Raw genomic sequence first — 107,326 nt, forward strand, 5'->3', positions numbered from 1 at the left:
GCGTGCGCATTACGACCATGAACGCACGCGCTGAGACGATTGGTGAGAAACCCACGTACAAGGCCACGTGGCGCAAATGTCAGTTGTGCCTGGTACCGATGCAGGCATTTTTCGAGCCCTGCTACGAGACTGGCAAAGCAGTGCGAACAAGGATCGGCCGGGCCGATGGCGAGCCCTTCGCCGTCGCCGGCATGTGGCGGGAGTGGCAAGAGCCGGAGGGGGGCGTCTCGCATGCGTTCACGCAGATCACAATCAACGCCGACGAGCACCCGCTGATGAAGCGCATGCACAAGCTGGGCGATGAAAAACGCTCGCTGGTGATCCTGCCGCGCGAGCGTTACGGCGACTGGCTGGCGTGCCGCGAGCCGGAGCTGGCCAGGGCGATGCTGGCACCGTTCACGGCCGAGCTGATGCAAGCGGCTCCGGCGCTGGCAAAATCAGCCGACGCTCAATAGCTGGTCAATCCGCGTCGAGTAGCACGGCGAGCGCAGATCCTGCCGCATGTGCCATCCCTCGGTCAGTTGCTCGGCGGCGGTACGCAGCGTGCCACGTCCCCAGTTCCGATTGATCTTGTCCATCGCAGCCATCAGCCGCGCGCGGCGCGGATCAGGCGGCGCAGCGAACAGGTCCGATTGCTGTATGGCCTGGTCGCCGATCTCAAGCAGCATGATGCCTGCCTTGTGATAGCGGAAGCCTGGCCGGTAAACGTGGCGTAAGCCTGCCAACGCCGCGCGGGTGATCAGCAGCGTGTCGTTGCTGGGCTGAACAAGCGGCACCACGATATAGGGTCGGTATTGCGGTTCATCGGAAAACGGGCTGGTCATAATTTGGACCGCTACCAACTTGGCCGCGCTGCGCTGCTGGCGCAGCTTCTCGGCGCCGCGCGCGGCGTGGTGGGCGACGGATGCGGCGAGGGTGGCCAGGTCGGTGACTTTTTCGCTGAATGATCTGCTCGCGATGATTTGCTGTTTCGCCGGCGCCACGTCTTCCAGGGCCAGGCAGGATACCCCGTTCAGCTCCTGCACTGTGCGCTCCACCACGACCGAAAAAGCACGCTTGATCCGGCGCGGGTCGATGCGTTTGAGCTGCAGCGCGGTGGTGATGCCCATCGCGCCCAGCTTTTCGGTTAGTCGGCCGCCGATGCCCCACACATCCCCGACGGGAATTCGCCCCATCAGAGCGTCGGCCTCGGCCGCGGTCAGCCAGTCCCATGCGAACACGCCACCCCATTCGCTGCGCTTCTTCGCTACGCGGTTGGCCAGCTTGGCAAGAGTCTTCGATGTGCCAAACCCGACACATGTTGGGATTCCTACCCGTTGTAGAACGGCTTGCCGGATGCGGTGGCCGTGGCTGTCCAGATCGGGCATGCCCTCCATCTCCAGGAAGGATTCATCGATGGAATAGACCTCTTGGTCCACCGCGAACTCGGACAGTACGCGCATCATGCGGTGGCTCATGTCGCCGTAAAGCGCGTAATTGCTTGAGAACACCGCCACCTTGTGCCGCCGGCAGAGCCCGGCGATTTCGAAGAAGGGGCCGAACATTTTCAGGCCCAAGGCCTTGGCCTCGGCGCTGGCGGCGACGACGCATCCGTCGTTATTACTCAGCACCACGATGGGCCTGCCGGCGAGATCGGGCCGGAATACCCGCTCGCAGGACGCATAGAAGCTGTTGCCGTCGACCAGGGCGAACATCAGCGGAACCGTTTCACGCAGCCGCGCACCACGCCCCAGACCTCCAGTTCTTGACCATCGGCCAGCCGGATAGGAGGGTAGGCCGGGTTCTCGGCGATCAGCGCGCAGTGACCGCGTATGCGGTGCAGACGCTTGACGGTGAACTCGCCGTCTAGCACGGCGATCACTATGTCCCCATGGTTTGCGGTCAGCCCTTTGTCCACCACTAGCAGGTCGCCGTTGTCGATGCCGGCGCCGATCATGGAGTCACCGCGCACACGGACGATGAACGTCGCCGGCGGATCCTCCACCAGGTACTCATGCAGGTTGATGCTGTCGTCGAGGTAGTCGTCAGCTGGTGACGGAAACCCGGCACGAACCGGGGCCAGAACGAGCGACACCGGCTGGCCGCCGGGTTGCGGGATCAAGTGGGGGATGGAGGCCATTGTGGTGAAATTATGAATTCGTACAAATTCAAATTACACCACAGGTGAGGGAATATCAAAACGGATTTCAGTATGCCTTCGGCAAGGGGGTGGCCTCGTCCCACAGTCTTGTCCACTCAGCCGCGTACTTGTTCGCCAGCGGCTTCACGTTGCGCAGCAGGAGCACATTCTCGGCATTTCGATTGGCAGCCGCCGCGCTGTAGTTGAACGAGCCGGTCTCGACGTTCTGGCCGTCGATCACCATGAATTTGTGGTGGAAGATGGCATAGTTGCCATTGAGCCGGACCGGCACGCCTTGATTGGCCAGGAACTGTGCGGCGCTATAACCCTTGCGGTTGCTCTTTTCGTCGGCGACGACTTGCACCTTCACGCCGCGCTTGTGGGCATTCAGCAGCGACTCGGCAATGGGCTTGCTGGTGAATGAGTAGGCCGCGACCAGAATCGACGACTTCGCGCCGTCGATGCCCTGCAAGACCAGTACTAGGCCGCCGGCATTGGGCGAGAACCCGACCTCATAGTCGGCGCCGGCCGGCAGCGGCGCAGCAATAGAAAACGGCGCTGCAAGAGCGCCGACGAGGAGCAGGGCGGAGAGTTTCATCAGTTGGGCCTGTGTAGTTGGTAGCCATGCCGTCGCCGGCGACGGTCAATGTCCTTGAGTCGCGCCGTGCTGAATGGTTCCGTTGCCATGCCTCCGCGCCTGCTCCCGCGGCCGCCCCAGGCGCGCACGATCACCGGCCTGTCGAACAGATCCAGCTGGATGGCGATAGCGTAGTAGCGGTCGGGGGATAGGTAGAGGCGCATGGCGGATTGCTCCTAGATTTGCAATCAGCATGGCAAGGGTGCGTTAATTACGCAAATTTACAGCGGATGATGCGCGGATTGTGTGTCAATTGGGCGACGGCGCGGCAGCGAGCATGGCCTGATACAGCCGGCGCATATCTGCACGCTCGCTGGCATCCAGCGACCAGCCCATGCCATCGATGATGGCGTCGATGTCGATCATTTAACTCTCCAATTCCGTGGGCAATTGCGCATGTGCGCAAATGGGTAAATGAGCAGGTGAGCAAGTGGGCAACTGCCCAAATGGGCATTTACCCATCTTTGTAGGGGCGCAGCGGCGGCAGACCGCGCTCTGCAAGCACGCGATTGAAGCCTTCCACGCCAAGGTCTTGCAGGCTGGACGGCCGTTCCGCCTTGGCTAGGTCCGAGAGCCGGCGATGGTCGTCGGGGTGGACCTTCACCTTGATCGACACGTATTCCGGCAGCGGCTTCCCTTCCTTGGCGGGCAGCTCCGCCTCGCCGGCGCCCAAGAAATCCTTCAGGCTGGTCTTACTCATTTCGCCCTCTCCTTGATCCACTGCCACAACGCACGAATCTCGGCCGCAGCCTTGCCGCGAGAGTCGAACTCCGTCACCGATCGGCCGGTGGCGATGGCGCGTGAAAATGCAATGCGTTCGCCGATCTCCACCGGCGCCACGTCACCAAAGTCGGCCAGTGCCTGGCGTGCGTCGGCTACCTCCGGCACGCGAGAAGGGCAGGCGGACAGCACGAACAGCGGCTGCTTGCCCGCGGCGGTGACAATCTTCACTGCATTGCCGACCGCGGCCAGGTCGAATGCCGTCGGCCGGACGGGAATCAGGATGATGTCGGCGATCCGCGCGATTGCAGCGGCATCCGGCGAGGAGTGCGGAGGCCCGTCGATGATGGCCAGGCCGAAGGCCTTGGTCCTGGCGGCATCGAGTGCGCCCTGGAGCTTCGACGGAGGTGTCTTGAGGACGATGGGAGCTGCAGCTGCGCGGCACGCGGCCCAGCGCGAACTTGAGGCCTGTGCATCGTCGCGGTCCAAGATGATGACTTTGCAGCTGTCCTCTTCCGCGGCGACGCCCAGGTGAACGGCCAGGGTAGACTTACCCGAGCCGCCTTTTTGCGAGAATGTGGCGATGGTTTTCACGTTTTCTCCAGGCATGAAAAAACCCGCCATGGGCGGGTTGAAAACTTGGGGCGCATTTGGGGCGCTAGGAACCACGTAAAGCGGCGCAAAGCAGCGCAAGGCGAGAAAATGAAAAGCCGCCCAAGCCCTTGCCAGATAAGCGTTATACGCTGATTTGCACGGGTATGGACGGCTTAGAATTTGGCGGAAGCGGTGAGATTCGAACTCACGGTGGGCTCGCACCCACGACGGTTTTCAAGTCTACGCGACAAATCAATGATATCAATGAATTATCAAGTATTCATTTCCGCATGTCACATTTTATGGCCCTCTGTAACCATTGTCACAGCTGCATCGTATTTCCCGATGCGGAAATGATTTCCCGGCTCTATGACTTCGCTTTTCACAATCCCTTTCTGCCGTTTCTGCCCCTTTGCTACTGCATCAATTACCGTCTGCCTAACCGTCTGCCAGCTCCAGAAGGCGACGGACAGGCCGGCTGGCTTGCTCAAGCAAAACCCATGGCATGCAATCAAGAAAATCCCGTGGATTTGAACGCTGGTCCGTTGCAAGTCATTGATTTTGCTGAAAAGCATGCCCACGGTTTCGTTTTTTAATCCACGGTTTCATTTTCTATTCCACGGAATTGCCGATTTCTCCACAGCGCGATTTCAGTCGCCCCTTGGTTTTCTTTCTTTTTTCTTTTAAAAAATCAAAGAGAAAGAGAAAGAAAGCGGAGAAAAAAGGAGGTGAGGGCAATCCACGGTTTCGGAGTGCTGCCTATTTTTTGACCCACAGTTTCAAAACCCAGAAAACCCTGTTTTGGTGGATTTTGTGGAATGGTAAAATGTTGATTGGGCAGGGTTTTAGCCGGGTTTCGGCGGCAATCCACAATTCCACAGGTTATTTTGCTAGTGGGTCCCTTTTTTGGAGCCGTGATGAATCGACTGATGGAAGAGTTTCTCCTCTTCAAAGCTGATAACAAGGGACTTGCGGATCGGTCCATTCGGGCATACCGCGACATCCTGCAGAGGTTTGAGGACTGGCTGGATGGGCGAGATCCGCTGATCATAGACGGGGACCAGCTGCTGGCCTTCACGGGTCCATACCTGCACAAGGCGCTGCACCTGGCGCCGGTGAGCCGCACGCCATACGTTGCCTGCATCCGCGAGCTGTATCGATATCTCTGGTCTGTGCGCAAGGCGATCCCGCGAGACCCGGCCGCCTCGATCCCGTATCCGCGCAAGCCGCGCAAGTTGCCCACCGCCATGGAGTTGAGCAACGCGGAACGGTTGATGTGGGCCCCGGATTTCAACCGTTTTGAGGGCGTGCGCGATGCGGCCATGCTGGCGGTGCTGATCGGCTGCGGCGTCCGTATCAGCGGCCTGGTTCGGCTGAATGAGGGGCACCTGACCACGCAGACCATCGACGGTGAAACCCGGATGGCGATCCGGCCGATCGAGAAGGGCGACAAGGAACGCCTGATTCCAGTCCCGCGGGAGGCGGATCTGCTGCTGCGCGTGTACCTGGAGCACCCTGGCCTGGCCGAGATCGATCGCGGCACCGAGGATGGCGACCAGGTGCTGTTCGTGACTACCCGGAACCGACGCTGCCCGGCGCATGAGTACTACGGCGAGCGCCGCCGCTTTTCCACGCGGGGGGCATTTGCCATGTTGCGGCGCCATGGCATGGCGGCGGGGATTCCCGCGGCGCAGCTGCACCCTCATGCCCTGCGCCACCTCTACGGCACCGAGTTAGCGGAGGAGGCGGTGGACGTCCTGGAGCGTCAGCAGCTGATGGGGCACGCGGACCCGAAGTCCACCAGCATCTACACCCACCTGGCAATCCGTAAGCTGACGGGCAGCGTGGACAAAGCGAATCCGTTGAGCAAGGTCTCCACTCCGGTTAGCCAGCTGCTGGGGGAGATGACGCGCAAACCAACGGGCGCGCGTTGAGGTGGCTTTGTTTCTTACAAGTCACCGTGGCGGTAACTGGCTGTGAGGTGAGAGTGCCGTGCCGAGAGGGTTGCAGCAGATTCTCAAAGTAGGCTTCAAAACGGGCTAAATCGAAATCAAAGCGTTGTTGCTGTCCAGGGGCTGCCACTTCGCCTTCTAACAAAAAGCGAAGTGGCTGGACGGCAACACGGGGTGTCTGGAGGGTGCGGCGATATGGAAAAGCGAAGTCAAACCACAGGAATTGCACAGTCTGACTCTGTTGCGAGTAGGACTGTTTATGGGGTGGGGGGTAGGCAAGGGCTCACGGCCGGTCCGGCCAGGGGGGGCGGGTACCTGGATGTCTGCAATCCGCCCGAACTTCACGATGGAGCCAAAAAAAATCGCGCGCGGGATCCGCGGCTGGATGAGCTGCGCGCGATGGGCATGCACCACTGTTGGCAGAAGGTGGCGGCGGAGATCGGAATGGATGCCTTTCTGGCTATGTGGCGCATTTTAGATGCTGAGGAACAGTGGCGGCATCCCAAGGGAGGGTTGGAGCTGACGCTGCGTCGTTATCGTAGTTATGAACATTATCAGCGCGATACTTATATTCGACAGCTAGCAGGTCAAGGGTTATCATTCAATGCCGTTCGCATTAGGCTGTCTGAGGCGTTAGATGTTGTTTTAGAGACGAAGCGAGTGAAGGAAATTATTGAAATTCACATCTGATGGGTTTTATGTGCAAAGTGAAAATATTTAATTTCGGCAAGTGTTAATTATTATAGGAGGGGAGTATGGGGCAAGATGGAATGCCAGAATCATTGAAGAGATCCGTGGCGCTGGGTGATATTCATGATGAGTCTATAAAAGGAATACGTAAGGAGATGGAGTACAGGAAGGCAGAGGTTGCTGCTGCTGAGTATGAGAAAAGAAGGCGGAGTGCAGTTGCTTATCTCTTTGTTTTTTTATCGGTTTCGGCGTTGTCACTTGCTTATCTGAGTTTGACTTCGATTAAGTTTAAAAGTGATTGGATTGCATTTCTGGGGATTGCTTCTGGTTTTTTATTTGTGTTGTTATTTGTGTATCAATATCTTATGGGAGTGAATCCGTTTCACAAAAAAGAAAACAAAGATTTTGTCGATGATGCATTGATTGAGCGGATTGATGCGCCAACTCCACCTGCCGATTCAGACGATGTTTTTAATTGGAGCGTTGAGGAAAGTTTTTACTCCATTCAGGTGAGGATAAAAGATGAGATTTCGTCGTTAAGTCGAAGAGGAAATTTAAACCTAATGATTGGGGTGGGTACAAGTGCTGTTGCAGTTGGGCTTTTGGTGTATGTGGTTCTTTGGGATAATGGTGGATCTTCAACAATGGCAGAGGTACTTGCCCACTATGCTCCTCGTGTTATGTTGAGTGTTTTTATTGAGATTTTTTCATTTTTCTTTTTGAAGCTTTACAGTGCTGGTCTGCAAGATATTAAATATTATCAGAATGAATTGACGAATCTTGAGGCAAAATTTATTGCGCTCAATAAGGCGGTAGAGTTGAAGGATAAAACCTCGACTGCAAAGATATTAATCTCACTATCTCTTACAGAGCGAAATGGTATTTTGAAAAAAGGTGAAACCACTCAAGATATTGAGCGGCTTCGTCAGTCTCAGCAAAATGAAAAGGAACTCTTGTCTGCGCTGATGAGTTTGGTAAAGACCAAACCATGAACAGGATGTTCTGTCGTTATCCCTTCTTCTTAAACCAAATCCCCCCCTTATCCCACCCCCGGCCATGCTGTGAAATACCAGCATGGCCAAGCGCGACCTTTCCAAACAGCTCGAATCACTTACCTTCCGCTGCACGGCGTGCGCGAACACGTTTGACGCCGCGCCGGGGCGGGTTGAGGATGCCCCCGAGCTCGAACACCACCCCTTCGCCTATTTCGCGGACTGTACCCGCTGCGGCGAGGAGGCGGCGCAGGCGCCGTTCCACAAATCGCTGGTGAAGGCCTGGGCGAGCGCCACCGGGCCGCGCACGGCGGCTGGCAAAGCCGCCAGCGCCAAGAACCTGGAAGGCCACCCTACGCCGGAGGAGGCGCTGCGCACCCGCTTCAACGCCCTGAAGCATGGCATGACGGCGGAGACGGCACAGTACTTCCCGGCCCGGCCAGGCAAATATCCCGCCTGCAGCAGCTGCGACGTAGACCCCGGCTACTGCGCCAAACAGCCGGCCTGCATCAAGCAGACCCAGCTCTTCATGGTCCACCATGCCGCCTTCGAACAGCGCAACCCCAAGCACCTGACGCCCATCTATTCGTCCATCCAGGCCAGCATCACCGCCATCATCCAGCAGATCCTGCAGACCATCATCGCCGACGGCGTGAAGCTCGAGCATCCGGCTTGGGCGGTGACGCGCGAGGGCGACATCGTGATCGGCGAGTACGCTGATTTCGAGACCGGCGAGAAGCGCATCATCATGGAGACGAAGGCGCACCCGCTGCTCAAGCCGCTGCAGGAATTTCTGTCCCGCAACAACCTGGCGCTGTCCGACATGGGCATGACGCCGAAGGCGATCGAGCAAGAAGAACAGCAGATGGGCCGCCTGGCGCCGGCCGGCGACGGCCCGCGCACGCTGTCCTTGGAGGACTACGCCGCCAAGCAGGCCGAGTCCATGGCCGCCCTCAAAGCCTTGGCCGACCGCGCCAACGCCCGCAAGCAGCGCGACCCGGTGCTGATCGAATACCAGCAGCAGAACGGGGGCGAGCAGTGAGCGGCGAGCGCATCGGCGCCGCCCAGCGCATCAAGATCCAGCACCGCGCAGAAACCGAGGTGATGCGCTACGCCCGGCCGGACCCGGCCACCGGCATTCGGCCCCATGCGCTATGGGCCAAGCACGTTCACAACGTGGACCTGGACCCCATGCAGGTGCTGAAAATGCTGGAGATGGACGCCAACCCCAATACGGTGGACTTCAGCTGCCGGCGGACGGGCAAGACGGCCGTCAAAGAGATGTACGCGCTGGAATTCCTCGCCACTACGCCGTTTCAGGAAGAGGGCATCGTCGCGCCGCGGCTGCAGCAGAGCCAGACCAACATCACCTACCACCTCGACGCCATCCGCCGTTCCGAGATCCTGACCGGCTGGGTGGCCTACAAGAGCGGCCGGCGCCAGATTGCAGACTTGAAATACCAGTTCGCCAACGGCAGCAAGGCCAGCTGCTACGGCATCATGAGCCAGATCGACGGTGACGGCATCAGCTTCGCCAGCCTGGAAGAGACAGACGACATGCCGGCCGACCGGCTGTTTTCCCGTTTCCTGCCCATGCTGGGCTCCGCGCGCCGGCTGGGCGTTGACCAGGGCGTCAGCTTCAAGCCGCAAATCCGCATTACCGGCGTTCACAAGGGCGCGGACGTGCTCAGCCACCTGATCGAAACCGGCGGCTACCACATCCTGCCGCCGGTGGACGTGTACATGGGCATCGAGCTGGGCATCCTGAACGAGGCGTTCGTGCTGGAGATGCAGTCCCAGTTGCCGGAGGCGGAATACATCCGCCAGTTCCTCTGCATCAACGCCGCCGCGCAAAACTGGATTTGGGAGAAATACATCCGCCGCGCCATGGCGGTGGGGCTGCAAGCCGGCCTGCAGGCCGCCGGACCGCTGCCAGGCCAGCGCTACCGCAAGCGCGGCCTGCTGTCCTTCGGCTATGACCATTCCGGCCACGGCGAGAGCGCGCACGCCTCTTGCTCCGCGCTTGTGGTGTGCGAGCAGGTGGGCAACTTCATTACCTTCCCCTATGTGAAAACCTGGCCGGCCGGCACCGACGACGCCGTGGTGGAGCGCGATCTGCTGGGCCTGTGGGAATATTTCAGGCCGGACTATGCAATGGGCGACGCCTACGGCTTGGGCATGCTCACCAGCCTCAACGACAAGCTGTTCGCCCAGGGTCTGACCGAGGTAGACCGCCGCAGCATAGGCGATGGCCAATCCACCGCCAGCACCTGGCAGCACTGGCCGTTCGCACCGATCCGATTCGAGGGCATGACCAAGCACAGCATGGCCAGCGCGCTGCGCGCCGCCTTCCACAACGGCCAGGCCGCCATTCCCTATGTGGACGACGGCACCGACGCGCTGCGCGCCAAGAACCACGCCAACACCAACTGGGGCCCGTCCGCGCTGGACCAGGTGCAGGCCGACGCCAGCGACTGGGGCAAGTTCATCCGTCAGCTGGGCAATATCAAGTCCAAGGCGGTGCAGGGCGCCAGCTACAACAGCTACAAAATGGCCAACCCGAAAATCGGCGACGACCTGTTCGACGCCGCCAGCGCCGGCGTCTGGGCGCTGCTCACCCGCGGCGTGGCCAGCTACACCCCCACGGTGATCGCTAGCCGCGGCATGACCACCGACCAACTGCTGGGCATGCGATGAGCTACGGCAAATACAAGCGCGCCCATCTGGACGAAACCCTGCCGCCGCCTCCGCCGCTCACCCCGGCGCAGCGCCAGCGCGCCGCCCAAATGCGCGACGCCTGGCGCGAGGCGTTTGGCGACGACCAACTGATCCGCGACCTGCTGGACGCCGGCATGATTCACGGCTGGCGCAATGTGATGTCCGTAACCCCGATCGAGGACGCACCCCATGGCGATGCTTGAAACCCTGTTGGCCCGGCTGGGCCTGAAAAAGTCCGCGGCGGCGCCCGCGCTCCCCGGCGAAACCATCGGCCCCACCAGCGAAACCGGCCGCCGCTCCACGCCGGAGAACCAGATCCGCGCCATGTACCGGCAATTCCATGTGGACTACGACCTGCGCGCCACCATCCTGGACATCCGCCAGATGGACCAGGCGGACGGCCGGGTGAAACGCATCCATGCCCGCGTGGCTCGGGACGTTACCCGCGGCGGCCTGGTGCTGTTGCAAACCGACCCGGCCAGCCCGCTGCGCGCCGAGTGGGACCGATTCGTCCGCCGGCTGCAGCTGGATCGGGCGGAGAAGCTGAAAAGCGACGCTCGCGGCCTGTTGAAGGAAGGCAACTTGCCGATGCAGTGGGTGTTGGACGTCGCCGGCAATGTCGTCTCCGCCGTGCGCATGCCCACCGAAACCATGCGGCCCAATGTCGGCGTCAACGGCCAGTTTCTCGACCCGCGCGCCGCCTACACCCAGATGGACTTGAGCAACGGCCTGGAGCTGGCCAGCTTTCCGCTGTGGCAGCTCACCCTGGCGCGGCTGGACCCGGAAAACTTCGACGACATGGGCGCGTTGGGCCGGCCGTTCCTGGACGCCAGCCGCGAGATCTGGCGCAAGCTGCGCATGACCGACACCGACCTGGTGATCCGCCGCAAACACCGCGCGCCGCTGCGGCTGTCCCACGTGCTGGAGGGCGCCACAGAGGTAGAGCTGCAGGCCTACCAGGACCGCGTGGAAGCCAATGCCGAGCTGATTCAGACCGATTTCTACCTGAACAAGAAAGGCGCGGTGACGGCGGTGCAAGGCGACGCCGCCTTGGGCGAGATCCAGGACGTGCTCTACCTGCTGGATAGTTTCTTCGCCGGCACCCCGCTGCCCAAGGGGCTGATGGGCTACACCGACGGCATGGCGCGGGACATCCTGGAAGACCTCAAACGGGACTATTACGACGAGGTGGACCAGCTGCAAGACACCCTGGCCTGGGTGTACGAGTTCGGCTTCCGCCTGCAGCTGCTGCTCAAGGGCATCAACCCGGATGCGGAAGAATTCAAAGTCACCTTCGCCGAGCGCCGCACCGAAACCGCCACCCAAACGGTAGACCGCGCTCTCAAGCTGCAAGCCCTGGGCCTGCCGCACTCCATGGTGTGGGAGGAGGTGGGCTACAACCCGGCAACGGTGGAGGCCCGCCGCGACAGCGACGCCAAGCATTATGACCCATACCCCGAGCCGGCCGCCGCCGCGCCCACCGTCAAAGTCACGCCGGGCAACGGCCGCAAGGGCGAAAGCGCGACGGACATTGGCCATGGCCGCTAACCGCGATCGCGCCGCGCTGATCCGCGCCGCCACCCTGGCCGCGGTGGAACAGCGCAACCAGCTGGGCGACCAGTCCGCGCAAGACCTGCTGGACACCTACGGCGAAGCGGCCAAGGCCATCGCGGAACATATCCAGCGCGCGGCCGGCCAGGACGACAGGGTGGGGCTGGAGCGGCTGCAGAACGTGCTGTCCCATGTCCGCGAGGAGCTGCGCCGACTGCAAGAGCGGCGGGACGGCCAGCTGTACCGCCAGATTGAGCAGTCCGCCCGCTTGGGTGCCTGCGTGTTCGCCGGCGCGCTGCCGGAATCCACCCTGTTCGCAGTCAACCATTCCGCCGTCGCATTCGTCCGTTCCTTCACCGCTGCCGATGGCCTGCAGCTGTCTGATCGCCTGTGGCGACTGAACCGCAACGCCGCCCAGGTGCTGACCGACCATGTCCAGTTCGCCGTAATCAATGGCGAGAGCGCCCACCAGGCCATGCTGCACAGCATGGGCCGCGGCGAGGGGGTGCCGGCCGACATCGCCAGCGCCTACAACGGCGCCCGCGGTGGCAATCTGGGCCGGCGGGTGCGCAGCCTGATGACGGGCGAGGCGGATCCGGTGAACAGCAAGGGGGTGGTGTACCAGGCGGAGCGGGTGTTCCGCACCGAGATCAACCGCGCCCACGGCGAGGCCTATATGGGCGCGGCGTTTCAGACCGATGGGGTGGTGGGGGTGAGGTTTCGGCTGTCGCCTAACCATCGCGTCCGCGATGTGTGCGACATCCATGCCACCGCCGACCGCTACGGGCTAGGCCCAGGCGTGTATCCCAGCCGCGAGGCCTGCCCGTGGCCGGCGCATCCGAACACACTTAGTTATGTCGAAGTCGTATTTTCTCCAGGGTGATGACAGATTTTGTGGCATGATTTTCCTGTCGAATGACTATTGCATGAGAGTTGAGGCTAAATATGTCACTAATTGGAAGCGATCCTCGTACCCAGCTGGCGTTTTCTTTGTATGAGAACAAAGGTGTGTATGCAGTCATGATCGGTTCAGGAATTTCCCGAACTGCCAGCATCCCTACTGGGTGGGAAATCACACTTGATCTAGTTAGGCGAATCGGTTTGGCACAAGGGGAAGAAGAGCAAGACGATTGGGCGCAGTGGTATCGAGAAAAAACAGGAAAAGAACCGAATTATTCAGACCTCCTGGCTGATATAGCTATTTCACCTGAGGAACGCCGTTCGATTCTGCATTCTTACATTGAGCCCACAGAGCAAGAAGCACAGGATGGCCTGAAAGTGCCCACTGCGGCACACCTTGCCATTGCCGATTTGGTGAAGTCTGGGCATGTTCGAGTCATCATCACAACCAATTTTGACCGGTTAATGGAGAATGCACTGCGTGAGAAGGGGGTTGAACCAACGGTTATTTCTTCAGTGGATGCGCTTGCAGGAGCGGAGCCTCTAACGCACTCTCGTTGTTATCTGCTCAAGATTCATGGGGACTATAAAGATGCACGCATTCTAAATACAGATGAAGAATTGAGTGCTTACCCTGAAGAGTATGGTGTGCTCCTTAATAGGATTTTTGACGAACATGGTTTGATTGTCTGTGGCTGGTCTGGTGAATGGGATCATGCTTTACGTGCGGCGATCCTCAGAGTGCCAGCTAGACGCTACCCAGTTTTTTGGGCGTCTAGGGGAAGAGTCGGTGATGGTGCTAAAGAGCTAATAAACCATAGAAGAGCAATAGAGATTCAAATTGATGGGGCAGATGAGTTTTTTGGCAGCATTGCAAAGAAAGTGGAGATTCTCAATCTTTCCAGGCAAGAAAATCCAATAAAGATCAATCTGCTGATTGATATGGTTAAGAGAGCTCTTCCAAAGCAAGATAGTTTTATTCAACTTGACGATATTGTATCCGGTGAGCTGGGGCACCTGTCGAATAATATTAATTCAAGTGATCTTTCAGCTATGCAGGCATGGAGTAAAGAAGAGTTTAATAGGCGAGTTTCATTTTACGAGTCTTCTGCAGAAGGAGTTGTGAAGATTGGTTTGATGCTCGGGAGGTGGGGGCGTGATGAGCATCGATTGTGGGCGCTGGAAATATTGAAAAATTTGGTTTCTACAGGGTCAAAGAATAACGGTGGGAATACAGTTTGGTTGAACTTAAGGCTTTATCCGGCGGTGCTGTTTTTTTATGGTTATGGGCTGGGATTGGTTCGGGCTGAAAAGTGGGGTGAGCTTCACAAGCTTTTTCGTGAGAAGGTTGTTTTTGATGGCAGGGATGCGCAGCTCGTTGTTAGGTCGTTATTTCTAGAGGCTTGGAACAATAACACTGGCTTGTGGCGTGAGTTGGAAGGGCTTGAGAAGCGAAGAACGCCATTGAGCGATCATTTGTATGATTTATTTTCCTCCTGGAAAAATGGACTTGTTGGGGTTGATTTGAATTTTGAGGTATTGTTTGGCAGGTTTGAAATGCTGGGTTCTCTAGCTTATTTTGAAGAGAATGAATTGCTTGAGTTGGAAAGCGCCTATCAAAAATCAAATGGCCAAATCTTTGCGGGGATGCCTCTTGGGCGTGTTGGATGGAATGGTACTGTTCATAATGGCTTAATTAAGGCGTTGGAGGCTGATGGGTGGAGGGCGCAGATATTGTCGGCTGAATTTGCTGATGGCCATAGTAGGAAACTGGATTTGTTTTTGGAGAACTTTAAGAGGGCATGTGGGCGAATGCTTTGGTAGTCGCGTAATAGATGCTTCTTGACATTTGATAAGGCTAAGCACGAAGCCGATAGCAGAAAGACTTGTTTAATAGTTTTTAATTATATAAGTTGGTGGAGAGCGTATGAAATGGATTCTGAGCTTACTTACAAGGGATATCATTTTTTTGTTTGTGGGAGCACTTCTTGGCTATTTGGCAAGTTTGATTGTAGCCAAGCAAACGGAGAGGAAGAAAGAATTAGTTGCTGAGGTAATGAATCGCGGAATAATTATTGAGGCGGCCACTGCTTGCCCATTTGACGTTTTAGACAGAACGGGTAGGAAGCTTAGTGATGTTTATTTTATATGCGTCAGAATTTGGAATAGAGGGAAGGATTGTGTTGTAAGGCAGGATATAAGTAAGGAGTCTCCTTTGTTTATTAAGATTCCTGACGAGGTTGGAGTGTTGGGAGAACCTGTTTTTTTTAAGGATGGGTGCGAAATTGGGCTTGCTGTTTCTGCCAGGGAAAATAATAAATTTGAATTGGATTTCGAATGCGTGAATGCAGGTGAGTGGGCGGAGATTGGCTTCTTTGTAGAGGGTTATCCCAAGAAGAAGTTGTCTGCTGGCGGAAGGATTTTTGGCCAGGATAAGGATTTTTCTTTTTATATCGATGATGGAGTGCTTCCCATTGGTGAGTGGATTGGAATAATTTTCTTGTTGGCGATGCTGATTCTTTGCCCTATATCGCTTATTGTAGGGGTTGTTTGGCTGTTGAGGGATTATTCGTGGGATACATTGTTTGTAAACCCCGGTGAAGTACCTGAGGCGCTGAAGAGAATGTTGGCTTTTGGTATTGTAATCCCGCTTATGTTTGCTGTGTACTATATTTTTAAGTGGGTGGAAAAGCGAAAGCATCCCAAATCATATCCGGCAGATGAAAGTTTCGAGCCGAGCCAGGCTAAAGCTATTGGTGCAATGTGGGGGATGGCATTGAGTAGGCGTCGATATAGTGTCTCTAATTCAGTTCATAACTCAGGTGAGATTGCCCCTGCTGTGTTAGAAGAAAAGCCGGATAGCGTAAATTGACTCCAGAGTAGGGCGGATATGTCGTTGGTGCTCCAGCCATTTCCGTCCAATTCCCCCCCTTATCCCACCATCCCCCCATGCTTACCCTGCTAGAAACCGCGCATCCGCGCGTTTCTGGCAGGTAGGCGATGCAAGCACCCCGACACTTCCAACTCTCTGAAAACCCCCAGCCGGGCCAAGTGGTCCGGTTGCTGGCCGGCATGGCCGATGTGCCGGACGCCAAACCCACCAGCTGGGTGACGCTCACCCGGGAGGGCTCGTTTTCCGATCCGCGCTATGGGCGCTTCGAGATCTCCCGCGACATGCTGCTGGCCATGGTCCGCAACTTTGACGCTGGCGTGGTGGGCACGGACATCTTCCTGGACGTGAACCACCAGCCCGGTGACGGCGCCGCCGCCAAGATCTGCAAGCTGGCGGTGGAGGGCGGCCGGCTGCGCGCGCTGGTGGAGTGGACCGACTTTGGCCGCGACGCGGTCAAGGCCCGCGGCTTCCGTTATCTCTCCGCTGAATTCTCCGAAAACTGGCAGGACAACGAACAGGGCCGGCTCCACGGCCCCGTCCTGTTGGGTGCAGGCCTCACCGTGCGTCCGGTGATCAAGCGCCTGGACCCCGTCACGCTGTCGTGCGATTCCGGCGCGGACATCCCATTGCTGCTCCACCCGGAGCTGGCGCGAACTCTCCTTTCCGAGGCGAAAACCACGATGAACAAGTATCTGAAGGCGCTGCTGGAGGCCCTGGCCGCGCGCAAACTGTCCGAGCAGGCGGTGGCCGCCGTCAAAACGCTGGCCGAGGCCCAGCTGGAAGGCATCACCGACGAAGCCCAGGCCAAGCAGCTGTGCGAGCAGCTGGAGCAGGCGGCTATCCAGCTGTCCGAGCAGCTGGCCAAGCTGCCGGCGAACGGCCCGGCGCCGGTGATCCAGCTGTCCGTCGGCGGTAGCGTGAACCAGGCCGACGTCGGCGCGGCCGTGGCCAAGGCGCTGGCCGAGCGGGACACCGCCGCCAAGCAGCTGGCCGAAATCACCGAAGGCAAGCGCAAGCTGCTGGCGGAAACCATCAATGCCGCCACCGGCCTGGACGATGCCGCCAAGAAGGCGCTTGCCGAGGCCGCCGCCGGCGTGATCACCGCCGACACCACCGACGACCAGGTGCGCGCGCTGGCGCAGATGCAGATCCAGCACGCCAACGAGCTGGCCGCCGCCCGCCAGCTGTCTGCGCTGGGCTACGCCCCGGCCGGCTCGCCGCAGATCACGGTGATCGCCGACGGCGTGAAGAAGCTGTCTGAGTTCTACCGCGAGAACCTGGCCAAGTCGTCCGCCGCCGGCCAGCTGCACCTGGACGCCAAGCAGACACTGCCGCCGTTTTGCCAGAAGGTGTTGGCGCAGCTGGACAGGATGTACGCGCCGCAGCTGGAAACCGAATACCGCGCGCTGGCGCAAGGGCAGGGCACGGTGGACATGGGCAACACCGCGCTGCCGCTGGGCGTACAGCGCGAGGTGATTCGCGAGGCGTTGTCCGACCTCAACGTGTTGTCCCTGGTGCAGACGCTGACCGACTTTTCCGGCGCCGCCACCACGCAAATTCCTTACGAGATGCGCGACGTCAGCCAGGTGGTGAACGAAGGCATCGTCTACGAAGGCCAGTCCATCCCTTACGCCGGCATCCGCCAGGCGATGGAAACCGTGTCCATCACCCCGATGAAGCTGGCGCTGTCCATCACCAACGAAGTGCAGTTCTTCACCCGCGCTTCCGCGCTGAACTGGGACGCGCTGGGCCGCAACATCGAGAGCAACGCCCGCGTGCTGCGCGAGCTGGTGGCGCGCCGCATCTGCAACGAGCTGCAGCGCTCGGCGGACAGCTATCTGGCCGTGTCGGTGAGCAACGAAAACATCGCTGCCCAGCTGGGCAGCGGCAAATCGCTGATCAAGCTGGCGCAGTGGCCGGTGGTGCGCCCCTTCCAGGCGCGAGACCTGCAGGGCGCCGCGGTGGGCCTGCCGGAAAACCCCATCACCGTCACGCTGAACAGCGTGCAGATCAAGCAGTGGGACGGCAGCGGCAAGCAGCCGGCCGGCACTTACTGGCGGGTGCTCAGCTTCAACCTGGGCACGCTGCAGTTTGTGGACCAGGCCGGCCAGCCCGTGGCCCCGGCCGCCACCGGCACCAACGCCATCAGCTACTCGGTGGCCACCAACGTCACCAAGTTCGACCTGGACCCGCAAGGCGGCGTGTCGCAAGAGAAATGGCTGAACGGCCTGCTGCAGAAGGTGGGCAACCGCAAGGCCATGATGCGCGGCCAGCGTTATATCGCGCCGGACTTCCTGCTGATGTCGCCCACGCTGAACGACACCGCCACCAACGCCGAGCAGTTTGTGGTGAGCCAGAAGCGCGACGGCAGCGACACCAACAGCCAGGGCGATCTGGCCCGCATCAAAGACCTGCCGGCCTTCGGCACCAACGCGCCGGGCGTGGACCTGGGCGACGAGCGCATCCTGATGGGCCAGCGCAACGTGCTGGGCTACACCATCGCCAAGCCCTTCGTCACCGGCGAGCCGTTCGAAATGGTGGGCGCGGACGGCCACCCCATTGGCCAGAAGCAGGCCTACGGCGAGGAATACAACGCCATCGCCGTGCCGCGCGTGGTGCGCAACCGCTTCACCAGCGTAATCGTGTACTCCAGCGCCGCCCGCGCGGCCCTGTAACCCAGCCGGCCCGCCGCCGGCGGGCCGCATCACCGGATGCGACAGATGAAAATCCCCTTCTACAACGACAGCGAACACTACAAAACCGTCGGCACCCAGCTGATTCCGCCCGGCGAAACCCGCGAGGTGGACGCCACCATGCTGCCCGGCTACGCCGCGGCGGAGCTGGCGCTGGACGACGTCGCTCCCGTGCACATCGTGGACTCGCTGCTGGCCGGCTCGCTGCATGAGCTGCTGTCCGCCATCCCCGTGCTGGCGCGCGAGGATCTGGAACTGCTGGGCGAACGCGAACAGGCCGAAGGCCGCCGCAAGGACGTGCTGTCCGCCGTGTCCGAGCGCCTGCTCACCGCGGCCAGCGAGGCGCTGGGCCTGCCCGGCGCGCGCTCGGACGAACAGGACGACGAGCTCAGCGGCGAGCTCCAGGCCGCAGGCGCGGACGCCGCCGAAACCGCCGCGGCCAAGGGCAAGAAGAAATGACCCTGTCCGCCCTGGCCACGGCCTTGCGCGACAGCCTGCTGGGCGCCGCGGAGGAGTTCGACCGCGAACCGGAGCGGGGCAGCCTGGCGCAGTTCCAGCGCCTGCTGCAGGTGGCGCTGGACGACTACAGCCGCCGCCGGCCGCTGATCGTGCTGGGCCGCCTGCAGCTGGAGGCCGAGCGCATTGTGTACGACTGCCCGGCGGATCTGGTGGCGGTGCAGGCGTTTGACTGGGGCCGGGCGGACAAGGCGCGCCTGCCGGTGTGGGCGGACGGCTGGCCGGGCCGCCTGCCGGACATGCGCGTCAGCCGCGACGGCGACCGCCGCGTGCTGTACCTGATGCCGGCGCCGTCCGCGCGCCAGATCGGCCTGCTGGGCAGCGCCGCCAGCTACCGCTACCGCGCGCGCCACACGCTGGACGAGCAGGGCGGCACCCTCCCGGCCGGGGACGCGCCGCTGGTGCTGCTGCGCGCCCAGGCCGAGGCCATGCGCGAGCTGTCCATCTCCAACACCATCAAGCCCTATCAGGTGCGCGACGGCATCAGCGCCACCCCGCGCAACGGCACGCCGTCCTATCTGCACACCGTGCTGATGGAAGAGTTTGAGCGGAGGGTGTGCCAATGAAAGGCTGGGTGGTGGTGGACGACGCGCTGGTGCGCAAGGCGTTTGAAGCCGCGCCGCGCGCCATGGCCGCCAGCATGGACCGCTACGTGGGCCGCGCCGGCTTGTACCTGGCGCGGGAGGCCCAGCGCGTGCTGCGCAAGAACCGCAGCATCGGCTTTTCCACGCTGGCGCAGTCCATGCATGTCAGCCGCCCGTTTCCCATGGCGCGGGACGTGGCCGCCGGCGTGCGCTACGCCCGCTATGTGGAAGAAGGCACCCCCGGGGGCTACCGCGGCCTGCCGCCCATCCGGCCGCTGGCCGAGTGGCTGCGCATCAAGCACGCGCTGGCCGAGCGCGACGCCCGCCGCCGCGCCTACGGCCTGGCGCGCTACATCCGCGATCACGGCACCCAGGCGCAGCCCTTCCTGGAGCCCGCATTCAACCAATCACAAAGCCGGCTGGCCGAGCTGCTGCGCGAAGGCGCGGCGGCCGGCGTGCGCGCCGCCCTGGGCGTGCGCGGCCACAGCGCCGGCGTATCGAGCCGTTACGGAGCCTGAAATGCCCAGCAGAAAACTTGAAGACCTCCACCCCGACCTCCAGCCGCTGGCGCGCCAGTTTCTGGACCGCTGCAAGGCCGCCGGCCTGGACGTGCTGATCACCTGCACCTGGCGCAGCGACGCGGAACAGGCCGCGCTCTACGCCCAAGGCCGCACACAGCCTGGCGCCCGTGTCACCAATGCGCGAGCCGGGCAAAGCGCCCACAACGCCGTGATCGCCGGCAAACCGGCGGCGCGCGCCTTCGACATCGTCCCGCTGGTGAACGGCAAACCCATGTGGGACGACAAGCACCCCGCCTGGCAAACCGCCGGCCGCATCGGCATGGAGCTGGGCTTGAACTGGTACGGCCGCCCCGGCGCGCCGTTCCGGGAGTTTCCCCACTTCGAACTGAAAAAAGGATACCTGTGATGGCCTGGCAACTTCTCCGCTCATATCTGCTCTCCCGCGCCCAAGAAGCCAGCACCTGGCGCGGCGTTTTGCTGCTGGCCACCTCCGCCGGCCTGGGGCTGTCGCCGCAGCTGCAGGAAACCATCGTCACCGCCGGGCTGGGGCTCGCCGGCCTGGTGGGCGTGCTGCTGCCGGACGGCAAGGGAGGGCGCGATGGCCAGTGATAGCGAACGCGCCGGCGGCTGGCGGTTCGACAAGCGCATCAATCTGGGCGATGTGCTCACCACCCTGGCGCTGGTGGGCACCCTAGCCGGCTTCATGCTCACGCTGGACCGCCGGCTCACCGTGCTGGAAGAAAAACAGGTGCAGCAAGCGCTAATCGATCGCCAGCAGGACGAACGCCTGTCCGAGGTGCGCGGAACCCTGAAGGACATTGACGCCAAGTTGGCGCAGATGCTGGAGCGGCTGTACCAGCAGGGGCGCGCCAAGTGACCGCCATCAGCCGCGCCATGGGCGCGCTGCGGGCCAGCCTGGCCGCCGCGCTGCCGGATCGCCTCCATTCCGCGTCCTTCGTGGACCACCCGCAGCGCCAGCCGGCGGAGCTGGAGCAGGGCGTGGTGACGGCGCTGTTGCCGGAGATAGAGCCCGGCGACTGGGACAGCACGCTGCGGCTGCGCGTGGTGGGCCAGCTGCAGGTGCGCAAGCACGTCAGCCAGCCGCATGACGTGGAGTCGGCCGAGCTGGCGCTGTATGGCCAGCTGCGCGCCTGGCTGCGCAACCCCGGCCCGGCCGTGCCGCGGCTGACACTGCGCAGCGCGCGGTTTTCCAGCCAACTGGAATTCCCCTTCGGCTGGGTGGCCCTGGAGCTGGACATGGGCCCGCTGGACGAGGCCGACGCGCCGGATAGCGAAACCTACCCGCCCAACCAACAGCCCGGCCGCCTGCTGCGCGCCCACATGGACGTGGACCTGGCGCCGCACGAAACCCGCGAAGAGCACAACAAATGGCTGCACGGCGACTACAGCGCCAGCCGGCCGGAACTCACCCTGGAGACCCAGCATCATGGACCCGATCATGGTCAACCTGAAACCGGCGGCTGACGGCCTGCTGGTGCGGCTGGAGGACGGCAGCGGCTACCTGCCGGCCGCTGGCCAGCCCGTGCCGCTCACCGCCTACTACCGCCGCCGCATCGCCGATGGCGACGCCGTGGAAGCGCAGCCCGAACCGGCCAAGCCGGCGAAACAGAAAGCGGAGGCATAAGCCATGCCCGACAACATCACCTATATGTCCATCCCCGTGGGCGTCCGCACCGGCGGCGTTTACGTGGAGATCGACCACACCAAGGCCGTGCGCGGCCTGCCGCAGATGGAGCGCAAGCTGCTGGTGCTGGGCCAGCGCCTGCCGGCCGGCAAAACCGCCGCGCTGGTCCCGTCCCGCATCCTCAACGCCGACGACGCCGCCACCCAGTTTGGCCGCGGTTCCATGCTGCACGCCATGGCGCGCGCCCTGGACGCGGTGAAGGCGCGCTACGGCCTGATCGACGTCTACGCCGTGGCGCTGGATGATTTGGACGCCGGCGTGGCGGCGAAAGGCACCATCACCCTGACCGGCGCCGTCACCAAGCCCGGCGTGCTCACCGCCTGGATTGGCGGCGAGCGGGTGCGAGCCGCTGCCAGTATCGGCGACACCAACGCCGCCCTGGCCGCCAAGCTGGCCGACGCCATCAACGCCAACGCGGACCTGCCCGTGACCGCCAGCGCCGCCGCCGGCGTGGTCTCCGTGGCCTGCCGCCACAAGGGCGACGCCGGCAACGGCATGGAACTGGCCGCGGCCTACTACGACGAGGACGCGCTACCAGAAGGCGTCACCGCCGTCTGCGCCAATCTCGCCGGCGGCACTGGCAACCCGGACGTGGGCGCGGCGCTGGCGACCGTGGCGGAGGACTGGTTCTACAGCATCGTCAGCGCCTACAGCGATAGCGCCAGCCTGGCATCGCTGGAGGCCGACATGGACGGCCGCTGGGGCGGCATGAACATGCGCACCGGCCACGTGTTTGCCGCGCGAGACGGCACCCACGCCCAGCTCACCACCTGGGGCGCGGCCCGCAACAGCCCCCATGTCAGCGCCTGGGGCCTGAAGGGCTGCCCCACCTGGGCGCCGGTGCGCGCCGCCGCCTGGGCCGGCGTGTGCGAATTCCACGGCGCGATCGACCCCGCGCTGCCGCTGCGCGCGGTGGAAGTGCCCGGCGTGCTGGCGCCGCGGCTCAAGGATCGGTTCAGCCGCAACGAGCGCGAGCTGCTGCTGCGCGACGGCATCAGCTCCACCGTGGCGGACAGCGGCGGCAAGATCATCCTGGAACGGGTGATCACCACCTACCAGAAATCGCCATTCGGCATGGATGACGAAAGCCTGCTGCGCCTGGAAACCAAGTGGACGGCCGACTACTACCGCTACGCCGTGCGCAGCCGCATCGCCCTGCGTTTTCCACGCCACAAGCTGGCCAACGACGGCATCAACGTGTCTCCCGGCCAGGCACTGGTTACGCCGTCCATCATCCGGGCCGAGCTGATCGCCCTGCACCGCGAGCTGGAATTCGCCGGCATCGTGGAAGACACCGAGCAGTTCAAGAAGGACCTGATCGTGATGCGCAGCGACGCTGACGTGGACCGCGTCAACGCCGTGCTGCCGCCCAACCTGGTCAATCAGTTCGTCACCTTCGCTGCCGCAGTGCAGTACCGTCTGTAAAGGAACCCAACATGGCACGCATGACCGGCGTGGTGTACATCACGCTCAATGGCCAGAAAAAGCGCAGCGAGGGCGACGCCAGCCTCAAGGTGGGCGGCAAGATCCGCGAGCAAATCAAAGACGCCAACGGCCCCTGCGGCCTGGCCACCAAGGAAGTGGTGGGAGGGGAGGTGAAGTTCACCCTGCGCCACGGCAGCGACGAGGACGTGGTGGCGCTGCAGCAGCTGGACGCTGTGACGGTGCTGTTTGAAACCGACAGCGGCCAGCGTTACCTGGTGGCCAGCGCCGGCACGGTGGGGGAGGTGGAGCTGAAGGGCAACAAGGTGGAAGTCACCATGGCCGGCAACCCGGCCGAGCTGGTCTGATTCCACCCCTGTTTGCACCGCCCGGCGCGGCCCATACTGACCCTGCGCTTCATGGCGTTCTCCTCTTGTAGTGCTACGGTGTGGCAACCGACCCGAACCCCGGCCTTGCGGCTGGGGTTTTTGTTTGCGTGAACTTATGCATTTGGGCAAAATAAATGACTTTGTTGTTGCGATTTAAAATTAAACTGAGGTTGCGATGGAATCAATTAAACATGAGGAAACCATTGAATGGTTCGAAAAAACTATCCAAGCAATCAATGCGACTTGGGAAGAATATGAATGGATCCGTGTCCATGTTGATAGTGTGAGACTTCCCAAGGAAATTACCTTCTTTGAAGATATCAGGAGGTTGGTTGATGAATTAGAAAAAGTTACTAGGGGTAACCCAAAAAGCTCTCCGGCGCGGCTGAATGTAGGGCTTGCTAATATAAAAAGTGCTTTAAGCAATTTTTTTGATAAATGGAAATTGCTGCTTGAGAGAATGAATGAAAATAAAAATTTCTTTGAGAAATTGAGAAGGGAAGATGATTACGAAACTGCATTATATTTAATGTTCTGCTTGTCTGGGCTTGTTAATACGTGTACCTCGATGAATGGGACTGATGTTTTGGGGGTGTCGGAAGCAATGTCTAAGCTGCAGATTTATAAATCTGGAGTGAGAGCTGGGCTGGCTGATCAAATAAAGCGAAATTCAATATCATTGAATGACGTGGAAGAAAGATTACAAAGTGCGCGTATTGGATGTGACCGTGTTGAGGAAAGTTTAAAAGCGTTCTCTCAGAACTACGATCATTGGCAGGGTAGAATTAAGTCGATTGAGAAGAAAGCTGAGGCGGGGATTGATAATTTAAAAAAAGAACATGATGAGTGGTCTATCCGGAGAGAGGATTTTGTAAAGAAAGAATTGGGCGATTTTGTTGATCTGCAACGTAAAGAGTTTGATCTTATAAAGAAGTCATTTGAGGCAAATAAGGCACTGGAAGCACCTGCTATTTATTGGGAGAAAAAGCAAAAGAAGCATAGGGTGCTATCGTATGTTTTTGGGGGTGTGGTGGCAATCGTGATGGTACTTGCTTTTCTTTGTATGTTTTTTGCTGTTTCAGATGTCGGTAAGGAATTGTCACTGCATTTGAATAGCAAGACGGTTGCTCATATGTCTTCAACTGCTAGTGCTCCTGCTTCATCAGGAATGAAAAAAACACAGGCAAGTGCTGGGCAAGTGGTAAACAAGACTGCTGAGAGAGGTGTTGTCGATACAGGCAAGGAAGATAATATTCCTGAGACTTGGCATTTTGCTGTCGCAAAGCTGCTGATCCTTTCAACGCTAGGCTTCTGGGCAGTGAGAATTCTAGTGCGTATTCTGCTAAGTCATATACATTTAGAAAATGATGCGGCTGAACGTGTGGTTATGGCGAAGACATATTTGGTGCTGCTGAGAAGAGGGAAGTTGCCTGAAGGTGATGATCTAAAAACAGTGTTGGCTGCACTATTTAGGCCGTCAGGGGATGGGATAGTTAAGGATGAAGGAATGCAGCTATCTTTAATGGAGCTGCTAACTAAAATAAAGTAGATCTGGAATGACTGAGGGGTAAGGGTGGGAATTCTTATTTTGGTTGTTGCATGGCTTATCATCTGGGGCGCGAAAACCGCGTACGCCAAGCATCTGGATGCCAAAGTCCGGGAGCAGGAATTGGCGGTTCAGCGTGCCTGGACGGAAGCAAGCGCAGAGCATGCTCGTTTTGTCTCAAGATGGGCAGCGCGATCCGCGAGTAGACCAAAAATGCCACCGGCCCCTGCGACTTCGCCGCAGAGCGACAACGTGGCCGTCACCGCGGCCGGCAACCCGGCCGAGTTGGCCTGATCCACTCTTGTTTGCACCGCCCGGCGCGGGCCTGTGCTTCATGGCGTTCTCCTCTTGTAGTGCTTCGGTGTGGCAACCGACCCAAACCCCGGCCTTGTGGCTGGGGTTTTCTTTTGGCATATAATATGCATTTTGTTTACTTTTGGGCGGGAAAATGGACGGGATAGATGCTGTTGATTCGTTAGTACATGCGTTAAAAAATTCAGCGAATGTAATTAGGCTTTCTCACGCGGAGGATACAGTTTTATCAATGGAGATGACTGGGGCTCCGGCTATAAGTAGAGATCAATTGGCAAGCTTATTTGATGATTTGGCTAATAAGATTCATATATACCAATTTTCATTATCCGAGATTGATACAAAAGTTTTTGAAAGGCTCGCGGGTTCGCTGGCAGCAGTAGTTGAAAATAATGCTGAATATATGTGGGGGGGTGTGCTTGGTGCGGGTGGGCCATATGTCAGTTCAATATTTGAAAGTTATTTGGCGTGTAAGGAGTACTTGTTAAATAAATATCCAAAGATGTTTGCCGTGGTGTCGGATGAGTCTGAATTGTATAGTATTGATGAGTTGACAGAAGCATTGGATGGGTATGAGGGCATACGAGATAAGCTGGCAAGGATAAAGAATGCTAGTGATGAGATGTTGCATTTGGATCTTAATAGGCAGCAGGTGAACTTGGCTGTGGGGTTGGCAACTCAGCGTGCACAAGAGGCAGAAAAGGAAACACTTAAAATAAAAGGGTTTGTAAAGGAAATAGAGCAAGCCTCAGAGACTGCGACTAATAGCACAGGCATGATTGATGAGATTTTAGATAAGTGTTATGAAGCATTGAGGGAATCGACAAATTCAGCTCTTGCGGGTTCATTCACTCATAGGGCTCATGATTTAAAAGTTACTATACGTTGGTGGATAGCTGGATTGATTTCTGCATTGCTGGCAGGTGCTTTGATAGGATATTTTCAGATAGATCATCTTTCCACCGTTGCTAAGAGTGAAAATCAAATTTACTTTATTTTCAATGTGGCTTTGGCGCTTCTATCAATGGCTGGCCCTGTGTGGGTTGCTTGGTTGTCAACTAAACAAATTAATGAGAGATTTAGACTTGCGGAAGATTATTCTTACAAGGCAGCAGTTTCAATTGCATATGAAGGGTATGTGAAGGAGGCCGAGAAGTTAGGGTGGTCACATCAAGATAAGCTATTTAATGCGGTGCTCTCAAAACTGGATGAACACCCTCTTCGATATGTTGGCAAGCGAGTATATGGTAGCCCTTTTCATGAGCTATTAGAGATGGATGTGGCAAAAGAATTTGTAAAGGGTTTGCCTAAATTGGTTGAGTCAGTAAAAGATATAATTCCAAGTGCAAATAAAGAGAAAGTTGAATCTAAGCAGGAAGAAAGAAAGAAGAAGCCGATAATTGGAAATGAAGAGGCTTGAGTGTGAGGCCTGTCCTTTGTGGCAGGCTTTTCTCTTTGATGATGATTTCGTTATTCGGGACAATGTCACTCCCATTCCGTGAGGACCACAATATGAAAAAGCTCGCCTTCGCTCTCCTGTCCCTCTCCCTGCTGGCAGCGCCGGCCCTGGCCGAGCGCGGCAACAAGCCGTGCTCTGGAAAGAAGGGCGGTGTGTCGCACTGTTCCAACGGCAAGTTCGTCTGCAATGACGGCTCCATCAGCAAATCCAAGAAGGTCTGCTCAAAATGACACGCTCCATGATGAAGCCGGTGCTGCTGGGCCTGGTTATTGTGGGCTTGGCCGGATGTAGTGAAGCGGTGCCTGAGGCGCATGTTCAGTATCAGAAAGACCCCACTTTTTTAGCCCTAGGTGCCAAGGGGGAGCAGGCGCTTGCGGCATTCCATCAAGCGTGTCCGCAATTTCAGGCTTTCGCTTCTGATTTCGAGAACATCAAGCTTTCCTCTTATACCGTGGCTACTCCCAGGGAACTGGGTTGGCATCAAGGAGCGGAACTCAGTTTCAAGGTCAAAGACCAGCCAAAGCATACGGAGCTAATCCAGTCACGCTCGTTTGGTCATAACTGTTGGATCAGCATGGGTGGTGGTGATGCGCCGGGTATTGTCAGCGGCAAGCAAGCGTGCTCTTCAATTTGCGGGGCTACGGATGCGAATGCTGGCGGTGCCTACTATATGGCTGTACCAGATATGGCCGTGCTGGAGTCTGCGGAGGAGGCGAAAGCGATTGAGGATAAGCGTGTGGCAGCTGGTGCATCCGATGTGACCATCCTGACGAAGAAAGCACTGAAGGGAAATTATCAAGCGCAGCGGAATCTGGCTTATGAATACCAGCACGGTCGAGGGAGTGCACCTTACGACCCACCGCGTGCTTGCGCGTGGCGCGGTATTATTATGGCTTCTGGATCACCTAAGGTTGATGAATCGGACCAGAGCAACTTGGAGCTTGCTTGTGGCAGATTGACGCCGGCTCAAAGGGAGCAGGCTGCTAGGATATTTTCGGAAATTGCAGAGGTGCTCTAGGCGCATTGATTTCATGTTCCATTTGACATAGCCCGCCCGTGCGGGCTATCGTCATATCCGGTGCTCAAAACACCACAAACGACTAGCGGTTACCGCACCCGAAAGACAGCGGTTTTTTTGCGTCCATAGTTTTTGCATTGGCCCATTTGTGGGACAATGCGCGTCCTATGGCCGGGTGTGCGGCTAATACAATACCCGCAAGGGGAATATGCCCGCCGACTAGTCGCGGTTTTGAGCACCCGGCCACCCTCTCAAAAGGGGTGAACTCAAAGATACGACTAGGAGGCCCGCCATGGCCACGATCGACCCCGTCTGTGAGGCGCGTCGCGCCCTCAGGCATATCAGCCGCGTAAAAACCCACCTCGACCAACTGCCCGACACGCTGCGCGGAGAGATTTTCCGCCTCCCGGCCCGGCAAACCCCGCTCATCCTCGCGCTGTCCCCGGAAACCCTGCACGACCTGCTGGAAGCCATCTACGGCGTGGAGTGCGCGCGCGAGCGGCTGCTGCAATCGCTTACGGCCTTCGGCCAGCCCAAGGAGACGAAGCCGGCCGGCGTCAAAGCCGGAAAGAGGAGGGCTGCGCCATGCAACAGTTGAACTTCGCCCCAGTGCCGTTCCGCGGCGCCACGCTCTATCTGGTGGAGCGCAACAGCGAGCCCTACACGCCGATGAAGCCGATTGTTGAAGGGATGGGAATCGATTGGAGAGGGCAGCAAGCCAAGCTTTCTGCGAACGGTGGCCGCTGGGGTATGGAGATAATCTCCATACCTTCGGGAGGTGGTGAGCAGAACATGCTGTGCATGCCGCTGCGCAAGCTGGCCGGCTGGCTGATGACCATCCACCCCAACAAGGTGAAGCCGGAGATCCGCGACCGCATCGTGGCCTACCAGAACGAGTGCGACGAGGCGCTGTGGCAGTACTGGACCACCGGCATGGCCATCAAGCCCGGCATCAGCCCGCCGCTGCCGGCGCGCGACTCCTTCCTGGAGATGCTGGTGAAGGAGTTCGGCAAAGGCAACCTCGCCGCCGCCGAGCTGCTGAAAAGCCGCTACGGCCTGGCGCTGGACATGGAAGTGCAGCGCAAGCAAAACGCCTGGAAGCGGATGACCAACAAGCAAAAGCTGGAGGAGTACGGCAAGCGCTTCCACCCGGGGGAGGGCTAGCTGCCGACGGCGTGGCCCTGAAGGCGGTATGCAAGCTTTCGAGTCGTGACGATAGGCTAGGTCTGTGTTCAACCCCGTGAGGAGGACGGCATGGACCCAACGCTCTCGTTGGTTCTGTTGATCGCCCTGATCGTCGCGATCAAGGAATGAGGATAGGAAGCGCTAAGCCCCGCAGATGCGGGGCTTTTTCATGTCTATTGCGTCTTGATTTCGCCTGTAGTTCATATGGTTGGAAATCGCAACGGCAATAAGTTTGACAATCCCGCTGCTTCTAATGTTAAATGCATATGACAAATAAATTTACAAGGAGCCCGTGATGAAGAAAAAAATAATTCCCGTATTAATGCTGTCAGTTTTAGCGCAGTTTGCACATGCGGAGTATCTGAGTACTGCAAGAAAAAGTAGCACATTAGTTACAGTTAATTTTAAGGGTACGAGCATTAGCTATGATTTGATGAAAAATCAAGCGGCTATGCAAAAGCTGGAGCAGCTTACTCAAGCTAAAAATGAACTGGCGAATGGTTTGAATGCAAAGTTGGCTGAGTTGGCCAATCAGCAAGGTGCTGGATTTAGCTATGGGAGAATCGAGGGTGATCCTAATATAACAATTACTCCGAACCCAGCGGGATATCTTTTGATGGGGTTGTCTGGAGTTAGTTATGCAGCGGGAGCGCGCTATTCAAAAAGCAAGTGGGGCGTTTTAAAGGCTGATTGTGATATAAATATTAGGCTGGATAATATTTCCGCGGTTGCTCAATATGGCTCATCAAATGGCCAGCCAAGTGGTGACGCAAGTTTTTCAGCCACGCCAAGTTCTAGTACTTCTTGTGATGCCAGCCTTCTTGGCGTGCCTTTGAACTGGGTTCCATTTCTGGGGCAGTGGATTGATAATAAAGCGAACAGTATAGTTTTGAATGGCGTCCGTAATGGGCTGTCCAAGGTTAAGGATGGTTTGTATTTTGATGCGGGTCAAAACTGGCAAACGGGTATTGCTCAAATTATTCCGCGAGACAAAGTGATTAAGTTGCCCGATGGTAGCACTTTCCCCATTGGCGCTTATATTCAAGATAACTTGAGCTATATTATTTCGAATAGCAATGTTAGTATGAAAATTGGCCAGCTGTTTAAGAATACTAGTTATTTCTATTCAAAGGATCAAACTGGACTGGAGTTGGTATTTAGAGTTGTCGAATTTAAGTTGAACTCCCCAGCCTTGTCATTTGATGTTGGTGTTTTTGATCATGCGCAGGTAACCGGGTGCTATGTGCCAAAGGGCGCAAAGCAGTGTATTCCGGAGTAATCTGACGTAGATGGTATGTTTTAAAGCCCCGCATCCGCGGGGCTTTTTCATGTCTAGCTCTGTTCTGGCTCCGGCAGCTGGGTGTAGTAGGTGACCAGCCCGCCGCCCACGGCTGCGGAGGTGCACAGGTAGAGGTTCTGCAGCATGTTGCCCATGAGGGAAAGCTCGCCTTCGTCTACGTGGAAGACAGAGCGGAGGAAGTTCAGCTGCTCGGCGATGAGCGTGCCTGCGGTGACGCCCATGATGATGAGGCTGAAGCCGGCCGCAAAGATGCGGACCTTGGACCGGCTGCCGCTGATGGTGCGGAGTACGACCATCAACAGGACCATGAACACGAACAGCTCGAAGATCAGGATGTTGCGCAGGTTGGCCACTGTCAGCAGGGGGAAGAGGAGCATTCTTTCCAGCACCACCAGCATCATGGGCATGGCGATGATGGTCATTGTGTACAGCGTGTCTTTGAGATCGAGATGCAGCCAACTGGGGAGTTTCATGATGAGCGCCTAAGAGTGTGCGGGGTATGCATTGTAAAGTTTAATTACAGGCCTGCATCCCCGCCTTATTGCCAAGGCACTTCAATTTATCAATTCTATCCTTTTAGATACTGTATTTGAAAAGGCTGACTATTTTAACTGTTGTTGCTTAGTTCTCCAGAGGGTCTGTCAAATATCTATTCAGTATGCCGCAGGTAATTTCAGTTGGTTCGTTGCTCTGATCTACATTGATATGGCATTTTAGGGTTGAGACTTTTGCTCCGGTAAGATCTAAGCTAATGTGGCCGGGATTTCCATGAATGCCCGTGGAGGTTATTCTTACCCGGCACTGGGCCGAGGAGACCTCTTTTGCGCATTTTGAAAGTATTGTTTTTCCAAATTGGTTTTTGACTTTGTTTAATATGTCATGCATCTCGGTCTGAGCCGGAGAGCCGGATACTGGGGGGGCTATATCTGCATGAGCAAAAGCGATGGGGAAAAGAATAAAAATGGCAAGGGGGATAAATTTTTTCATTTCGATTCCTCGGCAGTTTAAAGGGAGCTCCATGGTGCTGCCCTCTTAGAAACGAAACGAGATGTGGCTTGTGAATATCCGCGTCTGAATCCACCCCTTATCCCGCCATCCACTACCGCCCACACTGCCAGCATGGCGCACCCGCGCCTGTTCTTTTCCTTTCCCGGAGCTGGCATGAGCACCAAAACCATTCCCCTGAGGCACGGCCTGAAGATCGGCCAGAACACCTACAAGTCCATGACCCTGCGCGCGCCGAAGCTGGGCGACCTGATCGACGCAGAGCAGGACACGCCGGCTAGCAACCTGTTTGCCTTCCGCACGGCGCTGATAGCCCAGGTGGCCGTGAGCGCCGACGACTTCACCGGCCCGTTCAGCCTGGGCATGTTGCGTGACCTTGAGCCGGAGGATTTCAACCTGCTGACCGATGGGCTGAACGCGCTGCAGAAAGCGGGGGAATAAGCGGGGAGCGCCGGGCCGGGTTTTGGGACGGCGTGCTGCTGCTGCTCACCCGCACCAGCATGACCGAATCCGAAATCCTGGCGCTCCCCGAATGGCGCTACCGCCATTACCTGTCACGGCTGACTCAAGAGAACGACGATGGATAGCCTGGAACTGAAAGTCCGCATCGCCGCCGACTCAAGCGGCTACGAGAAGGCGCTGGCGCAGGCTGCGGCCACCACCGGCCGCAACAGCGACACCATCGGCCGCAGTTTGGCCAACGTGAATCGCTCTTTGCATGGGGTGGGGCGTGAGGCCACGCTGCAGGGCGGCGCGATCGGCCGCGCCATGCGCCAGGCCGGCCAGGCCATGGCCCAGCTTGGCCGCGGCAGCTACTTCGGCCGGCTGGTGGGCGACCTGTCCAAGGTGCGCCGCGAAAGCCGTGAGGCCTGGCGCCAGCTTTCCACGCTGGAAAAGACCACCGATCGGCTGCGCAAGGCGGGCGGATTGGCCGTGGGCGTGGCCGCCGGCGGATACGCGTTGAGCGGGCCGATGAAGGAGACGATGAGCTATGAGCGCCGGCTGGCAGGCATGGCCAATACGGCGTTTGCGGAGCGAGATTTGGCCGGCCGCAAGAAGGGCATGGGCGAGCTGGACAAGGCGATCCGCACCGCGGTGCGGGATGGCGGCGGCACGATAGACGGCGCGGCGGAGACGCTGGACAACCTGCTGGCGTCCGGCGCCGTAAGCCAGGGCACGGCGATGAAGCTGCTGCCCACGCTGCAAAAGTACTCGACGGCCAGCGGCGCGGACTCCAAAGAACTGGGCAACATCGTTATCCGCTCCCTGCAGAGCTTCGGCATCAAGGAAGACCAGATGCCGCTGGCGCTGGACATGGCGATCTTGTCCGGCCAGGAAGGCGGTTTCGAACTCAAGGACATGTCCAAGTGGCTGCCGCAGCAGATGGCGGCCGGGCGTTCCATCGGCCTGTCCGGCATGGCGGGCCTGGGCAAGCTGCTGGCGCTCAACCAAGCGGCGGTGATCACCGCCGGCACCAAGGACGAAGCCGGCAATAACCTGGTGAACCTGCTGCAGAAGATCAACAGCCAGGACACGGTTCACGACGCCAAGAAGATCGGCATCAATCTGCCCAAGGAGCTGGCGCAGGCGCGCTTGAAAAAGGGCATGGACGGCGTGGATGCCTTCGCCGCCATCATCGACAAGCTGATGCAGAAAGACCCGGTGTCCAAGAAGATCGCCGCGCGAATGCAGCAGGCCAAAGGCAAGGGCGAAGACCAGGACGCGGTGTGGGAGAGCCTGCAGAACCTGCGGCAGGGCTCCATCGTGGGCAAGCTGGTGCAGGATCGGCAGGCGATGATGGCGCTGCTGGCGCTGATCAACAATCGCCAGTACGTGAAGGACATCGAGGCCAAGCTGCCCAAGGCCGCCGGCACCGGACAAACCAATTACGACCTGATCGCCGCCACGCCGGACTTCAAAGCGGAGCAGCTGAAGAACGAGAAGGACATGGCGGCCAAGGATGCGCTGTCGCCGCTGAACCAGGCCTTTGGCGACACGGCCGACAAGCTGGTGGCGTATGCCCGCGAATATCCCACGCTGACCACGGCGCTGACGGGCGCGACAGCCGGCTTTGGCGCGTTGGCTTCCAGCATGGCGGCGGGCGGCCTGTGGTCTTTCTTCACGGGCGGCAAGGGGCCGAAGGGCGCAGTGCCGGTTCCTGGAGGGGCGGGCGCCTCCGCGGTGGAGCAGGCCATCGCCCGCAAGCCTGGCCTGATGGAGCAGCTGGGGGTGAAGCCAGTGGCGAAGGCTCAGCCGCTGGCCGGCGCAAAGGCTGCGGGCTGGATGGCCGGCATTCAAGCGCTGATTGCCCTGCTGTACACGCCCAATGAAGAAAAAGACGAGCTACACAAGGGCGCGCAGGTGCGCACGGACCTGGAGAAGCGATACGGGAAAGGCCTGGTGGATGCCGCGCGCGATCGCTACAAGCCGTGGTACCAGCTGGGCAGCTTCGACAACGAAGAAGAGCAATGGGTACGCAAGTACCTGATGGACCAGCGGCAGGGCAAGAGCAATGAGGCCTGGTTCGCCGGCCTCAAGACCCCGGCGCCGCAGCTGCCGGCCGGCGGCGACAATCTGGCCCAGGTGTTCGGCCAGAACCAGCAGGTGACCGAGGCGCTGCTGAACCAGGTGAAGCAAACCAAGATCGGCGGCACGGTGGATGTTGTGATCCACGCGCCGCCCGGGCTGCAGGTGGAGACCCGCACCAAGCCGCTGGGCCCGACCACCACCATGAACGTGGGTCGCTCCATGCAGGGGGCCAACTGATGGCGGCCAAGCCCGACCCGATCTATGGCAGCTGGCGCGGCCGGCCGTTCTATTTCAAGAGCGCCGGCGCGGAGGTGGGCCGGCGCAACGTGCTGCACGAATACCCGTACCGGGACATCCCCTATGGCGAAGACCTGGGCCGCGCGGCGCGGGTGTACCGCGTCACCGCGCTGTTCATCGGCCCGACGGCCGCCCAGGATCTGCAGCTGCTGCTGGACGACCTGGAGGCCCCTGGCCCGGGCGAGCTGGACCACCCATACCACGGCCGGCTGCTGTGCCAGCTGCAGGGCAAGGCGACGGTGCGCGATCCGGATTTCATCGGCGGCGTCACCGAAGTGGAAATGGTGTTTGTTGAGGCTGGCCAGAACCTGGAGCCGAACGCCGCGGACGATACCGACGCCCAGCTGGACGAGGCTGCGGACGAGGCCCTGGCCGCCAGCGGTGAGGAGCTGTCCCGCAACTGGCTGGACGACATCGTCGGCCTGGCGGAGGAGGCCGCCGCCGTGGTGGAGCAGCTGTGCGCCACGCTGGAGAGTTTCCTGGCGCCGCTGGACGCCGCGCTGGCATTCGTGGACGGGGTGATCAACGCTGTGCAGCGCATCATCAACGCGCCGTTGGCGCTGGTGGGGCGCATTCAGGGCCGCATTCAGTCGCTGATCGGCCGGCTGCGCAACCCGTTTTCCGGGCTCTCCAGCTGGCGCAAGCTGCTGCGCGGCGACGTGCTGCACCCTTACCAGACGCTGGAGCCAAACCGCGGCCGGCGGCCCGCCGACACGCCGGGTGGCAGCAGCTCAGGCGGCAGGCCTGCCGGCGGCGCGGCCACCTACAGCGCGCGCCCGGCCTGGGCGGTGGCCGCCGCCCAGCGCATTGCCAGCCAGCAGCGCGCCGGCGGCGGGGCGTCTTCCGGCGGCGTGCCGGCCGGCAGCCGCGGCGCGGCGCAGTCAGGCCAGGCGCAGACGCTGCCGCTGATGCCGCCATCCCTTGCCGACTTCGTGCGCCGGGTGCTGGTGATCGAGGCCGCCCGTTCCATTCCACGCGTGCAGTTCGAAAGCAAGGCGGAGCTGCAGCAGGCGAGGGAGGTGATCCTGGACGCGCTGAACGTGGAGCTGCAGGCGGCGCCGGACACGCTGTATCCGGCCATGCAGGCGCTGCGCAAGGCTGTGGCGCGCAGCCTGGCAGCGCGGGCGCCGACGGTGGCGGAGCTGGACATCCTCACCACCCACGCCACGTTGCCGGCGCTGGTGGTGGCCTACCAGGCCACCGGCGGCGTGGAGGTGGCGGCGGATCTGGTGGCGCGCAATGGCGTGCGCCATCCCGGATTTGTGCCGGCCGGGCGGCTGGAGGTGCTGCGCCATGGCTGACGTGTGCGAGCTGCGGGTGGGCGGGCAGATTTTTGGCGGCTGGACGGATATCGAGATCCAGCGCGGGCTTGAGCAGCTAGCCGGCCAGTATTCGTTGCAGGTGACGGAGCGCTGGCCAGGGCAGGACGAGCCGCGGCCGATCGTGCCCGGGCAGCGCGCGGTGTTGACCATAGACGGCGAGCCGGTGGTGACCGGTTACGTGGACGAGTGCAACCCGGGCTATGACGCGTCCAACACCTGGTTCCACGTCTCCGGCCGGGACAAAACGGCGGATCTGGTGGATAGCAGCGCCATCCATAAAACCGGCCAGTGGAAGGGGGCCAGCATGGCCCGCATCGCCCGCGATCTGCTGGCGCCGTTTGGCGTGGAGGTGGCGGTGGGGGCGCGCGCCGGCGCTGCGAATCAGGCCATTCCCTCGTTCAACATCGAGGAGGGGGAAACGGTGTTCGACTGCCTGGAGCGGGCGGCGCGGCAGCAGGCGCTGATGATGTGGACCGACGGCCGCGGCCGGTTGGTGATCGACCTGCCCGGCACCGACCACGCCCAGACCGCGCTCAACGAGGGCGAGAATATCCTGCGCGCGGACGGCCGGTTCAGCTGGCGCGAGCGCTACAGCGAATACATCGTCAAGGGGCAGGCGCGAGGACACGCCCAGCACGCGGTGAAGGGCAGCGCCAAGGACAGCGCCGTCAACCGCCACCGGCCGCTGATCGTGCTGGCCGAGGACAACACCCACGGCCCCAGCGCCGCCGAACGCGCGCAATGGGAATGCACGGTGCGCCGCGGGCGCGCCAACCGCGCCACCATCCGGGTGCAGAGCTGGCGGCAGGCCGGCGACGCTGGGCCGCTGTGGGCGCCCGGGCTGCGGGTGACGGTGAACGCCCCGCGGCTGCGCATCCGCGCCGAGGCGCTGATTGTCAGCGTCACCTACCTGAAGAACCCAAACGACGGCACGGTGTGCGACCTGGAGATTGCCGACCCGCGCGCGTTTGACCTGCTGTCCGGTGTGCGCACCGCCAAGCTGGGCTCTCACGGCACCAGCAAGCACGGCCTGGCCAGCGGCAAGGGCGACAAGCACGGCAAGAAGAAAAAATCCGACGATGACGACTGGGGGAGCTTATGAACGCCTGGCAAAAAATGCGCCTGATGGTGGCGCGGGGCATCGTCAACCTGGTGAACGACGCCGGTGGCCTGCAGCTGCTGCAGATCTCCGCGCTGGACGGCGAAACCCGCGACGAGGTGGAGCGCGCGCAGAACTTCGGCACCACCAGCCACCCGCCGGCCGGCAGCGTGCCGGTGATGGTGGCGGTGGGCGGCAGCCGCGACCACCTGGTGGCGGTGGCCGTGGACAACGAGGAACACCGGCCCAAGGGCCTGAAGGCGGGCGAGAGCGCCACTTACAACGCCGCCGGCGTGCTGTTCCTGTTTGACGACCAGGGCAACGCCACGCTGACGTGCCGGCGATTCATCGTCAACGCGAGCGATGGCATGGATGTGGCCACGCCGTTGACCACATTCAGCCAGGCGGTGACGGTGGGCGGGTTGTTCACCTACAAGGCCGGCATCAACGGCACCGGCGCCGGCACATTCAGCGGCGGCTTTACCCACAGCGGCGGCGGCTTCACTTCCAACGGCATCACCCTGCACAGCCACGCCCACGGCGGCGTGTTGAAGGGCGGCGACATGTCAGGCCTGCCGGTATGAGCCGCCGCCTGGTAGTAGATCTGTCCGCGCCGCTGCCGCTGGCGCTGTTTGCCGACCCGATCGACAGCGCCATTGTGCTGTCGCTGTTCTGCGATGCCCGCGCGCTGCCGGACGATCGGCAGACCGATCCCCGCGGCTGGTGGGGCGACGTGCTGGCCGGCGTGCCGTATGACCGTTGGGGCAGCCGACTGTGGCTGCTGGCCCAGCGCGCCAAAAACACCCCGCAAACGCTGCGCGACGCCGCCCATTACGCCCGGGAGGCGCTGCAGTGGATGGTGGACGACGGCGTGGCGCGCAGCCTGGACGTGTCCGCCCGCGCCGCCGGCGACGAAACCCTGCTGCTGACCATCATCCTGGACGGCAGCGCCATCGATCTGGAGGTGACCACGTGATTCCCCGCCAAACCCTGGCCGAGATTGCCCGCCGCGTGGAGGCGGAGCTGACGCTGCAGACAGCCAGCGACCCGCTGCGGCGCAACCTGTTCACTCCGCTGGCGCGCGGACTGGCCGGCGCGGTGCATGGCCTGTATGGACATCAGGATTGGATCGCCCGGCAGATCCACCCCATGGAGTGCGACGAGGACACGCTGGTTTCAGTCCACGCCGCTATCTGGCTGCCGGATGGACGCAAGCCGCCGGCCGCCGCCAGCGGCAGCGCGCGCGCCACCGGCGCCAACAAGGCCCCGCTGCCCGCTGGCGAGCAGCTGGCGCGGGCCGATGGCGCGCTGTTTGCCGTGGTGGATGGCGTCACCCTGCCGGATACCGGCACGGCCGCCGCTACGGTGCGGCTGATCTGCGTCCAGCCCGGCGCGGCCGGCAATACCGAGCCCGGCGCCCGGCTGCGGCTGGTCAACCCGGTGCCGGGCATCAACGGCGAGCTGGAGGTGCTGGCTCCGGGGCTGTCCGGCGGCGCGGATCTGGAGAGCATCGACGAGCTGCGCGCCCGGGTGATGGAGGCGCGCTATAACAGCGGCCAGGTGGGCCGGGCCCAGGACTGGGAGCTGTGGGCGCGAGAAGTGCCGGGCGTCACCCGCGCCTGGGCGGCGCCCAAGTTGTTGGGCGCGGGGTCGATCGGCGTGTATTTCGTCCGTGACGGCGACCCGGACATGATCCCGGACGCCGCCGAGGTGGCGGCGGTGCAGGATCATCTGGAGCAGACAGGAACGCCGTTCAGCGAGATCTACGCGCTGGCGCCCATCCGCCGGCCGATTGATTTCCGCATCCGGCTGACGCCGGACACGCCGGCCATCCGCCAGGCGGTGACGGACGCGCTCGCCGCATTACTGGCCAGCGAGGGCGCGCCGGTGCGCAGCGGCACCATCACCCCCGTCACCATTCCCCGCAGCCACATCACGGAACAGATCTCCGGCGCGCCGGGCGAGTACGACCACCAGCTGCTGGCGCCGGCGACGGACATCGTGTGCGGCGTGGGCGAGCTGGCGGTGATCGGGAACATCACATGGCAGTGACCGCTGCCCACTACCAGCAGCAGCTGGCGGCGCTGCTGCCGCCCGGCCTGGCGCTGATGGCGGAGGACGACAGCGAGCTGGCCACGCTGCTGGCGGCGCTGGCCGCCAAGCTGGCCGACGCGGACGCCCGCGCGCAACTGCTGCTGCAGGAGTCCGACCCGCGCCGCGCCCAGCTGCTGCTGCCGGAATGGGAGGCCAGCCTGGGCCTGCCGGACGCCTGCACCGTGGGCGAGCAGACGCTGTTGGCGCGCCAGCAGGCGGTGGTGGCAAAGCTCACCGACGCCGGCGGCGCGCGCGCGCCGCGTTTCCTGCAGCTGGCGGCGCGGCTGGGCTACCCCGGCGCCACCATCACCCGGTATCGCTACCACCACTGCGAAATGAGCTGCGAGGAGCCGCTGCAGGACATTGGCTGGCGGCACACCTGGGCGCTGAACCTGCCGGCCGGCACGCGGGTGGTGGAGGCAACAACAGAGTCAGGCGCGGAGGAGCCGCTGCGCACCTGGGGCGACACGATGATCGAGTGCGTGATCCGGCGGGAAGCGCCGGCTGTCAGCACGGTTTTGATTGCATATGGAGGGGTAGACCAATGAGACGAGTAGGCGACAACCGCAATCCGGTGCGGGACAAATTCGGCGCGGGCAAACACGGGTTTGGCCCGGGCAATCCGCAAACCGGGCAGCCGGCGACGACGCCGGGATATGAGCTGTTCGACAGCTGGCAGGAGGAGATGGCCAGTGTGGTTGAAGGCGCTGGGTTTGCGCTGAAGCCGGACCAGAACAACCAGCTGCTACAGTCGATCCGCGCCATCGCGTGGGGTAACACTGCCAGCCGGCCGAACACCCTGGATGGGTACGGCATCACCGACGGCGCGACAAAGTCGCAGCTGGCTGCAGCCCTGCAATACGCGCTAGGCATCAACGTTGACCTGCCTGCCGATCTCAACAGCATCAGCATGTCCGGGACCGTGCCATACGACAAAGCGAAAACGAAAAACTCACCGAGCGACTTCGGCGTTGTGCTGACAATCGCCAATCAGATCAACATTCCGCCAACGGGAACCAGCCAATCAGCTTGGGCCTTCCAGAGCGCATTTGGCACCGATGGGTCTCGGATGGTTCGCATGCGGGTGAATGCCGGAAACTGGACAGCGTGGATGGCTGTTGCCGACTCAGGCCCTAGCGGGGTGGCAACTGGGACATACGGTATCGTCACCGTTGATGACCGTGGCCGCGTCACCGCAGCCCGGCAGATGAACGGGGGCGACGTGCCGGGGCATGACTGGAGCAAAATCACCAGCGGCCGGCCGACCACGCTTGCGGGGTACGGCATCACCGACGGCGTGACAGTCACGCAAATGGCGAGTGCCGTGACAAATGCCGTGACGAGTGCTGCGCCGCCTGGAGTGGTCGCCAATTTTGCCATGCCCAATCCCCCGAATGGCTGGCTGATGGCAAATGGTTCGGCGGTCAGCCGCGCCGCCTATGCCGCGCTGTTCGCTGCTATCGGCACCACCTACGGCGCCGGCGACGGATCGACGACTTTCAATCTGCCCGACCTACGCGGCGAGTTTGTGCGGGGCTGGGATGGCGGGCGCGGCGTAGATGCAGGACGGTCAATCGGGACCTTGCAATACGATGCGTTCCAGGGGCACCGGCACAACGTCAACCAGGTTTGGACGACTGGAGCGGGAATCACCTTCCCATCGCCCGGGGTCAACTCCGCCTGGCAGGCGACGATCGATGCGACGGATGGGACCGTGGCGGGGGTGTCGGGAGCGCCGCGGGTCGCATCAGAAACCCGTCCCCGCAACGTCGCGCTGCTCGCGTGCATCAAGTTCTGAGGAGTCCATCATGCAAAACAAAACCGTTTACGGATATCACCCTCAGACCGGCGAATATACCGGGGAAACGACAGCGCAGCGCTCGCCACTCGAAGCCGGGGAGGTCTATCTGATCCCAGCCTGGGCTGCCGAAGCCATGCCGCCGGCGGCCGCCGCCGGCTCCGCCGCGGCATTCCGCGCGAACGACGGCACGGTGCCCGCGGCAGCGGCCGGCGGAAACTGGCGCGTGCTACCAGATTGGCGCGGGGTGCCTTTGTGGAGTACGTCCACCGCGCAGCGGGTTGTCGCGGCACTGGGCGACACGCCGGCGAGCCTGGGGGCCACGGAGTTGGAGCCGCCACCGTTCGGCGTCTGGAATGGCCGTGGCTGGGTGGTAGACGCTGCCGCGCTGCAAGCGGCGCAGAAGACAAGCGCCGAGGCCGAGGTTGCCTTCAGGCGCTCGCAGGCAGACGCCGCGGTTGTGCCCTTGCAAGATGCCGCGGATCTTGGCATCGCCACAACCGCGGAGACTGAGCTGCTGACGGCCTGGCGGCGCTACCGCGTACTGTTGTCGCGCGTGCCGCAGCAGGCTAAATTCCCAACGCAAATCGACTGGCCCACCCCTCCGGCCTGATGCCGCAGGAATTTTTAACGAGAACCCGCTCCCCAGCGGGTTTTTTTATACGTAGTTTTAACTAGAACGGAATGAAGACCACGATGAAACGCCATGCAGATCTCTCAAATAGGACGCCTCACCGAACATCTGCTCGCGCTGCTGGAAACCCTGGTGCGAGTGGATGACATGGAAGGGCTGCGGCAGTTTGTCGCCGCCTGGAACCAGCTATTGCCCGGCGGAACGCGCGTGATTCTCGCCGCCCAGCGCGGCGGCGCGATGTTCGCGCTGGCAAATGTCGGCTGGTCCGAGCAGTGGATGGCCGGTTACGCACGCAGCGGCGCGCATGAGCGGGACCCGGTCTGGAATGGGCCGCAAGGCAAGCTGTTGCTGTGGTCCCGGCTGCTCTCCGTCAGCAGCGACCCGGTGCGGCGCAAATTCATCCAGGCCGCCGCCAACAACAACATGCTGAACGGCGTCAGCTGGGTGGAACAGCGCGGAGACGTGAGGCTGGCGCTGTCTTTCGCCGGCGTGGAGGTGGAGCAAGATCCGCTATCCCAACAACTGATTGAGGCGCTGGCGCCGGCGGTGATGGATGTCGCCCTCCGGCTGATCTATCAGCAGCCGGATCTGTCGGGATTGGATAAACGAGATTGTCATATCCTGCAGCGCATGCTGGACGGCTTGGGCGACGAGGATATCGCCGGCGAGGTGGGGGTGTCGGTGAGGACGGTGCGCGACAGGATCAATAAAATCAGGGGATTGCACGCGGCGCGAAACCGGATTGACCTGGTCCGGCGGCTGTTCAACATCAGTGCAGATTTAACCGCTGTATAGGCGAACTGTGTCGTTTTTGATGTCAGAAGTGCGATTGTCTGGAATGTAAACGAGGTGAAAAATTAGCTGGCATAACAAAAGGACACCGTGATGATCCAGCTAACCCGCACCTTTACCAATTACCGGCCACTGCATGCTCGCAACCGGCCAGATGCCGCCGGAAGCGCCAGCCGTTCCGGTCCCGCCCGGCGTAGTCCTTGCGCTGATAGGCGTTCAGAAAATCCACCATCTCCGCCAGCGCGGCGCGGCAGTCAGGAAAGCCCGCGCTCTCCGGCCATGCGTTCAGCCGCTGCGCGGCCTCGCGCCGCAGCCTGCCCAACGCCACCTTGTCCTTTGCCTTCCCGGCCCGGTTGATGTCGTCGCGGGCGGCGTGCAGCCAGTCCAGCAGCTCGCGGGCGTCGGCTTGCGGCGCGGCGGCGGCCGGCAGGGCGAGGAAGAGGGCAAGGAGGGCGGCAGCGGGCTTCACTTCTTCAGCCAGTCACGCATGAACTGCAGCAGGGTGGCGCGCTTGTCCCGCGGGAGCTGTTCGAACAGCTCCAGAAGATTCTTCTGGTCTTCGCCCAGTGGTAGTTCTGCAGGTGGAATCTCAGCGGGAACGTAGCTCAACTCCATCGCTCCGCGGCCGGTGGCTAGCCAGTCGTGGCTGACGCGCAGGACTAGGGCGATTCGGGAGAGGTTCTCGGTTGTGGGATCGGTTTTGCCTTGCTCCCAACTGCAGGCACTGGCTTGTGTGACTCCGACTTCGTCAGCCAGCCACTGCTGAGAGTGCTTACGCGCCGTCCGCGCTTCTTTGATTCGGTTGCCTATCATGGCGGGCTATTTGGTGAGCGATCGCATGATCACCATGAGTGCTTGTCTAGTGCTTGCCCCCAGGGTTCTGTACCTGTCCAGAAGTTCGGCCTCATCCGCATTGAGAGGAACGTGGTCATTTACCTGAACGGGAGTGGCGCTGAGATGCATTCCACCACGACCGGTTGCTAGCCAGTCATGGCTTACACGCAACACCTGAGCGATGCGCGAAAGGTTTTCGGTGGTTGGCTCGCTACGGCCAATTTCCCACGCGCTGACAGATGACTGGAGGACACCCACTTCGTCCGCCAGCCATTGCTGGGATTGCTTTCGCGCCTTGCGAGCTTCTTTTATGCGGGATCCGATCATTGTCCAATTTTATGTGTGTTGCGCATATTTGCGTAATGTATTTTATCGTTGACTTTTTAATGCCTATGGAACATATTTGCAACTGACATACATGCATGGAGGACATAAAAATGGTGCTTAGCCCTCTGCGCGAGGCTCGCAAACGTATGGGAATGACTCAGCCGGAATTGGCCCGGCAAGTGTCGGTAACTCAAGGCCATATCAGTCGCCTGGAAAGCAGGAAGGACAACGCCTCGCCCGATCTGGCAAAGCGGCTGGCACAGGTTTTGGACATTCCGGTCACCAAGATTTTGTACCCGGATGAATGAGTGCGCCGCCGGCACGGGCTAAGTGCGGGCGGCGCGGGGTGGTGCTGATACTACGGTGTGGCAACTCCAGTATCGGCGCCTGTTAGACCCACGACAAGTGGGAACCAGCAGGAGTTAATACAAATGAACACTTCCATGGCGGCAAGCCTGCCGTCGGCCCCGGCCGACGTGTTTGGCGCGCTGCATCTTTCGGCCAAGGCCTTTGGCATCACCAAACTGGCGGGCGTGATGCGCGTCTCCGCCGGCGTGCTGACCAACAAGCTGGCGCCCGTCACCCATCACCACAAAGCCACGCTGGATGACTTCATCCAGGTGTTGCGCATCACCCAAGACCTGTCGCCGCTGGACGCGCTGTGCCGGCTGTTTGACAGCGCGCGCTACCAGTTGCCGAGGCTGGACAACGTGTCCGATTCCGCGCTGCTGGATCTGGTGAACAAGGTCCACGCCGAGGGCGGCGATGTGCACCGCTGCATGAACGAGGCGCTGGCCGACGGCATCGTGACCCAGGACGAGTTCAACGAGGTGGATTGCGAGCTGATGGAGTGGATCGCCGCCATCGTGGAGCTGCGTAACCGTTTCGGCAGCCTGGTGGTGAAACCATGCGACGCCAACGGCAACTTGCCCTCCCGCTCGACCCCGACGCTGGCGAACTGACCGAACAGGCGCTGCGCGTGGCGCATCAGCGCGCCAGGCTGCGGCAGCCGTTCGAGTCCGCCATGGAAAACCCGGCGCTGGCGATCTGCATCAAGCGCACCGCGCTGGTTCTGATGAGGAGAAAGCAGTGAGCAATCTGATTCAGCTGTTTACCCCTGGGCATCAAAACCGTTCTGGCCGTTTTCATATCGCTTTGGGCGAGTGGGCGGTGGTGTACGGCGTAACCGATTCGGCATCGGTTTGTTTCCGCCGCGACGGCGGAGGCTTGTCGGTGGAGTGTTTGGCCCGGGACCGGGTGCCTAGCCGGTTTGCCGTTTTGCCGGATGAGCACATCCAGCTGACGGTGTGCGGCAAGCGCCTGTGGCTGTGGGTACAGGCTGTGACCCCGACGCATGTGGTGGTGGACGCCGCGGAGGAGCCAGGCGCGGACTTCGCCCTGGTTGTCATGCCCGCCACCGCCTGACGACTTTCAAGGAGAGAACCATGAAACGCTATTTGACGCCGGCTGAGCGGCATCTGCTGTTCAACGCCGCGTACAAGACCAACGACGACTTGGCCCAGCGGGACTACCACCTGATGAGCGCGCTGTACTACAGCGGCTGCCGCATCAGCGAGTTTCTGGCGGTGTCCCTGGCGGATGCCTGGGACGCGCTGAAGGCGGGCTATCTCTACATCCCGGCGGCACACCGCAAGGGCGGCAAGCAGGACCATTCGGTGCTGCTGACCAAGCCGCTGCGCATGCATCTGGTGGCGCTGCTGAACATGAACCCGTCGCAGAACGGCGCCGATCCGCTGATTACCGGCCGGTTTGGCGAGGCGCTGACGGCGCGGGCGGTGCAGCTGCGGTTTCGCCACTGGGCGACGGAGGCGGGCATCACGCTGCCGGTGTCGCCGCACTGGATGCGCCATACCCGGGCGATGGATATCTTGCGCAGCAGCGAGGCGAAGGAGCCGCTGCTGATCGTGAAGAGCGCGCTGGGCCATTCCAGCCTCAACAGCACGGCGATCTATGCCGCCCCGAGTCGCGAAGAGATTGAGCGGGAGCTGGTGGCGCTGGATGGCAGCGGCGGCCAGCGCACCACGCGGGCCCAGCTGCGCCGGGCGTATCGGCGGAGGGCGGGCTAAGGGGACAGAGCTCTTCTGTCCCCTCCGAAAATTCTTAAACGCAGGGACCGCCGGCCTACCGGCAATTTCTGGAGAACACGAAATGCAATTTGCCCATACCGCAGTGCTGAGCTTTCAGGAAGTGGAATTTGACGTGGTGGATATCCATAACCGGCCGTGGCTAAGGGGACAGCAAATCTCTGTAGCCTTGGGTTACTCCCGTGCCGACCAAGCCTCGGATCTTTTCAATCGGAATGCGGACGAGTTTACCGAAGACATGACCCAAGTAGTGGACCTGCAAACTGCCGGCGGCTCGCAGTCGGTGCGCATCTTTTCGCCGCGGGGTTGCTATCTGCTGGGGATGTTTGCCCGCACCGAGCGCGCCCGCGATTTCCGCCGCTGGGTGTTGGATGTGCTGGAGGGCCATGCGGCGCCGCGGGTGGGGGCCACGATGTCGCAGAGCCAGTTCATGGCGGCGCTGAAGTACCGGCGCACGCTGGTGCGCGATTTGGCCTCAGTGCAGGCACGCGGCGCGGCGGTGGAGCTGTATTCCGACCTGGTGCAGCTGTCCCGGATGTTGGGCAAGGGCGTGGGCAGCCTAGAGGATTTGGCCCCGGCGCTGAAACAGCAGTCGCTGCCGGTGTGACGGGGGATGACGATGACGACCCTCTACACCCAAGCGCTGCAGCACCACACCAACAGCTACCGCGCGGTGCTGTCCGCGCTGGAGCGCCAGCACCACTGGTTTGACCGGGTGGACGACGTGGCGGCGGACATCAACCGCGAGACGCCGCTGCAGGCGCTGGCCAGCTATCACCCCACCTGCGGCTTGTTCATCCGCCTGGGCCGGCCGATTCAGGACACGGCGCAGCTGGGCGGGGTGTGCCAGCGCCACCGGCTGGCGCTGGTGAGGCAGTCGGCTGGCCGCTGGCTGCTGGCGCCCACGGATGGCAAGGACGAAAACCTGCCGGCCATCCAGCTGATTCTGGACTGATCCCTATTTTTTCAAGGAACCCGTGATGAAGACCCAATTGAACCAAACCGCCCGCGAAATCCGCCGCCAGACCGGCCTGAACCAGCAGCAGTTTTGGAGCCGCATTGGCGTGACCCAGTCCGGCGGCAGCCGCTACGAGTCGGGCCGCAACATTCCGCGTCCGGTGCAGACGCTGGTGAGCGTGGTGCATATCCACGGTATCGAGCTGGAGAAGATCAACCGCCACAACGCCCGCGTGCTGCGCGCGCTGCTGGCCGGCGATATCGACATCCAGCCGCTGCTGGCGCAGGTGAAGGCGGCGGAGGCTGCAGGGGAGCGCGCGGAATGACTACGGCCATCATCGAAACCGTGACGGGCCGGCTGGTGGATTTGCTGCATCCGTCGCCGGCGGACATCGAGATCCATGAAATTGTCCATCACTTGGCGCATATCTGCCGCTTTGGCGGGGCGTGCCGGCCGTTTTACAGCGTGGCGGAGCATTCGGTGCGGGTGGCGCGGATCCTGCCGGCGAGGCTGCAGCTGGCCGGGCTGCTGCATGACGCGGCCGAGGCCTATGTGGGCGATGTGGTGACGCCGCTGAAGCGGGTGCTGCCGAGCTACCAGTACACGGAGGGGCTGCTGGCGGCAGCGATCGAGCTGCGGTTCCGCTTGCAGCTGAGCGAGGAGGACCGGGCGGAGATCCGCCGCGCGGACCTGGTGCTGCTGGCGACGGAGCGGCGGGACTTGATGCCGCAGTCTGGGGTGGAGTGGCCGATTCTGGCGGGGGTGGCGCCGCTGCCGGAACGCATCAAACCGATGTCGATCGAGGAGGCTGTGGCCAGCTTTTGCGGGATGTTTGAGGCGACCGCGCAGCTGAATTTGATCGGCGCATGAAACAAACAGGTGTGGCAATGGCAAATATCAAGACCTTACTTCCGTTCAGCGCCGACAGGCGCGCCTTCCGCAGCTTTGGCCACGCGATTGTGGCGGAGCAGGGGCTGGTGGCGGTGGCTCCGCTGCATGCTCTGGATGGCTCGCTGCTGGGGCTGGTGGACGGGTGCCCGGTGCCGTGGGAGGAGGCGTGCGCGGTGATTGACGCGGACGCGGCTGGCGCGGAGGTGGATTTGGACAACCCGGATTTCACCGACGTGGTGGCCAGGCTGGCGAACGTGGCCGTGACCGGCTGGCGCATGGCGGCGCTGCCGGCGCTGCGCGCGGTGTTGTTCGCCCACGATTGCGGGCTGAGGGTGGCGATCGCCGCTGATCTGGCGCTGGCCGGCGCCACACCTGCCTACCGATAAGCGAGAACACCATGGCACAGAATCCGCGCATGGCGGAGTGGTTCGCTCGCCTGAAAGAGCTGGATTTGCATGAGGTGGCGGCGCGTTTGGGCATGCGCCGCGACGGCGGGCGGGGCAACTATTTCAGCCCGGCGCGCAAGGAGAAGCAGCCCAGCCTGTCGATACACGGGGCGGACAAGGGGCGCTACGGGGCGGGCTGGAAGGACCACACGACGGGTAACGGCGGGACGGCGATTGATCTGGTGATTTACGCCGGCATGGCGGGCGATCACATGGAGGCGGCCCGGCTGTTGGGGGATTGGTTCGGCCTGCCGATACCGTCGCCGGACACGCCGGCGGCGCCGGCGCGCAAATCGACGGAGGAGTGGATTGCGGATCGATGCCTGCAGGAGGTTGAGCCGGTGCTGGAGTACCTGCAGGGCCGGGGCATCACCGAGGCGGCGCTGGCGATGGCGTTGAAGAACCGGATGATTGGCTGGAACAACTGGACGTCCAACAAGGTGCCGGCCGGCGAGCCCGGCCACGGTGGCGCGGCGGCGGCTTTCATCGTGCGCACGCTGAACCCGGGGCGGGTGGTGGCGGTAGATATGCGCTATCAGGATCCGGGCTTGAACGGCGGGGTGAAAACCCAGTGCCAGGGCGAGAAATCCGGCTACGGCTGGTACAGCGATCTGGGCCGCTTGAAGCGCGCCCACACGGTGTACATCGTGGAATCGCCCATCAATGCGCTGTCGGTGGAGAGCTGCTACTGGCCGGAGGGCTACGTGGCCTATGCGATCCGCGGCACGGGCAATGTGGAGAGCATCGACTTTTCGTTCTTGCGCGGCAAGAAGGTGCTAATTGCGCTGGACCATACGGACCCGGTGAAGGAGGGAAGCAATACGCGCCCGGGCCTGGCCGCCGCCTGGCGGTTGAATGAACGGCTGACGGCGCTGGATATCGCCAACCGCTTCGTCAACATGCTGGATTGGGAGGAGGGCCAGGACATCAACGATGTGCTGCAGGCCGAGGGCCCGGAGGGGCTGGGCGCGCGGCTGAAGCAGATTGAGCCGTGGCTGATTCCTGGCAACCCGGCCGGCGCGGCGGACGAGGTGCACGGCCGGCGGCGTATCTGGCTGCCGACGCTGGACTGGAATGTGTACTGGCGCTTTCGCCAGACCGACGACTTCACCCAATACGTGCAGGACTACAAGGACTGCGAGGACGAGGACGGGAAGTTTCGCCGGGAGGAGAAGGGGTTTGGCGACCTGTGCGCCTTCCGCATCGCCGGCATTTCCCGCCTGCGGATCCAGAGCCATCTGGCCACGATCAACGGCACGCCGGACAACCAGCCGGAAACGGTGTTTGGCGTGAGCGCCCAGGTGGCGCGCCACGGCAACACGCTGCAGCGCGCGGTGATCACCGACGACAAGATTTTTTCACTGGATTGGTGGGCCGGCCGCTTCGGCTACATCTGGAAACCCAAGGAGTTCGCCCGAATGATTTCGATCCTGGAACGCACCGCCGACATCGGCGCCCGCGACGTGGTCAACTTCGTCGGCCTGGCGTGGCGCGGCGGGGAGCTGGCGGCGCTGGAGGGCAACGACTGCTATTTCACCGAGCCGGCCCGGCAGTGCCTGTATCACAACCTGTCATTCCCCCGCGGCGGCAAGCAGGCGGCGCGGCAAGTGATTGCCGCCTACCAGGAGACGTTCAAGCACAACGCCGCGGCCATTCCCATGGTGTGGGCGCTGGGCGCGCACTTGAAGATGCTGCTGGGCTTCTACCCGCACTTTGAAATGCAGGCGGACAAGGGCTCCGGCAAGTCCAAGCTGATGGAGTGCATGCAGCGCAGCTTTTCGTTTCAGGTGCTGTCTGGCCAGATGCTGAAGACCGACCACCGCCGGCGCGCGTCGGTGTCCTATACCACCAACCCGGTGGGCTGGGATGAATTCTCCAAGCTGCCCAAGTCCATTTTGACGGACATCGACGGCCTGCTGCAGAGCACATACCGCTTCGAGTTCACCCGGATCGGCGCGGCGCTGACGCCGTACCTGATGTGCGCCCCTGTGCTGCTGGCCGGCGAAGAGGTGGACATCCAGAGCCTGCAATCCAAGGTGTGCCGCTCCAAGCTGACGGTGGAACGGCAGGGGCCGATGATCCCGCATGAGCTGCCGCAGTTCCCTGTGTGGCCGTGGCTGCAGTTCCTGGCAGGCACCGAGCCCGCGCGCATCCGCGACCTGCACAAGAGCATGCTGCGCTTCTGCCAGGCCAAGAGCCGCGCCGGCGACGCGGACGCTACCAGCAACCGGATGATGGAGAACTACGCCGCCATCCTGGCTGCCTGGCATCTGCTCTGCGAGTTCGCCGAGATCGACGCCGCCCAGGGCCATTTTGTGGAGGACTTGCTGGCGGAGATGAACAGCCACTTGTCCGAGACAGACGGCACGCGGCTGCCCTGGGTGCGGATCATGGAAATCGCCCTGTCCGAGCTGGACGCCCGCCGTTTCGAGCATCCGTTCTGCTGGGAGGACGCGCAGGACGATGAGGGCAACCCGGACGTGCTGCTGTATATCCGGCCGAATCACATCATGGACCATCTTTCCACCGCCAATCACCTGCGCGCCAAGTTCGATGGCCTGCCGGTGAAAACCGGCCGCATCTTCAAGAGCCAGCTGCTGGCCAGCGGCGTGGTGGCGGTGAAGCGGGGCGAGATGCTGGACGACGTGGAGAAGACCATAGACCGGCGGCGGATCGGCCACATGACGGCCATCAGCCTGAACAAACTGGAGGCGTTGGGCCTGTCGGCGGCGCCGGAGATCAAACGCGACATTCCGTGAGGTGGCTATGGGATCGGTGTTGGATATGGCGCTGCAAAGTGAAACGCTGACCTCGGAGGAGTTGACGGTTATCACTGGCGGCTCGCGCCGAAAGGATCAAGTGGATTGGCTCAAGAGCAATCACTGGATCTATCACACCACCCGCGCCGGCGATCCGGTGGTGGGACGGCTGTACGCCAGGCTGAAGCTGTCCGGGATCAATCCCGGCAAGCTGGCGGGCTCAGGCGGCTGGGATATGGATCTGGAGAAGGTGAGGTAGTTATGGCGACGAAGCGCCGGAAGCTGCCGCCGCGCATGTTGGAGCGTAGGCGGCGCTTGAAGAGCGGCAAGGTGTGGGTGGGCTACTACTACGATGGCCGCGATGAGGAGGGCAAGCGCAAGGAGCTGCCGCTGGGCACGGACCTGAATGAAGCGCTGCGCAAGTGGGCGGAGTTTGAGTGCCGGCCGGCGCCGGTGGATACGGGGCTGATGCAACACATTTTTGAGCGCTACGAGCGGGAGGTGATCCCGAATAAAGCGCCACGAACACAGCAGGACAACAGTTTGAGCTTGCGCCAGCTGCGGCCGGTGTTTGACTCTGCACCGATCGACAGCATCACGCCGCAGCACATCGCCAAGTATCGGGACAAGCGGTCTGCGAAGGTGCGCGCCAACCGGGAAATCTCGTTGTTTTCGCATGTGTTCAACATGGCGCGGGAGTGGGGCTACACGGCCAAGGAGAATCCTGTCCGCGGCGTGAGGAAGAACAAGGAAACGCCCCGCGATTACTACGCGGAACAGGATGTGTGGGACGCGGTTTACGCTGTTGCCAGCGAGGAGTTGCAGGATGCGATGGATCTGGCCTATCTGACCGGCCAGCGGCCGGCGGATGTGCTGAAGATGAAGGAGACGGATATCCGCAATGGCGCGCTGGAGGTGAGGCAGAACAAGACGCGGGCCAAGTTGCGCATCTTGCTGAATGCCGAGGATGGTAGCCGCACCCAGTTGGGGCAGCTGCTGGACCGTATCAGGCGGAGACCGCGCAAGGTGTATAGCCTGGTGCTGCTGTCTACCGCCAGCGGCTATCCGCTCAATCGCTGGACCTTGCGGGCGCGCTGGGATGCGGCCCGGGAGGTTGCGATCGAGGCGGCGTTGAAGGCAGGCACGCCAGATGCGCTGGATCTGGCTAGGCGGATCCGGCAGTTCCAGTTCCGTGACATCCGCCCACGGGCCGCGAGCGATATCGACAGCCTGGAGCAGGCAAGCGACCTGCTGGGCCATACCGACAAGCAAATCACGGAGACGGTCTACAGAAGGGTGGGGAAGAAGGTGATGCCGACAAAGTGAGCCGGCAGGAACGGCAAAGGCCCGGACGAGGTGTCCGGGCCTTTTGTATTGGCGGAGGCTGTGGGATTCGAACCCACGGACGGTTGCCCGTCGGCAGTTTTCAAGACTGCTGGTTTAAACCACTCACCCAAACCTCCGAAGCTCAAAATCACTCCCATGTGCGGAAATGATTTGGCGGAATGCGGAAACGACCCCTTGTGGTTATTGGCTTTCAGGGCTGATGCACAGGTTTTCAAGACCGTTGCATTAAACCGCTCTGCCACGCTTCCGCATTCGGTATGAGCCGGCAATTCTAGCGAGAATCGCCGCGCTTGGCTAGAGGGCGGCGGCGTTGGAGGCCAACATTTCCGCCGCGTGCTCGCGCGTGGTCTGGGTGAGCTCGACGCCGCCCAGCATGCGGGCGATTTCCAGCACCCGCTGCTCGGCGTCAAGCGGGGCGATGTTGCTGAGCACCTGGCCCTTGCGCTCGCGCTTGCTGACTTGCCAGTGGTGTTTGCCGCAGGACGCCACCTGGGGCAGGTGAGTGATGCACAGCACTTGGTAGCGCTGGCCCAGGTCGCGCAGCATGTGGCCGATCACTTCGGCCACGCGGCCGCCTATGCCCACGTCCACTTCATCGAAGATCAGCGTGGGCACGCTGGCCACCTGGCTGATCACCACCTGCATCGCCAGGCTGATGCGGGACAGCTCGCCGCCGGAAGCCACTTTGGCCAGCGGGCGCAGGCTGGTGCCGGCATTGGCGGCCACCAGGTATTCGATCGACTCCATGCCGTGCGCGCCGGGCTCTGCCAGCGCGGACAGCTCGATGGCGAAGCGGGCGCCGCCCATCGCGAGGCGGCCCATCTCGCCGGAGATGCGTTCGGACAGCTCGCTGGCGGCCTGGCGGCGCTTGCCAGACAAGGCTTCCGCCAGCGCGCGGTAGCGGGCCAGGCTGGCGGCCTCGGCCACGCTCAGCGCTTCCACGTCCACGCTGGCTTCCAGCGCGGACAGCTGCTGCTGCCAGTCGGCCAGCTTGTCGGACAGGTCTGCCGGCTGCACGCGATATTTGCGCGCGGTGCTCATCAAGAGGTCCAGCCGGCGCTCCATTTCCACCAGCTGGTTCGCGTCCTGGTCGATGTCGCTGGCGTAGTCGCGCAGGCTGTACACCACCTCGCGCAGCTCGGCGTCCACCGAGTCCAGCAGCGACAGGGTGTCGGACAGGCGCGGGTCCAGGTTGGATAGTTTGGACAGCCGGGTCTGCACGTGGGCGAGTTGGGACAGGCAGCTGTCATCGTTCTCGGACAGCACATCCACCGCCTGCTGCGCGCTCTGCACCAGTTCGGCGGAGTTGGCCAGCCGGGTGTGGCTCTGGCTCAGCGTGGTCCATTCGTCGGGCAGCAGATTGAGTTCGGTCAATTCGCCGATCTGCCAGGTGAGCCGTTCGCGCTCCACTTCGGATTCGCGAGACATCCGCTCGGCGTCCTGCCGCGCCTGACGGGCCGCTTGCCATTCCTGCCAGGCCTTGTTGGCGTCGCGCGCCAGCGTGGTGGAGCCGGCATAGGCGTCCAGCAGCTGGCGCTGGGTCTCGCTCTTCATCAGCGACTGGTGCGCGTGCTGGCCATGGATGTCCACCAGAAACTCGCCCAGCGATTTCAGCTGGGCCAGCGTGGCGGCTTGGCCGTTGACGAAGCTCTTGGAACGGCCGCCGCGGTCTATCAGCCGGCGCAGCAGCAGCACGCCCTCGTCGCCGGACAGTTCGTTGTCCGTCAGCCAGGCGTCGACTTCGGGACGGTTGGCGGTGGAGAACTCGGCGGTGATCTCGGCGCGCTCGGCGCCTTCGCGCACCTGGGTGCCGTCGGCGCGGTCGCCCAGCAGCAGGCCCAGCGCGTCCAGCATGATGGATTTGCCGGCGCCGGTCTCGCCGGTGAGCACGGTGAAACCGTCGGAAAAGTCCAGCGCGATGCTGTCGACGATGACGAAATCTTTGACGGTCAGCGAGAGAAGCATGGTGTGTGGTCGTTTCCGGTTAGATCAGGCGCTCGCCCCAGTGCAGCTTGTGGCGCAGCATGTCGTAGTAGTTGTAGCCTTCGGGATGCAGGATGCGCAGCGGGTTGCGGTAGCGGCGGATCAGCACCCGGTCCATTTCCATCAGGTCGCAGTGCAGTTGGCCGTCGAAGTGCACGCGCGCGTCCAGCCCGCGGGTCAGCATGAATTCCACCTCGCAGGAATCGTTGACGGTGATCGGCCGGTTGGACAGCGACTGCGGGCAGATCGGCACCAGGGCGATGGCCTGCAGCGTGGGGTGCAGGATGGGGCCGCCGGAGGCCAGCGCGTAGGCGGTGGAACCGGTGGGGGTGGATACGATCAGGCCGTCCGAGCGCTGGCTGTAGACGAACTGGTTGTCGATGAAGATTTCGAATTCGATCATCGAACCCACCGCGCCGCGGCTGAACACCACGTCGTTGAAGGCCAGCGCGCCGGCGACTTCGGCGTCTTCGCGGACGACGGAGGCTTGCAGCAGAATGCGGTCTTCCGGCACGAATTTGCCGTGCAGGATGGCGTCCACCGAATCCAGCATCTCGTGCAGCGGGATGTCGGTCATGAAGCCCAGCCGGCCCTGGTTGATGCCGACCAGCGGCACGCGGTACGGCGCCAGCAGGCGGGCGATGGAGAGCATGGTGCCGTCGCCGCCCAGCACGATGCAGAGATCGGCCAGCTTGCCCATGTCGGTGCGGTCTATCAGCGGATAACCGTCGGCTTCGGCCGGCGTGACGCTTTCCTTGTCGATCAGCACCGTGGCGCCGCCGCCGGCCAGGTGATCGGCCAGCTGCATCAGCGCGGGGGTGATGCCGGGCTTGCTGTGGCGCGCCACCAGGCAGATGTGTTTGAACAATCTTTCCATGCGGCGATTCTACTGGTTTGGCGGGAATTCGTTGAGCAAAATCTCTTCGTCTATCCGTTGCTTCTTGCCGGTGGCTTCCAGCGCCTTCAAATAGAAGCGGACCAGGTCGGCCAGCGAGTCCACGCCCAGCTTGCTGAACAGATTGGCGCGGTGCACTTCGATGGTGCGCGGCGACAGGTCCAGTTCGCGCGCGATTTCCTTGCTGGACAGGCCGTCGGCCACCAGTTCCAGCACTTCGCGCTCGCGGCCGCTGATGCGGGCCAGCTGGCTCATCACTTCCTGGGTTTCCTCTTCCTGCTGGTGCTGCTGGATGCTGATGCGTATGCCGCGGCGCAGGCTGGCGATCAGGCGGTTCTGGTCGATGGGCTTGGTCAGGAAATCGATGGCGCCGGTCTGGAAGGCGCGCCGGCACTGCTCGATGTCGCCATGGCCAGTGATGAATACGATGGGGATGTTGATGTCGCGCTCCATCAATTGCTGTTGCAACGCGAGGCCGGTGATCTGCGGCATGCGGATATCCAGCACCAGGCAGCAGATCTGGTTGCCCTGATAGCCGTCCAGAAACTCCATCGCATTGGGGAAGGCGACGGTTTTCATGCCCTGGGCGGTGATCAGCATGGCCAGAGAGTCCAGCACGGCAGGGTCGTCGTCGACGATGAATACGGTAGGGGTCGTGTTTTGCATCAGGCTTCCACTCCGGATGTTACGGCCATGTCGCGCGGGGCGCATGGCAGGTCAATGATGAACTCCGCTCCCGAGCCGGGCTTGTTGCCGGCTATCAACTTGCCGCCAAAGGCTTCGACCGCCGTCTGGCAGATGGCCAGCCCCAGCCCCATGCCGTTGGGCTTGGTGCTGAAGAACGGGTCGAAAATCCGGTCCAGCTTGTCTGAGGGGATGCCGCAGCCGTTGTCGCTGATGATGAGCTGCACGCGCTCGCCCTGGCGGCGGGTGGTGATGCTCAGGCGTCCCCAGGGCCGGGTTTGCTCCATGGCTTCAACCGCGTTGCGCGCCAAATTCAGCACCACCTGTTCCAACTGGATAGTGTCAGCGTATACCAACGGCAACTCAGGCGCGAAGTTTTGCTCGATGTGAATGTCGTGATCGTGCAATTCGTAATCCAGCAGCGACAATGCGTTATGCACAGCCTGATTCAACTGTACCGGCGTCAGTTGCTGGTTCTTCTGGGTGACGAATTCCCGCAACCGGCGGATGATGCGGCCAGCGCGGTCGGCCTGGCTGACCGACGAGGTCAGCGCGCGGCGCAGCATGGCGATGTCCAGCTCGTCGTCCTCCAGCAGGCTGAGGCCGGCCTGGCAATAGCTCATGATGGCGGATAGCGGCTGATTGATCTCATGGGCGATGCCGGAGGCCATTTCGCCCATGGTGTTGATGCGGGTGACGCGGGCCAGCTCAAGCTCATGCTGGCGCAGCCGGCTTTCGCTGGCCTCCAGCGCCGCCAGCATGCGGCGGCGGATGGGCGCGGTGTCGCGGAAGGTCAGCACGCTGCCGATCAGCTGGCCGTTGCGCCCGAGCAACGGCGCCACCGCCCCCTCCACCAGCAGTTTTTCGCCGTTGTGCCGCTTCAAGTAGCAGTTTTGCGCCAGATGAACCACTTGCAGCGTCGATACGGCCTGTTCTATCGGGTCCAGCACTGGCTGGCGGGAAAATTCGTAGTGCAGCGGCGCCACCTGTTTCAGCCGCCGCTGCAGCAACTGGGCGGCGGGCAGGCCCAGCAGCGTTTCAGCCGCCGGGTTCAAGTACTGGATCACCTGCTCGTTGTCTATGCTGATCACCGCGTCGCTGATGCCGCGCAGGGCGACGCTGGCGTATTCTCGCTCGCGGAAAATGTCGTCCTGTATCTGTTCCCGCGATTGGCGGTTGTGCTCCAGCAGCGCCAGCACCACCCAGAGCAGATAGGATGGCAGCAACGCGATCAGCAGGCACAGCGCGACCTCCGCCGCCGTGGTGCGCTCCAGGCGCAACTGGCGGCTGAGCCTCATGTCGTAAGGCAGGGCCGACAGGTTGAGGCTGGCGCGGTAGCTGAGCTGGGGCAGCAGCCAGTCCAGCCGGGAGCCCGCCCGGTCTGATTTCTGATTCTGCAATTGAATCATGCCGGGGTCGTTCGCATTGTCGCGGCGCAGCAACTGCAAGGTGTAGCGGCCCTCGAGGGAGGGCGGCAGGGCCAGCAGCGGCCGCAGGCACAGCACCTGCATCACCACGCCGGCGGCTTGCTCGATGCGCACCATGGGAACGGGCGAGGGCGGGGCGATGCGGTAGACGGTCTGAAACAGGGCCAACCCCCACTCGCCGTTGCGCAGCAGCAGCGTCGGCGACGACGCCTGCAGGTGCCCCAGCGCGCGGTTGACCGCCGCGGACAGCACGGAGTCGTCCAGCAGATCCAGCCCCATTTCCCGCCAGTCGGGCGAGGCGAGGCCCGGTTCGGCCATGCTGAGCGGCAGATAGCGCGACCGCTGCGGCGCGGTGCGCCAGGCCGCCCGATCGCGCCAGGTATTGAGCTGGTTGTGCAGGTAATCGCGAATCGCGTAAGGCTGGCCCAGCCGCTGCGCCTGCTCGCGCTCGAAGCGGATCCGCTCGGCTTGCTCCACCAGCGGCTGGTAGCCGATGAAGTACAGCTGAGGCTGGGTCTGCGTGGCGATCTGCACCAGCTCCCGTATCCGCGCCCGTCCGCCCGGGGGATCGTTGGAGGCGATGTCGCCCACTTCATCCTGCAGCAGCTCGCTGCTGCGCAAGCGACTGTTGACGTTCTGCAGCAGCAGCTCCACCGTCTGGCGAAATTCATGGCGTTGCTGGCGGATATCCAGCAGCAGCGCGTGAGCCATCAGCAGGCTGAAGGCGAGCAGCAGGCAAAGCGCGCTCAGTCCTTTGCTGCGGGCGGAGGCATGGCGCAACAGATGCAGGTGGGTGCGGAGCGCGTTGAATGGGGAGGGGCGGGGCACTTCGACATCGGACATGCTTCGGACTTTGGTGGGTGCAAGGTTTGGAACACGTGCCGCGGGGCGCGTGCCATTATACCGGCCGCGCCCCGGATCCGCCCGTTAGTTTTGCAACAAATGAGAGAATCGACTACGGATTTTTGCCAGTTTGGGAGAAATCACCAGCTGGCAGTAATTCTGCTGCTGGTTTTGCTCGTAGTAGTTCTGGTGGTGGGCCTCGGCCGGGTGAAAACGGGGCGCGGGCTCCAGCCGGGTGACGATGGGGGCATCGAACACCTGTTCGCGGATCAGCTCGCCGATGACGCGCTCCGCGCATTCGCGTTGAGCGTCGCCCTGATAGAAGATCGCCGACGCGTATTGGGTGCCTACGTCGTGGCCCTGGCGGTTCAGCGTGGTGGGGTCGTGCACGGCGAAAAACACCTGCAGCAGCGTGGCGTAGTCGATGCGGGACGGATCGTAATCGATTTCCACCACTTCCACGTGGCCGGAGTCGCCGGAGCAGACCTGGCGATAGTCCGGATTGTCGGTGTGGCCGCCGCAGTAGCCGGAAACCACCCGCTCCACGCCTTTCAGCCGGGAGAAGGCCGCGTCCAGGCACCAGAAGCAGCCGCCGCCCAGAATTGCTTTTTCCATGATGAACTCCTGTGTCAACTGGGTATGGGAATGCGGCGCGGCTGACGCCGGCCGGCCGCGCGATCCGAAACGGCTCCGGGCTGGCGGCATGATCAGCGGCGCTCAGCGATTGGTCGGACCAGCGCCGAAAATCTCACACGCGAGTCTGACCGTTTCGGCCTGTATTGTCACTGTGTCCGTGATCGGCACCGCATAGCCTCCCGCCATGGTCACGACCAGCGCCGCGTCGCGGCGGCGGCAGGTGTCCATCACCATGCCGTCGCGCTCGGCCAGGCCTTGCGGGCTCAAGGCCAGCCGGCCCAGGCGGTCGCCGCGGTAGGGGTCGGCGCCGGCCAGATAGCACACCAGGTCGGGCCTGGCTCGAGCGAACAAGTCCGGCAGCGCGCGCTCCAGCGCGCCAAGATAATCTCCGTCTTCCGTTCCGTCCGGCAGGTCGATGTCCCAGTCGCTGTCTACGCGGCTGAAGGGAAAGTTGCGCGCGCCATGCATGGAAAAGGTGAAGATGCGGGGCTCGCCGGCGGCGATGGCGGCGGTGCCGTCGCCCTGATGGACGTCAAGATCCAGGATCAGGACGCGGCGGACGAGGCCTTCCGCCAGCATCAGCATCGACGCCACCGCGATGTCGTTGAATACGCAAAAGCCGCTGCCGCGATCCGGCCCTGCATGGTGGGTGCCGCCGGCCAGGTTGACGCCGCAGCCTTCCAGCAGAGCCGCGCGGCTGGCCGCCACGGTGGCGCCGACCGAGCGGCGGCTGCGTTCGGCCAGCTCCGGAGACCAAGGCAAGCCGATCTCCCGTTGGCCGGCGGCGTCCAGCGTGCCGTTCAGCACCGCGTCGACATAGTCCGGATGATGAGCGTGCAGCAGCTCGCCGCGGGTCGCCGCCGGCGCCGTTTCCATCCGGTCGGCGGCGAAGGCCGATACCCGCTCGGCCAGCAGCCGGTATTTCTCCGCGGGAAAACGGTGGCCTGCCGGCAGGGGCAGCGCAAACTGGTCGGTCCGGTAGATGCGCATCGCGCCGGTCTACAGCGCTTTCACCAGACTGAAACGGGGCATCTGGCGGCCTTCATGCTCCACCATTTCCTCAAACATCCCGGCGGGGCGGGCCCACAGGCCGTAGTCGCCATACAGCGCGCGGTACATCACCAGCGGCTCCCGGGTTTCCGAGTGTTCGGCGGTGCCGAGAACCTGATAAAGCTGGCGGTTGCGGTAATGCTGATAGATTCCTGGCGCTGTCATGCGGGGCTCCTCCTGTGTATTGGCCGGCGGGTGGGCGAGGATGCCGCAGCGTGGCCGGAGCGTCAAGAATCGCCGCTGCTCCAGTTGTAAACTCGAAAGTCGCGGTCCAGCACGAAGCCCAGGCTCTCATACAAGCGCTGCGCGCCCAGATTGTCATGCGCGGTCTGGAGCATGATCTCGCCGCCGCCCATGTCCCGCGCGTATTGCTGGCAGCGCAGGATCAGCAGCTTGCCGACGCCATGCCGGCGCGCGTCGGCGGCGACGTAAAGGTCGTGCAGCATCCAGCAGGGGCGCAGCGACAGCGAGGAAAATCCGGCATACATCAGCGCAAAACCCACGGCTGCCCCATCGCGCTTGGCCAGAAAGGCCACGGCCTGGCGGCGGCGCAGCCGTTCGCTCAGATATTCCCGGCATGGCCCCGGCGATTGATGGACCCGGTAGAAATCCAGGTAGGCGGCGAACAGCGGCAGCCAGTCTGAGACCGACTCCGGGGTGGCGATGCTCAATTGTATGTCCATCTACAATCTCCGTGATGGCTGGGCGGCGCTGGGGTACAATAACGCCCTTTTTCAGCAGGTTAGACAATGAAGCTGGTGCTTGCCCCGATGGAGGGCCTGGTTGACGATGTGATGCGCGACGTGCTGACCCGCGTGGGCGGCATCGATCTATGCGTGACCGAATTCGTGCGCGTCACCTCCGTGTTGCTGCCCGCGCGCACCTTCATGAGGCTGGCGCCGGAGCTCGACAATCAAGGCAATACCCAGGCCGGCGTGCCGGTGCGGGTGCAGTTGCTGGGCTCCGACGCTTCTTGCTTGGCCGAGAACGGCGCCAAAGCGGCAAGCCTGGGGGCACCCGGGGTAGACCTGAATTTCGGCTGCCCTGCTCCCACGGTCAACCGCCACCGCGGCGGGGCGGTTTTGCTCAAGGAGCCGGAACTGCTGCACCAGATTGTAGCCGCGGTTCGCCGCGCTGTGCCGTCGGCGGTGCCGGTGACGGCCAAGATGCGGCTGGGATTCGAGGACAAGAGCCTGGCGCTCGAGTGCGCGCAGGCGATAGCCGGCGCCGGCGCCGACGAGTTGACCGTTCACGGCCGCACCAAGGTGGAAGGATACAAGCCGCCAGCCCACTGGGACTGGATCGCGCGCATTCGCGAAAGCGTGGACATCCCGGTGACGGCAAATGGCGAAGTCTGGACGATGGCGGACTACCGCGCGATACGGGAAGAGAGCGGCTGCGACACGGTGATGATAGGCCGCGGGCTGGTGGCCTGTCCGGATCTGGCGCGGCGCATCGCTGCCGGTGGTTCGGCCGAACCCATGCCCTGGAGCGAGATGATGCCGTGGGTGCTTGAATTCTTCCGGATGTGCCGGCAGAAATCTGGGGAAGAGCGTTATCCGGCGGCCAGACTCAAGCAGTGGCTGGGCTTGCTCAAGCGCACCTGGCCGGAGGCCGAACAGTTGTTTGAAGCGGTAAGGCGCGAGCAAGAGTCTGAAAAGATAGAGAATATTCTGATTGCAAGGCAAGTTAAGTAAATATACTCATACCGCAATGCGGAAACAGTTGCTAACATCAAAACGCGTGCTGCTTTGGTAAAGCAGCGCGCTGTAACATCTGCCGGCCTGCCTGGCTGCAGATCTTACACTTCCCCGATACCTTGCACCCCTCCCTCACGGGAGGGATTTTTTTTATCCGCAATCATGAACTAATAATTAGAAAAAATCATGTCGGAACAAGCATGGACACCCCACCCGCTGTCAGTTGGCTGGAAAAGCTGATCCCCGCTGTCTGGTATGGCTCCTTGACAGTCTTTGTCGCGATTGCCGCGGCCCTCTCCATTTTGCTGTACATAACCCATGCCGACAGCCGAAAACGCGTGCTGAGCACATTGCTGATCGCGCTGATCGGCTTGCTGGTGGTCAATGTCAGCCCTCCGACCGAGTCCGGGCAGTGGGTGAGGCAGACTGCCGTGATCGTGCTGGGCCTGGCTATGATCCGGCTATGGGCGATGCTGCTGTTCCGCCTGTTGCTGCCGGTGCTGCGCATCCATCCGCCCCGCATCCTGGAGGAAATCCTGGTGGTGCTGGGCTATATCGCCTGGGGTTTGGTGCTGCTGAGGCTCGCGGGCCTGGATTTGAGCCATATCGTCACGACATCCGCCGTCATCACCGCCGTGCTTGCTTTCGCGATGCAGGATACGCTGGGCAATATTCTGGCGGGCTTGTCCCTGCAAATAGACAATTCTGTGGAGATCGGCGACTGGATCAAGAGCGGAGATCTGGTGGGCAGGGTGGTGGAGATCAACTGGCGCGCCACTTCCGTGGAAACGCGCAATTGGGAGACGGTGGTGGTTCCCAACAGCGTGTTGATGAAGAACCACTTCTCCATCCTGGGCAAGCGGCGCGGCAATCCGCAGCAGTGGCGGCGCTGGGTCTGGTTCAATATCAATTGGGATACGCTGCCGACGCAGATCATCGGCGTGGTGGAGAAATCGCTGCGCGAGGCGCAATTGCCTGGAGTCGCGGCGACGCCCGCGCCCAATTGCATACTAATGGGCTTTGAGAATGGCTATACCCGCTACGCGGTGCGTTACTGGCTGACCGATCTTGCCGCCGACGACTATACCGACTCCATTGTCCGCACCCATATCGACGCCGCGTTGCGGCGCCATAATCTGCGCATGGCCTCGCCTTACTACAATGTGCTGACCATCAAGGAAAACGAGAAATACATCGAGGCGCGGATGAAGCGGCACCTGGAGGAGCGGGTGCTGGCACTGAGAAAAGTGGAGCTGCTGTCTAGCTTGAACGACGAGGAAATGGTGGTGCTGGCCGACCAGCTCAAATTCACCCCCTTCGTCACCGGCGACATCATCATGCACCAGGGGGCGGTGGCGCACTGGCTTTACATCATGCTGTCGGGCGAGGTCGAGGTGTGGGTGGAAATGCCGGACAGCGGCCGCAAACTGGTGGATGTGCTGAAGTCGGGCAGTTTTTTCGGCGAAATGGGATTGATGACCGGCGAGTCGCGTTCCAGCACGGTGATCGCGCGTTCCAATGTCGAATGCCTGAGGCTGGACAAGGATGCGTTCCAATCCATCCTGGTGTCGCGCAAGGAGTTGGCTGAAACCATTTCCGCCATCCTGGCGCAACGGCTGGAAGAGCAGCGCAACCGCGCGCCGGACTCGGCGCTGGATGCGGAAGGCGATGCGCCGAGGCGGGCCGAGCTGGTGGATCGCATCCGCAGCTTTTTTGGATTGAACAAGCATTGAAGCGCGCCGCAGGGAGCAAAGGCCTGGCTCGCGATGTTTCTCGGACCTGTGGCAGATGATTCCGTTGTCGCCGCCCGGCGAGAGGCTTGCCGGTGGCTTGTCAGGCTGCCTCGCGCTGCGCGCCTAGAGATGTGCGCCGCGTAGATCAGGCGCGCGAATGAGTGGGTGTTGCGCAGAGCGGCGCGCCATGGCGCGGCTCGGCGAGGGGCGTGATGAGGCAGACATCAGACAAACTGGACCGGCACGAAAAAGTCCCGTCCGGTGCGGCTGATCAGCACCTGAGGCTGGCCGGCGATCATCGCGCGGTAAGGACGGGGCAGGCGCTTCCAGTCGTTGAACTTCATCTTGATGCTGTCGTTGAGCTTTCCCATTGCAGTCTCCTTCGCGCTAGTCCACTTTGTGGATGACATTGGTCACCACGCCCCAGATATGAAACGACGAGTCTTCCGGCACTTCTATCGGCTGGTAGGCCGGGTTCTCCGGCAGCAGGCGGATGCCTTGCGGGCCGCGCTCCAGCCGCTTGACCGTCAGTTCGCCGTTCAGTACGGCCACCACCACCTTGCCGTTGCGCGGCTCGCGGCCGCGCTCCACCAGCAGCAGGTCGCCGTCGTGTATGCCGGCGCCCTGCATCGAATCGCCCTTGACCTTGACCATGAAGGTGTCGCCGGGGCGGCTGACCAGATGGGTGTTGAGGTCGATGTCGGCTTCTTTCAGGTCGTCCGCCGCCACCGGAGACCCCGCTGGCACGCTGCCGGCGAACAGCGGCAGCGACAACTCGCTCAGCTGCGCGCCCAGCGTGCGGAAGTCGAATGCCTGCGCGCTGTTGGCGGTGCGCCAGCTGCGATAATCGTCCAGCCATTGCTGCAGGATGGGCTTTAGCGGCTCCGGCACGCGCAGGGCGACGGTCTTGTCGCCGCCGAAGACGGACTTGCGGCCGGCGCCTGAGCGTTTGCCGCCGCGCTGTTTGGGCTTGTCAGTTTCCATGATTTGATTTTGTACAATATCAAATGGAATTGCAAGGATTGTGTCCGACATGCTGGCTTGCAGGAAGGGAAAGCCTGGAAAATCAGGCATGCGGCTGTGGGGTTCAGGCCACAGTCCGCATGTTGGGTGACTGGGTTTGGGCTAATGGTAGCTCAGTTCGTCCGTCGCCTTGCCATGGAAGATGCGGTAGACGAAGGCGGTGTAGGCGGCTATCGCCGGCAGCACGACGATGGCGACCACCAGTATCGCCCATAGCGCCTCGGCATCGCTCGCGGCCTGCCAGATCGATAGATGTTCAATCACGATGTCGGGGAAGATGCTGTAGGCCAAGCCCCAGGACGCTAGCAGCACGATGGCCACGCATAACGCAAACGGCGTCCAGCAATAGCGGTCGTCGCCGCGCGCTTGGCGCTTGGCCAGTTTCGGCAGCAGCCACCACAGCAGGGCGGATAACAGGCTGGCCGTCAGCGGCAGCGGAATCAGCAGCAGGAAATGCGGCAGGACAAACCATTTGGCGGCGATGGACGGGCTGGCTAACGGGGTGGCAATCGATACCAGCGCGGCCGCCAGGCTGGTTGCCAGCAGCGCGCGTCCGGCCCAGCCGTAGGCGCGCGCCTGCAATGGGCCGCTTGTTTTCAGTATCAGCCAGCAGGCGCCCAGCAGGGCGTATCCGGCGCATAAGCCGGCGGCGCAGAGCCAGGCAAAGGTCCAGGCGCCCCAGCCGTTGGCGAAGCCGGTCAGGTAGCGGCCCAGCATCAGGTCCTGCATGGCTGATGCCATCAAGGCGCCGGCGAAGAAGGCGGCATCCCACCAGGCCTTGTGCCCATCGGGCGCCTTGGCCCGGAAGTCGAAGGCGACGCCGCGAATGATCAGCCCGCCCAGCATCAGGGCCAGCGGCTGATACAGCTCGTAAGACACCAATGAGTTCGCCGCGGGGAAGGCCGAAAGCAGCAGGCCGATGCCCAGTACCAGCCACGTTTCGTTGGCATCCCAGAAGGGGCCGATGGTGGCGATCATGCGGTTTTTGTCGGCGCGCTCCACGCTGGGCAGGAGCAGGCCTATGCCAAGGTCGTAGCCGTCCAGGATGACGTAAATGATCATCACCAGGACGAGCAGGCCGGCGAAGATGATGGGAAGCCAGTAATCTAGCGGCATGCGAACTTCTCCTGTTTTTCTTGGAGCCGCGGCGAGCCTGTCGGACAGGCCGCCTTCTTGGCCATGTGAAACAAGCCTGCCACGTAGGCGGCGACCAGAGCGGCATACAGCGCCAGATACATGGTCAGGCTGGACATGAGCATGGCTGGCGTGGCGCCGCCAGCGGCTTCTGCTGTGGTGAGCACCCCATTGACCAGCCAGGGTTGGCGGCCGATTTCGGAGACATACCAACCGGCCAGGGTGGCGATCCAGCCGGAGAAGGTCATCAGGGTCAATATGCGAAGCGTTGCACTCGACAGCGTGCCGCGCTTTCTCAACTGCCAGGCGGCCAGCCAGGACGTGAGAAACATCAGGGCGCCGACGCCCACCATGGCGCGGAAGCTCCAGAACACTTTTGCCACCGGCGGATGCTGGGCAAACTCGTTAATCCCCTTGATTTCGCCGGTGGTCTCGTGGGTCAGGATCAAGCTGGCCAGGCCGGGAATGCCCAGCGCATGGTCGTTGCTGTGCGTGTCTTCGTCAGGCAGGGCGAATACCAGCAGCGGGGCGGATCGCTCGGTGCGCCAGACGCCCTCCATCGCCGCCAGTTTGGCCGGTTGCACTTCGCGGGTTTTCAGGCCGTGCAAGTCTCCCGCCACAAACTGCAGCGGAATCAGCAGGGCGGCGGCGTAGACGCCGGTTTTCAGCGCCAGCCGGTTGCCTTCGCTGGCGTAGCCGTTCAGTCGGCGATAGGCCGACAGGCCAGCCAGCAGAAACGCCGCGGTGAGGCCGGACGCGATGAGCATGTGCGCGAAGCGGTATGGCGCAGAGGGGTTGAAGATCACATCGAACCAGCTGGTCACCACGGCATGGCCATTGACCATCTTGAAACCCGCCGGCGTCTGCATCCAGGAGTTCAGCGTCAGAATCCAGAACGTGGACAGCGTATTGCCGAACGCCACCAACAGGGTGGCTAGGGTATGGGCTCGTTCGGACAGCCGCGAGCGCCCGAACAGCATAACGCCGAGAAACGTGGCTTCCAGGAAGAAGGCGGTGAGGATCTCGTAGGACAGCAAGGGTCCGGCAACATTGCCGACCACTCGCATGAAACCAGGCCAGTTGGTGCCAAACTGGAAGCTCATGGTGGCGCCGCTCACCACGCCCAGCGCGAACGATAGCGCAAATACCTTGATCCAGAAGGCGTAGGCGTCCATCCAGCCCTGACGGCCGGTTTGGGTATAGCGCAGCTTGAAGAACATCAGCAGCCAGCCCAGCGCGACATTGATGCTGGGAAAGAGAATATGGAAGCTGATATTGGCGCCGAATTGCAGGCGCGCCAGTGTCAGCGCATCGAATCCGTTCATGGGTTCTCCCGGGGCGCGTCGGCGTCATGGAGTGAAGTCCCATGCGCGCGGACGCAAAAATGGCCGGACCCGCCGCGGTGAGCGGTTCCGGCCATCGTGATGCGATTTATGGTGGAGGCGTCGAGGGCGCTTACTTGGCGAGGTGCCGGCGCAGCCAGTAGTCGGCGCTGATGTAGCGTCCGCCGCCGTAGAAGAACAACACCAGCAGCATGATGAAGTAGGTGGCGGCGAACTCGATGCCGTTATTCAGGATTACCGGGTCGCCCAGTTCGGTGATGTAGTTGTATCGGCCTGGGAAGTTCTCGGCCAGCCAGGACAGAAATCCGGCCAAGCGCTGGCTGGATTCCATGCTTTTGTCGGCGATGGCCAGCCAGCCGCGCGGCAAGTGCACCATGGCGCTGGCGGCGCTCATCAGCACCATCATCGGGATGGCCATGACGCGGGTGAACAAGCCTAGCGCGATGCATAGCAGCCCCAATACCTCGGTAGCCGCCGCCAGGAAGGCAAACGCCACCGGAAACGGCAGGCCAAGGCCGCCCTCGCTGGCCGGTGCGCCGAACCAGGCGACCGCTGCGCTGAACCCGACAACCTTCGAATGGGCGCCGACATAGATCACCGGCAGCAGGTAAAGCCGGATGCCCAGCAGGGCGATGAAGTCATATTGTTGGCAGGCGGCAACCGCCCGGTCGAATCCGTTCATTATTTTGGCAATCATTTTCATACTCCTTGTGTTGCGGCCGGGCGGCGCGGGCTTCCGTTCATGGATGTCATGCTCGGCTGGCGTGTTTGGACCAGTCCGGTCGCGATGGCGTCAAGCAGCCATTGGCGCAGCGGCGCAGCGTCCGCGATCGCGCAGGCGGCTTTCAGCGACGCGTAGCAGCGCGGCGTTTCCAGTCCAGCTAGCACATGGCGGTCGAAACGGTTCAAAGGTTTTTGTCGCACCTGGTGGCGGGCGTCGCGGAAAATGGCGAATGCGCCTGACAGGCCCGCCGCTTTCAGATCCAGCTCGATGCAGGTCAGCGTGGGATTGAGCGACAGGATGGCATCGTCGAGCGGCTCCCCGCTTGGCGGCTCGACCACGGCTGGGTCGACCTCCGCTTTCAGCAGCACCCACTCGTACTCCAGGCACTGCCGCAGCGCGGCGGGAGCAGTGGGTTGCATGAAAACCAGAAACTCGGTGGCGATGTGGTGGAATTCCGGCGCGCTGGCCGAGTGGTGCGCCAGAAAGCCATCTACCTGCCGGCGCAGGGTGGCGGCGTCGACCTGGCTGAAGTACAGCGGAAATACGTGCTTCACCACCTCCTCGATATTGCTGCGCAGGAAATCCCGGTACAGCTTGATGGCCGGCGTGAGCTCGCCGGCATCGGTTTGGGGCGCGCGCAGCAGTCGGTTGAAGCGCCGGCCCGCTTCCAGCGTTGAATGGGTGTTCATGACATATCCTTTCTGCTCAGGCGGCCTGAGGCGCCGGCTGGCCTATCCATTTGCGCAGCCCGATCGCTTCGTCTCGCAGCTCAGGCCAGCAGGGGATGTGGTTGTCCCGTTCCAGCACCAGTGGCCGCGGGCCGTGCAGGGCTACGGTCTGTCGCGCCAGTTCAAGCACCTCGCCGCATACCGCGGCGCCGTGGGTATCGATCAGCACGCCATCGTCGCTGCGCCAGTGGCCGGCAATATGGAAGTAGCGGATGGCCGGCGACGGCAGGCTGGCGATAAAGCCTTGCGGGTCGTAGCCATGATTGGCGGCGTTGACGTAGACATTGTTGATGTCCAGCAGCATCTGGCAGCCGCTTTGCTCTAGGATGCGGTGGATGAAGACGGCCTCGTCCATTTGGCCGGCATGGCAGTGGTAGTAGCTGATGTTTTCCAGCACCAGCGGCCGTTGCAGAATGTCCTGCGCCTGTTTGATCTTGGCCGCGATCCGCTCCGCCATTTCCTTGCAGCGCGGTATGGGCAGCAGATCGTACAAATAGCCCTGCCTGTCGCGGGAGTAGCTCAGGTGGTCGCTGTAGATGTCGATCCGGTAACGATCGAGAAAACGTTTCACCCGCGCGAGGAAGTCCGTATCCAGCGGCAGCGTGTCGCCTATCGACAGGCTGAGGCCATGGGCGACCAGCGGGTATTTCCCCGATAGCCGCTCAAGCTGCTCGCGTTTGCGGCCGCCGACGTCCAGCCAGTTTTCCACCGTCAGTTCCAGAAAGTCGATGCCGGGCTGCGGATCTTGATCGGCCAGCCATTGCGCGTGCTCGGCGCGCAGCCCGACGCCGATGGCAGTGGGGCTTATTGACCGCATACCCCCTCCACCATCTTACAGCGGGGCGGAACAGGTTGTATGCCTTGTCCGGTCTTGCCGCATTTGCCATCGCGGGCGCGTACCAACTGGTCTTGCGGGTCGTGCTGGATGTCGGCTTTCTCGTACATTTTCACCGTGCCGCATTTGCCGCTGGCGCATTTGCCGCCGTTGCCGCTTTCGCTTTGCACCGTTTTTGTGGTCTGAGAAGGCTCGGCCAGCACAGGCTCGGCGTTCAGGCCGATCAGCGATGTCATGGCAATGGAAAGAATGATCTGGTTTTTCATATTGGGCCTCACGGAATTCAGGTTTTTTGGAAGTCAGCGCACTGGGAAGCACGACAGGTCGCGGCTGGCGTATATCGGGCCGGAGTAGAGTTTCCGAATGATCCGGATGGATTGATCCTTCACCCGCAGGCTCTTGCCCATGAAGTGGTTCAGCACCAGCTGTTTGGGTTTTACCGCTGCGGCGATGCGGCCGATGGCGGACGGTTTGGCGTGCAGGAAAGCCGAGGCCGGGTCGGCTTGTTCGTCGATGGCCAGCGGCATCACCAGGATGTCAGCGTTTTTGGCGAATTCGAGGAAGTTGGGATTGCTGCCGTTCTGATCGGCGGAGATCACGATGCGTCCATCGGGCGTATCGATGCGATACGCGAGCGTCGGCACCTTGCCGTGAGGAATGCCAAGCGCGCTGATGGTAATGCCGTCTTTGTCGTATACCTTGGTGGGCATTGCCTTGTGGTAGCCCACATCGGCGAGTTTCACTTTCAGCGGAATGTCCCCGCTGCCGGAATAGATTCCGGACAGGTAGGCGTAGGCGCCGTTTTTGGCATTGAACTGGGCGCGCATGAAGCCGCTCAGACTGGGGAAGCCCGCGCCGCCGGTCGGGCCCGCGATATCAATCTGGTGCGGCGCGCGGAAGAAATAACTGCCCTTCAGCAAGGCCGGCAGGTCGGTGACATGGTCGGTGTGGAAATGGGTCAGGCCGATGAAGCTGACATCCTCAAGCCGGGCGCCGGACTGGCCAAAGCGGAGGTAGGCTCCGCCGCCGGCATCGATCAGCGCCACCGGCTTGTTCTTCCACCAGATCAGCGAGGCGGATGAGGCTCTGCCATCGTCGGAAATGGGGCCGCCAGACCCCAGAAGCTGTAGCGTGTAGCGCTTGTTTTCACATTGGGTTGGGCTGGCGGCCGCCGCGGCGGCCGCGCAGGCCAGGCAGAGCGACGCAACGAGCATGCGGATTTTCATTTTCCTACTCCTTGGCTGGGCGCGGCGTCAGAATGGGGCGTGAGTCAGCAAATACGCTTCAAAGTACATTTTTCCTTTATTTAAGCTGAATTTGCTGCGTTTTTGCCGATTATGATGACGATTGCGCCTTGATGATGGTCAAAGCTTATCATTGATCATGTATTGATATAATTTATATAATTAATATAAATAAGTAATATTTCTAATATTTTGACCCATAGCCCATCGGTATCCGCGCTTGTCAGGGCGTCATGCAATTATTAATATACGTTTCATATATTGTTTGCTTACTGGAGGCGAGCCATGGGCATCGTCAAAATTTCCGAGCAGATGCATGACAATCTGCGTACCGCCAGCGAGGCGCTGAGCCGCTCCATCAATTCCCAGGCCGAGCACTGGCTGCGCATCGGCATGCTGGCCGAGCTGAATCCGGATCTGCGCTACAGCGAGATCTGCCAGTTGCTGCTGCAGGCGGGGCAGGATGGCGGCGGCCTGGATTTGCGCCGACAGGCGGAGGCGGCGCGATGAGCAAGGTGACGATCAAATCCCCGGCCGAAGTGGCCAAGGCTCGTGAGGCCGGCAAGCTGGTGGCGGAGCTGCTGGCGATGATAGGCGAGCACGTGAAGCCCGGCGTCAGCACCGAGGAGCTGGACGCGCGCTGTCACGAATACATCGTCAAGGTACAGAAGGCCAAGCCGGCCAATGTCGGCTATTACGGCTATCCCAAGACCATCTGCTCATCGGTCAATCAGGTGGTGTGCCACGGCATTCCGTCGGAGAAGCAGATTCTGCGCGACGGCGACATCGTCAACATCGACGTGGCGGTGATCAAGAACGGCTGGCATGGCGACAGCAGCCGGATGTATTTCGTCGGCGCGCCATCGCCCGAGGCGAAGCGCTTGGTGGATGCCTGCTATGACGCCACCCGCGCCGGCATCCGCGCGGTGCGGCCGGGTGCCACGCTGGGCGACGTCGGCCATGCGATCCAGACCCTCACCGAGGCAGCAGGCTTCAGCGTGGTGCGCGAGTATTGCGGCCACGGCATAGGCAAGGTCTACCACGAAGAGCCCGAGGTGCTGCATTACGGCAGGCCCGGGGCTGGATTGAAGCTGAGGCCGGGCATGGTGTTCACCATCGAGCCGATGATCAACGCAGGCAAGGCCGGCACCCGCCAATTGGGCGACGGCTGGACCGTGGTGACGCAGGATGGGTCCTGGTCGGCGCAGTGGGAGCACATGGTGGCGGTGACCGACCACGGCTTCGAAGTGCTGACGCCGTGGCCGGACGGCCTGGGCGATTATCCGGCGATAGCCTGATCCATGGCGCGCTCGGAACGCTTGCTGGAATTGCTGCAGTTGCTGCGCCGCCATCGCCGGCCGGTCACGGCGCAGACGCTGGCTGAAGAGCTGGGCATCAGCGTGCGCACCGTTTACCGGGACATCGCCAGCCTGCAGCTGCAGGGCGCGGATATCGCCGGCGAGCCGGGAATCGGCTATCTGCTGCGCCCGGGCTTCCTGCTGCCGCCTCTGATGTTCGCTGAAGAAGAGATCGAGGCGCTGGTGCTGGGCATGCGCTGGGTGGAGAAGCGGGCCGACTCCCGGCTTGCCCGCGCCGCCGGCAATGCGCTGGCCAAGGTGGCGGCCGTGTTGCCCGACGATCTGAGGCGGCGGCTGGAGGATGAGACGCTGCTGGTGGGCCCGGCCGCGGCGCCGGCCATCGAGGTGGACATGGCCGCGCTGCGCGACGCCATCCGCCGCCAGTGCAAGCTGGAACTGCGGTATCGGGACGCCGACGGCGGCGACAGCCGGCGGGTGGTGTGGCCATTTGCGCTAGGCTTTTTCGAGAAGACGCAGGTGCTGGCCGCCTGGTGCGAATTGCGCCAGGACTTCCGCCATTTCCGCTGCGACAGGATACGGCAGTGCGACAGCCTGGACCAACGCTATCCGCGCCGCCGCCAGGTTTTGCTGAAGGAGTGGCGGCTCCAGCTGGGCATCGCCGTCGACGCGTCTTGACCCCAGGCGCTCAGCGTCGGCGGTGCTCGGCCGCGTGCTGAGCCAGATAGGCGTCCAGGTCGGCTCCGCCGATGTCCAGGGCCGCCAGGATCTCCGCCATGAAGCTCACCGGGGCGGTGACCGGCGCGGTGACGACGCCCTGATCTCCGACGGCATGGGGCACATCCTGGTAGAGGCTGGCGCCGGCATAGCCGGGCAGCGCCAGGTTCGCCGCAGAATTGGAAGTGTGGCGCACGCGGCTCAGCACGCCGGCCTGTGCCAAGACGCGGGTGCCGTCGCAAATCCCCGCGACGACGGCGCCGCCGGTCCAGGCGGCGGCAACCAGGCCGGCGATGTCCGGCGCCTGCGGGGTTTGCCAGATGGTGCCGCCGCAAACGATCAGCAGGTCCAGCCGCTCAAGCTGGATGGCCTCCACCGCCAGATGGGGCGTGACCATCAGGCCGCTGGAGGAAATGACAGGCTTGCCGCCGGGCGCGGCGAAGCTGATGTCGAAGCCGTAATAGCCGCGGGCTGAGGAGTTGATCAGCGCGGTTTCCCAGTCGGAAAAATTTTCTGTGATGATGGTGATGGCGCGTTTCATCGGATTGCCTAGGTAGGTTTGGAAACGAATCCCGGACCCGGCGGGTCTTGCGGGTTGCCCAAAGGTAATCGATGCCGCTGCCAGTTCCTGTCAGTAGTCTTTTCCACCCGAGTGGCAGCCCTGGAATGGCGGCTGCGCGGGCATTCCCAGGCTACGCGCCAGGCTGCCAGCCGGTCTGTTCCGCCCATTGCTCGGCCGCGAGATAGATCAGGTCCACCGCGGGGTCCTTCACGTCCGGGTAGCTGTCCGGGTCGGCCAGGCCTGCAGCCAAGCGCCGTTTGAGCTCGCCGTAAGCCGCGGCGCTTGCCGGATAGGCGCGCAGATAGTCGCGGAACAGCAGGGCGTAGCGCTGATTGGCCGCGCCCACCCGCCGCACATGGATGTGGGCGCGGCGTTCGCCCTCCTGCTCGCGGAAGAAGAACTTGCGCCATTGCTCGCCGACATCGTCGAATCCGGGCGGCAAGTGGTCGCGGTTGAATGGCTTAAGGACGAAGCCGGCGTCGCTCAGGCTTTGGGGAACGTTCTCGTCCAGTTCCTCCACCGTGATCTGAACGTCGATCACATCCTTGGCTGCCAGACCGGGCACCGAGGTGGAGCCGATATGGTCGATTCTCAGGGCCAGGCTCCCCAGCGCGGCGCGCAATCTCTCCGCGATGGCTTCGAACTCGTCCGCCCAGCGCATTTGATGCGGGATGATGGTGACCGTTTCAGTCATGTTTGAGCAATTCAGAGAAGTGATGGGCGACGATGTCCATATTGCGGTTCAGGTAGAAACGGTGGGCGCGGTGGCGCTGCACGCCGGAGTCCAGGTGGATTTCGCCGCAGCCTTCGGCCACGGCCAGCTGGCGCAGCCAAGCCATCATTGCCGCGCCGTGGCCGCGTGAACGTATGGTTTCATCGGTGGCGAGGTCGTCGATATACAAGCTCTTGCCGGCGACCAGCGTGCGCTGGATGCGGAAACCGGCCACGCAGGCGATGGCGTCGCCGTTCCGCAGATAGGCCAGTTGATAGCCTTCGGCCATCTGGGCGCGCACCGTTGCGACGAAGGCGTCTGCCTGCAGATGCGGCCGCAGTTGCCGCATCACGGCGAAGCAATGCTCTATTTCCTGGTCTTGCCGGGCGAGTTGGATCATCGTTTCTTCCTATCCGATGTGGCTGTACATCCAGAAGTCCCGCGAGGGGCCGCGCACCTTGCGGTAACTGCGCAGCAGGCCTTCGCGTTGAAAGCCCGCACGCTCCAGCACGCGGATGGAGCGTGCATTTTCCGGCAGCGCTGTGGCTTGGATGCGGGCCAGGCCGATATGGCCGTGTCCCCATTCCAGCAGGCTGGCGCAAGCGGCCGTGGCGATGCCGCGGCCCCAAGCCGCGGGGGACAGATCATACGCCATTTCCTCGCTGGCATTGACCGAGGAGGCGGTATGGAAGCCGATGGTCCCGAGCAGGCGGTCGCCAGCGCGGCCGGCGATGGCGAAGCGCAGCGCGCTGGCCTCGGTGAACTGCTCCGGCTGCCAGGCGTAGTGTTCCAGCTCGGACTGGGCCCGCACGTTCCAGCTGATGTGCTCGAACACCTGCGGCAGTGTCAGGTAGTCGTACCAGGCCAGGACATTGTCAGGATACAGCGGGCGCAGGATGGCATCAGGGTGGTCCAGTACGGGCATTTCGGTGAACAACATGGTTTTGCCTTTGAGATGCGAATCAATGGCGGCAATGCTCGGCGATGAAGCCGGCGATTGAATCCCGCGTGGCTTGCGGCGCTTCCTGGTGCGGGCTGTGGCCGCAGTTCGGCAGCATCAGCTGGCGGCCGTTCTGCGTTTTGCCGGCAATGGCGTCGAGCTGCGCCGCGCTGCCATATTGGTCATGCTCGCCTTGCAAGGCCAGCGTCGGGCAGGATATCGAGGGCAACGCGTATTCGATGTTCCAGGAGGCGAATCCGGGACTGAGCCAAGTGTCGGCCCAAGCGTGGAACAGCGGTTCCGTTTTGTCGCCGTGAAATCGGGCCAAGCCGGTCAGCTTGCCGGCATCCCAGGCTTCCCTAGCCCGCCGGATGCCGGCAAGCGTGATGCCTTCGACAAAGACATGGGCGGCCAGGGTGACGACGGCCTTGAGCCTTGGACTCTGCTCGGCCGCATGCAGCAGCGCGATGCTGCCGCCATCCGAGTGTCCGATCAAAATGTAGTCGCGCTCAGGCAGCAGCGCCTCCAATACGGATGGCAGTTCGTTCAACGCATACTCATGGAGGTAGTGGATGGTGCGCGTGCGATCCAATGGCGCGGACCGGCCATAGCCTTGGCGGTCATACACCAGGCCGGCGAGACCGGTCGCCTCGCACAACTGGCTGGGGAAGGCTCCCCACATCGCGTCGCAGCCCAGCCCTTCATGCAGGAAGACCAGGCAGGGTTGCGCCGTATCGCCTGCTATTTGGCGGTGATGATGCCGCATGCCAGCTCTCCTTCACCAAATGCTCAACCTTGCCGGCGCTTCCAGTCATCGGTCAGCTGGCCGGCGTAGCCACAGTCTTCCTCAGCGATTTCCTGGATCACGATGTGGGTGTGCCCGGGCTTCTTGCCCAGATGGCGGACCAGCGAGTCGGTGATGTCTTTCACCAGCGCGGCTTTCTGTTCGCGCGTGGCGCCGGCGGTGATCTGCACGTTGACGTAGGGCATGGGTTGGCTCCTTCAGTTTGGGGAAAGGTCGATGGCGTAGAAATATTCGGTCGAGCCATCCTTGTTTACGCCGGCCAGTTCGCCTGCTCCCTGTGGCTTTGCAGCCAGGCCAGACAAGCCAGGATTGGCGCGAGGGGGCCACTATCTGGGAGGTAGTCTGTGAATTGACTGTTGTTTGCAGCCGGGATGATCATATTGTCATAATCGCAAAACATTCACTACTGACAAAAACTGACAGCAGCTTGGCTTAGCATGACTGCATGCCGAAACGAGTTCGGCGTTCACTCAAGGAGAGCTGTCATGCAACACCCCGATTTTGTGATTCTGTACGTGGACCAGCCGGCGCGCAGCGCGGATTTCTATTCACGCTTGTTCGATTTGCAGCCTATCGAGTTGTCGCCGACCTTTGCGATGTTCAAGTTCGCGTCCGGCATGCGGCTGGGCTTGTGGTCTCGGCACACGGCGGAGCCTGCCGCCGAGATGATGGGCGGAGGCGGGGAGTTGATCGTGCAGATGGAGGACTTCGCCGCGCTGGATGCTTGCCTCGCCGACTGGCGGGCGCAGGGGCTGCGCATTCTGCAACCCATCACGGATATGGATTTTGGCCGTACCTTCACGGCGCTGGATCCGGATGGCCACCGCTTGCGGGCCTATGTGCGGATGGAATGAAAACGGGCCGGCCTTGGCCGGCCCAAGGATTACGGCTGCTGCGCGGGCTTAATCGTTGTGGAAGCAGCGGCCGCACACGGCGCGATAGCGCGCCTCGCCGCCGATTTCCACTTGCGGGCCTTCCTTCACCCGTTGGCCCGCGCCGTCGATGCGGATATGCATCGTCGCCTTGCGGCCGCAATGGCAGATGGTCTTGATCTCTTCCACGTCGTCGGCCAGCGACAGCAGCCAGGCCGAGCCGGGGAAGGGATGGCCCTGGAAGTCGGTGCGCAAGCCAAAGCAGATCACCGGTATATTGCGGTTGTGCGCCAGTCGGTGCACTTGCTGCGCCTGCTCAGGCGTCATGAATTGGGCTTCGTCCACCAGAACGCAGGCGGTGTCGCCGTAATCGTGAGCCAGGAAATCGAAACCGGCGTCGAAGGTGTTGGATTCCCGCTGGATGTTCAACCGCGAGGTGATCAGGCCCACGCCGTAGCGGTCGTCGATGGCGCTGGTGTACAGCGCCACCTTCTTGTCCATCGATTCGTAGTTGTTGGCGATCTGCAGCAGCTGGGTGCTTTTGCCGCTGTTCATCGCGGCGTATCGGAAAAACAGTTTGGCCATGCTAGAGGTATGGATACGGGTGCCGGGGCGCGCAGCATACCATGACGCGCCCGGCTTGTGAGGGCCGCTGAATGCCGAAACTGTTCCGTTCCGCGTAGGGCTTTATTTCAACGCTGCTCGTTTGCAACGGAAAGGCCGCAATATGATTCGGCAAAACTTGACGACTGCCCCGCCCGGCGTGGTCAACGGCGGTTTCCCATCGCCGCGTTTTCCGCACAAGGGGGGTTATCGACAGTGCCAGCCATCTTGAGTCGTGTTTTCTTCATTGGATTGATCGCCTGCTTCGCCGGGGGCGGCGACGCCAGCGCCTCCGCAATCACGGTAAGCGCCGCGCCGGTTGCTAGCCTGGCCGATGGCCGCGTCGGCGCCTTCGCGTTCGAATCCGTCACGCCGCGGCAGATCATGGATTTCGTGAAACGCGCGCCCGCGGACAAGGCGATGGTGACGGGCATGCTGTCATTGCCGCAGCAGGCGCAAGGCCCGGTTCCCGCCATCGTGATCCTGCATGGCAGCAGCGGCATCAATCCGGGGGAGTGGATGTGGGCCAAGCGGATGAACGAGTTGGGGTACGCCAGCTTCGTCGTCGACAGTTTCTCGGGGCGGAATATCGTGGAGACCGAGAAAGACCAGACGCGGCTGTCGATGGCGGTGGATATCGCGGACGCCTACTCGGCCTTGCGGCTGCTGGCGTCGCATCCGGCGATCGACCCCAGGCGGATCGCGGTGATGGGGTTTTCGCGCGGCGGCGTCGCCGCGCTCTATTCGTCGTTGGAGCCATTCCGAAAGGGCGTCATCGATGACGATCTGCGCTTCGCCGCGCATGTCGCGTTCTACCCCAGCTGCGGCATCCACTATGCGTCGGATCATCTGGATGGAGCGCCCGTCCTGATGCTGCTTGGCGGCAAGGACGACTACACGCCTGCCGCGCCTTGCCTCGACTATGCCGATGCTTTGAAGGCCAAGGGCGCGCGGGTGACGGTGAAGGTCTATTCCGACGCCTACCATGCCTTCGACCGGTTCACGCCGCTGCGCGCCATCCCGAGCGCGACCAGCGCCAGGCTGTGCCATGGCGAGTACGATCTGGACTCGGGCCGATTCACCATGGCTGCCGGCAATGGCGTCGTGTCCGGAGGCGAGGCGAAGATCGCGGCGCAGGCATGCCTGAGCAGGGGCGTCACCATAGGCGGGGACCCTGTCGGGCGCGAGCAATCGCCGGCGCTGGTCGCCGGCTTCCTGCAATCGGCGTTTGCTGCGGAGCGATAGAAACCGGTACCCAAACCCGCATTTTGGTCGGCTGGAGGCCCTGAGAGCGGCCTCCAGCCCGATGTTTGCCCATGCGCCTTCAAAAGAAACTGGCGATCTCGTCCAAAGGCTTCTTGCCGATATTGGGCACCATGCAATCGTCCGCCGGATAGCCGACCACCAGCAGGATGTAGGGCTTCTCGTGGGAGGGGCGGTCCAGCAGCTGATTGAGGAAGTTCATCGGGCTGGGCGTATGGGTGAGGGTGGCGAGGCCGGCGTGGTGCAGCGCGGCGATCAGGAAGCCGGCGGCGATCGATACCGACTCCGGCACGTAGTAGTTCTTGATCTCGCCGCCGTCGTCCAGCACGGTCTTTTTCTGGCCGAAGATGGCGATCAGGTAAGGCGCGGTTTCCAGAAAAGGCTTGTCGGCGTCGGTGCCCAGCGGCGCCAGCGCGTCCTTCCATTCCTGCGGCGCGCGGTGTGTATAGAATTCGCGCTCCTCGGTTTCCGCGCCTTCCCGTATCTTCCGTTTCAGTTCCGGATCTTCGACGACGGCGAAATGCCAGGGCTGGTGGTTGGCGCCGGATGGCGCGGTGCCGGCGGCGCGCAGCGCGTTCTCTATCACTTCGCGCGGGATCGGCTGGCTGGTGAATTCGCGCACGGTTTTGCGGCGGCGGATGTCGGCGTAGAAGGCGCGGGAGCGCTCCACCATCTCCGCTTCCGGATAGCGCTGGAAACTGCTTAGCGGGATGAAGGCCGGCTGGCCCTGGTTGAATGGCAATCTGCTCATGACGGCTCCTGTTGGTGGGAGTAGTGTTGCCGGGGCTCGAACCGGCAGCTTGGGCGGCGGCGGGGTTTTCCATGCCGAGGCGCAATCGGCAAACAAACGATTCCGTCGCTTTCGAAGGACATCATGGCAGCGGCTCCCATTGAAATGCAATCAGCATTATGCATTTGAGAAGCTGAATGTCATGTAGTTTTATTTCAAATAAAGATACTTTATGTGGAGCGATGTCTGCTGCTGAGATATCGGAGAGGCATGCGCCGGCGATGGACGTAAAAAAGCGCCCGGGGAGGGCGCTTGTCGCGGCACGGCGGAAAGCTTTACAGATCGCCGCCGGTTTCCAGAATGAAGCTGGCCTTGGCGTCCAAGCCCAGGTGCTGGACCAGGTAGGGCAGCGTTTCGTTCAGGGTTTGGGGCAGGGTCCATGGCGCGTTGAGGATGAACATGCCGCTGCCGTGCATGCCGAAACCGTCGGTCGACGGGCCTTGCACATGCAGTTCCGCCCGCAGCCAGCTCTTGGCCGGCAGCTTCTTCAGCTCGGGAATCATCTCTTTCATTTCCGCGCGCTGCAGGCAGGGATACCACACCGCGTAAACGCCGGTGGCGAAGCGTTTCAGGCCTTCTTTCAAGCCGGTGACCACGTTGTGGTAGTCGCGCTTGTCCTCGTAAGGAGGATCGATCAGCACCAGCGCGCGGCGCGGCGGCGGCGGCAGCACGGCCTTGATGCCGTCGAAGCCGTTGGTCTGCTGGATCTGCACCCGGCGGCTGCTGCCGGAAAAGTTCTCCTGCAGGATCTGGGCGTCGCTGGGATGCAATTCGAACAGGCGCAGCTTGTCGCTTTCCGGCATCACATCGGCCGCGCACCACGGCGAGCCGGGGTAGAACTTCAGCTCGCCGTCCGGATTCATCCGCTTGACCACGTCCACGTAGTTGCGCACGGCTTCGGGCAGATCGTCGCGCTGCCACAGGCGGGCGATGCCGGTTTCGAACTCGGCGTTCTTGGTGGCGTAACCCTCAGTCAGCGAATAGGCGCCGGCGCCGGCGTGGGTGTCGATATACCAGTAGGGTTTGTCCTTTTGACCCAGGTAATTCAGCAGCTCGATCTCGATCAGATGCTTGAGCACGTCGGCGTGGTTGCCGGCATGGAAGGCGTGGCGGTAGCTGAGCATTATTGTTGTCTTTCAGATGGTTAATTCGATGCCGGCGGCGCGCGCGGCGTCGGCCCAATCCAGGCGCGTCAGCAGCGCGGAGAAGTTCTCTTCCAGCGGGCAGTCCAGCCGCAGCGGCTGGCCGGTGACGGGGTGGGTCAGCCGCATCTCCACGCAGGCCAGCAGCATGCGCGCGCAGTCCAGTTGTTCGGCGAACATCCGGTTGTGGCGGCCCTTGCCATGGGTGGAGTCGCCGATGATGGGGTGGGCGATGTGCTTCAGATGGCGGCGCAGTTGATGGCGGCGGCCAGTCAGCGGCGCTAGCTCCACCAGGCTGTAGCGGCTGGTGGGGTAGCGTTCCACCGCTATCGGCAGCTCGATCCGGGCCAGCGTGCGGTAATCGGTCTGGGCCGGCTGCGGCGCGGTTTCCACCTTTTCGCCTATCCATTCCAGATCATCCGGGCGGCGGCTGAGCGGGTGGTCGATATGGCCGGCGTCGTCGGCGTGGCCGCGCACCACGGCCAGGTAGCGCTTGGCTACTTGCTGGCGTTCGAACTGCCAGCTCATCTCGCGGCTGGCGTCTTTGTCCAGCGCGAACAGCAGCACGCCCGAGGTGCCTTTGTCCAGCCGGTGCACCGGGTAGACACGTTGGCCTATCTGGTCGCGCAGCAACTGGATGGCGAAGCGGGTTTCGTTGCGGTCAAGCACGGTGCGGTGCACCAGCAGGCCGGCGGGCTTCTGGATGGCGATCAGTTGATCGTCCCGATACAGTATTTGCAGCATGGATACAAAGGTTTTGAGCAGGGCGGAATTGTAGGGCTTGCACGCTGCTTTGGATATAGCCGTTAAGTTTTGTGTTGGGTCAGTTCAATTAAAAACAGTCATGACAAGTGCGGCATGCCGTTTGCCTAACCCAGGCCTGGCGCGGTTTGTGGCGAGTCAATATTTTTAGGTGAAGAAATGTTTGCGACATGGTATTTCAAAGTCGAGAGGAAATTGTTTACAGCCAGGTTAACGCTCATTACAATTCGCCGCGCTCAGAAGAACGACAAAGTGGTGTCTGCAACCGGTTTTTGCATTGCGCAGGAGGCGGTCCAGGCCGCTTCGGCACAACTGGAGCTGTAGTCCGCAGGTTACATGCCAACTGCAACTTTCGTTGTCACCATTCATAGTCCGCGCTGTTGCAATCGCCGCGCCAGCATGGAGCCTGGCGCGTTGACCAACTCAATCCAAGAGTTATAGAGATGACCATCCAACTGAAACGTATCAGCTTCGCTGTCGCCGCCGCAGTTCTGTCCGCTGCCGCGTGCGCCAAAGACTTCACTCCCGCCGTGATCTACGATTCGGCCGGCAAGTTCGACAAGAGCTTCAGCGAAGCCGCCTACAACGGCGCGGAACGTTTCAAGAAGGACTTCAAGGTCAACTACCGCGAAGGCCAGATTTCCTCCGACGCGCAGAAGGAACAGCTGCTGCGCAAGATGGCCAGCCGCGACACCGACATCGTGGTCGCCGTCGGCTTCAACTTCTCCCAGGCCGTGGAAACCGTGGCCAAGGAATTCCCCAAGGTCAAGTTCGCGCTGATCGACGCCGTGGCCAAGGGCCCGAACGTGCAGAGCATCGTGTTCAAGGAGCAGGAAGGCTCCTTCCTGGTGGGCATGGCCGCCGCGCTGAAATCCAAGACCGGCAAGGTGGGCTACATCGGCGGCATGGACATCCCGATGATCCGCGCCTTCGGCTGCGGCTATGTGCAGGGCGCCAAGTACGCCAACAAGAACATCACCGTGCTGCAGAACATGACCGGCACCACCCCTCAGGCTTTCAATGACCCGGCGCGCGGCACCGAGCTGGCCAAGAGCCAATTCGACCGCGGCGCTGACGTGATCTTCGTCGCCGCAGGCGGCACGGGCATGGGCGTGCTGCAGGCCGCCAAGAACGCCGGCAAGTTCTCCATCGGCGTCGATAGCAACCAGAACTATCTGTTCCCGGGCTCGGTGCTGACTTCCATGGTTAAAAAAGTGGACGTTGCCGTCTACAACACCTTCAAGGAAGCCAAGGACGGCTCCTGGAAGTCCGGCGTGAAAGTACTGGGCCTGAAGGAGCAAGCCGTGGATTGGGCGCTGGACAAGAACAACCGTCCGCAGATCACGCCGGACATGGAAAAGAAGATCGCCGCCGCCAAGGCCGAGATCATCAGCGGCAAGATCAAGGTGGTGGATTACCGCGCCAACAACAGCTGCCCGGCGCAATAACGAAGGCAGCGACTTCCCCGAAAGCGGGGCGCAGCCGCGGTGATTCATCATCGCGGCTGTTTGTTCGTGCCGCCGGGGAAACAAGAATCGAAGAATCGGGAACATATCAAGCATGACCGAGTTTGCCATTGAACTGACAGGCATCAACAAGAGCTTTGGTGCCGTCAAGGCCAATCGCGACGTGACGATGAGCGTGCCGAAGGGAAGCATCCACGGCATCATCGGCGAGAACGGCGCCGGCAAGTCCACGCTGATGAGCATTCTGTACGGCTATTACCACGCCGACAGCGGCACCATCCGCGTGAACGGCAAGGATGTCCGCATCCGCAACAGCCAGGAAGCCATCCGATTGGGAATCGGCATGGTCCACCAGCATTTCATGCTGGTGGAAACCTTCACTGTGCTGGAAAACATCGTGCTGGGCGCCGAAGGCGGCCGGCTGCTCAAGGGCGGCATGGACGAGGCCCGCGAGCATCTGAAGGAACTGAACAAGAACTACTCGCTGGAAGTGGATCCTGACGCGCTGGTCGGCGACCTGGGCGTCGGCCTGCAGCAGCGGGTGGAAATCCTGAAGGCGCTGTACCGCGGCGCCGACGTGCTGATCCTGGACGAGCCGACCGCGGTGCTGACCCCGCAAGAGGCCGACCACCTGTTCCACATCCTGCGCTCGCTGAAGGCGCAGGGCAAGACGGTAATCCTGATCACCCACAAGCTGCGCGAAGTGATGGACATCACCGACAACGTCAGCGTGATGCGCGCCGGCACCGTGGTGGACAACGTGCGCACCTGCGACGTGGACAAGGAAAAGCTGGCCGACCTGATGGTGGGCCGCAAAGTGTCGCTGAAGGTGGACAAGTCCGACTGCCAGGCCGGCGCGGCCGTGCTGGACGTCAAGGATTTGACCCTGATCGACGAGCGCCAGGTCAAGCTGCTGGACAACTTGAACTTCCAGGTCAAGGCCGGCGAGATCGTCGGCGTGGCCGGCGTGTCCGGCAACGGCCAGTCCGAACTGCTGGAAGTGCTGGCCGGCATGCGCGATCCGAGCGCCGGCGCCGTCGTCTACAAGGGCGAGGATCTGCTGAAGCTGCCGTGCCGCCGCAAGCCGCGCGCCGCCGTCTACCGCCAGCGCGGCATCGGCCATATTCCGGAAGACCGCTCGCGCGAGGGGCTGGTCAAGGCGTTCTCCACCTACGAGAACGCCATCCTCGGCTACCACGACGACAAGACGCTGAGCAGCGGCCCGCTGTATTCCCGCAAGAAGCTGGTGGAGCGCACCCGCGACTTCATCGCCCAGTTCGACATCCGTCCGGGCAATCCGCTGCTGCGCGTGGGCCTGCTCTCCGGCGGCAATCAGCAAAAAGTGGTGTTGGCGCGGGAAATCCACGCCAATCCGGACCTGCTGTTGATCGGCCAGCCGACGCGCGGCGTCGACATCGGCGCGATCGAATTCATCCACAAGCGGCTGATCGAGCTGCGCGACGAAGGCAAGGCCATCTTGCTGGTCTCGGTGGAACTTGAAGAAATCCTGGCCTTGTCCGACCGCATCCTGGTGATGGCCGGCGGCCAGATCACCGGCGAAGTGGCGGCCAAGGACGCCGACACCATTTCCCTCGGCTTGCTCATGGGGGGGCACAAGCATTGAAATTCGGACAACCATCCACCTTGCCGCGTTGGGCGCAGCTGACCATCCTGCCGGCGCTCAATCTGCTGGCCGCCTTGCTGGTGACGGGCCTCGTCACCTGGATGATTGGCGAAAACCCCTGGGAATGCCTGCAACTGCTGATCCACGGCGCCTTCGGCTACGGTGAGGGCATAGGCTACACGCTGTTCTACACCACCAGCTTCATCTTCGCCGGCCTGTCGGTGGCTACCGCCTTCCACGCCGGCCTGTTCAACATCGGCGGCGAAGGCCAGGCCTATCTGGCCGGCCTGGGCGTGACGCTGGTGATGCTGGGCTTCGACCACACGCTGCCGCCCTATGTGCTGATTCCGCTGGCCATGCTGGCGGCGATGGGCTTTGGCGCGGCCTGGGCCTACATCCCTGCCTATCTGCAGGCCAAGCGCGGCAGCCACATCGTGGTGACCACGATCATGTTCAACTTCATCGCCTACTCGCTGATGTTGTACCTGATCAGCCACCAGCTGATCGAAGCCGGCTCGCAGAACCCCACTACCCGTTTGTTCGCCGAAAACGGCTGGATTCCGCAGGTGCACGAGCTGTTCTCCTTCCTGCCGAATTCGCCGCTGAACCTGTCCTTCGTGTTCGCGCTGCTGGCCGCCGGCCTGTTCTACCTGATCGTCTGGCACAGCCGCTGGGGCTTCACGCTGCGCACCGTCGGCACCAACGAGCACGCCGCCGGCTACGCCGGCATGAGCGTCAGCCGCACCATCATCGTGGCGATGTGCGTGTCCGGCGCGCTGGTGGGCCTGGCCTCGGTCAACGACCTCTTGGGCTCCTCGCACCGGATGAACGTGCTGTTCACCAACGGCGTCGGCTTCGTCGGCATCGCCGTGGCGCTGATGGGCCGCAACCACCCGGTGGGCATCGTCCTGTCCGCGCTGCTGTTCGGCGCGCTGACCCAGGGCGGTTCCGACCTGTCGTTCGAAAAACCGATGATCACCCGCGAGATGATCCTGTTCATCCAGGGCCTGATCATCCTGTTCTGCGGCGCGCTGGAAAACCTGTTCGAGCCGTTCATCGCCGGCCTGTTCAAGCGCAAGGACAAGTAATATGGAAATGTTCTTCAGTCTCCTCGATTCCACCGTGCGCGTGGCCACCCCGCTGGTGCTGGCCGCCTTGGCCGGCATGTTCTCCGAGCGCTCCGGCGTGGTGGACATCAGCCTGGAAGGCAAGATGCTGGCGGCGGCCTTCGCCTCCGCCGCCGCGGCCTACGTCACCCACAACCCGTGGATCGGCCTGCTGGCCGGCATGATGGCCGCCGTGTCGCTGGCCATGGTGCACGCCTTCGTCTCCGTCACCTACAACGGCAACCAGCTGATTTCCGGCATGGCGATCAACACCATCGCCTCCGGCATCACCCCGGTGCTGGCGCTGGCCTGGTTCCAGCAGGGCGGCAACTCGCCGCAACTGCCCGACGACGGCCGCTTCCATGAGATCGCGCTGCCGTTCGCCGACGCCTTGCGCGACGTGCCGGTAGTGGGCCTGGTGTACAGCAAGCTGATATCCGGCCACAGCATCCTGGTGTATCTGACGGTGTTCATTGTCATTCCGCTGGTGACCTGGGTGCTGTACAAGACCCGCTTCGGCCTGCGCCTGCGCGCGGTGGGCGAGAACCCGCACGCCGCAGACACCGCCGGCATCTCGGTGGCCAAGGTGCGCTACACCGCGCTGTTCTGGGGCGGCATGCTGTGCGGCATGGCCGGCACCTATCTGTCCGTCTACCAGACCGGCAGCTTCATCAAGGAGATGACCGCGGGCAAGGGCTTCCTGGCGCTGGCCGCGCTGATCTTCGGCAAGTGGCGTCCGGTGCCGGCGGTGATCGGCTGCCTGCTGTTCGCCTTCGCCGACGCGATCCAGATCCGCCTGGAAGGCGTGGCGCTGCCGGTGGTGGGCCAGATCCCGTCGCAGGCGATCGCCGTGATTCCCTACGTGCTGACCGTGCTGTTGCTGGCCGGCTTCGTCGGCCGCGCCCTGGCGCCGAAGGCGATCGGCGTACCTTTCGTCAAGTCGCGCTGATACGTTTTCCGCTTTGCTCCAAGCCCGCCCGCTCAACGCCGGCGGGCTTTTTGCATGGGCGCGCGTGCTATGATGGGGGCTTGTGACGGATGGGCCCGGCCCATCGCAAAACAGGACTGAAATCGCATGCTGAGCTATCAACAGGCGCGGGATTGGCTGCTGGAGCGCGCCAAGCCGCTGAACACCCATCAAGAACTGCCGCTGATGCAAGCGCTGTGCCGCGTGCTGGCCGAGCCGGTGGTGGCCGGCGTGGACGTGCCGCCGCACGACAACAGCGCGATGGACGGCTACGCGCTGCGCTGCGCCGATCTGGCGCCGGCGATGGCGGTGTCGCAGCGGGTGCCCGCCGGCAGCGTGCCGGAGCCTCTTGCGGCAGGCACCGCGGCGCGCATCTTCACCGGCGCGCCGATTCCGCCGGGAGCGGACGCGGTGATCATGCAGGAACAGGCGGAGGTGGATGGGGAAGGACGCGTGAGCTTCAGCGCCGAGCCCAACCTGGGGCAGAACATCCGTCGCCGCGGCGAGGACATCGCCTGCGGCCAGCGCATCCTGGAGGCCGGCCGCGTGCTGTCCGCCGCCGACCTGGGCCTGGCGGCATCGATCGGCCTGGCGCGGTTGCCGGTGCTGCCGCGGCTGCGAGTGGCGGCTTTCTTCACCGGCGACGAGCTGGTGGAACCGGGCCAGCCGCTGGGCGAAGGGCAGATCTACAACTCCAACCGCTACTGGCTGCTGCCGGCCTTGCAGCAGCTGGGTTGCGAAGTGATAGACCTGGGCCATGTCGGCGATGCGCTGGAGCCCACCCGGCAGTTGCTGCGCGACGCGGCGGCGGTGGCCGACGTGGTGATCACCTGCGGCGGCGTGTCGGTCGGCGAGGAGGATCACGTGAAAGCAGCGGTCGAAGCCGAGGGCGAACTGACGCTGTGGAAAGTGGCGATCAAGCCGGGCAAGCCGTTGGCCTACGGCAAACTGGGCGAGGCCGACTTCATCGGCCTGCCGGGCAACCCGGTGTCCGGCTACGTGACGCTGCAAACGCTGATCAAGCCTTTCCTGCAGAAATGCATGGGCCTGGAGGTGCCGCCGCCGGAGGCGCAGCGGCTGCCTGCCGCCTTCGCCTGGGACCAGCCGGACATGCGGCGCAGCGAGTTCCTGCGAGTGCGAAAAGTCGGCGGGGAGCTGCAGCTGTATCCGCAGCAGGGCTCCGGCGTGCTGATGTCCTGCGCCTGGGCGGACGGCCTGGTCTGGCTGCAGCCGGGCCAGCAGGTGAAGCCGGGCGACGAACTGGCCTACCTGGAACTGACGTGAGCCGGATACGCTTCGTCAGCGAGAGCGGGGTCTTGCTGAGCGAATCGGAAGCGATGGCGGGCGACAATCTGCTCGATATCGCCCGCTTGGCCGACGTGCCGCTGCATTGGCGCTGCGGCCAGGGCACCTGCGGCACTTGCAAGGTCCGGATCGCCGGCATGGCCTCGCCGCAGCGGCTGGGCCGCAAGGAGCGCAATGTATTGCTGCGCGCCGGCGCGCTCGGCGCCGAGCTGGCGGCGAGCGAGGAGTGGAACGAAGCGGAACCGTGGCGTCTGGCCTGCCATCTGACGGTGGAGGACTGCGACTGGGTGGTGAGCTGTCCGGATTATTGAGCGGCGGTTGGCGGAAACGAAAACGGCGCGGCATCCTGTTTTGGATATCGCGCCGCTTTTCATCGGAGGCGAGGCTCAGCCTTGCTCGCCCTCGCAGGCCAGCTCTTCGTTGTCCTCGCGCTGCAGCCAGTGCCGCAGCATGGTCAAGCCCACGGCCAGCAGGGTGGGGCCGATGAACAGGCCGATCACCCCCCAGGCGATCAGGCCGCCGATCACGCCGAGGAAGATCACAGACAACGGCATCTGCGCACCCTGGCTGATCAAGAGCGGCTTCAGAATGTTGTCTATGGTGTTGATCAGCAGAAAGCCCCAGATCAGCAGGAACACGCCCAGGCCGGTGTGGCCGGTGTAGAACACCCAGCCGGCAGCAGGCAGCCAGACGACCAGCGTCGGCATCTGCGCCACCGCGACGATGAAGCACAAGAAGCCCAGCACCAGCGCGCCGGGCACGCCGGCGATCAACAAGCCGATCACGCACAGGATGGTTTGCGCCAACGCGGTGCCCACCACGCCGGTGGTGACGCTGCGTATGGTGCGGGCGATCACCTCAGGCAGGTCGCTGGCGGTTTCGCCGCCCAGCTTGATCACGATGCGCTCCACCAGGTCCCACAGTTTGTCGCCGTTGACCAGCAACAGGCCGGCGACGGCGATCGCCAGCACGATTTCCAGCAGGCTCAGGCCCAGATTGGCGCCGCCGGACAGCAGCCACAGCGCCGTTTGGTTGATGGCGGGGCGGATTTTCTCGAAAAAGCCGGGCAGGTCCGCCTGGGTGCTGAGCCACAGCTTCTGCAGGCTGTCGCCGACCACGGGCAGGTTGACCAGCCACGCCGGCGCGTCAGGCAGGCGGAAACTGGTCAGATCGTGCGCCAGATTGGCCAGATGCGGCAGCGTATCGGCCAGCGTCAACGCCATCAGCCCGATGGGGATGGCCAGCGCAGCGGACAGCGCCAGCACGATCAGCAGCGCCGCCAGTTTATGGCGGCCGCGCAGCCGCAGCTTGAGCCGGCTGTATAGCGGCCAGGCGGAGATGGCGATGATGGCGGCCCAGGTCAGCGCACCGAGGAAGGGTTGCAGCACTTTCAGGCAGGCGACCACCAGCAACGCCAGTATGGCGACGCGGAACGCGCCGAGGATGCTGACATTGGGAAAGGCGTTGGGGAGGGGAGGCATGTAGGCATCCGTTCTAGGTGGCGGAAATGGCGGCCGGCGCGATGGCACCGGCCGGATACGGCGCTAGTTTGCCACCTTGCCCAGCTCGCCGGCAAATGCGTCGGCGGGGGTGTAGCCGACTACCCGGTTGCTCTCGCGGGATTGGCTGTCGAACAGGATGATGCCCGGCGGGCCGAACAGGCCGAAGCGCTTGAGCAGCGCCTGGTGCTCGGGGTTGTTGGAGGTGACGTCGGCGCGCAGCAAGACAAAACGCTGCATCTGCGCCGCTACCTGCGGTTGCGGGAAGACATCCGCCTCCATTTCCTTGCAGGCCACGCACCAGTCAGCGTAAAAATCCAGCAACAGCGGCTTGCCGGCGGCCTTGGCCTCGGCCAGCTTGGCGTCGAGCTCCGCGATGGATCCCACCGGCAGGAAGTGTTGCTGCGCGGCGCCCTCGGCGCTGCTGGCGGCGATCAGCTTCAGCGGATAGCGCGGATTGTCTGCGCCGGACAGCAGGCCGACCAGCTGAGCGCCGCCCAGCAGGAACAGCAGCAGCCCAAGCGCCTTGCCCAGACGCGCGCTGGCCTTGGTAGTGGTGGACAGGCTGTCGAAAGCGCCGAGGAACACCGCCGCGCCGATCAGCAGCGCCGCCCATAGCAGCATCACCAGCGCGGCGGGCAGGAACGGGGACGCCAGCCAGATGGCCAGACCCAGCATCACCACGCCGAACGCGGACTTGACCGCTTTCATCCAATTGCCGGCGCGCGGCAGCACTTGGCCGCCAAAGGTGCCGATGGCGATCAGCGGCAGGCCCAGGCCCATGGCCATCGCGTATAGCGCCGCGCCGCCGAGCAGCGCGTCGCCGGTGCTGCCTATATAGCCCAGCGCCAGCGCCAGCGGGGGGGCCACGCAAGGACCGATGATCAAGGCCGACAGCGCGCCCATCAGAAACACGGTGACGGCCTTGCCGCCGCTAAGACGGTTGGAGGTGTCGGCCAGCCGGGATTGCAGCGCGTTCGGCAACTGAATGGTGAACAGATCGAACATCGACAGCGCGAACACCACCATCAGCGCGCTGGCGGACAGCACCACCGCCGGCTGCTGCAGCCATACCGTCAGCAGCGAGCCGGTCAGTCCGGCGACGACGCCGACCGCGGTATAGGTGAGCGCCAGGCCTTGCACGTAAAGCAGGGACAGCAGGAAGCCGCGGCCACGGCTGAGGGTTGCGCCTTGGCCGGCAATCAGCGATGAAACGATGGGCAGCAGCGGGTACATGCAGGCGGTGAACGCCATGCCCAAACCCGCCAGCAGAAAGGTGCCCAGTGTGGCCAGCCAACCCTGGGCGGCCAACTCGCTGTTACCGGCCGACGCTTTTCCCGACGGGTCGACCTCCGTCCAGGCGCTGAGCTTGTTGCTCGAGCCACCCGCCTGGCCCACCTTCAGTTTGTGGGTGTACGGCGGGTAGCAGACGCCGGCCTCCGCGCAGCCTTGCAGCTTCACGTTCAGCTGGAAATCGGCCGGCGCGCCGGCGGCCAGCGGGATGGTGATCAGCTGCTTGCCGTGGTAAATCTGCTGCTTGCCGAAGTAAGGATCGTTCTTTTCCTGGGCTACGGGCAGCATGGGCTTGCCGGCCAGATCGGCCGGCGTGGTGCTGATGCTGATGCGGTCGCGGTACAGGTAGTAGCCGGGGGCGACGTCCAGCGTCAGTTGCAGCTGGTCTCCGCTGCGGCTGACCTGGGCGGCGAAGGCCTGTTCCGGCGGGAGCAGGTCTTCCTGGTTGACCGCGTGGGCGGGCAGGGCGAGGCCAAGACAGGCGATCACGGACGCCAGCCATAGCCAGGCCGATCGATAAAAGGAATGGAGGTATGCTTGCACGTGCAGACTCTTTTTGCGGTTGGCGATGGAACTGTGACGATGTAAACGGTTTGCGGTTCCGTTTTTACGATGCGTGATGCAATATGCATCAAATCGCATCGCCCGGCAAACGGAGGCCGCCGCGTCCCGGATGTTCGGGAAGCGGCTAGTATAGCCGGGCAGACGGGGCGCAGACAGCGTTCCGCTTATGAAAAATAAGAACGAGGATATCAAGAGGGGTTATGCGAGAAGCCATTCATTTCGCTCATGCAAACAGCTTTCCCGCGTCGGTGTACGGCAAGATGCTGGGCAAGCTGGCCGGAAGCCGCGACGTCGGCTATCTGGATACGATAGGCCACGATCCGGATTTCCCCATCACCGATTGCTGGCCGCATCTGGTGGACGAGAGCATCCGTTTCATCGAAGCGCGCTACCGCGGCCCCGTGGTGGGCGTCGGCCATTCGCTCGGCGGTTTCCTGATGTTCTACGCTGCGCTGAAGCGGCCGGATCTGTTCCGCGCCATCATCATCCTGGACTCGCCGCTGATGGGGCCGTCGCGCTCCTTCGGCATCTGGCTGGCCAAGCGGCTAGGCTTCATCCAGCGCGTGACGCCGGGCGGCAATACGCTGGCGCGCCGCGACAACTGGGCCACGGTGGAGATGGCGCATGACTATTTCGCGCGCAAGCCAAAGTTTGCCCGCTTCGATCCCGACTGCCTGGCCGATTACGCCCTGCATGGCACGCAGGACGACGGCAAGGGCGGCCGCCGGCTCAAATTCCGCCCGCAGGTGGAGCACGATATCTACGCGACGCTGCCGCACGACTTCCCCCGGCATCGCGGGCGGCTGAAGGTGCCGGCGGCCTTGCTGGCCGGCTCGGCGTCGGATGTGCTGCGCGACAGCGACCTGGCTTTCATGCGCAAGCATTTCGCGGTCATGGTGGACAAGCAGCCGGGCAGCCACCTGTTTCCTCTCGAGAAACCGCTGGAAACGGCGGAGCGCATCGAGCAATTGCTGGCCAGGCTGGAGGAGGGCGGCTGGAGTTGAGGGCATCTGGCGCGCCGGGCCGGCTCGGCATTTGGCCCGTATCCGGCGCATGGCGCTTGCGAGCGGCGGCTATCTCGCGGAAACTGTAAGATATCGAGAAAGCCAGTTCGCCATCGTCAGAGAGTCCGAAACCAGTGTCTGAAGAACGTCTCAAGCAACACCGCAACGCCATCGACGCCATCGACGTCGAAGTCCTCAAGCTGCTGAACCAGCGCGCCAGCCATGCCCGCGAGATCGGAGAGATCAAGGGCGGCGGCGTCATCTACCGCCCGGAGCGGGAAGCCCAGGTGCTCCGCCGTTTGAAGGACCTGAATCCCGGCCCGCTGCCCAGCGAGTCCGTCGCCCGCCTGTTCCGCGAAGTGATGTCGGAATGCCTGGCGCTGGAAAAGCCGCTGTCCATCGCGTACCTGGGGCCGGAAGGCACCTTCAGCCAGCTGGCCACGATCAAGCACTTCGGCCACGCGGCCCGCACCATCGCCTGTAGCTCGATAGACGAGGCGTTCCGGCTGGTGGAGTCGCGCGCGCTCGACTACGTGGTGGCGCCGGTGGAGAACTCCACCGAAGGCGCGGTGGGACGCACCCTGGACCTGATGGTCACCTCGCCGTTGAAGATCTGCGGCGAAGTGGTGCTGCGCATTCACCACCACCTGCTGCGCAAGGGTGAGGGGCTGGACGGCATTCGCCGGGTCTACGCCCACGCCCAGGCGCTGGCGCAATGCCACGAGTGGCTGAACAAGAATCTGCCGGCCGACGTGGAACGCGTGTCGGTGGCCAGCAACGCCGAAGCCGCCCGCCTGGCGGCCGAGGATGAAACCGCGGCCGCCATCGCCGGGCAGGCTGCGGCCGAGCGCTACGCCTTGTTCAAACTGGCGGAAAACGTGGAGGACGAGCCCAACAACACCACACGCTTCCTGGTGCTGGGCCTGCAGGATGTCGGCCCGAGCGGGCAGGACAAGACCTCCATCGTGGTCTCAGCGCCCAACCGGCCGGGCGCGGTGCACCAGCTGTTGGAACCGGTGGCGTCCAACGGCGTCTCGATGAGCAAGTTCGAGTCGCGGCCGTCGCGCGCGGGCCTGTGGGACTACGTGTTCTTCATCGATCTGGAAGGCCATCGCCAGGACGAGCGCGTGTTGAAGGCGCTGGCCGGCCTGGGCGAGCGCACATCCTTCGTCAAGGTGCTGGGCTCCTACCCGATGGCGGTATTGTGAGCCGCCAGGAATGACCCGGGGCCGGAATCTTCCGGCCCTTGTTTTTTTGCAAGAAATGGATGAAGAAAATGAAATCGATCTGCCTGTTCTGCGGCTCCAATAAAGGCGGCAACCCTGAATACGAGGACGCGGCCCGCGCATTCGGCCGCGCGCTGGCCGAGCAGAACATCACTCTGGTGTACGGCGCCGGCAATGTGGGGTTGATGGGCATCGCCGCCGATGCGGCCCTTGAGGCCGGCGGCAAGGTGATCGGCGTGATCCCGGAATTCCTGAAGGCCAAGGAAGTGGCGCACATGGGCCTGACCGAGCTGCACGTCACCGAGACCATGCATCAGCGCAAGGCCCTGATGGCGCAGCTGTCCGACGGCTTCATCGCGCTGCCGGGCGGATTCGGCACCTTCGACGAATTGTTCGAGATCCTGACCTGGGCGCAGCTGTCGGTGCACAACAAGCCGGTGGGCGTGCTGGACGCCGGCGGCTTCTACCAGCCGTTGCAGGCGTTGGTGGAGCATGCGGTGAGCGAAGGCTTCGTGCCCAAGGGCAATCTGGACCTGTTCCGCATCGAGCGCGACCTGCCGGCTCTGCTTGACTGGATGCGGCAATACCAGCCCCGCCACGTCGCCAAGTGGCTGGATCTGGCCCGCACCTGAGCGGTCCGCATGGGAAAGCGGGATACGCAAGCGTCGCCATGGCTGCGCGCGCGGCGAGCGATGGCCTGGCCGCTGGCGTTGCTGCTGGCGGCGATCATCGTTTTCGAAGAGTTCGCCTGGGACGAGCTGGCCGCGGCGCTTGCCCGGCTTGGCCGCTGGCCGCCGTTCGCGGCGTTGGAGCGCTGGGTGGCGGGGCGCTCCCCCAGAGTGGCCTTGGCCCTGTTTCTGGCTCCGGCGCTGGCCTTGCTGCCGGTCAAGCTGGCGGCGCTGTTCCTGATTGAGCAAGGCCATGCGCTGCTGGGTGTGGCGGTGATCCTGCTGGCCAAGCTCGGGGGCACCGCATTGGTGGCCTGGCTGTTCACGCTGACGCGGCCGGCGCTGATGTCGGTGCCGTGGTTCGTGCGCTGGCACCAGCGCTTCGAGCGGCTTCGCGCATGGGTGTTCGAACGGCTGCGCGCCTCCTTGCCGTGGCGCTGGGCCAGGCTGGCGAAGATGCGGGCGCGGCGGTTCTGGTCGCGGCCGTCGCCGCTGGCGCGCCTCGCTCGGCGGCTGGCCGGTCGTTGGCGCCGCGAGGTGCCTCCGGCGAAAGAAGACAAGGGGATGGACGGATGATTATCGTGATGAGCGCCCGCGCGAGCGAGGCCGAAGTACGGAACGTGGTGGCCAGGATTGAAAGCGCCGGCTTGGCCGCGCACGTATCCCGGGGCATGGAGCGCACAGTGATCGGCGCGGTGGGCGAGGAGAGCGGGCTGGAAGCCGGCGCGTTCGAGGCGATGGCCGGCGTCGAGCGCGCGCTCAGAGTCGTCGGCGACTACCGCATCGTGTCGCGGGAGGCCCAGCCGGAGGATTCGCGGGTGAGAGTGGGGAGAGCGGCATTCGGCGCGAGCGGCGCGGCCTGGCTGGGCGGCAGCGCGCAGGACTGGAGCGAAGGCGCGCTGCGCGCAGTAGCGAACAAGGTGGCGCTCGCCGGTGGAAGCCTGCTGTATGCGGGTGGCGGGCGCAGCCATGCCAGCCCTTACCATTATCAGGCCTTGGGCGTGGCCGATCTGGAGCGGCTCTGTGACGTGGCGCGCGAGTCTGGACTGGGCGCCGTGGCCGAGCTGCGCGATGTGCGCCTGCTGGACGCGCATCTGGAGCTGCAAACCGCAGCCTTGCTGCTGCCGCCGCAATCGCTGAGCAATATCGAGTTGTTGCGGGAAGTCGGCCGCATCAATAAAGCTGTCATCTTGCAGCGGGACAATCGCCAGACGCTGGATGAGTGGCTGACCGCGGCCGAGCATGTCGCGCTCGGCGGCAATCACCAGATCGTGCTGTGCGAATGCGGCGGCGACGGCCAATCGGTCAGCCTGGATGTCGGTGTGTTGGCGAGTCTGTACCGGCGGACCCATCTGCCGCTGATCGTCTCAGCTCCGCAGACTGGCGGCCTGCCTCCTGCCTTGTCGTTGGCTCGCGCGGCGCTGATTGCCGGCGCCTGCGGCTTGATGCTGGACTGCGCGGCGTGGACGGAGGAGGATGTGCGGGGCTGGCGCGAACTGCTGGCCGGCTCGGCGGCATGAGCGCGCTGGAGGGCTTGCTGGCGGATATCGCGGCTTGCCGGGCGTGCGAAGCGTCGCTGCCTTGCGGGCCCAGGCCGGTGTTGAGGGCCGCGGAAGGCTCCCGCATCCTGCTGGCCGGCCAAGCGCCGGGCCGCAAGGTGCACGAGAGCGGCATCCCCTGGGATGACGCCAGCGGCAAGCGCTTGAGGGAGTGGCTGGGGGTGGAGGCGGATGTGTTTTACGATCAGGAGCGCTTCGCCATAGTGCCCATGGGGTTCTGTTATCCCGGCACGGGGCGTAATGGCGACTTGCCTCCGCGCCCGGAGTGCAGCCGACTCTGGCATCCGCGCCTGCTGCCGCTGCTTGCACGAGTGGAGTTGGTGCTGGCGGTGGGCAGCTACGCGCAGGCTTATCATCTGCCTTCGCGCAAGCGCACGCTGACCGAGACGGTTGCGGCCTGGCGCGAGTATTATCCAGGCGTGATTCCATTGCCGCACCCCAGTCCGCGCAATCGGATGTGGCTGGCGCGCAATCGATGGTTCGAGACCGAGTTGCTGCCGGCGTTGCGGCGGCGAGTGGCGGAAGTGCTGGGGCGATAGATGGGAGTGCCTTGCTTGTGAATGAGCAAAAACTCTAAAAATGTGGATTTCCATCGTTTCACGGGTGATAATTTGCCCAGTTCTATGGAGAGACCCGTCACGATGAAGTGTGTTGATGATTTCCGCCTGCAGTTGGGCAAACACGAATTGGTGCCAATCGTCATTGGAGGCATGGGCGTCGACATTTCCACCGCCCAACTGGCGCTGGAGGCTGCGCGGCTAGGCGGCGTCGGCCATATTTCCGACGCGATGGTGCCCACCGTGACGGACCGCCGTTTCAATACCAAATTCGTCAAGAACAAGCTGGCCCAGTATAAATTCAACGTCGAGAATCCGGACAAGTCGGTCGTCCGTTTCGATCTGGGCATGCTGGAAGAGGCCACCCGTCTGCATGTGGGCAATACCATGCAGCAAAAGCAGGGCAGCGGCCTGGTGTTCATCAACTGCATGGAAAAGCTGACGATGAACGCGCCCAAGGAAACGCTGCGGGTGCGGATGCGCGCGGCGCTGGACGCCGGCATCGACGGCATCACGCTGGCCGCGGGCCTGCATCTGGGTTCTTTCTCCCTGATTGAAGACCACCCGCGCTTCCGCGACGTCAAGCTCGGCATCATCGTTTCCTCGCTGCGCGCGCTGCAGCTGTTCCTGAAGAAAAACAGCCGCTGCGGACGCATGCCGGATTACGTCGTGGTGGAAGGGCCGCTCGCTGGCGGCCATCTGGGCTTCGGCATGGATTGGGCCGAATACGACCTGGCCAGCATTTTCACCGAGATTCGCGATTGGCTGCGGGCCGAACAATTGGACATCCCGCTGATTCCGGCCGGCGGCATCTTCACCGGCAGCGATGCGGCCGGCTTTCTGGAGGCAGGCGCCAGCGCAGTGCAGGTGGCTACCCGCTTCACCGTGGCGCGCGAGTGCGGACTGCCGGAGAAGGTGCAGCAGGAGTACTTCAAGTCCAGCGAAGAGGATATCGAGGTCAACCAGCTATCGCCGACCGGCTATCCGATGCGGATGATCAAGCATTGCCCGGCGATCGGCGACAGCATCCGCCCGAATTGCGAAGCCTATGGCTATCTGCTGGATGCCAAGGGCGGCTGCTCCTACATCGACGCCTATCACAAAGCGCATGCGGAAAATCCGGGCCAGCGCCGCGTCCCTGTTTGGGAAAAAACCTGTCTGTGCACCCATATGCGTAATTTCGATTGCTGGACCTGCGGACACTACGCGTATCGCCTGAAGGACACGACCCATCTTCGCAGCGATGGCAGCTATCAGCTATTGAGCGCCGAGCATGTGTTCCTCGATTATCAGCACAGCAAGGATAACAAGATCGCCCTGCCGCGGCGGGAGGAGTGTCTGATGGCGGGATGACGCGCGTCCCCGCTTTTAGCTTTGCAAATGGGCAGTCGAGCTTTCCAGTTCGGCTGCCTTTTGTCATTTGGCGCTTCTCGTGGAAAAGGGTTGGGTTCGGGTGTTGATGTCGGGCGGCCATTTATATAGCATTGATATCTTTTTCTCTCAATGCCATTCCCTTTCTGGGCGATCATTGCGCGAGGGCCGGCTGGCCCACGCGGGGCTGGTTTATTTCCGGCTCGTCCGGCCAGGGATTGTGCAAGTTGCTGTATATTTCGGAATGATTTCCATTTTCTTGCGAACAAGTAATCAACAATGAGCAAAACCGACAAGCAGGGCCAGTGGGAAGCCGTGTCGCAGCGTATCCGCTATCGTCTGCAAAAGGCGGGAGCGCGCTTCCACGCCAACGACAATATTTCGGCCTTCATCGAGGAGGGCGAGCTGGACGAGTTGCAGGAAGAGGTGCAGGCCAAGTTGAGAGGCGTGCTGGAAAGCCTGGTGATCGATACCGCGAATGATCACAATACCCAGGACACCGCCAAGCGAGTGGCGAAGATGTTCGTGCGCGAGGTGTTCCGCGGACGTTACGTTTCCATGCCGGCCAGCACCGAGTTTCCGAATGTCGAGCATCTGAACGAATTGATGATCATCGGCCCGATCACGGTGCGCAGCGCCTGCTCGCACCATCTGTGCCCCATCATCGGCAGAGTCTGGGTGGGCGTGCTGCCCAATGAGCATTCGAATCTGATCGGCTTGTCCAAATACGTTCGCTTGATCGATTGGATCATGACCAGGCCGCAGATACAGGAAGAGGCGGTTTCGCAGATCGCCGAACTGTTGATGAAGAAACTGCACCCCGATGGCTTGGCCATCGTGATGGAGGCCGATCACTTCTGCATGCATTGGCGCGGCGTGAAGGACAGCAACAGCAAGATGACCAATAGCGTGATGCGCGGCGCCTTCCTGACCAACCCGGATCTGCGCAAGGAATTCCTTTCCCTGATGCACAAGTGAGGACTCGGCGCTGCCGGTATCCCGCGTATTTACGATGAAAGAGCCTATGTTTCCTTATCGAATGATTCCTGCCCTGGTTTTGTCCATATGCGCGGCGGCGGCGATGGCCGAGCCGGCTTCGCAAACCTTGCCTTCCGGCGTGAAGGTCGAAGTATTGGTGCCCGGAAAGGGCGCCAAGCCTTCGACCAGCGACACCGTCAAGGTGAACTATCGCGGCACATTCAAGGACGGCAAGGAGTTTGACAGCTCCTACAAGAACGGCGGCCCGATCAGCTTCCCGCTGAACCGCGTGATTCCCTGCTGGACCCAGGGCGTCAGCGCGCTGACGGTGGGCAGCAAGGCCAAGCTGTCTTGCCCGGCCAATACCGCCTACGGCAACCGCGGCGTGCCGGGCGTGATTCCGCCGAATACGCCGCTGTATTTTGAAGTGGAGCTGCTCTCCATTCAGAAGTGACCAGCCGAACATGAAAACAGGCCCGAAACTCCGGGCCTGTTTTTTTTGAGTTCGGCCAAGCTTTCAACCGGCTTGGTCGAACAGCTTGGCAAGCGGCTCGACGATGCGTTCCAGATAGCGCGCATCGGTTTGGTCGAAGCTGCCCAGCTGATCGGAATCGACATCCAGCACAGCCACGACCACGTCTGCGGCGTTGCGGATGGGCACCACCACTTCGGAGCGGGCGCTCGAGGAGCAGGCGATGTGCCCGGGAAAAGCGTCGACATCATCCACCAGCAGCGTGCGATTCTGCGCCCAAGCGCTGCCGCAGACGCCGCGGCCATGCGGTATGCGAGTGCAGGCGATCGGCCCCTGGAACGGCCCCAGAACCAGCTGCTCGCCCTTGACCAGATAAAAGCCGGTCCACAACCAGCCGAAGGTCGAAGCCAGCGCGGCGGACAGATTGGCCAGCGCGGCGACAACGTCGGTTTCGCCCATGATCAGCGCATGAGCTTGCGGCAGCAGGGCCTGATATTTCTCTTCCTTGCTGTCGCCTTCGATGATGAGGTTTTCTGCCATGGAGGGTGTTCATTACTTGGGAGTAAGTGCGGGCTGGACAGCATACACCATGCCGGGCACGAAAAGAAAACGCCGCCCGGGCGGCGGCGCGAACAGTATTGCGGAGCCATGGCGGGCTTACATCATGTGCTGGCCGCCATTCATTGCGATATTGCTGCCGGTAATGAAGCCGGCGTTGTCAGAGCAGAGGAAGGTGACCAGAGCGGCGATTTCTTCCGGACGGCCAAGGCGGCCCACCGGAATCTGGGCCACGATCTTGTTGCGCACATCCTCGGGCACAGCCATCACCATCTCGGTGGCGATATATCCGGGAGAGATGGTGTTGACGGTCACGCCTTTTTTGGCCACTTCCTGGGCCAGCGCCATCGTGAAGCCGTGCATGCCGGCCTTGGCCGCGGAGTAGTTGGTCTGGCCGAACTGCCCCTTCTGGCCATTGATGGACGAGATATTGATGATGCGGCCGAAGCCTGCCTCCAGCATATTGTCCAGCACCGGCTTGGTCATGTTGAACACCGAATCCAGATTGGTGCGGATCACGGCATCCCAATCATCCTTGCTCTGCTTTTTGAAACTGGCGTCGCGGGTGATGCCGGCGTTGTTGACCAGAATGCCCACCTGGCCAACATCTTTGGATATGCGCGCGATCACTTCCTGGCAGGCGGCGAAGTCGGTAACGTCGCATTGGTAGCTGTGGATGTCGCTGAAACCCAGCCCCTTCATGTCGGCATGCCAGGCGGACTCACGGCCCGGCTTGCTGTAGGTGGTCACCACGGCATATCCCGCTTCAGCCAAGGCCTTGCAGATGGAGGTTCCAATGCCCCCCATGCCTCCGGTGACTAGTGCAATCCTTTTCGTCATGATGCTGGCTCCTCTGTCGGGTTTGGAATCTATGCTTGAATTATCTTTACTTCCTTTTGTTACAGAATATGCAGGGTGCCATAAAAAGTAAATAAATAGCATGTGCTACTTTATTTACAATGCTTTAGCTTAGTTCCCGGCTGAGCCTTTGCAGCAGATCCAGTCTATGCTTGGAGATTGCGCCCTGTTCTGCAGCCGTAATGATTGCACAATTGGGCTCGACGCAATGCGAACAGTTATGGAAGCGACACTGGCCAATATACCTGCGCATTTCGGGAAAATAGTGAATTAAATCCGGGGATTTCAGATGTTTCAAGCCAAATTCCTGCAATCCCGGAGAGTCGATCAGATGACTGTTTTCGTCGAGATGGTACAGGGCCGCGTGGGTGGTGGTGTGCCGGCCGGAATCCAGCGCTTCCGAGATGTCGCCGATGCGGGCGTTGGCCTCGGGCAGCAGCGCGTTGGTCAGCGTGGATTTGCCCATGCCGGACTGGCCTACCAACACGCTGGTATGCCCGCTGAGCAAGGGTTTCAGCGGTGAGAAGTCCTGCTTGGCCGACAATGTGACCAGCTTGTAACCCAGGTTCACATAGAGTTGCAATTTTCCCAGCAGCGCCGCGGTTTCCGGCAGGTCGCTCTTGTTGACCACGATGATGGGGTCGATGTCTCCGGCCTCCGCCGCGATCAGGCAGCGCCCCAGCAGTTCCTCATTGGGCGTGGGCACGGCGGCGATCACGAACAGGATGCGCGTGACGTTGGCCGCGATCTTCTTGGCTTTCCAGTCGTCCTGGCGATAGAGCAGGCTGCGGCGCTCATGCGCGCGCTCGATCACCGCCTGCTCGCGATTCTGGATCAGGATGTCGACGATGTCGCCGCAGGCATAATCGACGCGCTTGCCGCGGGTGGTGCAATCGAAAGTCTGGCCATCCGCTTCCACGATGAAGCGTCGGCCGTGGCTGCGTATGATTTGTCCGGTGCTGGCTGTCATGGGCGGCGGAACAGGGCTTCGGTCTTGGCCGCGCAGATGAAGTCGTTGAGGGTCAGGCCGCCGGCGTCGTGGGTGCTGAAATTCACCACCGCGCGATTGTAGTGTACCGACATGTCCGGATGATGATCTTCCTGGTTGGCGATCCAGGCCAGGGCGTTCACGAAGGCCATGGTTTCATGGTAGTTGGCGAAGCGGTAGGTCTTGCGCAGCTCGATGCCGTCGATTTCCCAGTCCGGCAGCGTGGACAGCAACTGCTTGACGGTATTGTCGGCCAGCGGGCTTTGGCCGTGTTGCGGGGTGCAGGAGAGCTCCAGCAGGTTCATGCCTGATTTCCTTTCAGATGTTGAATGCGCAGCGCCGCGGGCGGGTGCGAATCGTAGAAGGCGGAATGGACGGGGTCCGGCGTCAGCGTGGACGCGTTGTCGCGGTACAGTTTGACCAGCGCGCTGACCAGATCCTCCGCCCGGGTCTGTTCCGACGCGAAATCGTCGGCCTCGTATTCGTGCACGCGCGACATTCGGCTGGACAGCGGCGTCAGCGGGAAGGTGAAGGCCGGCGTGGCGGTGAAGAACAGGATCAGGGCCATCGCAGTGCTGGGCGCGGCGACGCCGAGGCCGGCATAGAACCAGGGAGCGTGCAGCAGCTGGCCCAGCAGCCACAGCAAGGCCAGCGACAGCGCGAACGCCATGGCGATGCGCTTGACGATGTGGCGGCGTTTGAAATGGCCCAGCTCATGCGCCAGCACTGCTTCGATTTCGGCGTGGCTGAGCTGGGACAGCAAAGTATCGAAGAATACGATGCGTTTGGCTGCGCCGAAGCCGGTGAAATAGGCGTTGCCGTGGCTGGAGCGGCGCGATCCATCCATCACGAACACGCCCTGGCTCTTGAAGCCGGCGCGCTGCAGCAGCGCCTCGATCCGCGCCTTGAGAGCCTCGTCTTCAAGCGGCTTGAATTTGTTGAACAGCGGCGCGATCAGCGTCGGATACAGCGCCACCATCAGGAGCTGGAAGCCGGACCAGACCAGCCATACCCACAGCCACCACAAGGGGCCTGATATCTCCATCAGCCACAGCACCAGCGCCAGCAGCGGCAGACCGATCGCGGCGCCGATCAGGGTGCCTTTGACCATATCGGCCATGAACAGCGAGAATGTGGTCTTGTTGAAGCCATACCGGCTTTCGATCCCAAAGGTGCCGTACAGGGTGAACGGCAGCGAGACCAGGCTGCTGATCACCGCGACGGCCACGATCAACGCCATGCCCGACGATAGCGGACTGGCGAACCATTCCATGCTGTGGACGGCCAGCCATTGCAGTCCGCCGCCGAAAGTGAACGCCGCGATCAGCGCAGTGTCCACCCAGGCGGACAACAGGCCGAGCCGGGTCTTGGCGACGGTATAGTCGGCGGCATGGCGGTGCTGCTCCAGGGTGATGCTGTCGCGGAAGGCTGCCGGGACCTGGACGCGGTGGCGCGATACATGGCGGATGTGGCGCCAGCCCAGCCACAATTTCAGGCACAGCGTCAGCGTCAGCGCGGCGGCGAACAGCAAGGAAAAGGCGTCGATCATGGATGTCCGTATGGAGTTTGCCGACGGCGCGGCAATGAAGGAAAATGGCAGGGTTTTCTAAAGATTGGCTAGTATGGCACAAGATACCAATAACCTCATCTGGCTCGACATGGAGATGACGGGCCTGAATCCGGATCAGGACCGCATCATCGAAGTGGCGATGATAGTAACCGACAGCAATCTGAACGTCCTGGCGGAATCCCCGGTACTGGTGATTCACCAGCCGGACGCCATCCTGGACGGCATGGATGACTGGAACAAGAATACCCACGGCAAGAGCGGCCTGATCGAGAAAGTGAAGAATTCCACGGTCAGCGAGGCGGAAGCCGAGCAGCGGCTGCTGGATTTCATGGCGCAGTACATCCCGGAACGCGTGACGCCGATGTGCGGCAACACCATCCATCAGGATCGCCGCTTCATGGCGCGCTGGATGCCGCGGCTGGAGGCTTACTTCCATTACCGCAATCTGGACGTATCCACCCTGAAGGAGTTGTGCAAGCGCTGGCGCCCGGAACTCGCCAAGGGAGTGGTCAAGCGCGGCAAGCACGAAGCGCTGGCCGACATCCTGGAGTCGATCGAGGAAATGCGCTACTACCGCGAGCACTTCCTCAAGGTATAAGCCCCGCCGCGACGAGCCGGCTCCAATGGGCCGGCTTTTTCACATTCACCTTGTATTCCATTGGCAGGAAACATGGCCGCACATCGCCACATCGACATCAACTCCACCCAGGTCTGGGCCAGGCTGCATCAGCATCAGCGCGCGACGCGCCACATGCACATGCGCGAGCTGTTCGAACTGGACCCGCAGCGGTTCCAGCGGTTTTCGCTGGAGCTGGACGGTTTGCTGCTGGATTATTCGAAAAACCGCATCACGGAACGCACGCTGGAGTTGTTGTTCGAGCTGGCGAACAAGGCGGATCTGCGGAGCTGGATGGACCGGATGCGCCGCGGCGAGCGCATCAACGTCAGCGAAGACCGGTCGGTATTGCATACCGCCTTGCGTCTGCCCGTCGGCGCGCAGCTGAGCCTGGATGGGCGCGACGTGGCGGCCGATGTGCATCAGGTATTGGCGAGGCTCAAGGATTTCAGCGAGCAGGTGAGGGATGGCCGCTGGCAGGGGTTCGCCGGCCAGCGGATTCGCGACGTGGTCAATCTCGGCATCGGCGGTTCGGATCTGGGACCGCTGGTGGCGGCAGACGCGCTGGCCGCGTATGCCCATCCGGAGCTTAAGGTGCACTTCGTGTCCAACGTCGACGGCCAGCATCTGGCGCGAACGTTGCGGGAGCTGGACCCGGCCACCACGCTGTTCATCATCGCGTCCAAGTCCTTCACCACACCGGAAACCCTGTTGAACGCCCAGGCCGCCCGCGCCTGGTTTCTGCAGGCGGGCGCCGAAGAGGATATCGCCAGGCATTTCGTCGCGGTTTCCACCAACGAGCCGGCGGTGCGGGCCTTCGGCATCGATCCGCAGCACATGTTCGGTTTCTGGGACTGGGTTGGCGGCCGCTACTCGGTCTGGTCGGCGATCGGCCTGCCGGTGATGCTATCCATCGGCTATGACAATTTCCGCGCCTTTCTGGACGGCGGCCACGCGATGGACAAGCATTTCTTCGAGTCGCCGTTCGAGGCCAATATGCCGGTGCTGCTGGCGCTGATCGGCATCTGGTACAACACCTTCTACCGGGCGCATACTCATGCCATCATGCCCTATGATCATGGCCTGCGCCGCCTGCCGGCCCATATCCAGCAGCTGGACATGGAATCCAACGGCAAGCGGGTGGGCCGCCTGGGCGAGGCTTTGGATTTCGACACCGGCCCGGTGATCTGGGGCGAGGAGGGCGCCAACAGCCAGCATGCGTTCTTCCAGCTGCTGCATCAGGGCACCCGGCTGGTGCCCTGTGATTTCATTCTTCCTCTGAACAGCCATTATCCGCTGGGCAATCAGCATGACGTGCTGGTCGCCAACTGCCTGGCTCAGACCGAGGCGCTGATGCGCGGCAAGAACGAAGCCGAGGCGATGCAGGAGCTGGGCCATTTGTCCGGCGAGCAATTGGACATGCTGCTGCCGCAAAAACTGTTTCCGGGCAACCAGCCATCCAATACGCTGGCGCTGGACAGGGTCACGCCGTACAGCATGGGCATGCTGATGGCGCTTTACGAGCACAAGGTGTTCGTGCAAGGAGTGATCTGGGGCATCAATTCCTTCGATCAATGGGGCGTCGAGTACGGCAAACAGCTGGCGCGGCGCATGCTGCCGGAGCTGTCCGGCGATACCGGCGCGCTGGGGCACGACAGTTCCACCAACGGCCTGATCCGACATTACAGGGAACGCCATGGCAAATAGCAGACAATTGGCCGCCGAGCTCGGCGCCGCCTTGCTGGCGCGGGGCGAGAGCGTCTCCACCGCGGAATCCTGCACCGGCGGCATGATTGCGGCCGCCATCACCGATGTTCCAGGCAGTTCCGGCTGGTTCAGCCATGGCGTGGTCAGCTATGGCAACCAGGCCAAGCAGCAGTTGTTGAAAGTGCAGGCTTCGTCGCTGATGGATCACGGCGCGGTCAGCGAGCGGGTGGTCAGGGAGATGGCCGCCGGCGCGCAGGCGCTGGCCAACGCCGACTGGGCGGTGGCGGTATCCGGCATCGCCGGGCCAGGCGGCGGCTCGCCAGACAAGCCGGTTGGCTTGGTATGGCTGGCCATCGCGCACCCGGGCGGGCAAACCGAAGCCTGGAGCCGGCACTTCACCGGCGACCGCCAGGCGGTGCGCCAGCAAACGATGGAGGAGGCGCTGGCTCAGCTGCTGGATCGCGTCCACGCGGGCGCGTCCCAGGCCTGAGTTCGAATACCCGGCAGTTGGAAACATATGGAGTTATACGCTTTTCCCGCGCTGGCGATTTTGTTCGTCGGCATCTTTACCCGCGAAGTTATCGCGCCTGCGTCGAAAAACCGCTGCGACCGGCGCTGGCTGCTGATGGCCGGCGCGCTGGGCGCCTGCACGGCGGCGGTCACGCTCGCGCTGGGCTATTTGTTTTCCGCCCAGATTGGCAGAGCGGCGTTGATTCCGGCCGCGCGCGACTGGCCGGACATCTTAGTGGGAGCAGCCAGCTTCCTGCTGACCAGCTTCGTCTTTTATTGGTGGCATCGCGCGACGCATGCTTCGGATTGGCTTTGGCGCGTGTTCCATCAGCTTCACCACAGCCCGGGGCGGGTGGAGGCGCTGACTGCGTTTTACGCCCACCCGCTGGACTCGGCCGCGGCGGTGCTGATCAGCGCCTTTTCCAGCTATCTGGCGTTGGGGGCTTCGCCCGTCGCCGCCGCATGGGCGCTGTTCTTCACCAGCGCTTTCGATCTGTTTCTGCACGGCGACATGAATACCCCGCGCTGGCTCGGCTATTTTTGCCAGCGTCCGGAGATGCATACCGTTCACCACGCTCACGGCCATCATGCGCAGAATTACGGCCTGCCGCTATGGGACTTGATATTCGGCACCTGGAGCAATCCAGAGAGAAGAGTGGAGCGGCTCGGCTTTGATGAGGGCAAGGCCGACGACATCCAGGCTATGTTGCTGTGCAGGGATGTGCATAAGGGAGGTTAGTCCGAGGACCATTCGAGCAACGGCTAGGACGGTTCGCTGCCGTCCGGCTTGCCGCGCTTGCGCGCGCGCGGATGCGCGCCGTCGTACACCTTGGCCAGATGCTGGAAATCCAGCGCCGTATAAATCTGGGTGCTGGACAGATTGGCATGGCCCAGCAATTCTTGCACCGCGCGCAGATCGCCGGATGATTGCAGCAGGTGGGAGGCGAACGAGTGCCGCAGCATGTGCGGGTGGACATGCTGGCTGGCGCCAGTCTTGATCGCCCAGTCGCGCAGGCGCTTCTCAATCTGGCGGCCGCCCAGCCGCCGGCCGTGCCGCCCCAGGAACAGCGCGCTCTCGTCCGGATCGGCGGGGCGTTCAGCAAGCCAGATCCGCAGCCGACTCATAGCCTCGGCGCCGATCGGAGCCAACCTTTCCTTCCCGCCCTTGCCGCGTATCCGCAGCAGCTGGTCGGAAAAGTCCACATCATCCAGATTCAGCGCCACCGTTTCCGACAACCGCAGGCCACAGCTGTAGACCAGCTCGAAAATCGCGCGATCGCGGGCATCCAGGCCATCGTCGCCTTCTATCCTGTCTAGCAGCGCCGCGGCGCTGTCCACCGGCAAGGCCTTGGGCAGCAGCTTTTCCCGCTTGGGCGCGCGCAGTCCGGCGGCGGGGTTGTCTTCCCGTCCGCCATTCAACTGCAACCAGTGGTAGAACTGCCGCCACGAGGATAACCGCCTGGCCAGGCTGCGGCCGCTCAGCCCCTGCGCATGCAGTTTGGCCAGCGCCTTGCGCAGGTCCGTTGGGGATGCCTCGCGCGCCTGCTTCGCCTGCAGCGTTTTTTGCAGCAGCTCGATATCCGCCTGGTAGGCGGCGAGCGTGTGCGGGCTGCGGCCGGCGACGGCCAGGTGGTCGATGAAGCGGCGGATCAGCTCATCCATATCAATTTCGACGCAAGCGCGCCATCTGCATCAGCCGCTCGAACAGCTGCAAGTCCTGCTCGTTCTTCAGCAGCGCGCCAGCCAGAGGCGGCGGCGCATTGCGTTCGTGCAGCCCTGCAAGTTCTTCGGCGCCGATGTTTTCGCCGGACAGCAATTTCAGCCAATCCAGCAATTCGGATGTGGTGGGTTTTTTCTTCAACCCGGGCAATTCCCGGATCGAGAAGAACACTTCCAAAGCCTGGCTCACCAACTGTTGCCGGATGTCCGGGAAGTGGACGTCGATGATGCTCTGCATCGTCTCCGCGTCGGGAAAGCGGATGTAGTGGAAGAAGCAGCGACGCAGGAAAGCGTCCGGCAATTCCTTCTCATTGTTGGACGTGATGATGATGATGGGCCGCTGGCGGGCACGCACGAACTGCTGGGTTTCGTGGACGAAGAATTCCATCTGGTCCAGTTCGCGCAACAGGTCGTTGGGAAACTCGATGTCGGCTTTATCTATCTCGTCGATCAGCAGCACAGGGGCCTGATCGGCCTCGAATGCCTGCCACAGCTTGCCCTTGACGATGTAGTTGGCGATGTCGTGCACCTTGTCGCCGCCAAGCTGTGAGTCGCGCAGCCGCGACACGGCGTCGTATTCGTACAGGCCGTGCTGGGCCTTGGTGGTGGACTTGATCGGCCAAATAATCAGCTCCCGGCCCAGACTGGCCGCGACTTCTTCGGCCAGCATGGTTTTGCCGGTGCCGGGCTCGCCCTTGATCAGCAGAGGACGCTGGAGCGTAATGGAGGCATTGACGGCCATCATCAGGTCGTCGGTGGCGATATAGCGTTCTGTTCCAGTAAAGCGAGTGTTCATTATTTATTGCAAGGGTGGTTGTTTGAGAGGCGTAGAGCCGCCGGGGCGGCGGCTGGAACCGGTCATCGGGCGAATTCTCTTTCCAGGTCTTCCAGCGAAATGCCCCAGCTCTTCATCATATGGCTGAGCAGGGCCATTTCGCTGTCGCTGATGGTGCCGTCCGACTTGCTGATATCCATGGCCAGTACGCAAGTCAGGATGCGTTTGCGGCGATCGGTGATGTCGG

At 62.4% G+C, this 107,326-nt stretch carries 126 protein-coding genes and 2 tRNA genes (2 of these 128 only partly in view); 78 read left to right on the forward strand and 50 right to left on the reverse strand.

Annotation, left to right across the window (positions count from 1 at the left end):
- Positions 1 to 455 carry the 3' portion of an SOS response-associated peptidase gene (locus BKX93_RS01835; protein ID WP_070978415.1) on the forward strand. The gene continues 178 nt to the left of window position 1, outside the view, so 455 of the gene's 633 nt are visible here — the last part of the coding sequence; its start codon lies beyond the left edge, outside the window; its stop codon occupies positions 453 to 455.
- Here the strand turns inward: BKX93_RS01835 and BKX93_RS01840 are convergent.
- From BKX93_RS01840 to BKX93_RS25010, 7 genes are all read right to left on the reverse strand, one after another.
- A complete protein-coding gene (locus BKX93_RS01840; RefSeq protein WP_070978417.1) occupies positions 438 to 1,694 on the reverse strand; it encodes a Y-family DNA polymerase in 1,257 nt (418 codons plus the stop codon). The genes BKX93_RS01835 and BKX93_RS01840 overlap by 18 nt on opposite strands.
- Positions 1,694 to 2,119 (reverse strand): LexA family protein, encoded by a 426-nt coding sequence (locus BKX93_RS01845; RefSeq protein WP_145929216.1) that lies wholly within the window; start codon positions 2,117 to 2,119, stop codon positions 1,694 to 1,696. Before BKX93_RS01845 ends, BKX93_RS01840 begins: the two co-directional genes overlap by 1 nt.
- Before the next feature lie 67 nt (positions 2,120 to 2,186).
- Positions 2,187 to 2,717: a phospholipase D family nuclease gene (locus tag BKX93_RS01850; RefSeq protein ID WP_083340388.1), complete on the reverse strand. Its 531-nt coding sequence runs from the start codon at positions 2,715 to 2,717 to the stop codon at positions 2,187 to 2,189.
- 493 nt (positions 2,718 to 3,210) lie between these two features.
- Positions 3,211 to 3,456 (reverse strand): hypothetical protein, encoded by a 246-nt coding sequence (locus BKX93_RS01860; protein ID WP_070978422.1) that lies wholly within the window; start codon positions 3,454 to 3,456, stop codon positions 3,211 to 3,213.
- A complete protein-coding gene (locus tag BKX93_RS01865) occupies positions 3,453 to 4,070 on the reverse strand; it encodes a ParA family protein (protein WP_145929217.1) in 618 nt (205 codons plus the stop codon). Before BKX93_RS01865 ends, BKX93_RS01860 begins: the two co-directional genes overlap by 4 nt.
- A 181-nt stretch (positions 4,071 to 4,251) precedes the next feature.
- Positions 4,252 to 4,358 (reverse strand) — tRNA-OTHER (locus BKX93_RS25005).
- Positions 4,359 to 4,363: 5 nt separating this feature from the next.
- Positions 4,364 to 4,645, reverse strand: coding sequence for a hypothetical protein (locus BKX93_RS25010; protein WP_070978424.1), 282 nt, complete (start codon positions 4,643 to 4,645; stop codon positions 4,364 to 4,366).
- 342 nt (positions 4,646 to 4,987) lie between these two features.
- On the opposite strand from BKX93_RS25010, the gene BKX93_RS01875 reads away from it, so the two are divergent.
- From BKX93_RS01875 to BKX93_RS24415, 28 genes are all read left to right on the forward strand, one after another.
- A complete protein-coding gene (locus tag BKX93_RS01875) occupies positions 4,988 to 6,004 on the forward strand; it encodes a tyrosine-type recombinase/integrase (RefSeq protein ID WP_070978426.1) in 1,017 nt (338 codons plus the stop codon).
- 462 nt (positions 6,005 to 6,466) lie between these two features.
- Positions 6,467 to 6,712 (forward strand): hypothetical protein, encoded by a 246-nt coding sequence (locus BKX93_RS01880; RefSeq protein ID WP_145929219.1) that lies wholly within the window; start codon positions 6,467 to 6,469, stop codon positions 6,710 to 6,712.
- Positions 6,713 to 6,777: 65 nt separating this feature from the next.
- Positions 6,778 to 7,704 (forward strand): hypothetical protein, encoded by a 927-nt coding sequence (locus tag BKX93_RS24390; protein WP_145929220.1) that lies wholly within the window; start codon positions 6,778 to 6,780, stop codon positions 7,702 to 7,704.
- Between the two features lie 82 nt (positions 7,705 to 7,786).
- Entirely contained in the window at positions 7,787 to 8,746 is a 960-nt protein-coding gene (locus tag BKX93_RS01885; RefSeq protein WP_070978430.1) for a hypothetical protein, read from the forward strand.
- The gene (locus tag BKX93_RS01890) at positions 8,743 to 10,401 is read left to right on the forward strand and encodes a hypothetical protein (RefSeq protein WP_244887223.1); all 1,659 of its coding nucleotides are present in this window, start codon (positions 8,743 to 8,745) and stop codon (positions 10,399 to 10,401) included. Before BKX93_RS01885 ends, BKX93_RS01890 begins: the two co-directional genes overlap by 4 nt.
- A complete protein-coding gene (locus tag BKX93_RS01895; RefSeq protein ID WP_070978433.1) occupies positions 10,398 to 10,625 on the forward strand; it encodes a hypothetical protein in 228 nt (75 codons plus the stop codon). Before BKX93_RS01890 ends, BKX93_RS01895 begins: the two co-directional genes overlap by 4 nt.
- A complete protein-coding gene (locus tag BKX93_RS01900) occupies positions 10,612 to 11,970 on the forward strand; it encodes a portal protein (protein ID WP_070978435.1) in 1,359 nt (452 codons plus the stop codon). Before BKX93_RS01895 ends, BKX93_RS01900 begins: the two co-directional genes overlap by 14 nt.
- Positions 11,960 to 12,856, forward strand: a complete 897-nt coding sequence (locus tag BKX93_RS01905) for a hypothetical protein (RefSeq protein ID WP_070978437.1) — start codon at positions 11,960 to 11,962, stop codon at positions 12,854 to 12,856. Before BKX93_RS01900 ends, BKX93_RS01905 begins: the two co-directional genes overlap by 11 nt.
- Before the next feature lie 62 nt (positions 12,857 to 12,918).
- Positions 12,919 to 14,697 carry an SIR2 family protein gene (locus BKX93_RS23310; protein WP_083340389.1) on the forward strand — a complete coding sequence of 593 codons (1,779 nt, stop codon included), beginning with the start codon at positions 12,919 to 12,921 and terminating at the stop codon, positions 14,695 to 14,697.
- Between the two features lie 103 nt (positions 14,698 to 14,800).
- A complete protein-coding gene (locus BKX93_RS01910; protein WP_070978438.1) occupies positions 14,801 to 15,745 on the forward strand; it encodes a hypothetical protein in 945 nt (314 codons plus the stop codon).
- A gap of 128 nt (positions 15,746 to 15,873) precedes the next feature.
- Positions 15,874 to 18,441, forward strand: a complete 2,568-nt coding sequence (locus BKX93_RS01915) for a phage protease (RefSeq protein WP_070978440.1) — start codon at positions 15,874 to 15,876, stop codon at positions 18,439 to 18,441.
- A gap of 45 nt (positions 18,442 to 18,486) precedes the next feature.
- Positions 18,487 to 18,918 carry a hypothetical protein gene (locus BKX93_RS01920; RefSeq protein WP_070978442.1) on the forward strand — a complete coding sequence of 144 codons (432 nt, stop codon included), beginning with the start codon at positions 18,487 to 18,489 and terminating at the stop codon, positions 18,916 to 18,918.
- Positions 18,915 to 19,541 (forward strand): hypothetical protein, encoded by a 627-nt coding sequence (locus BKX93_RS01925; protein ID WP_070978443.1) that lies wholly within the window; start codon positions 18,915 to 18,917, stop codon positions 19,539 to 19,541. The genes BKX93_RS01920 and BKX93_RS01925 overlap by 4 nt, the downstream gene beginning before the upstream one ends.
- Positions 19,538 to 20,077: a hypothetical protein gene (locus BKX93_RS01930; protein WP_070978445.1), complete on the forward strand. Its 540-nt coding sequence runs from the start codon at positions 19,538 to 19,540 to the stop codon at positions 20,075 to 20,077. Before BKX93_RS01925 ends, BKX93_RS01930 begins: the two co-directional genes overlap by 4 nt.
- Position 20,078: 1 nt before the next feature.
- A complete protein-coding gene (locus BKX93_RS01935; RefSeq protein WP_070978447.1) occupies positions 20,079 to 20,486 on the forward strand; it encodes a M15 family metallopeptidase in 408 nt (135 codons plus the stop codon).
- Complete coding sequence (locus BKX93_RS01940) at positions 20,486 to 20,689, forward strand: hypothetical protein (protein ID WP_070978448.1); 204 nt, start codon at positions 20,486 to 20,488, stop codon at positions 20,687 to 20,689. Before BKX93_RS01935 ends, BKX93_RS01940 begins: the two co-directional genes overlap by 1 nt.
- On the forward strand, positions 20,679 to 20,957 hold the full coding sequence (locus BKX93_RS01945; protein ID WP_070978450.1) for a hypothetical protein: 279 nt from the start codon (positions 20,679 to 20,681) through the stop codon (positions 20,955 to 20,957). The genes BKX93_RS01940 and BKX93_RS01945 overlap by 11 nt, the downstream gene beginning before the upstream one ends.
- A complete protein-coding gene (locus BKX93_RS24395) occupies positions 20,954 to 21,565 on the forward strand; it encodes a hypothetical protein (RefSeq protein WP_070978452.1) in 612 nt (203 codons plus the stop codon). Before BKX93_RS01945 ends, BKX93_RS24395 begins: the two co-directional genes overlap by 4 nt.
- Positions 21,528 to 21,725 carry a DUF2635 domain-containing protein gene (locus tag BKX93_RS23315; RefSeq protein ID WP_083340390.1) on the forward strand — a complete coding sequence of 66 codons (198 nt, stop codon included), beginning with the start codon at positions 21,528 to 21,530 and terminating at the stop codon, positions 21,723 to 21,725. The genes BKX93_RS24395 and BKX93_RS23315 overlap by 38 nt, the downstream gene beginning before the upstream one ends.
- Positions 21,726 to 21,728: 3 nt before the next feature.
- A complete protein-coding gene (locus BKX93_RS01955; protein ID WP_070978454.1) occupies positions 21,729 to 23,210 on the forward strand; it encodes a phage tail sheath C-terminal domain-containing protein in 1,482 nt (493 codons plus the stop codon).
- An 11-nt stretch (positions 23,211 to 23,221) separates the two neighbouring features.
- The gene (locus tag BKX93_RS01960; RefSeq protein WP_083340391.1) at positions 23,222 to 23,575 is read left to right on the forward strand and encodes a phage tail tube protein; all 354 of its coding nucleotides are present in this window, start codon (positions 23,222 to 23,224) and stop codon (positions 23,573 to 23,575) included.
- A gap of 196 nt (positions 23,576 to 23,771) precedes the next feature.
- Entirely contained in the window at positions 23,772 to 25,145 is a 1,374-nt protein-coding gene (locus BKX93_RS24400; RefSeq protein WP_145929221.1) for a DUF6161 domain-containing protein, read from the forward strand.
- A gap of 445 nt (positions 25,146 to 25,590) precedes the next feature.
- Positions 25,591 to 26,874 carry a hypothetical protein gene (locus BKX93_RS24405; protein ID WP_145929222.1) on the forward strand — a complete coding sequence of 428 codons (1,284 nt, stop codon included), beginning with the start codon at positions 25,591 to 25,593 and terminating at the stop codon, positions 26,872 to 26,874.
- A gap of 92 nt (positions 26,875 to 26,966) precedes the next feature.
- Positions 26,967 to 27,143 carry a YdcA family protein gene (locus tag BKX93_RS25015; RefSeq protein WP_186009481.1) on the forward strand — a complete coding sequence of 59 codons (177 nt, stop codon included), beginning with the start codon at positions 26,967 to 26,969 and terminating at the stop codon, positions 27,141 to 27,143.
- Positions 27,144 to 27,151: 8 nt separating this feature from the next.
- Entirely contained in the window at positions 27,152 to 27,931 is a 780-nt protein-coding gene (locus BKX93_RS23320; protein WP_145929223.1) for a hypothetical protein, read from the forward strand.
- Positions 27,932 to 28,223: 292 nt separating this feature from the next.
- Positions 28,224 to 28,529, forward strand: coding sequence for a hypothetical protein (locus BKX93_RS24410; RefSeq protein ID WP_070978458.1), 306 nt, complete (start codon positions 28,224 to 28,226; stop codon positions 28,527 to 28,529).
- Positions 28,517 to 29,095 (forward strand): phage antirepressor N-terminal domain-containing protein, encoded by a 579-nt coding sequence (locus tag BKX93_RS23330; protein WP_083340393.1) that lies wholly within the window; start codon positions 28,517 to 28,519, stop codon positions 29,093 to 29,095. The genes BKX93_RS24410 and BKX93_RS23330 overlap by 13 nt, the downstream gene beginning before the upstream one ends.
- A 316-nt stretch (positions 29,096 to 29,411) precedes the next feature.
- Positions 29,412 to 30,395 carry a hypothetical protein gene (locus BKX93_RS24415; RefSeq protein WP_145929224.1) on the forward strand — a complete coding sequence of 328 codons (984 nt, stop codon included), beginning with the start codon at positions 29,412 to 29,414 and terminating at the stop codon, positions 30,393 to 30,395.
- Positions 30,396 to 30,448: 53 nt separating this feature from the next.
- On the opposite strand, the gene BKX93_RS01985 is transcribed toward BKX93_RS24415, so the two are convergent.
- On the reverse strand, positions 30,449 to 30,889 hold the full coding sequence (locus BKX93_RS01985; protein WP_070978460.1) for a hypothetical protein: 441 nt from the start codon (positions 30,887 to 30,889) through the stop codon (positions 30,449 to 30,451).
- Between the two features lie 148 nt (positions 30,890 to 31,037).
- Positions 31,038 to 31,403: a hypothetical protein gene (locus BKX93_RS24420; protein ID WP_145929225.1), complete on the reverse strand. Its 366-nt coding sequence runs from the start codon at positions 31,401 to 31,403 to the stop codon at positions 31,038 to 31,040.
- Between the two features lie 174 nt (positions 31,404 to 31,577).
- On the opposite strand from BKX93_RS24420, the gene BKX93_RS01990 reads away from it, so the two are divergent.
- The 11 genes from BKX93_RS01990 to BKX93_RS02040 all read left to right on the forward strand — a co-directional run bounded on the left by BKX93_RS01990 (position 31,578) and on the right by BKX93_RS02040 (position 41,989).
- Positions 31,578 to 31,862: a phage tail assembly protein gene (locus tag BKX93_RS01990; RefSeq protein WP_070978462.1), complete on the forward strand. Its 285-nt coding sequence runs from the start codon at positions 31,578 to 31,580 to the stop codon at positions 31,860 to 31,862.
- Between the two features lie 138 nt (positions 31,863 to 32,000).
- Positions 32,001 to 34,187 carry a phage tail tape measure protein gene (locus BKX93_RS01995; RefSeq protein WP_070978463.1) on the forward strand — a complete coding sequence of 729 codons (2,187 nt, stop codon included), beginning with the start codon at positions 32,001 to 32,003 and terminating at the stop codon, positions 34,185 to 34,187.
- Entirely contained in the window at positions 34,187 to 35,548 is a 1,362-nt protein-coding gene (locus BKX93_RS02000) for a DNA circularization protein (RefSeq protein WP_070978465.1), read from the forward strand. The genes BKX93_RS01995 and BKX93_RS02000 overlap by 1 nt, the downstream gene beginning before the upstream one ends.
- Positions 35,541 to 36,671, forward strand: a complete 1,131-nt coding sequence (locus tag BKX93_RS02005; protein ID WP_070978467.1) for a phage baseplate assembly protein — start codon at positions 35,541 to 35,543, stop codon at positions 36,669 to 36,671. The genes BKX93_RS02000 and BKX93_RS02005 overlap by 8 nt, the downstream gene beginning before the upstream one ends.
- Positions 36,668 to 37,252 carry a phage baseplate assembly protein V gene (locus BKX93_RS02010; RefSeq protein WP_070978469.1) on the forward strand — a complete coding sequence of 195 codons (585 nt, stop codon included), beginning with the start codon at positions 36,668 to 36,670 and terminating at the stop codon, positions 37,250 to 37,252. Before BKX93_RS02005 ends, BKX93_RS02010 begins: the two co-directional genes overlap by 4 nt.
- Positions 37,249 to 37,644 carry a phage GP46 family protein gene (locus BKX93_RS02015; RefSeq protein WP_083340396.1) on the forward strand — a complete coding sequence of 132 codons (396 nt, stop codon included), beginning with the start codon at positions 37,249 to 37,251 and terminating at the stop codon, positions 37,642 to 37,644. Before BKX93_RS02010 ends, BKX93_RS02015 begins: the two co-directional genes overlap by 4 nt.
- Positions 37,641 to 38,720, forward strand: a complete 1,080-nt coding sequence (locus BKX93_RS02020; protein ID WP_083340397.1) for a baseplate J/gp47 family protein — start codon at positions 37,641 to 37,643, stop codon at positions 38,718 to 38,720. Before BKX93_RS02015 ends, BKX93_RS02020 begins: the two co-directional genes overlap by 4 nt.
- Entirely contained in the window at positions 38,711 to 39,310 is a 600-nt protein-coding gene (locus BKX93_RS02025; RefSeq protein ID WP_070978470.1) for a YmfQ family protein, read from the forward strand. Before BKX93_RS02020 ends, BKX93_RS02025 begins: the two co-directional genes overlap by 10 nt.
- Positions 39,307 to 40,560, forward strand: coding sequence for a tail fiber protein (locus BKX93_RS23335; protein ID WP_244887225.1), 1,254 nt, complete (start codon positions 39,307 to 39,309; stop codon positions 40,558 to 40,560). Before BKX93_RS02025 ends, BKX93_RS23335 begins: the two co-directional genes overlap by 4 nt.
- Before the next feature lie 10 nt (positions 40,561 to 40,570).
- Positions 40,571 to 41,173 (forward strand): tail fiber assembly protein, encoded by a 603-nt coding sequence (locus BKX93_RS02035; protein WP_070978471.1) that lies wholly within the window; start codon positions 40,571 to 40,573, stop codon positions 41,171 to 41,173.
- A gap of 93 nt (positions 41,174 to 41,266) precedes the next feature.
- On the forward strand, positions 41,267 to 41,989 hold the full coding sequence (locus tag BKX93_RS02040) for an autoinducer binding domain-containing protein (RefSeq protein WP_070978472.1): 723 nt from the start codon (positions 41,267 to 41,269) through the stop codon (positions 41,987 to 41,989).
- A gap of 112 nt (positions 41,990 to 42,101) precedes the next feature.
- Here BKX93_RS02040 and BKX93_RS02045 read toward each other — a convergent pair whose 3' ends face one another.
- From BKX93_RS02045 to BKX93_RS25960, 3 genes are read right to left on the reverse strand one after another with little or no spacing between them, the layout of a single operon-like run.
- Complete coding sequence (locus BKX93_RS02045) at positions 42,102 to 42,455, reverse strand: hypothetical protein (protein ID WP_070978474.1); 354 nt, start codon at positions 42,453 to 42,455, stop codon at positions 42,102 to 42,104.
- Positions 42,452 to 42,799, reverse strand: coding sequence for a helix-turn-helix domain-containing protein (locus BKX93_RS02050; RefSeq protein WP_070978476.1), 348 nt, complete (start codon positions 42,797 to 42,799; stop codon positions 42,452 to 42,454). Before BKX93_RS02050 ends, BKX93_RS02045 begins: the two co-directional genes overlap by 4 nt.
- Before the next feature lie 6 nt (positions 42,800 to 42,805).
- On the reverse strand, positions 42,806 to 43,147 hold the full coding sequence (locus tag BKX93_RS25960; protein WP_070978479.1) for a helix-turn-helix domain-containing protein: 342 nt from the start codon (positions 43,145 to 43,147) through the stop codon (positions 42,806 to 42,808).
- A 95-nt stretch (positions 43,148 to 43,242) separates the two neighbouring features.
- On the opposite strand from BKX93_RS25960, the gene BKX93_RS02060 reads away from it, so the two are divergent.
- The 12 genes from BKX93_RS02060 (at position 43,243) to BKX93_RS02115 (ending at position 51,632) form a co-directional block, all read left to right on the forward strand.
- Positions 43,243 to 43,455, forward strand: coding sequence for a helix-turn-helix transcriptional regulator (locus tag BKX93_RS02060; protein ID WP_070978481.1), 213 nt, complete (start codon positions 43,243 to 43,245; stop codon positions 43,453 to 43,455).
- Between the two features lie 123 nt (positions 43,456 to 43,578).
- Positions 43,579 to 44,109, forward strand: a complete 531-nt coding sequence (locus BKX93_RS02065) for a phage regulatory CII family protein (protein WP_070978483.1) — start codon at positions 43,579 to 43,581, stop codon at positions 44,107 to 44,109.
- A 127-nt stretch (positions 44,110 to 44,236) separates the two neighbouring features.
- On the forward strand, positions 44,237 to 44,572 hold the full coding sequence (locus BKX93_RS02070) for a hypothetical protein (RefSeq protein WP_070978485.1): 336 nt from the start codon (positions 44,237 to 44,239) through the stop codon (positions 44,570 to 44,572).
- A gap of 20 nt (positions 44,573 to 44,592) precedes the next feature.
- Positions 44,593 to 45,234, forward strand: a complete 642-nt coding sequence (locus BKX93_RS02075; RefSeq protein WP_070978486.1) for a tyrosine-type recombinase/integrase — start codon at positions 44,593 to 44,595, stop codon at positions 45,232 to 45,234.
- A gap of 82 nt (positions 45,235 to 45,316) precedes the next feature.
- Positions 45,317 to 45,859: a BRO-N domain-containing protein gene (locus BKX93_RS02080; protein WP_070978488.1), complete on the forward strand. Its 543-nt coding sequence runs from the start codon at positions 45,317 to 45,319 to the stop codon at positions 45,857 to 45,859.
- A 12-nt stretch (positions 45,860 to 45,871) separates the two neighbouring features.
- Positions 45,872 to 46,207 carry a hypothetical protein gene (locus BKX93_RS02085; RefSeq protein ID WP_145929227.1) on the forward strand — a complete coding sequence of 112 codons (336 nt, stop codon included), beginning with the start codon at positions 45,872 to 45,874 and terminating at the stop codon, positions 46,205 to 46,207.
- 25 nt (positions 46,208 to 46,232) lie between these two features.
- On the forward strand, positions 46,233 to 46,535 hold the full coding sequence (locus tag BKX93_RS02090) for a helix-turn-helix domain-containing protein (RefSeq protein WP_070978492.1): 303 nt from the start codon (positions 46,233 to 46,235) through the stop codon (positions 46,533 to 46,535).
- Complete coding sequence (locus BKX93_RS02095; RefSeq protein WP_070978494.1) at positions 46,532 to 47,080, forward strand: phosphohydrolase; 549 nt, start codon at positions 46,532 to 46,534, stop codon at positions 47,078 to 47,080. The genes BKX93_RS02090 and BKX93_RS02095 overlap by 4 nt, the downstream gene beginning before the upstream one ends.
- Before the next feature lie 17 nt (positions 47,081 to 47,097).
- On the forward strand, positions 47,098 to 47,487 hold the full coding sequence (locus BKX93_RS02100; RefSeq protein ID WP_070978495.1) for a hypothetical protein: 390 nt from the start codon (positions 47,098 to 47,100) through the stop codon (positions 47,485 to 47,487).
- An 11-nt stretch (positions 47,488 to 47,498) separates the two neighbouring features.
- A complete protein-coding gene (locus BKX93_RS02105; RefSeq protein WP_222103279.1) occupies positions 47,499 to 50,306 on the forward strand; it encodes a toprim domain-containing protein in 2,808 nt (935 codons plus the stop codon).
- Between the two features lie 25 nt (positions 50,307 to 50,331).
- A complete protein-coding gene (locus BKX93_RS02110) occupies positions 50,332 to 50,565 on the forward strand; it encodes a DUF4224 domain-containing protein (protein WP_070981643.1) in 234 nt (77 codons plus the stop codon).
- A gap of 2 nt (positions 50,566 to 50,567) precedes the next feature.
- The gene (locus BKX93_RS02115) at positions 50,568 to 51,632 is read left to right on the forward strand and encodes a tyrosine-type recombinase/integrase (protein WP_070978499.1); all 1,065 of its coding nucleotides are present in this window, start codon (positions 50,568 to 50,570) and stop codon (positions 51,630 to 51,632) included.
- A gap of 49 nt (positions 51,633 to 51,681) precedes the next feature.
- Here the strand turns inward: BKX93_RS02115 and BKX93_RS02120 are convergent.
- The 9 genes from BKX93_RS02120 to BKX93_RS02160 form a co-directional block, all read right to left on the reverse strand.
- A tRNA-Ser gene (locus BKX93_RS02120) sits at positions 51,682 to 51,769 on the reverse strand.
- A 178-nt stretch (positions 51,770 to 51,947) separates the two neighbouring features.
- Complete coding sequence (gene recN, locus BKX93_RS02125) at positions 51,948 to 53,618, reverse strand: DNA repair protein RecN (RefSeq protein WP_070978501.1); 1,671 nt, start codon at positions 53,616 to 53,618, stop codon at positions 51,948 to 51,950.
- Between the two features lie 19 nt (positions 53,619 to 53,637).
- On the reverse strand, positions 53,638 to 54,513 hold the full coding sequence (locus BKX93_RS02130) for an NAD kinase (RefSeq protein WP_070978503.1): 876 nt from the start codon (positions 54,511 to 54,513) through the stop codon (positions 53,638 to 53,640).
- A 9-nt stretch (positions 54,514 to 54,522) separates the two neighbouring features.
- Positions 54,523 to 55,197, reverse strand: a complete 675-nt coding sequence (locus tag BKX93_RS02135) for a response regulator transcription factor (RefSeq protein WP_046156464.1) — start codon at positions 55,195 to 55,197, stop codon at positions 54,523 to 54,525.
- A complete protein-coding gene (locus tag BKX93_RS02140) occupies positions 55,197 to 57,485 on the reverse strand; it encodes an ATP-binding protein (protein WP_046166637.1) in 2,289 nt (762 codons plus the stop codon). Before BKX93_RS02140 ends, BKX93_RS02135 begins: the two co-directional genes overlap by 1 nt.
- Before the next feature lie 84 nt (positions 57,486 to 57,569).
- Positions 57,570 to 58,100 (reverse strand): peptide-methionine (S)-S-oxide reductase MsrA, encoded by a 531-nt coding sequence (gene msrA / locus BKX93_RS02145; RefSeq protein ID WP_046156466.1) that lies wholly within the window; start codon positions 58,098 to 58,100, stop codon positions 57,570 to 57,572.
- 102 nt (positions 58,101 to 58,202) lie between these two features.
- Positions 58,203 to 59,111: a histone deacetylase family protein gene (locus BKX93_RS02150; RefSeq protein ID WP_070978504.1), complete on the reverse strand. Its 909-nt coding sequence runs from the start codon at positions 59,109 to 59,111 to the stop codon at positions 58,203 to 58,205.
- 9 nt (positions 59,112 to 59,120) lie between these two features.
- A complete protein-coding gene (locus tag BKX93_RS02155; RefSeq protein ID WP_021476789.1) occupies positions 59,121 to 59,336 on the reverse strand; it encodes a DUF1653 domain-containing protein in 216 nt (71 codons plus the stop codon).
- A gap of 62 nt (positions 59,337 to 59,398) precedes the next feature.
- Positions 59,399 to 59,854 (reverse strand): GNAT family N-acetyltransferase, encoded by a 456-nt coding sequence (locus BKX93_RS02160; RefSeq protein ID WP_083340400.1) that lies wholly within the window; start codon positions 59,852 to 59,854, stop codon positions 59,399 to 59,401.
- A 66-nt stretch (positions 59,855 to 59,920) separates the two neighbouring features.
- Between BKX93_RS02160 and BKX93_RS02165 the strand changes: the two genes are divergently transcribed.
- Positions 59,921 to 60,868: a tRNA dihydrouridine synthase gene (locus tag BKX93_RS02165; protein ID WP_070978506.1), complete on the forward strand. Its 948-nt coding sequence runs from the start codon at positions 59,921 to 59,923 to the stop codon at positions 60,866 to 60,868.
- A gap of 203 nt (positions 60,869 to 61,071) precedes the next feature.
- A complete protein-coding gene (locus BKX93_RS02170; RefSeq protein ID WP_070978507.1) occupies positions 61,072 to 62,604 on the forward strand; it encodes a mechanosensitive ion channel family protein in 1,533 nt (510 codons plus the stop codon).
- Between the two features lie 224 nt (positions 62,605 to 62,828).
- Here BKX93_RS02170 and BKX93_RS25020 read toward each other — a convergent pair whose 3' ends face one another.
- The 9 genes from BKX93_RS25020 to BKX93_RS02210 all read right to left on the reverse strand — a co-directional run bounded on the left by BKX93_RS25020 (position 62,829) and on the right by BKX93_RS02210 (position 69,617).
- The gene (locus BKX93_RS25020) at positions 62,829 to 62,975 is read right to left on the reverse strand and encodes a hypothetical protein (protein ID WP_021476793.1); all 147 of its coding nucleotides are present in this window, start codon (positions 62,973 to 62,975) and stop codon (positions 62,829 to 62,831) included.
- A gap of 16 nt (positions 62,976 to 62,991) precedes the next feature.
- The gene (locus tag BKX93_RS02175) at positions 62,992 to 63,588 is read right to left on the reverse strand and encodes a LexA family protein (protein WP_046156469.1); all 597 of its coding nucleotides are present in this window, start codon (positions 63,586 to 63,588) and stop codon (positions 62,992 to 62,994) included.
- A 141-nt stretch (positions 63,589 to 63,729) separates the two neighbouring features.
- Complete coding sequence (locus tag BKX93_RS02180; protein WP_070978509.1) at positions 63,730 to 64,743, reverse strand: cytochrome d ubiquinol oxidase subunit II; 1,014 nt, start codon at positions 64,741 to 64,743, stop codon at positions 63,730 to 63,732.
- A complete protein-coding gene (locus BKX93_RS02185) occupies positions 64,734 to 66,086 on the reverse strand; it encodes a cytochrome ubiquinol oxidase subunit I (protein ID WP_070978511.1) in 1,353 nt (450 codons plus the stop codon). Before BKX93_RS02185 ends, BKX93_RS02180 begins: the two co-directional genes overlap by 10 nt.
- A gap of 130 nt (positions 66,087 to 66,216) precedes the next feature.
- Complete coding sequence (locus tag BKX93_RS02190; RefSeq protein ID WP_070978513.1) at positions 66,217 to 66,801, reverse strand: HvfX family Cu-binding RiPP maturation protein; 585 nt, start codon at positions 66,799 to 66,801, stop codon at positions 66,217 to 66,219.
- A 2-nt stretch (positions 66,802 to 66,803) separates the two neighbouring features.
- Entirely contained in the window at positions 66,804 to 67,517 is a 714-nt protein-coding gene (locus BKX93_RS02195; protein ID WP_070978515.1) for an HvfC/BufC family peptide modification chaperone, read from the reverse strand.
- 16 nt (positions 67,518 to 67,533) lie between these two features.
- A complete protein-coding gene (locus tag BKX93_RS02200; RefSeq protein WP_070978517.1) occupies positions 67,534 to 68,373 on the reverse strand; it encodes an MbnB/TglH/ChrH family RiPP precursor modification enzyme in 840 nt (279 codons plus the stop codon).
- The gene (locus tag BKX93_RS02205; RefSeq protein ID WP_070978519.1) at positions 68,361 to 68,657 is read right to left on the reverse strand and encodes a hypothetical protein; all 297 of its coding nucleotides are present in this window, start codon (positions 68,655 to 68,657) and stop codon (positions 68,361 to 68,363) included. Before BKX93_RS02205 ends, BKX93_RS02200 begins: the two co-directional genes overlap by 13 nt.
- A gap of 33 nt (positions 68,658 to 68,690) precedes the next feature.
- Positions 68,691 to 69,617, reverse strand: a complete 927-nt coding sequence (locus tag BKX93_RS02210; protein ID WP_046166644.1) for an MBL fold metallo-hydrolase — start codon at positions 69,615 to 69,617, stop codon at positions 68,691 to 68,693.
- Positions 69,618 to 69,920: 303 nt separating this feature from the next.
- Here BKX93_RS02210 and BKX93_RS02215 point away from each other — a divergent pair, with 303 nt between their 5' ends.
- From BKX93_RS02215 to BKX93_RS02225, 3 genes are read left to right on the forward strand one after another with little or no spacing between them, the layout of a single operon-like run.
- Positions 69,921 to 70,145 carry a ParD-like family protein gene (locus BKX93_RS02215; RefSeq protein ID WP_046166645.1) on the forward strand — a complete coding sequence of 75 codons (225 nt, stop codon included), beginning with the start codon at positions 69,921 to 69,923 and terminating at the stop codon, positions 70,143 to 70,145.
- Positions 70,142 to 70,933, forward strand: coding sequence for a type I methionyl aminopeptidase (map, locus tag BKX93_RS02220; RefSeq protein ID WP_070978521.1), 792 nt, complete (start codon positions 70,142 to 70,144; stop codon positions 70,931 to 70,933). Before BKX93_RS02215 ends, map begins: the two co-directional genes overlap by 4 nt.
- A 3-nt stretch (positions 70,934 to 70,936) precedes the next feature.
- Entirely contained in the window at positions 70,937 to 71,629 is a 693-nt protein-coding gene (locus BKX93_RS02225) for a helix-turn-helix transcriptional regulator (RefSeq protein ID WP_021476800.1), read from the forward strand.
- A 10-nt stretch (positions 71,630 to 71,639) separates the two neighbouring features.
- Here BKX93_RS02225 and BKX93_RS02230 read toward each other — a convergent pair whose 3' ends face one another.
- The 6 genes from BKX93_RS02230 to BKX93_RS02255 form a co-directional block, all read right to left on the reverse strand.
- Positions 71,640 to 72,209 (reverse strand): DJ-1/PfpI family protein, encoded by a 570-nt coding sequence (locus BKX93_RS02230; RefSeq protein WP_070978523.1) that lies wholly within the window; start codon positions 72,207 to 72,209, stop codon positions 71,640 to 71,642.
- A 151-nt stretch (positions 72,210 to 72,360) separates the two neighbouring features.
- Entirely contained in the window at positions 72,361 to 72,924 is a 564-nt protein-coding gene (locus BKX93_RS02235; RefSeq protein ID WP_070978525.1) for a GrpB family protein, read from the reverse strand.
- Positions 72,917 to 73,342 carry a GNAT family N-acetyltransferase gene (locus BKX93_RS02240; RefSeq protein WP_046156480.1) on the reverse strand — a complete coding sequence of 142 codons (426 nt, stop codon included), beginning with the start codon at positions 73,340 to 73,342 and terminating at the stop codon, positions 72,917 to 72,919. Before BKX93_RS02240 ends, BKX93_RS02235 begins: the two co-directional genes overlap by 8 nt.
- 9 nt (positions 73,343 to 73,351) lie before the next feature.
- Positions 73,352 to 73,882: a GNAT family N-acetyltransferase gene (locus BKX93_RS02245; RefSeq protein WP_046156481.1), complete on the reverse strand. Its 531-nt coding sequence runs from the start codon at positions 73,880 to 73,882 to the stop codon at positions 73,352 to 73,354.
- A gap of 22 nt (positions 73,883 to 73,904) precedes the next feature.
- Positions 73,905 to 74,648, reverse strand: a complete 744-nt coding sequence (locus BKX93_RS02250) for an alpha/beta fold hydrolase (protein ID WP_046156482.1) — start codon at positions 74,646 to 74,648, stop codon at positions 73,905 to 73,907.
- A gap of 23 nt (positions 74,649 to 74,671) precedes the next feature.
- Positions 74,672 to 74,872, reverse strand: a complete 201-nt coding sequence (locus tag BKX93_RS02255) for a tautomerase family protein (protein WP_046156483.1) — start codon at positions 74,870 to 74,872, stop codon at positions 74,672 to 74,674.
- A 300-nt stretch (positions 74,873 to 75,172) separates the two neighbouring features.
- Here BKX93_RS02255 and BKX93_RS02260 point away from each other — a divergent pair, with 300 nt between their 5' ends.
- Positions 75,173 to 75,541, forward strand: a complete 369-nt coding sequence (locus BKX93_RS02260) for a VOC family protein (protein ID WP_046156484.1) — start codon at positions 75,173 to 75,175, stop codon at positions 75,539 to 75,541.
- A 48-nt stretch (positions 75,542 to 75,589) separates the two neighbouring features.
- Here the strand turns inward: BKX93_RS02260 and BKX93_RS02265 are convergent, their stop codons facing one another.
- Positions 75,590 to 76,144 carry a thymidine kinase gene (locus tag BKX93_RS02265; protein ID WP_046156485.1) on the reverse strand — a complete coding sequence of 185 codons (555 nt, stop codon included), beginning with the start codon at positions 76,142 to 76,144 and terminating at the stop codon, positions 75,590 to 75,592.
- 234 nt (positions 76,145 to 76,378) lie between these two features.
- Between BKX93_RS02265 and BKX93_RS02270 the strand changes: the two genes are divergently transcribed.
- Complete coding sequence (locus BKX93_RS02270; protein ID WP_145929228.1) at positions 76,379 to 77,407, forward strand: dienelactone hydrolase family protein; 1,029 nt, start codon at positions 76,379 to 76,381, stop codon at positions 77,405 to 77,407.
- A 79-nt stretch (positions 77,408 to 77,486) separates the two neighbouring features.
- Here the strand turns inward: BKX93_RS02270 and BKX93_RS02275 are convergent, their stop codons facing one another.
- The 3 genes from BKX93_RS02275 to BKX93_RS02285 all read right to left on the reverse strand — a co-directional run bounded on the left by BKX93_RS02275 (position 77,487) and on the right by BKX93_RS02285 (position 80,101).
- Complete coding sequence (locus BKX93_RS02275) at positions 77,487 to 78,176, reverse strand: nitroreductase family protein (RefSeq protein ID WP_046156486.1); 690 nt, start codon at positions 78,174 to 78,176, stop codon at positions 77,487 to 77,489.
- Between the two features lie 314 nt (positions 78,177 to 78,490).
- Entirely contained in the window at positions 78,491 to 79,339 is an 849-nt protein-coding gene (locus BKX93_RS02280) for a 23S rRNA (adenine(2030)-N(6))-methyltransferase RlmJ (RefSeq protein ID WP_070978529.1), read from the reverse strand.
- A 12-nt stretch (positions 79,340 to 79,351) separates the two neighbouring features.
- Positions 79,352 to 80,101, reverse strand: a complete 750-nt coding sequence (locus BKX93_RS02285; RefSeq protein ID WP_070978530.1) for a tRNA pseudouridine(65) synthase TruC — start codon at positions 80,099 to 80,101, stop codon at positions 79,352 to 79,354.
- Positions 80,102 to 80,562: 461 nt separating this feature from the next.
- Between BKX93_RS02285 and BKX93_RS02290 the strand changes: the two genes are divergently transcribed.
- The 6 genes from BKX93_RS02290 to BKX93_RS02315 all read left to right on the forward strand — a co-directional run bounded on the left by BKX93_RS02290 (position 80,563) and on the right by BKX93_RS02315 (position 86,898).
- Positions 80,563 to 81,567 carry a BMP family lipoprotein gene (locus tag BKX93_RS02290; protein WP_070978532.1) on the forward strand — a complete coding sequence of 335 codons (1,005 nt, stop codon included), beginning with the start codon at positions 80,563 to 80,565 and terminating at the stop codon, positions 81,565 to 81,567.
- Positions 81,568 to 81,679: 112 nt separating this feature from the next.
- Complete coding sequence (locus BKX93_RS02295; RefSeq protein WP_046156490.1) at positions 81,680 to 83,209, forward strand: ABC transporter ATP-binding protein; 1,530 nt, start codon at positions 81,680 to 81,682, stop codon at positions 83,207 to 83,209.
- On the forward strand, positions 83,206 to 84,297 hold the full coding sequence (locus BKX93_RS02300; RefSeq protein WP_046156491.1) for an ABC transporter permease: 1,092 nt from the start codon (positions 83,206 to 83,208) through the stop codon (positions 84,295 to 84,297). Before BKX93_RS02295 ends, BKX93_RS02300 begins: the two co-directional genes overlap by 4 nt.
- 1 nt (position 84,298) lies before the next feature.
- Positions 84,299 to 85,264, forward strand: coding sequence for an ABC transporter permease (locus BKX93_RS02305; protein ID WP_021476816.1), 966 nt, complete (start codon positions 84,299 to 84,301; stop codon positions 85,262 to 85,264).
- 126 nt (positions 85,265 to 85,390) lie between these two features.
- Entirely contained in the window at positions 85,391 to 86,566 is a 1,176-nt protein-coding gene (locus BKX93_RS02310; protein WP_070978534.1) for a molybdopterin molybdotransferase MoeA, read from the forward strand.
- Complete coding sequence (locus BKX93_RS02315) at positions 86,563 to 86,898, forward strand: 2Fe-2S iron-sulfur cluster-binding protein (protein ID WP_145929229.1); 336 nt, start codon at positions 86,563 to 86,565, stop codon at positions 86,896 to 86,898. Before BKX93_RS02310 ends, BKX93_RS02315 begins: the two co-directional genes overlap by 4 nt.
- Before the next feature lie 75 nt (positions 86,899 to 86,973).
- Here BKX93_RS02315 and BKX93_RS02320 read toward each other — a convergent pair whose 3' ends face one another.
- Together BKX93_RS02320 and BKX93_RS02325 are read right to left on the reverse strand one after the other, a co-directional pair.
- A complete protein-coding gene (locus BKX93_RS02320) occupies positions 86,974 to 88,068 on the reverse strand; it encodes an AI-2E family transporter (RefSeq protein WP_046156493.1) in 1,095 nt (364 codons plus the stop codon).
- A 63-nt stretch (positions 88,069 to 88,131) separates the two neighbouring features.
- The gene (locus tag BKX93_RS02325; RefSeq protein WP_070978537.1) at positions 88,132 to 89,922 is read right to left on the reverse strand and encodes a protein-disulfide reductase DsbD; all 1,791 of its coding nucleotides are present in this window, start codon (positions 89,920 to 89,922) and stop codon (positions 88,132 to 88,134) included.
- 221 nt (positions 89,923 to 90,143) lie between these two features.
- Between BKX93_RS02325 and BKX93_RS02330 the strand changes: the two genes are divergently transcribed.
- From BKX93_RS02330 to BKX93_RS02370, 9 genes are all read left to right on the forward strand, one after another.
- Positions 90,144 to 90,947, forward strand: a complete 804-nt coding sequence (locus tag BKX93_RS02330; RefSeq protein ID WP_021476821.1) for an alpha/beta fold hydrolase — start codon at positions 90,144 to 90,146, stop codon at positions 90,945 to 90,947.
- A 134-nt stretch (positions 90,948 to 91,081) separates the two neighbouring features.
- Positions 91,082 to 92,155, forward strand: coding sequence for a prephenate dehydratase (pheA, locus tag BKX93_RS02335; RefSeq protein WP_046156495.1), 1,074 nt, complete (start codon positions 91,082 to 91,084; stop codon positions 92,153 to 92,155).
- 68 nt (positions 92,156 to 92,223) lie between these two features.
- The gene (locus BKX93_RS02340) at positions 92,224 to 92,805 is read left to right on the forward strand and encodes an LOG family protein (RefSeq protein ID WP_070981648.1); all 582 of its coding nucleotides are present in this window, start codon (positions 92,224 to 92,226) and stop codon (positions 92,803 to 92,805) included.
- 9 nt (positions 92,806 to 92,814) lie between these two features.
- Entirely contained in the window at positions 92,815 to 93,417 is a 603-nt protein-coding gene (locus BKX93_RS02345; protein ID WP_046156496.1) for a hypothetical protein, read from the forward strand.
- Positions 93,418 to 93,425: 8 nt separating this feature from the next.
- Positions 93,426 to 94,361 (forward strand): hypothetical protein, encoded by a 936-nt coding sequence (locus BKX93_RS02350; RefSeq protein WP_070978540.1) that lies wholly within the window; start codon positions 93,426 to 93,428, stop codon positions 94,359 to 94,361.
- Entirely contained in the window at positions 94,358 to 94,939 is a 582-nt protein-coding gene (locus BKX93_RS02355) for a uracil-DNA glycosylase family protein (RefSeq protein ID WP_070978542.1), read from the forward strand. The genes BKX93_RS02350 and BKX93_RS02355 overlap by 4 nt, the downstream gene beginning before the upstream one ends.
- A gap of 102 nt (positions 94,940 to 95,041) precedes the next feature.
- Positions 95,042 to 96,310 carry a nitronate monooxygenase gene (locus tag BKX93_RS02360; protein ID WP_046156499.1) on the forward strand — a complete coding sequence of 423 codons (1,269 nt, stop codon included), beginning with the start codon at positions 95,042 to 95,044 and terminating at the stop codon, positions 96,308 to 96,310.
- Between the two features lie 297 nt (positions 96,311 to 96,607).
- Positions 96,608 to 97,306, forward strand: a complete 699-nt coding sequence (gene folE / locus BKX93_RS02365) for a GTP cyclohydrolase I (protein ID WP_046156500.1) — start codon at positions 96,608 to 96,610, stop codon at positions 97,304 to 97,306.
- Between the two features lie 46 nt (positions 97,307 to 97,352).
- Positions 97,353 to 97,760: an FKBP-type peptidyl-prolyl cis-trans isomerase gene (locus BKX93_RS02370; RefSeq protein WP_070978543.1), complete on the forward strand. Its 408-nt coding sequence runs from the start codon at positions 97,353 to 97,355 to the stop codon at positions 97,758 to 97,760.
- 63 nt (positions 97,761 to 97,823) lie between these two features.
- Here BKX93_RS02370 and BKX93_RS02375 read toward each other — a convergent pair whose 3' ends face one another.
- From BKX93_RS02375 to BKX93_RS02395, 5 genes are all read right to left on the reverse strand, one after another.
- Positions 97,824 to 98,318, reverse strand: coding sequence for a GAF domain-containing protein (locus BKX93_RS02375; RefSeq protein ID WP_046156502.1), 495 nt, complete (start codon positions 98,316 to 98,318; stop codon positions 97,824 to 97,826).
- 117 nt (positions 98,319 to 98,435) lie between these two features.
- Positions 98,436 to 99,176, reverse strand: a complete 741-nt coding sequence (phbB, locus tag BKX93_RS02380) for an acetoacetyl-CoA reductase (RefSeq protein ID WP_021476232.1) — start codon at positions 99,174 to 99,176, stop codon at positions 98,436 to 98,438.
- A 124-nt stretch (positions 99,177 to 99,300) separates the two neighbouring features.
- On the reverse strand, positions 99,301 to 100,164 hold the full coding sequence (rsgA, locus tag BKX93_RS02385; RefSeq protein ID WP_046156504.1) for a ribosome small subunit-dependent GTPase A: 864 nt from the start codon (positions 100,162 to 100,164) through the stop codon (positions 99,301 to 99,303).
- Positions 100,161 to 100,487, reverse strand: coding sequence for a 4a-hydroxytetrahydrobiopterin dehydratase (locus tag BKX93_RS02390; protein WP_021476230.1), 327 nt, complete (start codon positions 100,485 to 100,487; stop codon positions 100,161 to 100,163). The genes rsgA and BKX93_RS02390 overlap by 4 nt, the downstream gene beginning before the upstream one ends.
- Entirely contained in the window at positions 100,484 to 101,731 is a 1,248-nt protein-coding gene (locus BKX93_RS02395; protein WP_070978545.1) for a M48 family metallopeptidase, read from the reverse strand. The genes BKX93_RS02390 and BKX93_RS02395 overlap by 4 nt, the downstream gene beginning before the upstream one ends.
- A gap of 73 nt (positions 101,732 to 101,804) precedes the next feature.
- On the opposite strand from BKX93_RS02395, the gene orn reads away from it, so the two are divergent.
- The 4 genes from orn to BKX93_RS02415 all read left to right on the forward strand — a co-directional run bounded on the left by orn (position 101,805) and on the right by BKX93_RS02415 (position 105,324).
- Positions 101,805 to 102,350 carry an oligoribonuclease gene (gene orn / locus BKX93_RS02400; RefSeq protein ID WP_021476228.1) on the forward strand — a complete coding sequence of 182 codons (546 nt, stop codon included), beginning with the start codon at positions 101,805 to 101,807 and terminating at the stop codon, positions 102,348 to 102,350.
- A gap of 72 nt (positions 102,351 to 102,422) precedes the next feature.
- Positions 102,423 to 104,075 carry a glucose-6-phosphate isomerase gene (pgi, locus tag BKX93_RS02405; protein WP_070978547.1) on the forward strand — a complete coding sequence of 551 codons (1,653 nt, stop codon included), beginning with the start codon at positions 102,423 to 102,425 and terminating at the stop codon, positions 104,073 to 104,075.
- A complete protein-coding gene (locus tag BKX93_RS02410) occupies positions 104,065 to 104,565 on the forward strand; it encodes a CinA family protein (RefSeq protein ID WP_046156508.1) in 501 nt (166 codons plus the stop codon). Before pgi ends, BKX93_RS02410 begins: the two co-directional genes overlap by 11 nt.
- A gap of 60 nt (positions 104,566 to 104,625) precedes the next feature.
- A complete protein-coding gene (locus BKX93_RS02415) occupies positions 104,626 to 105,324 on the forward strand; it encodes a sterol desaturase family protein (RefSeq protein WP_235429408.1) in 699 nt (232 codons plus the stop codon).
- A gap of 23 nt (positions 105,325 to 105,347) precedes the next feature.
- On the opposite strand, the gene xerC is transcribed toward BKX93_RS02415, so the two are convergent.
- The 3 genes from xerC to BKX93_RS02430 form a co-directional block, all read right to left on the reverse strand.
- A complete protein-coding gene (gene xerC / locus BKX93_RS02420; RefSeq protein WP_070978549.1) occupies positions 105,348 to 106,247 on the reverse strand; it encodes a tyrosine recombinase XerC in 900 nt (299 codons plus the stop codon).
- Between the two features lies 1 nt (position 106,248).
- Complete coding sequence (locus BKX93_RS02425; RefSeq protein WP_046156511.1) at positions 106,249 to 107,100, reverse strand: AAA family ATPase; 852 nt, start codon at positions 107,098 to 107,100, stop codon at positions 106,249 to 106,251.
- A gap of 62 nt (positions 107,101 to 107,162) precedes the next feature.
- On the reverse strand, positions 107,163 to 107,326 hold the 3' end of the coding sequence (locus BKX93_RS02430) for a TerB family tellurite resistance protein (RefSeq protein WP_021476222.1). It continues 250 nt past the right edge of the window; 164 of the gene's 414 nt are visible here — the last part of the coding sequence; its start codon lies beyond the right edge, outside the window; it ends in the stop codon at positions 107,163 to 107,165.

The organism is Chromobacterium vaccinii, assembly GCF_001855275.1.
GTDB classification, from domain to species: Bacteria; Pseudomonadota; Gammaproteobacteria; order Burkholderiales; family Chromobacteriaceae; genus Chromobacterium; species Chromobacterium vaccinii.

Excerpts from the sequence above, each read along its gene's own strand:
- BKX93_RS01840 (WP_070978417.1), bottom strand. The coding sequence starts at position 1,694 with ATGTTCGCCCTGGTCGACGGCAACAGCTTCTATGCGTCCTGCGAGCGG.
- BKX93_RS01845 (WP_145929216.1), bottom strand. The coding sequence starts at position 2,119 with ATGGCCTCCATCCCCCACTTGATCCCGCAACCCGGCGGCCAGCCGGTG.
- BKX93_RS01850 (WP_083340388.1), bottom strand. The coding sequence starts at position 2,717 with ATGAAACTCTCCGCCCTGCTCCTCGTCGGCGCTCTTGCAGCGCCGTTT.
- BKX93_RS01860 (WP_070978422.1), bottom strand. The coding sequence starts at position 3,456 with ATGAGTAAGACCAGCCTGAAGGATTTCTTGGGCGCCGGCGAGGCGGAG.
- BKX93_RS25010 (WP_070978424.1), bottom strand. The coding sequence starts at position 4,645 with ATGCTTTTCAGCAAAATCAATGACTTGCAACGGACCAGCGTTCAAATC.
- BKX93_RS01875 (WP_070978426.1), top strand. The coding sequence starts at position 4,988 with ATGAATCGACTGATGGAAGAGTTTCTCCTCTTCAAAGCTGATAACAAG.
- BKX93_RS01880 (WP_145929219.1), top strand. The coding sequence starts at position 6,467 with ATGGATGCCTTTCTGGCTATGTGGCGCATTTTAGATGCTGAGGAACAG.
- BKX93_RS24390 (WP_145929220.1), top strand. The coding sequence starts at position 6,778 with ATGGGGCAAGATGGAATGCCAGAATCATTGAAGAGATCCGTGGCGCTG.
- BKX93_RS01885 (WP_070978430.1), top strand. The coding sequence starts at position 7,787 with ATGGCCAAGCGCGACCTTTCCAAACAGCTCGAATCACTTACCTTCCGC.
- BKX93_RS01895 (WP_070978433.1), top strand. The coding sequence starts at position 10,398 with ATGAGCTACGGCAAATACAAGCGCGCCCATCTGGACGAAACCCTGCCG.
- BKX93_RS01900 (WP_070978435.1), top strand. The coding sequence starts at position 10,612 with ATGGCGATGCTTGAAACCCTGTTGGCCCGGCTGGGCCTGAAAAAGTCC.
- BKX93_RS01905 (WP_070978437.1), top strand. The coding sequence starts at position 11,960 with ATGGCCGCTAACCGCGATCGCGCCGCGCTGATCCGCGCCGCCACCCTG.
- BKX93_RS23310 (WP_083340389.1), top strand. The coding sequence starts at position 12,919 with ATGTCACTAATTGGAAGCGATCCTCGTACCCAGCTGGCGTTTTCTTTG.
- BKX93_RS01910 (WP_070978438.1), top strand. The coding sequence starts at position 14,801 with ATGAAATGGATTCTGAGCTTACTTACAAGGGATATCATTTTTTTGTTT.
- BKX93_RS01915 (WP_070978440.1), top strand. The coding sequence starts at position 15,874 with ATGCAAGCACCCCGACACTTCCAACTCTCTGAAAACCCCCAGCCGGGC.
- BKX93_RS01920 (WP_070978442.1), top strand. The coding sequence starts at position 18,487 with ATGAAAATCCCCTTCTACAACGACAGCGAACACTACAAAACCGTCGGC.
- BKX93_RS01925 (WP_070978443.1), top strand. The coding sequence starts at position 18,915 with ATGACCCTGTCCGCCCTGGCCACGGCCTTGCGCGACAGCCTGCTGGGC.
- BKX93_RS01930 (WP_070978445.1), top strand. The coding sequence starts at position 19,538 with ATGAAAGGCTGGGTGGTGGTGGACGACGCGCTGGTGCGCAAGGCGTTT.
- BKX93_RS01935 (WP_070978447.1), top strand. The coding sequence starts at position 20,079 with ATGCCCAGCAGAAAACTTGAAGACCTCCACCCCGACCTCCAGCCGCTG.
- BKX93_RS01940 (WP_070978448.1), top strand. The coding sequence starts at position 20,486 with ATGGCCTGGCAACTTCTCCGCTCATATCTGCTCTCCCGCGCCCAAGAA.
- BKX93_RS01945 (WP_070978450.1), top strand. The coding sequence starts at position 20,679 with ATGGCCAGTGATAGCGAACGCGCCGGCGGCTGGCGGTTCGACAAGCGC.
- BKX93_RS23315 (WP_083340390.1), top strand. The coding sequence starts at position 21,528 with ATGGACCCGATCATGGTCAACCTGAAACCGGCGGCTGACGGCCTGCTG.
- BKX93_RS01955 (WP_070978454.1), top strand. The coding sequence starts at position 21,729 with ATGCCCGACAACATCACCTATATGTCCATCCCCGTGGGCGTCCGCACC.
- BKX93_RS01960 (WP_083340391.1), top strand. The coding sequence starts at position 23,222 with ATGGCACGCATGACCGGCGTGGTGTACATCACGCTCAATGGCCAGAAA.
- BKX93_RS24400 (WP_145929221.1), top strand. The coding sequence starts at position 23,772 with ATGGAATCAATTAAACATGAGGAAACCATTGAATGGTTCGAAAAAACT.
- BKX93_RS24405 (WP_145929222.1), top strand. The coding sequence starts at position 25,591 with ATGGACGGGATAGATGCTGTTGATTCGTTAGTACATGCGTTAAAAAAT.
- BKX93_RS25015 (WP_186009481.1), top strand. The coding sequence starts at position 26,967 with ATGAAAAAGCTCGCCTTCGCTCTCCTGTCCCTCTCCCTGCTGGCAGCG.
- BKX93_RS23320 (WP_145929223.1), top strand. The coding sequence starts at position 27,152 with ATGATGAAGCCGGTGCTGCTGGGCCTGGTTATTGTGGGCTTGGCCGGA.
- BKX93_RS24410 (WP_070978458.1), top strand. The coding sequence starts at position 28,224 with ATGGCCACGATCGACCCCGTCTGTGAGGCGCGTCGCGCCCTCAGGCAT.
- BKX93_RS23330 (WP_083340393.1), top strand. The coding sequence starts at position 28,517 with ATGCAACAGTTGAACTTCGCCCCAGTGCCGTTCCGCGGCGCCACGCTC.
- BKX93_RS24415 (WP_145929224.1), top strand. The coding sequence starts at position 29,412 with ATGAAGAAAAAAATAATTCCCGTATTAATGCTGTCAGTTTTAGCGCAG.
- BKX93_RS01985 (WP_070978460.1), bottom strand. The coding sequence starts at position 30,889 with ATGAAACTCCCCAGTTGGCTGCATCTCGATCTCAAAGACACGCTGTAC.
- BKX93_RS24420 (WP_145929225.1), bottom strand. The coding sequence starts at position 31,403 with ATGAAAAAATTTATCCCCCTTGCCATTTTTATTCTTTTCCCCATCGCT.
- BKX93_RS01990 (WP_070978462.1), top strand. The coding sequence starts at position 31,578 with ATGAGCACCAAAACCATTCCCCTGAGGCACGGCCTGAAGATCGGCCAG.
- BKX93_RS01995 (WP_070978463.1), top strand. The coding sequence starts at position 32,001 with ATGGATAGCCTGGAACTGAAAGTCCGCATCGCCGCCGACTCAAGCGGC.
- BKX93_RS02000 (WP_070978465.1), top strand. The coding sequence starts at position 34,187 with ATGGCGGCCAAGCCCGACCCGATCTATGGCAGCTGGCGCGGCCGGCCG.
- BKX93_RS02005 (WP_070978467.1), top strand. The coding sequence starts at position 35,541 with ATGGCTGACGTGTGCGAGCTGCGGGTGGGCGGGCAGATTTTTGGCGGC.
- BKX93_RS02010 (WP_070978469.1), top strand. The coding sequence starts at position 36,668 with ATGAACGCCTGGCAAAAAATGCGCCTGATGGTGGCGCGGGGCATCGTC.
- BKX93_RS02015 (WP_083340396.1), top strand. The coding sequence starts at position 37,249 with ATGAGCCGCCGCCTGGTAGTAGATCTGTCCGCGCCGCTGCCGCTGGCG.
- BKX93_RS02025 (WP_070978470.1), top strand. The coding sequence starts at position 38,711 with ATGGCAGTGACCGCTGCCCACTACCAGCAGCAGCTGGCGGCGCTGCTG.
- BKX93_RS23335 (WP_244887225.1), top strand. The coding sequence starts at position 39,307 with ATGAGACGAGTAGGCGACAACCGCAATCCGGTGCGGGACAAATTCGGC.
- BKX93_RS02035 (WP_070978471.1), top strand. The coding sequence starts at position 40,571 with ATGCAAAACAAAACCGTTTACGGATATCACCCTCAGACCGGCGAATAT.
- BKX93_RS02040 (WP_070978472.1), top strand. The coding sequence starts at position 41,267 with ATGCAGATCTCTCAAATAGGACGCCTCACCGAACATCTGCTCGCGCTG.
- BKX93_RS02050 (WP_070978476.1), bottom strand. The coding sequence starts at position 42,799 with ATGATAGGCAACCGAATCAAAGAAGCGCGGACGGCGCGTAAGCACTCT.
- BKX93_RS25960 (WP_070978479.1), bottom strand. The coding sequence starts at position 43,147 with ATGATCGGATCCCGCATAAAAGAAGCTCGCAAGGCGCGAAAGCAATCC.
- BKX93_RS02060 (WP_070978481.1), top strand. The coding sequence starts at position 43,243 with ATGGAGGACATAAAAATGGTGCTTAGCCCTCTGCGCGAGGCTCGCAAA.
- BKX93_RS02065 (WP_070978483.1), top strand. The coding sequence starts at position 43,579 with ATGAACACTTCCATGGCGGCAAGCCTGCCGTCGGCCCCGGCCGACGTG.
- BKX93_RS02075 (WP_070978486.1), top strand. The coding sequence starts at position 44,593 with ATGAAACGCTATTTGACGCCGGCTGAGCGGCATCTGCTGTTCAACGCC.
- BKX93_RS02080 (WP_070978488.1), top strand. The coding sequence starts at position 45,317 with ATGCAATTTGCCCATACCGCAGTGCTGAGCTTTCAGGAAGTGGAATTT.
- BKX93_RS02085 (WP_145929227.1), top strand. The coding sequence starts at position 45,872 with ATGACGACCCTCTACACCCAAGCGCTGCAGCACCACACCAACAGCTAC.
- BKX93_RS02090 (WP_070978492.1), top strand. The coding sequence starts at position 46,233 with ATGAAGACCCAATTGAACCAAACCGCCCGCGAAATCCGCCGCCAGACC.
- BKX93_RS02095 (WP_070978494.1), top strand. The coding sequence starts at position 46,532 with ATGACTACGGCCATCATCGAAACCGTGACGGGCCGGCTGGTGGATTTG.
- BKX93_RS02100 (WP_070978495.1), top strand. The coding sequence starts at position 47,098 with ATGGCAAATATCAAGACCTTACTTCCGTTCAGCGCCGACAGGCGCGCC.
- BKX93_RS02105 (WP_222103279.1), top strand. The coding sequence starts at position 47,499 with ATGGCACAGAATCCGCGCATGGCGGAGTGGTTCGCTCGCCTGAAAGAG.
- BKX93_RS02110 (WP_070981643.1), top strand. The coding sequence starts at position 50,332 with ATGGCGCTGCAAAGTGAAACGCTGACCTCGGAGGAGTTGACGGTTATC.
- BKX93_RS02115 (WP_070978499.1), top strand. The coding sequence starts at position 50,568 with ATGGCGACGAAGCGCCGGAAGCTGCCGCCGCGCATGTTGGAGCGTAGG.
- recN (WP_070978501.1), bottom strand. The coding sequence starts at position 53,618 with ATGCTTCTCTCGCTGACCGTCAAAGATTTCGTCATCGTCGACAGCATC.
- BKX93_RS02130 (WP_070978503.1), bottom strand. The coding sequence starts at position 54,513 with ATGGAAAGATTGTTCAAACACATCTGCCTGGTGGCGCGCCACAGCAAG.
- BKX93_RS02135 (WP_046156464.1), bottom strand. The coding sequence starts at position 55,197 with ATGCAAAACACGACCCCTACCGTATTCATCGTCGACGACGACCCTGCC.
- BKX93_RS02140 (WP_046166637.1), bottom strand. The coding sequence starts at position 57,485 with ATGTCCGATGTCGAAGTGCCCCGCCCCTCCCCATTCAACGCGCTCCGC.
- msrA (WP_046156466.1), bottom strand. The coding sequence starts at position 58,100 with ATGGAAAAAGCAATTCTGGGCGGCGGCTGCTTCTGGTGCCTGGACGCG.
- BKX93_RS02150 (WP_070978504.1), bottom strand. The coding sequence starts at position 59,111 with ATGCGCATCTACCGGACCGACCAGTTTGCGCTGCCCCTGCCGGCAGGC.
- BKX93_RS02155 (WP_021476789.1), bottom strand. The coding sequence starts at position 59,336 with ATGACAGCGCCAGGAATCTATCAGCATTACCGCAACCGCCAGCTTTAT.
- BKX93_RS02160 (WP_083340400.1), bottom strand. The coding sequence starts at position 59,854 with ATGGACATACAATTGAGCATCGCCACCCCGGAGTCGGTCTCAGACTGG.
- BKX93_RS02165 (WP_070978506.1), top strand. The coding sequence starts at position 59,921 with ATGAAGCTGGTGCTTGCCCCGATGGAGGGCCTGGTTGACGATGTGATG.
- BKX93_RS02170 (WP_070978507.1), top strand. The coding sequence starts at position 61,072 with ATGGACACCCCACCCGCTGTCAGTTGGCTGGAAAAGCTGATCCCCGCT.
- BKX93_RS25020 (WP_021476793.1), bottom strand. The coding sequence starts at position 62,975 with ATGGGAAAGCTCAACGACAGCATCAAGATGAAGTTCAACGACTGGAAG.
- BKX93_RS02175 (WP_046156469.1), bottom strand. The coding sequence starts at position 63,588 with ATGGAAACTGACAAGCCCAAACAGCGCGGCGGCAAACGCTCAGGCGCC.
- BKX93_RS02180 (WP_070978509.1), bottom strand. The coding sequence starts at position 64,743 with ATGCCGCTAGATTACTGGCTTCCCATCATCTTCGCCGGCCTGCTCGTC.
- BKX93_RS02185 (WP_070978511.1), bottom strand. The coding sequence starts at position 66,086 with ATGAACGGATTCGATGCGCTGACACTGGCGCGCCTGCAATTCGGCGCC.
- BKX93_RS02190 (WP_070978513.1), bottom strand. The coding sequence starts at position 66,801 with ATGATTGCCAAAATAATGAACGGATTCGACCGGGCGGTTGCCGCCTGC.
- BKX93_RS02195 (WP_070978515.1), bottom strand. The coding sequence starts at position 67,517 with ATGAACACCCATTCAACGCTGGAAGCGGGCCGGCGCTTCAACCGACTG.
- BKX93_RS02200 (WP_070978517.1), bottom strand. The coding sequence starts at position 68,373 with ATGCGGTCAATAAGCCCCACTGCCATCGGCGTCGGGCTGCGCGCCGAG.
- BKX93_RS02205 (WP_070978519.1), bottom strand. The coding sequence starts at position 68,657 with ATGAAAAACCAGATCATTCTTTCCATTGCCATGACATCGCTGATCGGC.
- BKX93_RS02210 (WP_046166644.1), bottom strand. The coding sequence starts at position 69,617 with ATGAAAATCCGCATGCTCGTTGCGTCGCTCTGCCTGGCCTGCGCGGCC.
- BKX93_RS02215 (WP_046166645.1), top strand. The coding sequence starts at position 69,921 with ATGGGCATCGTCAAAATTTCCGAGCAGATGCATGACAATCTGCGTACC.
- map (WP_070978521.1), top strand. The coding sequence starts at position 70,142 with ATGAGCAAGGTGACGATCAAATCCCCGGCCGAAGTGGCCAAGGCTCGT.
- BKX93_RS02225 (WP_021476800.1), top strand. The coding sequence starts at position 70,937 with ATGGCGCGCTCGGAACGCTTGCTGGAATTGCTGCAGTTGCTGCGCCGC.
- BKX93_RS02230 (WP_070978523.1), bottom strand. The coding sequence starts at position 72,209 with ATGAAACGCGCCATCACCATCATCACAGAAAATTTTTCCGACTGGGAA.
- BKX93_RS02235 (WP_070978525.1), bottom strand. The coding sequence starts at position 72,924 with ATGACTGAAACGGTCACCATCATCCCGCATCAAATGCGCTGGGCGGAC.
- BKX93_RS02240 (WP_046156480.1), bottom strand. The coding sequence starts at position 73,342 with ATGATCCAACTCGCCCGGCAAGACCAGGAAATAGAGCATTGCTTCGCC.
- BKX93_RS02245 (WP_046156481.1), bottom strand. The coding sequence starts at position 73,882 with ATGTTGTTCACCGAAATGCCCGTACTGGACCACCCTGATGCCATCCTG.
- BKX93_RS02250 (WP_046156482.1), bottom strand. The coding sequence starts at position 74,648 with ATGCGGCATCATCACCGCCAAATAGCAGGCGATACGGCGCAACCCTGC.
- BKX93_RS02255 (WP_046156483.1), bottom strand. The coding sequence starts at position 74,872 with ATGCCCTACGTCAACGTGCAGATCACCGCCGGCGCCACGCGCGAACAG.
- BKX93_RS02260 (WP_046156484.1), top strand. The coding sequence starts at position 75,173 with ATGCAACACCCCGATTTTGTGATTCTGTACGTGGACCAGCCGGCGCGC.
- BKX93_RS02265 (WP_046156485.1), bottom strand. The coding sequence starts at position 76,144 with ATGGCCAAACTGTTTTTCCGATACGCCGCGATGAACAGCGGCAAAAGC.
- BKX93_RS02275 (WP_046156486.1), bottom strand. The coding sequence starts at position 78,176 with ATGAGCAGATTGCCATTCAACCAGGGCCAGCCGGCCTTCATCCCGCTA.
- BKX93_RS02280 (WP_070978529.1), bottom strand. The coding sequence starts at position 79,339 with ATGCTCAGCTACCGCCACGCCTTCCATGCCGGCAACCACGCCGACGTG.
- BKX93_RS02285 (WP_070978530.1), bottom strand. The coding sequence starts at position 80,101 with ATGCTGCAAATACTGTATCGGGACGATCAACTGATCGCCATCCAGAAG.
- BKX93_RS02290 (WP_070978532.1), top strand. The coding sequence starts at position 80,563 with ATGACCATCCAACTGAAACGTATCAGCTTCGCTGTCGCCGCCGCAGTT.
- BKX93_RS02295 (WP_046156490.1), top strand. The coding sequence starts at position 81,680 with ATGACCGAGTTTGCCATTGAACTGACAGGCATCAACAAGAGCTTTGGT.
- BKX93_RS02305 (WP_021476816.1), top strand. The coding sequence starts at position 84,299 with ATGGAAATGTTCTTCAGTCTCCTCGATTCCACCGTGCGCGTGGCCACC.
- BKX93_RS02310 (WP_070978534.1), top strand. The coding sequence starts at position 85,391 with ATGCTGAGCTATCAACAGGCGCGGGATTGGCTGCTGGAGCGCGCCAAG.
- BKX93_RS02320 (WP_046156493.1), bottom strand. The coding sequence starts at position 88,068 with ATGCCTCCCCTCCCCAACGCCTTTCCCAATGTCAGCATCCTCGGCGCG.
- BKX93_RS02330 (WP_021476821.1), top strand. The coding sequence starts at position 90,144 with ATGCGAGAAGCCATTCATTTCGCTCATGCAAACAGCTTTCCCGCGTCG.
- BKX93_RS02340 (WP_070981648.1), top strand. The coding sequence starts at position 92,224 with ATGAAATCGATCTGCCTGTTCTGCGGCTCCAATAAAGGCGGCAACCCT.
- BKX93_RS02345 (WP_046156496.1), top strand. The coding sequence starts at position 92,815 with ATGGGAAAGCGGGATACGCAAGCGTCGCCATGGCTGCGCGCGCGGCGA.
- BKX93_RS02350 (WP_070978540.1), top strand. The coding sequence starts at position 93,426 with ATGAGCGCCCGCGCGAGCGAGGCCGAAGTACGGAACGTGGTGGCCAGG.
- BKX93_RS02355 (WP_070978542.1), top strand. The coding sequence starts at position 94,358 with ATGAGCGCGCTGGAGGGCTTGCTGGCGGATATCGCGGCTTGCCGGGCG.
- BKX93_RS02360 (WP_046156499.1), top strand. The coding sequence starts at position 95,042 with ATGAAGTGTGTTGATGATTTCCGCCTGCAGTTGGGCAAACACGAATTG.
- folE (WP_046156500.1), top strand. The coding sequence starts at position 96,608 with ATGAGCAAAACCGACAAGCAGGGCCAGTGGGAAGCCGTGTCGCAGCGT.
- BKX93_RS02370 (WP_070978543.1), top strand. The coding sequence starts at position 97,353 with ATGTTTCCTTATCGAATGATTCCTGCCCTGGTTTTGTCCATATGCGCG.
- BKX93_RS02375 (WP_046156502.1), bottom strand. The coding sequence starts at position 98,318 with ATGGCAGAAAACCTCATCATCGAAGGCGACAGCAAGGAAGAGAAATAT.
- phbB (WP_021476232.1), bottom strand. The coding sequence starts at position 99,176 with ATGACGAAAAGGATTGCACTAGTCACCGGAGGCATGGGGGGCATTGGA.
- rsgA (WP_046156504.1), bottom strand. The coding sequence starts at position 100,164 with ATGACAGCCAGCACCGGACAAATCATACGCAGCCACGGCCGACGCTTC.
- BKX93_RS02390 (WP_021476230.1), bottom strand. The coding sequence starts at position 100,487 with ATGAACCTGCTGGAGCTCTCCTGCACCCCGCAACACGGCCAAAGCCCG.
- BKX93_RS02395 (WP_070978545.1), bottom strand. The coding sequence starts at position 101,731 with ATGATCGACGCCTTTTCCTTGCTGTTCGCCGCCGCGCTGACGCTGACG.
- orn (WP_021476228.1), top strand. The coding sequence starts at position 101,805 with ATGGCACAAGATACCAATAACCTCATCTGGCTCGACATGGAGATGACG.
- pgi (WP_070978547.1), top strand. The coding sequence starts at position 102,423 with ATGGCCGCACATCGCCACATCGACATCAACTCCACCCAGGTCTGGGCC.
- BKX93_RS02410 (WP_046156508.1), top strand. The coding sequence starts at position 104,065 with ATGGCAAATAGCAGACAATTGGCCGCCGAGCTCGGCGCCGCCTTGCTG.
- xerC (WP_070978549.1), bottom strand. The coding sequence starts at position 106,247 with ATGGATGAGCTGATCCGCCGCTTCATCGACCACCTGGCCGTCGCCGGC.
- BKX93_RS02425 (WP_046156511.1), bottom strand. The coding sequence starts at position 107,100 with ATGAACACTCGCTTTACTGGAACAGAACGCTATATCGCCACCGACGAC.